General features: G+C 66.0%; 111 protein-coding genes and 1 tRNA gene. 36 read left to right on the top strand and 76 right to left on the bottom strand.

Translation table 11 applies throughout. The features are described from left to right. The first annotated feature begins 221 nt into the window (after positions 1 to 221). The 6 genes from EYB42_RS11175 to EYB42_RS11200 all read left to right on the top strand — a co-directional run bounded on the left by EYB42_RS11175 (position 222) and on the right by EYB42_RS11200 (position 4462). Positions 222 to 686, top strand: coding sequence for an SspB family protein (locus EYB42_RS11175; protein WP_135450197.1), 465 nt, complete (start codon positions 222 to 224; stop codon positions 684 to 686). A 3-nt stretch (positions 687 to 689) separates the two neighbouring features. Next, entirely contained in the window at positions 690 to 1244 is a 555-nt protein-coding gene (locus EYB42_RS11180) for a class I SAM-dependent methyltransferase (protein WP_240784113.1), read from the top strand. 112 nt (positions 1245 to 1356) lie between these two features. After that, positions 1357 to 2751 carry a class II fumarate hydratase gene (gene fumC, locus EYB42_RS11185; RefSeq protein ID WP_135450199.1) on the top strand — a complete coding sequence of 465 codons (1395 nt, stop codon included), beginning with the start codon at positions 1357 to 1359 and terminating at the stop codon, positions 2749 to 2751. Continuing rightward, on the top strand, positions 2751 to 2930 hold the full coding sequence (locus tag EYB42_RS11190) for a DUF4169 family protein (RefSeq protein ID WP_135450200.1): 180 nt from the start codon (positions 2751 to 2753) through the stop codon (positions 2928 to 2930). The genes fumC and EYB42_RS11190 overlap by 1 nt, the downstream gene beginning before the upstream one ends. 276 nt (positions 2931 to 3206) lie before the next feature. Beyond that, a complete protein-coding gene (locus EYB42_RS11195) occupies positions 3207 to 3425 on the top strand; it encodes a ribbon-helix-helix domain-containing protein (protein ID WP_135450201.1) in 219 nt (72 codons plus the stop codon). Beyond that, positions 3425 to 4462: a zinc-dependent alcohol dehydrogenase family protein gene (locus tag EYB42_RS11200; RefSeq protein WP_135450202.1), complete on the top strand. Its 1038-nt coding sequence runs from the start codon at positions 3425 to 3427 to the stop codon at positions 4460 to 4462. Before EYB42_RS11195 ends, EYB42_RS11200 begins: the two co-directional genes overlap by 1 nt. On the opposite strand, the gene EYB42_RS11205 is transcribed toward EYB42_RS11200, so the two are convergent. From EYB42_RS11205 to EYB42_RS11210, 3 genes are all read right to left on the bottom strand, one after another. Continuing rightward, positions 4459 to 5091, bottom strand: coding sequence for a DUF1638 domain-containing protein (locus tag EYB42_RS11205; RefSeq protein WP_135450203.1), 633 nt, complete (start codon positions 5089 to 5091; stop codon positions 4459 to 4461). The two genes, EYB42_RS11200 and EYB42_RS11205, sit on opposite strands and share 4 nt — an antisense overlap. Before the next feature lie 30 nt (positions 5092 to 5121). Beyond that, entirely contained in the window at positions 5122 to 5280 is a 159-nt protein-coding gene (locus tag EYB42_RS17375) for a hypothetical protein (protein WP_167851001.1), read from the bottom strand. A 75-nt stretch (positions 5281 to 5355) separates the two neighbouring features. Continuing rightward, positions 5356 to 6051, bottom strand: coding sequence for a corrinoid protein (locus EYB42_RS11210; RefSeq protein WP_135450204.1), 696 nt, complete (start codon positions 6049 to 6051; stop codon positions 5356 to 5358). A 157-nt stretch (positions 6052 to 6208) separates the two neighbouring features. Between EYB42_RS11210 and EYB42_RS11215 the strand changes: the two genes are divergently transcribed. Then, complete coding sequence (locus tag EYB42_RS11215; RefSeq protein ID WP_135450205.1) at positions 6209 to 7288, top strand: PA0069 family radical SAM protein; 1080 nt, start codon at positions 6209 to 6211, stop codon at positions 7286 to 7288. A 41-nt stretch (positions 7289 to 7329) separates the two neighbouring features. Here EYB42_RS11215 and bmt read toward each other — a convergent pair whose 3' ends face one another. Then, complete coding sequence (gene bmt / locus EYB42_RS11220; protein WP_135450206.1) at positions 7330 to 8343, bottom strand: betaine--homocysteine S-methyltransferase; 1014 nt, start codon at positions 8341 to 8343, stop codon at positions 7330 to 7332. 125 nt (positions 8344 to 8468) lie between these two features. After that, entirely contained in the window at positions 8469 to 8783 is a 315-nt protein-coding gene (locus tag EYB42_RS11225; RefSeq protein ID WP_135450207.1) for a DUF1476 domain-containing protein, read from the bottom strand. Between the two features lie 172 nt (positions 8784 to 8955). Between EYB42_RS11225 and EYB42_RS11230 the strand changes: the two genes are divergently transcribed. The 3 genes from EYB42_RS11230 to purS all read left to right on the top strand — a co-directional run bounded on the left by EYB42_RS11230 (position 8956) and on the right by purS (position 11332). Then, complete coding sequence (locus tag EYB42_RS11230; protein ID WP_135450208.1) at positions 8956 to 9708, top strand: phosphoribosylaminoimidazolesuccinocarboxamide synthase; 753 nt, start codon at positions 8956 to 8958, stop codon at positions 9706 to 9708. A gap of 96 nt (positions 9709 to 9804) precedes the next feature. Next, on the top strand, positions 9805 to 11061 hold the full coding sequence (locus EYB42_RS11235; RefSeq protein ID WP_135450209.1) for an MFS transporter: 1257 nt from the start codon (positions 9805 to 9807) through the stop codon (positions 11059 to 11061). A 31-nt stretch (positions 11062 to 11092) separates the two neighbouring features. Then, positions 11093 to 11332 carry a phosphoribosylformylglycinamidine synthase subunit PurS gene (purS, locus tag EYB42_RS11240; protein WP_135450210.1) on the top strand — a complete coding sequence of 80 codons (240 nt, stop codon included), beginning with the start codon at positions 11093 to 11095 and terminating at the stop codon, positions 11330 to 11332. Between the two features lie 14 nt (positions 11333 to 11346). Here the strand turns inward: purS and EYB42_RS11245 are convergent, their stop codons facing one another. Genes EYB42_RS11245 through EYB42_RS11255 form a run of 3 tightly spaced genes read right to left on the bottom strand, consistent with a single transcriptional unit; the run spans position 11347 to position 14719 of the window. Further along, a complete protein-coding gene (locus EYB42_RS11245; RefSeq protein WP_135450211.1) occupies positions 11347 to 12702 on the bottom strand; it encodes a cytochrome P450 in 1356 nt (451 codons plus the stop codon). Next, positions 12699 to 13901 carry a hypothetical protein gene (locus tag EYB42_RS11250; protein WP_240784115.1) on the bottom strand — a complete coding sequence of 401 codons (1203 nt, stop codon included), beginning with the start codon at positions 13899 to 13901 and terminating at the stop codon, positions 12699 to 12701. Before EYB42_RS11250 ends, EYB42_RS11245 begins: the two co-directional genes overlap by 4 nt. Before the next feature lie 59 nt (positions 13902 to 13960). After that, complete coding sequence (locus EYB42_RS11255) at positions 13961 to 14719, bottom strand: cytochrome c biogenesis CcdA family protein (RefSeq protein WP_135450339.1); 759 nt, start codon at positions 14717 to 14719, stop codon at positions 13961 to 13963. Positions 14720 to 14830: 111 nt separating this feature from the next. Between EYB42_RS11255 and EYB42_RS11260 the strand changes: the two genes are divergently transcribed. Beyond that, positions 14831 to 15061: a sulfurtransferase TusA family protein gene (locus tag EYB42_RS11260; protein ID WP_135450212.1), complete on the top strand. Its 231-nt coding sequence runs from the start codon at positions 14831 to 14833 to the stop codon at positions 15059 to 15061. A gap of 73 nt (positions 15062 to 15134) precedes the next feature. On the opposite strand, the gene EYB42_RS11265 is transcribed toward EYB42_RS11260, so the two are convergent. From EYB42_RS11265 to purQ, 4 genes are all read right to left on the bottom strand, one after another. Then, entirely contained in the window at positions 15135 to 17894 is a 2760-nt protein-coding gene (locus EYB42_RS11265) for an Rne/Rng family ribonuclease (RefSeq protein ID WP_135450213.1), read from the bottom strand. Between the two features lie 548 nt (positions 17895 to 18442). After that, positions 18443 to 19771 carry a sigma-54-dependent transcriptional regulator gene (locus EYB42_RS11270; RefSeq protein ID WP_135450214.1) on the bottom strand — a complete coding sequence of 443 codons (1329 nt, stop codon included), beginning with the start codon at positions 19769 to 19771 and terminating at the stop codon, positions 18443 to 18445. A 16-nt stretch (positions 19772 to 19787) separates the two neighbouring features. Then, positions 19788 to 21503 carry a sensor histidine kinase gene (locus EYB42_RS11275; RefSeq protein WP_240784117.1) on the bottom strand — a complete coding sequence of 572 codons (1716 nt, stop codon included), beginning with the start codon at positions 21501 to 21503 and terminating at the stop codon, positions 19788 to 19790. A gap of 88 nt (positions 21504 to 21591) precedes the next feature. Further along, positions 21592 to 22260, bottom strand: a complete 669-nt coding sequence (gene purQ, locus EYB42_RS11280; protein WP_135450216.1) for a phosphoribosylformylglycinamidine synthase subunit PurQ — start codon at positions 22258 to 22260, stop codon at positions 21592 to 21594. Positions 22261 to 22357: 97 nt separating this feature from the next. Between purQ and EYB42_RS11285 the strand changes: the two genes are divergently transcribed. Then, positions 22358 to 23728: an FAD-binding oxidoreductase gene (locus EYB42_RS11285; protein ID WP_135450217.1), complete on the top strand. Its 1371-nt coding sequence runs from the start codon at positions 22358 to 22360 to the stop codon at positions 23726 to 23728. 4 nt (positions 23729 to 23732) lie between these two features. On the opposite strand, the gene EYB42_RS11290 is transcribed toward EYB42_RS11285, so the two are convergent. From EYB42_RS11290 to EYB42_RS11370, 17 genes are all read right to left on the bottom strand, one after another. Next, positions 23733 to 23894, bottom strand: coding sequence for a DUF3563 family protein (locus EYB42_RS11290; RefSeq protein ID WP_135450218.1), 162 nt, complete (start codon positions 23892 to 23894; stop codon positions 23733 to 23735). A 418-nt stretch (positions 23895 to 24312) separates the two neighbouring features. Then, on the bottom strand, positions 24313 to 25956 hold the full coding sequence (gene recN, locus EYB42_RS11295) for a DNA repair protein RecN (protein WP_135450219.1): 1644 nt from the start codon (positions 25954 to 25956) through the stop codon (positions 24313 to 24315). 36 nt (positions 25957 to 25992) lie between these two features. Next, on the bottom strand, positions 25993 to 26835 hold the full coding sequence (locus EYB42_RS11300; RefSeq protein ID WP_135450220.1) for an outer membrane protein assembly factor BamD: 843 nt from the start codon (positions 26833 to 26835) through the stop codon (positions 25993 to 25995). 162 nt (positions 26836 to 26997) lie between these two features. Then, on the bottom strand, positions 26998 to 27912 hold the full coding sequence (gene lpxC, locus EYB42_RS11305; protein ID WP_135450340.1) for a UDP-3-O-acyl-N-acetylglucosamine deacetylase: 915 nt from the start codon (positions 27910 to 27912) through the stop codon (positions 26998 to 27000). A 195-nt stretch (positions 27913 to 28107) separates the two neighbouring features. Continuing rightward, entirely contained in the window at positions 28108 to 29727 is a 1620-nt protein-coding gene (ftsZ, locus tag EYB42_RS11310; RefSeq protein WP_135450221.1) for a cell division protein FtsZ, read from the bottom strand. A 203-nt stretch (positions 29728 to 29930) separates the two neighbouring features. Next, positions 29931 to 31265, bottom strand: a complete 1335-nt coding sequence (gene ftsA / locus EYB42_RS11315; RefSeq protein ID WP_135450222.1) for a cell division protein FtsA — start codon at positions 31263 to 31265, stop codon at positions 29931 to 29933. Beyond that, positions 31262 to 32158: a cell division protein FtsQ/DivIB gene (locus EYB42_RS11320; RefSeq protein WP_135450223.1), complete on the bottom strand. Its 897-nt coding sequence runs from the start codon at positions 32156 to 32158 to the stop codon at positions 31262 to 31264. The genes ftsA and EYB42_RS11320 overlap by 4 nt, the downstream gene beginning before the upstream one ends. Next, complete coding sequence (locus tag EYB42_RS11325; RefSeq protein ID WP_135450224.1) at positions 32146 to 33066, bottom strand: D-alanine--D-alanine ligase; 921 nt, start codon at positions 33064 to 33066, stop codon at positions 32146 to 32148. The genes EYB42_RS11320 and EYB42_RS11325 overlap by 13 nt, the downstream gene beginning before the upstream one ends. A gap of 38 nt (positions 33067 to 33104) precedes the next feature. Continuing rightward, positions 33105 to 34025 carry a UDP-N-acetylmuramate dehydrogenase gene (gene murB / locus EYB42_RS11330; RefSeq protein WP_135450341.1) on the bottom strand — a complete coding sequence of 307 codons (921 nt, stop codon included), beginning with the start codon at positions 34023 to 34025 and terminating at the stop codon, positions 33105 to 33107. Positions 34026 to 34132: 107 nt separating this feature from the next. Beyond that, complete coding sequence (locus tag EYB42_RS11335; protein WP_135450225.1) at positions 34133 to 34510, bottom strand: hypothetical protein; 378 nt, start codon at positions 34508 to 34510, stop codon at positions 34133 to 34135. Between the two features lie 4 nt (positions 34511 to 34514). Next, positions 34515 to 34757: a DUF2484 family protein gene (locus EYB42_RS11340; RefSeq protein WP_135450226.1), complete on the bottom strand. Its 243-nt coding sequence runs from the start codon at positions 34755 to 34757 to the stop codon at positions 34515 to 34517. Further along, a complete protein-coding gene (locus EYB42_RS11345; RefSeq protein ID WP_135450227.1) occupies positions 34757 to 35023 on the bottom strand; it encodes a DUF2484 family protein in 267 nt (88 codons plus the stop codon). Before EYB42_RS11345 ends, EYB42_RS11340 begins: the two co-directional genes overlap by 1 nt. 79 nt (positions 35024 to 35102) lie before the next feature. Continuing rightward, positions 35103 to 36512 carry a UDP-N-acetylmuramate--L-alanine ligase gene (gene murC, locus EYB42_RS11350; protein WP_135450228.1) on the bottom strand — a complete coding sequence of 470 codons (1410 nt, stop codon included), beginning with the start codon at positions 36510 to 36512 and terminating at the stop codon, positions 35103 to 35105. Beyond that, entirely contained in the window at positions 36509 to 37603 is a 1095-nt protein-coding gene (locus tag EYB42_RS11355) for a UDP-N-acetylglucosamine--N-acetylmuramyl-(pentapeptide) pyrophosphoryl-undecaprenol N-acetylglucosamine transferase (protein ID WP_135450229.1), read from the bottom strand. Before EYB42_RS11355 ends, murC begins: the two co-directional genes overlap by 4 nt. 154 nt (positions 37604 to 37757) lie before the next feature. Beyond that, positions 37758 to 38921, bottom strand: coding sequence for a peptidoglycan glycosyltransferase FtsW (locus tag EYB42_RS11360; protein WP_135450230.1), 1164 nt, complete (start codon positions 38919 to 38921; stop codon positions 37758 to 37760). Positions 38922 to 39132: 211 nt separating this feature from the next. Beyond that, entirely contained in the window at positions 39133 to 39981 is an 849-nt protein-coding gene (locus EYB42_RS11365) for an amidohydrolase family protein (protein ID WP_135450231.1), read from the bottom strand. 12 nt (positions 39982 to 39993) lie between these two features. Next, positions 39994 to 40632 carry a nucleoside triphosphate hydrolase gene (locus EYB42_RS11370; protein ID WP_135450232.1) on the bottom strand — a complete coding sequence of 213 codons (639 nt, stop codon included), beginning with the start codon at positions 40630 to 40632 and terminating at the stop codon, positions 39994 to 39996. A 180-nt stretch (positions 40633 to 40812) separates the two neighbouring features. Here EYB42_RS11370 and EYB42_RS11375 point away from each other — a divergent pair, with 180 nt between their 5' ends. Genes EYB42_RS11375 through EYB42_RS11385 form a run of 3 tightly spaced genes read left to right on the top strand, consistent with a single transcriptional unit; the run spans position 40813 to position 42920 of the window. Then, positions 40813 to 41679: an S-methyl-5'-thioadenosine phosphorylase gene (locus EYB42_RS11375; protein ID WP_135450233.1), complete on the top strand. Its 867-nt coding sequence runs from the start codon at positions 40813 to 40815 to the stop codon at positions 41677 to 41679. 9 nt (positions 41680 to 41688) lie between these two features. Beyond that, entirely contained in the window at positions 41689 to 42384 is a 696-nt protein-coding gene (locus EYB42_RS11380; protein ID WP_135450234.1) for a DUF2927 domain-containing protein, read from the top strand. Beyond that, on the top strand, positions 42381 to 42920 hold the full coding sequence (locus EYB42_RS11385; RefSeq protein ID WP_135450235.1) for an adenine phosphoribosyltransferase: 540 nt from the start codon (positions 42381 to 42383) through the stop codon (positions 42918 to 42920). The genes EYB42_RS11380 and EYB42_RS11385 overlap by 4 nt, the downstream gene beginning before the upstream one ends. Before the next feature lie 355 nt (positions 42921 to 43275). On the opposite strand, the gene EYB42_RS11390 is transcribed toward EYB42_RS11385, so the two are convergent. The 11 genes from EYB42_RS11390 to coxB form a co-directional block, all read right to left on the bottom strand. Continuing rightward, positions 43276 to 44685 carry an FAD-binding oxidoreductase gene (locus EYB42_RS11390; protein WP_135450236.1) on the bottom strand — a complete coding sequence of 470 codons (1410 nt, stop codon included), beginning with the start codon at positions 44683 to 44685 and terminating at the stop codon, positions 43276 to 43278. 53 nt (positions 44686 to 44738) lie between these two features. Next, a complete protein-coding gene (locus tag EYB42_RS11395) occupies positions 44739 to 45539 on the bottom strand; it encodes an MBL fold metallo-hydrolase (protein WP_135450237.1) in 801 nt (266 codons plus the stop codon). Between the two features lie 257 nt (positions 45540 to 45796). Beyond that, entirely contained in the window at positions 45797 to 46381 is a 585-nt protein-coding gene (locus tag EYB42_RS11400; protein ID WP_135450342.1) for a GNAT family N-acetyltransferase, read from the bottom strand. A 2-nt stretch (positions 46382 to 46383) separates the two neighbouring features. Then, a complete protein-coding gene (locus tag EYB42_RS11405; RefSeq protein WP_135450238.1) occupies positions 46384 to 47643 on the bottom strand; it encodes a M16 family metallopeptidase in 1260 nt (419 codons plus the stop codon). Positions 47644 to 47780: 137 nt separating this feature from the next. Next, on the bottom strand, positions 47781 to 49169 hold the full coding sequence (gene thrC / locus EYB42_RS11410; protein ID WP_135450239.1) for a threonine synthase: 1389 nt from the start codon (positions 49167 to 49169) through the stop codon (positions 47781 to 47783). An 11-nt stretch (positions 49170 to 49180) separates the two neighbouring features. Beyond that, complete coding sequence (locus EYB42_RS11415) at positions 49181 to 49849, bottom strand: SURF1 family protein (protein WP_135450240.1); 669 nt, start codon at positions 49847 to 49849, stop codon at positions 49181 to 49183. A 71-nt stretch (positions 49850 to 49920) separates the two neighbouring features. After that, positions 49921 to 50724, bottom strand: coding sequence for a cytochrome c oxidase subunit 3 (locus EYB42_RS11420; RefSeq protein ID WP_135450241.1), 804 nt, complete (start codon positions 50722 to 50724; stop codon positions 49921 to 49923). A 27-nt stretch (positions 50725 to 50751) separates the two neighbouring features. Then, positions 50752 to 51345, bottom strand: a complete 594-nt coding sequence (locus EYB42_RS11425; RefSeq protein WP_135450242.1) for a cytochrome c oxidase assembly protein — start codon at positions 51343 to 51345, stop codon at positions 50752 to 50754. Next, positions 51342 to 51548, bottom strand: a complete 207-nt coding sequence (locus EYB42_RS11430) for a hypothetical protein (RefSeq protein ID WP_135450243.1) — start codon at positions 51546 to 51548, stop codon at positions 51342 to 51344. The genes EYB42_RS11425 and EYB42_RS11430 overlap by 4 nt, the downstream gene beginning before the upstream one ends. A 1-nt stretch (position 51549) precedes the next feature. Then, positions 51550 to 52494 carry a heme o synthase gene (gene cyoE, locus EYB42_RS11435; RefSeq protein ID WP_135450244.1) on the bottom strand — a complete coding sequence of 315 codons (945 nt, stop codon included), beginning with the start codon at positions 52492 to 52494 and terminating at the stop codon, positions 51550 to 51552. A gap of 64 nt (positions 52495 to 52558) precedes the next feature. After that, on the bottom strand, positions 52559 to 53470 hold the full coding sequence (gene coxB, locus EYB42_RS11440) for a cytochrome c oxidase subunit II (RefSeq protein ID WP_135450245.1): 912 nt from the start codon (positions 53468 to 53470) through the stop codon (positions 52559 to 52561). A 334-nt stretch (positions 53471 to 53804) separates the two neighbouring features. Between coxB and EYB42_RS17380 the strand changes: the two genes are divergently transcribed. The 3 genes from EYB42_RS17380 to tldD are packed head-to-tail and all read left to right on the top strand — an operon-like array spanning position 53805 to position 55937. After that, entirely contained in the window at positions 53805 to 53942 is a 138-nt protein-coding gene (locus tag EYB42_RS17380) for a hypothetical protein (RefSeq protein WP_167851003.1), read from the top strand. Between the two features lie 24 nt (positions 53943 to 53966). Then, complete coding sequence (locus EYB42_RS11445; protein ID WP_135450246.1) at positions 53967 to 54464, top strand: alpha/beta hydrolase; 498 nt, start codon at positions 53967 to 53969, stop codon at positions 54462 to 54464. A 51-nt stretch (positions 54465 to 54515) separates the two neighbouring features. Further along, positions 54516 to 55937, top strand: a complete 1422-nt coding sequence (tldD, locus tag EYB42_RS11450; protein ID WP_135450247.1) for a metalloprotease TldD — start codon at positions 54516 to 54518, stop codon at positions 55935 to 55937. 18 nt (positions 55938 to 55955) lie between these two features. Here tldD and EYB42_RS11455 read toward each other — a convergent pair whose 3' ends face one another. Continuing rightward, positions 55956 to 56783, bottom strand: a complete 828-nt coding sequence (locus EYB42_RS11455; protein ID WP_167851004.1) for a LysR family transcriptional regulator — start codon at positions 56781 to 56783, stop codon at positions 55956 to 55958. A 103-nt stretch (positions 56784 to 56886) separates the two neighbouring features. On the opposite strand from EYB42_RS11455, the gene EYB42_RS11460 reads away from it, so the two are divergent. Next, a complete protein-coding gene (locus tag EYB42_RS11460; RefSeq protein ID WP_135450249.1) occupies positions 56887 to 57693 on the top strand; it encodes an arylamine N-acetyltransferase family protein in 807 nt (268 codons plus the stop codon). Here EYB42_RS11460 and EYB42_RS11465 read toward each other — a convergent pair. The 10 genes from EYB42_RS11465 to EYB42_RS11510 form a co-directional block, all read right to left on the bottom strand. Next, on the bottom strand, positions 57690 to 59990 hold the full coding sequence (locus EYB42_RS11465) for a Tex family protein (protein ID WP_135450250.1): 2301 nt from the start codon (positions 59988 to 59990) through the stop codon (positions 57690 to 57692). The two genes, EYB42_RS11460 and EYB42_RS11465, sit on opposite strands and share 4 nt — an antisense overlap. Positions 59991 to 60071: 81 nt before the next feature. Next, positions 60072 to 61697 (bottom strand): AMP-binding protein, encoded by a 1626-nt coding sequence (locus tag EYB42_RS11470; RefSeq protein ID WP_135450251.1) that lies wholly within the window; start codon positions 61695 to 61697, stop codon positions 60072 to 60074. 37 nt (positions 61698 to 61734) lie between these two features. Then, positions 61735 to 62565: a tryptophan 2,3-dioxygenase gene (gene kynA, locus EYB42_RS11475; protein WP_135450252.1), complete on the bottom strand. Its 831-nt coding sequence runs from the start codon at positions 62563 to 62565 to the stop codon at positions 61735 to 61737. A 247-nt stretch (positions 62566 to 62812) separates the two neighbouring features. After that, on the bottom strand, positions 62813 to 63217 hold the full coding sequence (locus tag EYB42_RS11480) for a RidA family protein (protein WP_135450253.1): 405 nt from the start codon (positions 63215 to 63217) through the stop codon (positions 62813 to 62815). Further along, positions 63214 to 63621: an acyl-CoA thioesterase gene (locus EYB42_RS11485; RefSeq protein WP_135450254.1), complete on the bottom strand. Its 408-nt coding sequence runs from the start codon at positions 63619 to 63621 to the stop codon at positions 63214 to 63216. Before EYB42_RS11485 ends, EYB42_RS11480 begins: the two co-directional genes overlap by 4 nt. Beyond that, positions 63618 to 64754 (bottom strand): acyl-CoA dehydrogenase family protein, encoded by a 1137-nt coding sequence (locus EYB42_RS11490; RefSeq protein ID WP_135450255.1) that lies wholly within the window; start codon positions 64752 to 64754, stop codon positions 63618 to 63620. The genes EYB42_RS11485 and EYB42_RS11490 overlap by 4 nt, the downstream gene beginning before the upstream one ends. Before the next feature lie 57 nt (positions 64755 to 64811). Further along, complete coding sequence (locus EYB42_RS11495) at positions 64812 to 65624, bottom strand: enoyl-CoA hydratase family protein (RefSeq protein WP_135450256.1); 813 nt, start codon at positions 65622 to 65624, stop codon at positions 64812 to 64814. After that, entirely contained in the window at positions 65624 to 66058 is a 435-nt protein-coding gene (locus tag EYB42_RS11500) for a MarR family winged helix-turn-helix transcriptional regulator (RefSeq protein ID WP_135450257.1), read from the bottom strand. The genes EYB42_RS11495 and EYB42_RS11500 overlap by 1 nt, the downstream gene beginning before the upstream one ends. Continuing rightward, positions 66055 to 66798, bottom strand: coding sequence for an SDR family NAD(P)-dependent oxidoreductase (locus EYB42_RS11505; RefSeq protein ID WP_135450258.1), 744 nt, complete (start codon positions 66796 to 66798; stop codon positions 66055 to 66057). Before EYB42_RS11505 ends, EYB42_RS11500 begins: the two co-directional genes overlap by 4 nt. Then, the gene (locus tag EYB42_RS11510) at positions 66795 to 69080 is read right to left on the bottom strand and encodes a bifunctional salicylyl-CoA 5-hydroxylase/oxidoreductase (RefSeq protein ID WP_135450259.1); all 2286 of its coding nucleotides are present in this window, start codon (positions 69078 to 69080) and stop codon (positions 66795 to 66797) included. Before EYB42_RS11510 ends, EYB42_RS11505 begins: the two co-directional genes overlap by 4 nt. A 125-nt stretch (positions 69081 to 69205) precedes the next feature. Here EYB42_RS11510 and EYB42_RS11515 point away from each other — a divergent pair, with 125 nt between their 5' ends. The 3 genes from EYB42_RS11515 to EYB42_RS11525 are packed head-to-tail and all read left to right on the top strand — an operon-like array spanning position 69206 to position 72242. Continuing rightward, positions 69206 to 69961: an enoyl-CoA hydratase-related protein gene (locus tag EYB42_RS11515; protein ID WP_205909979.1), complete on the top strand. Its 756-nt coding sequence runs from the start codon at positions 69206 to 69208 to the stop codon at positions 69959 to 69961. Next, on the top strand, positions 69958 to 71070 hold the full coding sequence (locus tag EYB42_RS11520; protein ID WP_135450261.1) for a 3-hydroxyacyl-CoA dehydrogenase: 1113 nt from the start codon (positions 69958 to 69960) through the stop codon (positions 71068 to 71070). Before EYB42_RS11515 ends, EYB42_RS11520 begins: the two co-directional genes overlap by 4 nt. Next, positions 71067 to 72242: an acetyl-CoA C-acyltransferase gene (locus tag EYB42_RS11525; RefSeq protein WP_135450262.1), complete on the top strand. Its 1176-nt coding sequence runs from the start codon at positions 71067 to 71069 to the stop codon at positions 72240 to 72242. The genes EYB42_RS11520 and EYB42_RS11525 overlap by 4 nt, the downstream gene beginning before the upstream one ends. A gap of 143 nt (positions 72243 to 72385) precedes the next feature. Here EYB42_RS11525 and EYB42_RS11530 read toward each other — a convergent pair whose 3' ends face one another. After that, positions 72386 to 72952: a winged helix DNA-binding protein gene (locus EYB42_RS11530; RefSeq protein ID WP_135450263.1), complete on the bottom strand. Its 567-nt coding sequence runs from the start codon at positions 72950 to 72952 to the stop codon at positions 72386 to 72388. 117 nt (positions 72953 to 73069) lie between these two features. Between EYB42_RS11530 and EYB42_RS11535 the strand changes: the two genes are divergently transcribed. After that, positions 73070 to 74161, top strand: a complete 1092-nt coding sequence (locus EYB42_RS11535) for an LLM class flavin-dependent oxidoreductase (protein WP_135450264.1) — start codon at positions 73070 to 73072, stop codon at positions 74159 to 74161. A gap of 11 nt (positions 74162 to 74172) precedes the next feature. Then, complete coding sequence (locus EYB42_RS11540) at positions 74173 to 74664, top strand: flavin reductase family protein (RefSeq protein WP_135450265.1); 492 nt, start codon at positions 74173 to 74175, stop codon at positions 74662 to 74664. A 79-nt stretch (positions 74665 to 74743) separates the two neighbouring features. Here the strand turns inward: EYB42_RS11540 and EYB42_RS11545 are convergent, their stop codons facing one another. The 5 genes from EYB42_RS11545 to EYB42_RS11565 are packed head-to-tail and all read right to left on the bottom strand — an operon-like array spanning position 74744 to position 81297. Further along, on the bottom strand, positions 74744 to 76306 hold the full coding sequence (locus EYB42_RS11545) for an indolepyruvate oxidoreductase subunit beta family protein (RefSeq protein ID WP_135450266.1): 1563 nt from the start codon (positions 76304 to 76306) through the stop codon (positions 74744 to 74746). After that, positions 76303 to 78450: a thiamine pyrophosphate-dependent enzyme gene (locus EYB42_RS11550; RefSeq protein ID WP_135450267.1), complete on the bottom strand. Its 2148-nt coding sequence runs from the start codon at positions 78448 to 78450 to the stop codon at positions 76303 to 76305. Before EYB42_RS11550 ends, EYB42_RS11545 begins: the two co-directional genes overlap by 4 nt. A 3-nt stretch (positions 78451 to 78453) precedes the next feature. Then, positions 78454 to 78942 (bottom strand): MarR family winged helix-turn-helix transcriptional regulator, encoded by a 489-nt coding sequence (locus tag EYB42_RS11555; RefSeq protein ID WP_135450268.1) that lies wholly within the window; start codon positions 78940 to 78942, stop codon positions 78454 to 78456. Continuing rightward, positions 78939 to 80504, bottom strand: a complete 1566-nt coding sequence (locus tag EYB42_RS11560; RefSeq protein ID WP_135450269.1) for a phytoene desaturase family protein — start codon at positions 80502 to 80504, stop codon at positions 78939 to 78941. Before EYB42_RS11560 ends, EYB42_RS11555 begins: the two co-directional genes overlap by 4 nt. 1 nt (position 80505) lies before the next feature. Next, entirely contained in the window at positions 80506 to 81297 is a 792-nt protein-coding gene (locus EYB42_RS11565) for a cyclase family protein (protein WP_135450270.1), read from the bottom strand. A 129-nt stretch (positions 81298 to 81426) separates the two neighbouring features. Here EYB42_RS11565 and EYB42_RS11570 point away from each other — a divergent pair, with 129 nt between their 5' ends. The 6 genes from EYB42_RS11570 to EYB42_RS11595 all read left to right on the top strand — a co-directional run bounded on the left by EYB42_RS11570 (position 81427) and on the right by EYB42_RS11595 (position 88159). Continuing rightward, the gene (locus EYB42_RS11570) at positions 81427 to 82995 is read left to right on the top strand and encodes a phytoene desaturase family protein (RefSeq protein WP_135450271.1); all 1569 of its coding nucleotides are present in this window, start codon (positions 81427 to 81429) and stop codon (positions 82993 to 82995) included. 35 nt (positions 82996 to 83030) lie between these two features. Further along, positions 83031 to 84554, top strand: coding sequence for an ABC transporter substrate-binding protein (locus EYB42_RS11575; RefSeq protein WP_135450272.1), 1524 nt, complete (start codon positions 83031 to 83033; stop codon positions 84552 to 84554). Between the two features lie 91 nt (positions 84555 to 84645). Then, the gene (locus EYB42_RS11580) at positions 84646 to 85656 is read left to right on the top strand and encodes an ABC transporter permease (protein ID WP_135450273.1); all 1011 of its coding nucleotides are present in this window, start codon (positions 84646 to 84648) and stop codon (positions 85654 to 85656) included. After that, entirely contained in the window at positions 85649 to 86500 is an 852-nt protein-coding gene (locus EYB42_RS11585) for an ABC transporter permease (RefSeq protein ID WP_135450274.1), read from the top strand. The genes EYB42_RS11580 and EYB42_RS11585 overlap by 8 nt, the downstream gene beginning before the upstream one ends. Then, positions 86497 to 87366 carry an ABC transporter ATP-binding protein gene (locus EYB42_RS11590; protein ID WP_135450275.1) on the top strand — a complete coding sequence of 290 codons (870 nt, stop codon included), beginning with the start codon at positions 86497 to 86499 and terminating at the stop codon, positions 87364 to 87366. Before EYB42_RS11585 ends, EYB42_RS11590 begins: the two co-directional genes overlap by 4 nt. Beyond that, positions 87359 to 88159, top strand: coding sequence for an ATP-binding cassette domain-containing protein (locus EYB42_RS11595; RefSeq protein WP_135450276.1), 801 nt, complete (start codon positions 87359 to 87361; stop codon positions 88157 to 88159). The genes EYB42_RS11590 and EYB42_RS11595 overlap by 8 nt, the downstream gene beginning before the upstream one ends. Here EYB42_RS11595 and EYB42_RS11600 read toward each other — a convergent pair. After that, on the bottom strand, positions 88144 to 88602 hold the full coding sequence (locus EYB42_RS11600) for an acyl-CoA thioesterase (RefSeq protein WP_135450277.1): 459 nt from the start codon (positions 88600 to 88602) through the stop codon (positions 88144 to 88146). The two genes, EYB42_RS11595 and EYB42_RS11600, sit on opposite strands and share 16 nt — an antisense overlap. 203 nt (positions 88603 to 88805) lie before the next feature. Next, positions 88806 to 88882: transfer RNA gene (locus EYB42_RS11605), tRNA-His, on the bottom strand. A 124-nt stretch (positions 88883 to 89006) separates the two neighbouring features. Here EYB42_RS11605 and EYB42_RS11610 point away from each other — a divergent pair. Then, complete coding sequence (locus EYB42_RS11610) at positions 89007 to 89225, top strand: DUF6324 family protein (RefSeq protein ID WP_135450278.1); 219 nt, start codon at positions 89007 to 89009, stop codon at positions 89223 to 89225. A 34-nt stretch (positions 89226 to 89259) separates the two neighbouring features. Here the strand turns inward: EYB42_RS11610 and EYB42_RS11615 are convergent, their stop codons facing one another. The 9 genes from EYB42_RS11615 to EYB42_RS11655 all read right to left on the bottom strand — a co-directional run bounded on the left by EYB42_RS11615 (position 89260) and on the right by EYB42_RS11655 (position 97565). Further along, positions 89260 to 89748, bottom strand: a complete 489-nt coding sequence (locus tag EYB42_RS11615) for an MmcB family DNA repair protein (protein WP_135450279.1) — start codon at positions 89746 to 89748, stop codon at positions 89260 to 89262. A gap of 383 nt (positions 89749 to 90131) precedes the next feature. Continuing rightward, on the bottom strand, positions 90132 to 90959 hold the full coding sequence (locus EYB42_RS11620) for a DUF481 domain-containing protein (protein WP_135450280.1): 828 nt from the start codon (positions 90957 to 90959) through the stop codon (positions 90132 to 90134). 223 nt (positions 90960 to 91182) lie between these two features. After that, positions 91183 to 92064 carry a LysR family transcriptional regulator gene (locus EYB42_RS11625; RefSeq protein WP_135450281.1) on the bottom strand — a complete coding sequence of 294 codons (882 nt, stop codon included), beginning with the start codon at positions 92062 to 92064 and terminating at the stop codon, positions 91183 to 91185. A 157-nt stretch (positions 92065 to 92221) separates the two neighbouring features. Continuing rightward, positions 92222 to 92536 carry a hypothetical protein gene (locus EYB42_RS11630; protein WP_205909980.1) on the bottom strand — a complete coding sequence of 105 codons (315 nt, stop codon included), beginning with the start codon at positions 92534 to 92536 and terminating at the stop codon, positions 92222 to 92224. A 55-nt stretch (positions 92537 to 92591) separates the two neighbouring features. After that, positions 92592 to 93314 carry a proteasome-type protease gene (locus EYB42_RS11635; RefSeq protein ID WP_135450282.1) on the bottom strand — a complete coding sequence of 241 codons (723 nt, stop codon included), beginning with the start codon at positions 93312 to 93314 and terminating at the stop codon, positions 92592 to 92594. Positions 93315 to 93341: 27 nt separating this feature from the next. Next, positions 93342 to 94148: a transglutaminase family protein gene (locus EYB42_RS11640; protein ID WP_135450283.1), complete on the bottom strand. Its 807-nt coding sequence runs from the start codon at positions 94146 to 94148 to the stop codon at positions 93342 to 93344. After that, a complete protein-coding gene (locus EYB42_RS11645) occupies positions 94148 to 95098 on the bottom strand; it encodes an alpha-E domain-containing protein (RefSeq protein WP_135450284.1) in 951 nt (316 codons plus the stop codon). The genes EYB42_RS11640 and EYB42_RS11645 overlap by 1 nt, the downstream gene beginning before the upstream one ends. 103 nt (positions 95099 to 95201) lie before the next feature. Next, positions 95202 to 96593, bottom strand: coding sequence for a circularly permuted type 2 ATP-grasp protein (locus EYB42_RS11650; protein WP_135450343.1), 1392 nt, complete (start codon positions 96591 to 96593; stop codon positions 95202 to 95204). A 267-nt stretch (positions 96594 to 96860) separates the two neighbouring features. Then, positions 96861 to 97565: an endonuclease/exonuclease/phosphatase family protein gene (locus EYB42_RS11655; protein WP_135450285.1), complete on the bottom strand. Its 705-nt coding sequence runs from the start codon at positions 97563 to 97565 to the stop codon at positions 96861 to 96863. A 41-nt stretch (positions 97566 to 97606) separates the two neighbouring features. Here EYB42_RS11655 and EYB42_RS11660 point away from each other — a divergent pair, with 41 nt between their 5' ends. The 4 genes from EYB42_RS11660 (at position 97607) to EYB42_RS11675 (ending at position 102904) form a co-directional block, all read left to right on the top strand. Next, the gene (locus EYB42_RS11660) at positions 97607 to 98257 is read left to right on the top strand and encodes a hypothetical protein (protein ID WP_135450286.1); all 651 of its coding nucleotides are present in this window, start codon (positions 97607 to 97609) and stop codon (positions 98255 to 98257) included. A gap of 59 nt (positions 98258 to 98316) precedes the next feature. Then, positions 98317 to 99333: a ligase-associated DNA damage response exonuclease gene (locus tag EYB42_RS11665; RefSeq protein ID WP_135450287.1), complete on the top strand. Its 1017-nt coding sequence runs from the start codon at positions 98317 to 98319 to the stop codon at positions 99331 to 99333. Continuing rightward, positions 99330 to 100922, top strand: coding sequence for an ATP-dependent DNA ligase (locus EYB42_RS11670; protein WP_135450288.1), 1593 nt, complete (start codon positions 99330 to 99332; stop codon positions 100920 to 100922). Before EYB42_RS11665 ends, EYB42_RS11670 begins: the two co-directional genes overlap by 4 nt. Positions 100923 to 101077: 155 nt before the next feature. Further along, a complete protein-coding gene (locus EYB42_RS11675; protein WP_135450289.1) occupies positions 101078 to 102904 on the top strand; it encodes a M3 family oligoendopeptidase in 1827 nt (608 codons plus the stop codon). Here the strand turns inward: EYB42_RS11675 and EYB42_RS11680 are convergent. The 8 genes from EYB42_RS11680 to EYB42_RS11715 form a co-directional block, all read right to left on the bottom strand. After that, the gene (locus EYB42_RS11680; RefSeq protein WP_135450290.1) at positions 102901 to 103335 is read right to left on the bottom strand and encodes a host attachment protein; all 435 of its coding nucleotides are present in this window, start codon (positions 103333 to 103335) and stop codon (positions 102901 to 102903) included. The genes EYB42_RS11675 and EYB42_RS11680 overlap by 4 nt on opposite strands. Before the next feature lie 114 nt (positions 103336 to 103449). Further along, positions 103450 to 104289 (bottom strand): cobalamin B12-binding domain-containing protein, encoded by an 840-nt coding sequence (locus EYB42_RS11685; RefSeq protein WP_135450291.1) that lies wholly within the window; start codon positions 104287 to 104289, stop codon positions 103450 to 103452. A 213-nt stretch (positions 104290 to 104502) separates the two neighbouring features. After that, entirely contained in the window at positions 104503 to 105486 is a 984-nt protein-coding gene (locus EYB42_RS11690) for a Gfo/Idh/MocA family protein (RefSeq protein WP_135450292.1), read from the bottom strand. Between the two features lie 48 nt (positions 105487 to 105534). After that, on the bottom strand, positions 105535 to 106155 hold the full coding sequence (locus tag EYB42_RS11695; protein WP_135450293.1) for a class I SAM-dependent methyltransferase: 621 nt from the start codon (positions 106153 to 106155) through the stop codon (positions 105535 to 105537). A 74-nt stretch (positions 106156 to 106229) separates the two neighbouring features. Further along, positions 106230 to 106985 (bottom strand): CDP-diacylglycerol--serine O-phosphatidyltransferase, encoded by a 756-nt coding sequence (gene pssA, locus EYB42_RS11700; protein ID WP_135450294.1) that lies wholly within the window; start codon positions 106983 to 106985, stop codon positions 106230 to 106232. A 3-nt stretch (positions 106986 to 106988) separates the two neighbouring features. Continuing rightward, positions 106989 to 107681, bottom strand: coding sequence for a phosphatidylserine decarboxylase (locus EYB42_RS11705; protein ID WP_135450295.1), 693 nt, complete (start codon positions 107679 to 107681; stop codon positions 106989 to 106991). Positions 107682 to 107766: 85 nt separating this feature from the next. Continuing rightward, positions 107767 to 108663, bottom strand: coding sequence for an RNA polymerase sigma factor RpoH (gene rpoH / locus EYB42_RS11710; protein WP_135450296.1), 897 nt, complete (start codon positions 108661 to 108663; stop codon positions 107767 to 107769). A gap of 340 nt (positions 108664 to 109003) precedes the next feature. Then, on the bottom strand, positions 109004 to 110038 hold the full coding sequence (locus tag EYB42_RS11715; RefSeq protein ID WP_135450297.1) for an RluA family pseudouridine synthase: 1035 nt from the start codon (positions 110036 to 110038) through the stop codon (positions 109004 to 109006). Between EYB42_RS11715 and EYB42_RS11720 the strand changes: the two genes are divergently transcribed. Continuing rightward, positions 110037 to 110351 (top strand): DUF6476 family protein, encoded by a 315-nt coding sequence (locus EYB42_RS11720; protein ID WP_135450298.1) that lies wholly within the window; start codon positions 110037 to 110039, stop codon positions 110349 to 110351. The genes EYB42_RS11715 and EYB42_RS11720 overlap by 2 nt on opposite strands. Positions 110352 to 110485: the final 134 nt, after the last annotated feature.

Consider the following 110485-nt stretch of genomic DNA (forward strand, 5'->3'; position numbering starts at 1 on the left):
TGGGAAAGAAGGGCTTCAGCCGCGCCATCTGCGCGTCGGTCAGCCAGAAAAGGTTGCTCATGCTCCAGTCTCCTTTCGGAGATTGAATCAGGCCAAGTCTACAAAATCAATGGGTCCTGACCCTAGCGGCGCTTTTGTGATTGCCCATTGGCAATCCGCCCGCCGCCCCTTTCCTTGTTCCCCGAATCCCCTATGCTGCATCCAATGGGAAAGGACGGGACATGGCGCGTTCGATCGACTACGGAACCCTAATGCACCGGGCCATGCGCGGTCTGATCCAGACCGTGCTTGCGGATGTGGCACGAAACGGGTTACCCGGCGCGCATCACTTCTTCATCACCTTTGACACCACGCATCCCGACGTGGCCATGGCCGACTGGCTCCGCGAACGCTATCCGTCCGAGATGACGGTCGTCCTGCAGCACTGGTTCGAGAACCTCGAGGTCGGCGACGACAGCTTTAGCGTGACGTTGAATTTCGGCAACCAGCCCGAGCCGATGGTGATTCCCTTCGATGCCATCCGCACCTTCGTGGACCCGTCGGTTGAATTCGGGCTGCGATTCGAGACCCAGCCCACCGACGATGATGACGAGGACGACAACGAGGAAGAGGACATCGAGGCCGAGGACGAGACCCCCCGGAAGGATGCCGAAGTGGTCTCACTCGACAAGTTCCGAAAGACCTGAACCGTGACCTCTGACCTTGCATTGTTCCGCCGACGCCTGCTGCGGAACCCGAGGCAGGTTTCCGCCATCACCCCTTCGTCGCGCACGCTGGCCCGGGCAATGACCCTGGGACTTGGGCCGCACAGCGGTCGCGTGGTCGAGTTCGGACCCGGAACCGGACGGTTCACCGAGGCGATCCTGGCCCGCGGCGTGCGCCCTGAAGACCTGACCCTTTTCGAACTTGACGAGGAGTTCGTCGAACATCTGCGCGAAAGGTTCCCGGGCGTCACGGTCCACCGCCTGCCCGCGCAAGAGGCCCCACGGCTGATCGAGCCCGGCGTATCGACCGTGATCTCGGGCCTGCCGCTTCTGTCGATGCCGTCCGAGGTGCGCGAGGGTATCGTCGATGCCGCATTCCGCATTCTTGCCCCGCGCGGCCGCTATGTGCAGTTCACCTATGGCCCCCGGCCGCCCCTGTCGCCCGAAACGATCGCAAGCCTGGGCTTGACGGTGGACAAGGGGCACAAGGTCTGGGCAAACCTTCCCCCCGCAACCGTCTACCGCTTTCACCGGAACTGAGGCAGGCGTCGGGCAATCCCGTTGAAGGGCGCGACGGTATGCGACGGTATGCCAATTGATTTCACCGCCCCCCGGCGCTATGCGGGACACGAGAGTTTGCGAGGAGATTCCGATGACCGCGACCCGTACCGAGACCGACAGCTTCGGCCCGCTCGAGGTTCCCGCCGACAAGTACTGGGGCGCACAGACCCAGCGGTCGATCATCAACTTCCCCATCGGCTGGGAACGCCAGCCTGTCCCGATCATCCGCGCGCTCGGGGTCATCAAGAAGGCCTGCGCGCTGGTAAACATGGCGCAGGGTGACCTGGACCCGACGCTGGGCAAGGCCATCGTGGCGGCAGCAGAGGAAGTGATCGAGGGCAAGTTCGACGACAACTTCCCTCTGGTCGTGTGGCAGACGGGCTCCGGCACCCAGTCGAACATGAATGCCAACGAGGTGATCAGCAATCGCGCCATCGAGATGCTGGGCGGCGTCATGGGCTCGAAGAAGCCCGTGCATCCGAACGACCATGTGAACATGGGCCAGTCCTCTAACGACACTTTCCCCACCGCAATGCATGTGGCCATCGGCATGCACACGCGCGACGTTCTGCTGCCGGGGCTGGAAAAGCTGGCGAAGGCCCTGTGGGCGAAGTCCGAGGAATTCAAGGACATCATCAAGATCGGCCGGACGCATACGCAGGACGCGACGCCGCTGACGCTGGGCCAGGAATTCTCGGGCTATGCCACCCAGGTGGACCGGGGGATCGAGCGGGTGAAGCTCTGCCTGCCTCATATCTACGAACTTGCACAGGGCGGGACGGCGGTGGGCACGGGGCTGAACACCCGCGTGGGCTTTGACAAACGCGTCGCGGCCGAGATTGCCACGATCACCGGCCTGCCCTTCGTCACCGCGCCGAACAAGTTCGAGGCTCTGGCTGCCCATGACGCGATGGTGATGTTCTCGGGCGCACTGAAGACGGTGGCCGGAAGCCTGTTCAAGATCGCCAACGACCTGCGGCTTCTCGGCTCGGGTCCGCGGTCGGGCCTGGGAGAGCTGATCCTGCCGGAGAACGAGCCGGGATCCAGCATCATGCCGGGCAAGGTGAACCCGACCCAGGCAGAGGCGCTGACCATGGTCTGCGCCCATGTCATGGGCAATGATGCGGCGGTGGGCTTTGCCGGCAGCCAGGGCCATTTCGAGCTGAACGTCTACAACCCGATGATGGCCTACAACGTGCTGCAGTCGATCCAGCTTCTGGGCGATGCCGCCGCAAGCTTCACCGACAACATGGTGGTCGGGATCCAGGCAAACCGGACGCGGATCGAGAAGCTCATGAAGGAAAGCCTGATGCTGGTCACGGCCCTGGCGCCGACCATCGGCTACGACAACGCGACCAAGGTCGCCAAGACCGCGCACAAGAACGGCACGACCCTGCGCGAAGAGGCCATCGCCCTCGGCTTCGTCGATGGCGAGACCTTCGACCGTATCGTGCGGCCCGAAGACATGATCGGCCCGAAGGGCTGATGGCCGAAGTCGTCAACCTCCGCACCGCACGCAAGCAGGCGGCCCGCAAGGCCGCCCGCGCCGCGGCGGATGCGAATGCAGCGAAGCACGGTCGCACCAAGGCCGAGCGTGCGCTTCAGAAGGCAGAGGCCGAGAAGGCCGCAAGAACCCTCGAAGCACATCGGCGCGAGAGCGAGTAACCGGGCGTTGACCCGGCTATGACAGGCTGTCGGCAGGAAGGCGCCCGATGCCACACCCGCCTTTGCCGGTCACGTCGCAGGAATGGATGGGCCAGATGTTGTCCAGCCGGACGGCACCCGACGGAGGCTTGGTCGAGAATGCGGGGCATCTCGTGGCGTTCTGCAAATCCCGAGAGGTTCTGATCCGCCTTTTACCCCGGGTTTCCTTTGCAAGAAACGTGGCAAGATCCTTGCTTGGGGATTTTGCACCACCGCTGCATCCGCTAGCCTTCCATCATGACCAGCCGCCCTGCCAAGCATTCGCTCACCCTTCGCGGCCACCGCACCTCGGTCTCGCTCGAGCCCGAGTTCTGGGAGGCCTTCCGCGCCATTGCCGCCGAACGGCAGACCCCTCTTAACCTCCTTGCCGCCGAGATCGACGCCGCCCGGCGCGGCGACGAGGGGCTGGCCTCTGCAATCCGCGTCTTCTGCCTGAACCATTACCGAGGATCCTGATGCGCGCCGCCGTCCTTCGCGCCTACCGCGAGCCGTTGAGTCTCGAAACTGTCGCCGACCCTGTCTGCGAGCCGGATGGCGTGGTGGTGCGAACCCTCGCCTGCGGCATCTGCCGCAGCGACTGGCACGGTTGGGTCGGCGAACACCCCAAGGTGAAACCTGGCGACATCCCCGGCCACGAATACTGTGGCGAGGTGGTCGAAGCCGGCCCGCTGGCGACGTGGCGCAAGGGCGACCGTGTGATCGCCCCCTTCATCCTCGCCTGCGGCGCCTGTCCAGAATGTCGGTCCGGTCAGACAACCACCTGCCGCAGCCAACGCGTCCCGGGCTTCGGCGACCGCGGAGCCTATGCCGAATATGTCTCGGTTCCGCATGCACATAACCTGACCCGTCTGCCCGAAAGCCTTTCACCCGACCTTGCAGCTGGCCTCGGCTGCCGCGTAACCACAGCCTTCCATGCCCTGACCGGGCGCGCTGCGCTGCAGGCCGGGGAATGGCTTGCCGTCCACGGGACGGGTGGGATCGGCCTTTCCTGCCTGCTTGTCGGCAGGGCGCTCGGGGCAAGGGTAATCGTGGTCGATGTGGTGCCCGACAAGCTGGCCCATGCCCTCGGCCTTGGCGCCGAAGTGGCCCTGGATGCCCGCGAGGGCGATGTTGCCGCGCGAATCGTCGAAGCCACGCAGGGCGGTGCCCATGTCAGCGTTGAGGCACTGGGGATCGAGGCAACGGCCAATGCCTCGCTGAGCTGCCTGCGCCCGCTTGGCCGTCATGTCCAGATCGGCCTTCCTGTCGGGCACACCGCCAGCATGCAGATCGACATGAACACGCTTTACATGCGCCAGCTGTCGATGTTCGGCACGCGCGGCATGCCAGCCTGGCGCTACCCCACCCTGCTTTCGCTGATCGAGTCCGGCCGCATCGACGTGCGCCCGATTGTCGCCCGCAGAGTGCCGCTGTCACAGGCGACAACGGAATTGCAGGCCTTCGACGGCCCCACCGCGCCCGGTGTCGCGGTCATCACCGATTTTTCAACCTAGCTGGCAACACGCGCCAGCGTCCTTGCCAGGTCGCCATAACCGGTCAAGCGCCGCTCGTAGGCCAGCCCCAGCCGTGCGGCACAGTCCTGCGCCTTTGCATCCAGCGCGGGGTCATCAAGCTGCGCCAGATAGACCAGTTTGCGGTAATTTCCGAAATACATGTCCCGCAGTTCGGGGTGGCGGTCCAGACCCATGGGCTTCCAGACAAAGGCATCGAACTGGCGCACCAGAAAATCCGTAAGATAGAAGGCATCGAATTCGGTTTCGGCACGGGCGGCAAAGGCGGCATTGCCCTCGAAGAAGGCATAGCAGTGCGGGCCTTCTACCATACCGACCCCCAGCCGGTCGCAGGCCGCCTTCAGCAGACCACCCGTCCCGCAATCGGCATAGACGACGAAGATCGTCTCATAGCGCCCCTGCGCCGCAATGACCGCCGCCTCGACGGCTGGGATGATCCGCTCCGGCCACAGGTGCAGCTTGGCGGGCAGGCATTGCAGATCGATATGCTCCCAGCCGTTCGCTGCCTTGAGGGCCAGGATCTCGTGCGCAAGGGCACCGCACGCCACCAGAAGGATGCGCCCCGTTTGGTTGGGCGCAAGACCGGTCTCGGAAAGGGTCAGATCATCCATCGGGCACCTTCATCGGCGCCGGGGGGCGCCCTAACGGCTGACCCGGGTCCAGGTCAGGATCACACTTGCCGACAGAGCCGCGAACATCAGCGCCACCAACGGCAGACCAGAGCCAAAGGCAAGCCATAGCGTCAGACCCGCCGCAACCAGCACCAGTGCAATCAGCCCAAGAAAATGCGTCAACGGCATGGCTTGTCCCCCTGCGCATCAATCTGCGCCCTGCTGGGGCTTTGTGCAAGCCCCGGCAGGATCACGGAGCCGTGCTCAGGCGTTCAGCTGGTTGTGCTTGCGCGCAACGAACTGCTTGGCGGTCTCGACCGCAACCGCAGCGTCGCGGCAATAGGCATCCGCGCCGATGGCCTTGCCGAATTCCTCGTTCAGGGGAGCACCGCCCACCAGCACGATATAATCGTCGCGCAGGCCCTTTTCCTTCATCGTGTCGATGACGACCTTCATGTAGGGCATGGTCGTGGTCAAGAGCGCCGACATGCCCAGGATGTCGGGCTTTTCGGTCTCCAGCGCCTCGATGTATTTCTCGACCGCGTTGTTGATGCCCAAGTCCACCACCTCGAAGCCGGCGCCTTCCATCATCATCGCCACCAGGTTCTTGCCGATGTCGTGGATGTCGCCCTTCACCGTGCCGATCACCATCTTGCCCATGCGCGGCGCGCCGGTTTCGACCAGCAGGGGCTTCAGGATCGCCATCCCCGCCTTCATCGCGTTCGCGGCAAGCAGCACCTCGGGCACGAAGAGGATACCGTCACGGAAGTCGGCACCAACGATGGTCATCCCCGCCACCAGCGCCTTGGTCAGCACGTCATAGGGCGCCCAGCCGCGCTCGATCAGGATACGCACGCCCTCCTCGATCTCTTCCTTGAGACCGTCATAGAGGTCGTCGTGCATCTGAAGCACAAGCTCGTCGTCCGAAAGTTCGGAGAGGATGATTTCGTCGTCGGCCATTGCGGGCGCTCCAAGCGGAAGTGTCTGCCTCGTGCATGGTCGCAAAGCGACCGCATCACTATTCGGCAAGCGACATACACCGGATGAAAGCCGACAGAAAGCCGTCGCGGGCAGGAAAGTTGTGGCGCCTGTTCCGCATATGTTCTAGTTTCGTCACATGAGCAACAGCATCCTTCCTGGCCACCGTCTGCGCGGTCGCGGCGCAGACAGCAATCTCGCCGGCCGGTTCGAGGCGACCCGGCGCGTCGCCTTCGACGACGGCTGGGACATCGCCGAGGAAGAACGGACCGTTCGCACCGAACTGCGAGAAGAGCGCCCGCGTTCGGCCATCACCTGGCAGAAGTCGCCTGACCTGCCCTTCGACCGGTCGATCAATCCCTACCGCGGCTGCGAACACGGCTGCATCTACTGTTACGCGCGGCCGTCGCATGCATGGCTGAACCTGTCACCGGGGCTCGATTTCGAGACGCGCCTCATTGCGCGGCCCGGCATCGCTGCCGTGCTGGAGGACGAGCTGCGCAAGCCCGACTACCGTGTGCAGCCGCTGGCCATCGGCACCAACACCGACCCCTATCAGCCGGTGGAACAGGACAGCCGCATCATGCGGCAGATTCTGGGGGTGCTGGCCGCCTTCCGCCACCCGGTCTGGATCACCACGCGCGGCACGACCGTCGAACGCGACATCGACCTTCTGGCCCCGATGGCGGCCGATGGTCTGGCGGCGGTGTCGATCAGCGTCACCACGCTTGACCCCGATCTTGCCCGCCGGATGGAACCGCGGGCACCCGCCCCAAAGCGGAGGTTGCAGATGATCGAGCGGCTGGCCGGCGCGGGCATTCCGGTGCGCATCCAGGTCTCGCCCCTGATCCCGGCGCTGACCGATCACGAACTTGAGGCAGTGATGCAGGCCGGACGCGACGCGGGCGCGCGCTTTGCCAATTCGATTCCCCTGCGTCTGCCACTGGAGGTGGCCAATCTCTTCCGCCGCTGGATCCAGACGACCTTTCCCGACCGCGCGGCGCGCGTCATGGGCAGGGTGCGCGAATTGCACGGGGGCAAGGACTACGACCCTGCCTTCGGCACCAGGATGCGCGGTCAGGGCCTATGGGCCGATCTCATACACCGCCGCGCTGAACTTGCGCGCAGGCGGCTCGGGCTGGGCAGCGGGCTTCCGCCCCTGCGCACCGACCTTTTTGCCCCGCCCCCCAGGGCCGGCGACCAGCTTGCGCTGTTCTGAACAATCCGGCCTGACGCAGCCTTATCGGATCTATCCAGGCCCTAACCCCTCCGTCCGCGCCGTTCGCGGCGGGGTTCGCCCGAGGTATCGCCCGTCCCGTCCGAGGCCGAGGAGAATGCACCCAGTTTCGCCGAGATGTCTTCCAGCGTCGGGCGCGGCCCCTTCGGCCGGGTTTCAAGGGCATGACGCATGGCCTTCAGATGCTCGGGCATCGTGCCGCAGCATCCGCCGATGATCCGGGCCCCGGCATCGCGGGCAAGCACGGCATATTCCGCCATAAGTTCGGGTGTGCCATCATAGTGAATGTGGCCATCGTGATACTTGGGAATACCTGCATTGCCCTTGGCGATCACCGGCCGCTGCGTTCCGGTTGACAGAAAGCCCAACACAGTCCGCATCAGGTCAGAAGCACCCACACCGCAGTTGGCACCGAAGGCAATCGGCGGGTTCGGCAGTTTCTCGACCAGATCCACCAGCGCGGCCGATGTCACACCCATCATTGTGCGGCCCGCCGTGTCGAAGCTCATCGTGCCGCACCATGGCATGCCGGCCCGCGCCGCCGCCTCGGCTGCGGCGCGGAATTCCTCGGGGGCGCTGATCGTCTCGACCCACAGGACATCGACCCCGCCCTCCTTTAGACCCTCTGCCTGTTCGTGGAAGATCTCGACCGCCGTCGCGTGGGTCAGTGTGCCCATCGGCTCGAAGATCTCGCCCGTTGGGCCCATCGACCCGGCCACCACCACAGGTCGCCCCGCCTGGTCGGCGATCTCGCGGCCAAGCTCGGCGCCGATCCGGTTCAGCTCCCGCACCCGGTCCTGCGCATTGTGCAGCTTCAGACGCGCGGCATTGCCGCCGAAGGTGTTGGTCAGGAACAGGTCCGACCCTGCCTCGACCGAGCCACGATAAAGCCTGCGGATGTTATCGGGGCGGTCGGTATTCCACAGTTCGGGCGGCTCGCCAGAGGAGAGGCCCATGTTGAACAGGTTCGTTCCGGTCGCGCCATCGGCCATCAGCCAGTCGCGTTCGCCAAGCAGGCGCGAAAGCAGGTCGGTCATGGAAAGGGTCCTTCGGTTGGCCGGGTTCAGCCCCCAATGCCATGCACCCGGACCCGACGCAAATTCATATTGCGCATGAAATGATGGCGCCCGCCTCAAGTTGCACGGGGCGGGCGCAGAGGGGGTCAGATCTCGCTCAGCAGCTGGGCCTTGGCCACGGGCATCAGCTCCTTCAGCTTAGCGCGCACCTCGTCGGCGCTGGCCTTGCCGGCCAGATCGGCGACGACCTTGCGCACCACGTCCTCATCGCCGGCTTCCTCGAAATCGGCTTCGACGACCTGCATGGCGTAGGCCGTGGCTTCGTCGCCGGTCTTGCCCATCAGTTCCGCTGCCCAAAGTCCGACCAGCTTGTTGCGCCGCGCCTCGGCACGGAACTGCATTTCGCTGTCATGGGCGAACTTGGCCTCGAAGGCATGCTCGCGTTCGTCGAAGGTGGTCATGGGCTCCCCCGGGCATGGACTGTTTGTCCCTCATATGCCCCTCGACCGGCCCTGCCGCAAGCCCCCTTCTCCCCCTCGCGCCTTGCGACAGGGCGACCCATGGACTATAGGCCAAGGGAACACCCCCCACGGGGTCCCCTACCCTTTTGCGGGACCCTGAAACGGAGACGGCATGGCACGGCGCAAGAAGGTTTACGAAGGCAAGGCCAAGATCCTTTACGAAGGCCCGGAACCTGGCACGCTGATTCAGTATTTCAAGGACGACAGCGCCCCCACCGTAGCAGCCCCGGCCACGCTGGAGGGCAAGGGGGTGCTGAACAACCGCCTGTCGGAATTCTTCATGTCCGGTCTGAACCAGATCGGGGTACCCACGCATTTCATCCGCCGGCTGAACATGCGTGAACAGCTGGTGCGGATGGCCGAGATCATTCCGCTGGAAGTCATCGTGCGCAACTTTGCCGCAGGACCGATGACCGCGCGGCTGGGCATCCCGGAAGGCACGCAGCTGCCCCGCCCGATCGTGGAATACTACTATAAGGATCCACGGCTGAACTCTCCGATGGTCGCAGAAGAGCATATCGTTGCCTTTGGCTGGGCCAGCCAGCAGGATCTTGACGACATCGTGGCGCTGGCCTTGCGGGTGAATGACTTCCTTTCCGGCGTGATGATGGGCGTCGGCATTCGCCTGGCAGACTTCAAGATCGAGGTCGGCCGCATCTGGGAAGGCGATTTCATGCGTCTGATCGTCGCCGACGAGATCAGCCCCGATAGCTGCCGGCTGTGGGACATGCGCCTTCCCGAGCGCCCTGACGGAACAGTGCCAGACCCGCAGCCACTGGCTGATGTCTATACCGAACTAGCGCGTCGCCTGGGTGTGCTGCCCTCGAACGTCACGCATACGACAAAGCCCACCCTGATCAACTGAGGGCGCAGACCGAAATCGCGTTTTCGGGCATCAGGGCCTTGTCCCCGTGCGGACCGGGCCAGGATCTGCGGCGTCAAAATACCGGAAAGCCCCGGAATGACCGACTATATCGCCTTCCTCCGCCAGAACCTGCGCTGGCTGATGGCCGGCTTCCTGCTGACCTGGGCCTCGAGCTTCGGCCAGACCTTCTTCATCTCGGTCTTTGCCGGAGAGATTCGCGCGGCCTTCGACCTGTCACACGGGGCTTGGGGCGCGCTTTATGCCGGGGCCACGATGGCCTCGGCGGCGGTGATGATCTACTCGGGCGGGCTGACCGACCGGTTCCGGGTGCGGCACATCTCGCTGGTGATCCTTTGCGGGCTGGCGGCTTCGTCGCTGCTGATGGCCACGGCGCCGGCGGTCTGGATGCTTTGGGTCGCGGTGTTCCTGATGCGGCTGACGGGTCAGGGCATGATGGGCCATACAGCCATGGTCGCCATGTCGCGCTGGTTCGCGGCAAGTCGCGGGCGGGCAGTCGCCTTTGCCGGGCTTGGCGTTGCAGCGGGAGAGGCGCTTTTGCCGATCACCGCCGCCAGCCTGATGTTGCTGATCGACTGGCGCAGCCTGTGGCTTCTGGCGGGGCTGGTGCCGATCGTGCTGATGCCGGTGCTTCACGTGCTGCTGCGGCAGGAACGAACGCCACAAAGCTTTGCCGCCGAACAGCATTCGACCGGCATGGGCGGGCGGCACTGGACGCGGGGCGAGGTCCTGCGCCACTGGCTGTTCTGGCTGCTGGTTCCGGCAATCCTGGGGCCGCCGGCATGGATCACCGCCTTCTTCTTCCACCAGGTTCACCTGGCCGAGGTGAAGGGCTGGGCCCATGTCACGCTTGTCGCGCTCTTCCCTGTGTTCACCATTTCGGGCATTGCCAGCATGCTGGCCACCGGATGGGCTGTGGACCGCTTTGGCGCGGCCCGGCTGGTGCCGGTCTATCTTTTGCCGCTGGCCCTGGGGTATCTGGCCATCGCCCATGCGACGACACCGGGCGCGGCCGCCGCAGCGATGGTGCTTATGGGGCTCTCGGTCGGGGCGAATGCAACGCTTTCCACTGCGATCTGGGCCGAGTTCTTCGGCAACGCCCATCTGGGCCGGATCCGGGCGATGACGGGCGCAGTCATGGTGCTGGGCAGCGCGATCGGACCCGGCGTGACCGGCCTGCTGATCGATGCGGGGCACGACCTGCCCGAACAGGCAGGCTGGATCGCGGGATATTTCCTGCTTGCGGCAGTGCTGGCCGGCAGCGGTGCCCTTGTCGCGCAGCGGTTGCTTCTGGCGGATGACGCGGGTCTTGCCCCCTGCGCGCCCCTTCGCTAAGGACGAGCAACCCACTGCGCCGGAGGCCCCGATGAAAGCTCGTGTCACCGTCATGCTGAAGAACGGCGTCCTTGACCCGCAGGGCGAGGCCGTGCGCCATGCGCTGGGGTCTCTGGGGTTCCAAGGCGTGACCGGCGTCCGCCAAGGCAAGGTGATCGAACTCGACCTGGCCGAGACCGACGTTGCGAAGGCCGAAGCCGAGGTAAAGGCGATGTGCGAGAAGCTGCTCGCCAATACCGTGATCGAAAGCTACCGGATCGAGCTGCTCTGACCGCAGCCGCCCTGTCAGGGCATCAGATCGGCGTCGTCCCGACGCGTGACCCGCAACCAGATCCCGTCTTGCGCCCGAACCGTAAGATGTGCCACCGGCACCGGAACCCGGTCGGGCAGCGCCTGGAAGTGATAGGCGCGGATCAGATGTGCCAGCATCAGCGTGCCTTCCAGCATCGCGAAACCTGCGCCGGGGCAGACGCGCGGGCCGCGCGAAAATGGCAGATAGCCATCCCGTGCCGCATCGCGTGTCTCGCCTGACCAACGGTCGGGATCGAAATCGTCCGGCCGGTCCCAGATGCGTTCGTGCCGATGCAGATGCCAGGGGCTGATGACAACCTGCGCCCCGGATTTCACCAGCCTGCCGCGGAAATCCTCTTCCGCCACCGTTTCGCGCACCATCATCGGCACGGGGGGATAAAGGCGCAGCGCCTCGCGAAATACATCGCGCGTGTAGCGCAGTTGCCCCAACGTGCCGAATTCTGGCCGCAGGGCCGCCGCCTCTGATGCGACCCGCGCCTGAGCCTCGGGATGCGTGGCCAGAAGATACAGCGCCCAAGCCAGAGCAGAGGCGCTGGTCTCGTGTCCGGCAAGAAAGAAGATCGCCACCTGGTCGACCATTTCCGCGGTTGCAAAGGGCGCCCCGGTCACCGGATCGGGCGTGGTCATGATTCTCGTCGCCAGATCCACGGGTGCGGTTCCTGCCGCAATCGCTGCCGCACGTTCGGCCGTCAGCGCGGAAATCAGCTCCCGGATCACCCGGGCCGAGCGCAGCGTCGCCCGCCGGTGCAGCCGCGGCATCCAGCGCGGCAGGGGCAGGAAGGCGCCCAGGTTCAGGATCGGGGCGCTGCGCTGATAGGCGCGGAATTCGTGAAACACGGCCTGTGCCACCCGGTCCTCAATCGGGATCGAGAAAAGCGTGCGGAAGATCACATCCGCTGCCGCATGGCTGGCATGAAGCTCAACCTCGACCTCGCCCTCGGTCATGCGTGCGACGGCGGCCTCGCTGGCCGCCCAGATCGCAGGAAAAGCCTCCTTCAGCCGGCCGCCCTCGAAGGCCGGGTCGATGATCCGGCGCTGGTGAAGCCATTCATCGCCATTGGTGACGAAGACCGACCGGCCGAGCAGCGGGCGCAGCCCTTCGGTCACCCGGTCCGATTTCGGAAAGTCGGCGGGCCGGTCATCCAGCACGCGCCGCACCAGCGCCGGGTCGTTGCACAGATAGCTGCGGAAGAACGGCGTGCGGAATTCGGCCATCCACGCCCGGTATAGCCGCGCCGGCTGAGCCGACAGGATGTCGCGGCGGAAAAGCCGCAGATAGTCCCAGAGCGGGACGCGATCCTTGCGCGGTTCCGGCTTGGGCGGCCTCAAGCCATGTCCCTGTATGGGCTGCAGGCCTGCGCGACCCGTCCGGGCGAGGGTCTGCGCCCCGCGTAGCGTTCGGCCAGTGTCAGGGGCCCGGCGGTGATGCGAAAATAGTCGTAGTCGCCGGGCTGGTCAAAGGCACAGAGATACTGGAAATGCAGCCGGAAGAAGCGCCGCTTCAAGTGTTGCCAGCGTTCGGGGCTCAGCGTCTGGCTGAAGGCGGCCGAGATCACCAGCGGCCAGCGCTGACCTTTAGTCGCCATGCCGCTGACCGCGACCGGATCGCACAATGCGAAACAGCAGCCATCCCCGGGCGCAGAGACATCGACCCAGGTCAGTTCCTGGCGCTGCGACAGGAAAAGCAGATCGCCCCGCAACTTCCGCGCTTCGGGCAGGAAGGACGCCATCGGCACCACCTGGCCAAGCGACAGGAACCCCAGCGACGGGCCCGGCGGCACGCCTTCGCGGATCAGGTCGGCCAGCACGCTGACCGCCAGATGCACGCCCGAGGAATGGCCTACGACCAGAACCTCGTCCACCCCGCTTTCCATGGCAGCGCGAACGCGCCCGCGAAACTGCGCCAGCCTGTCAGCCAGTGCCGCCGGATAGGCCCCACGGGCAACCGCCGTATAGGCATAATCGTGCATGAGGTAATAGACGAAAAGCCTGCGGTCGATCCGGCGAAAGCCTTCCAGCACCGCAAATCCCACGGCAAGGGCCAGCCCCAGGCCTGCCCAGCCACCTCCGGCAAGCCGCGCCACGATCCACCCCGCCAGCATCGCAACCAGTGCCTGCCCCGCCAGCAGCACCGCGGGATAGAGCGCAGCGATCATCGGCCCCTTGCGCAGCCTGAGCAGGCGCCACAGCGCCCCCGATGCCCCATAGACCCATGCCGTCCGAAAGAACAGCAGGTAGGTGCCAAGCACCCCCCTCTCCATCGAGGACTTCACCAGATCGGACCAGACCAGAACCTCCATCTCGGCCTCGGCAGCCTGTTCCATGCAGCTGGTCACGCACCAACCGCCGGCAGTGCCCGGTCGCGCCCGGATCGCAAGCTCGTATCCCGAAATCGCGGCCTGTGCCGCGCCCTCCTTGCGGTACAGTTCGCGATATCTGCGCGGAGGAAAGGGGTCATAGCCGGGCACATAAAGGACATGGCGCCGGAAGACACCCGTTCCTTCGCCGATCCCGTTGCCCGACTTCACGCCCGACCTGCCCCGTCTGCCATGCCCCAGCTTACCCATCGGCGGGCGCCAAGGAAGCCTCAGCCGGGCAGAGGCAGACCCAGATATTCATAGGTTTCCAGCATCCAGTAGCTGAAATCGGTGAAGGCCCCGGTCACCAGCGCCAGACCGACGCCGATCAGCAGGGCGCCCATAAGCCGCTCGATCAGCTTCATGTGCCGCTTCAGCCTTGCCAGCAGGGACATCGATCGCTCGATGAAGATCGCCGCCAGAAGAAATGGCAGACCCAGGCCCAAGGCATAGACGCCCAGCAACAGGGTTCCGCGTTCCATGCTGCCCTCCTGCGCGGCCAGAGACAGGATCGCCCCCAGTTGCGGGCCGATGCAGGGCGTCCAGCCGAAGGCGAAGGCCAGGCCCAGCACATAGGCACCAAGGGCAGATCCGCCCCGGTCGCCTGCATCCAGCCGCATCTCACGGTCGAGGATCCCGATGCGGAACAGGCCCAGGAAATGCAGACCGAAAACGATGATGACAATACCCGAGATCCGCGCCAGCAGCAGCTGGTTCTGCAGCACGAAACTGCCGAAAGCCGAAGCGGTGAACCCCAGAAGCAGGAAGATCGTGGACAGGCCGAGAACGAAGAACAGCGCCGGCAGGATCACCCGGCGCCGTGCGGCACCCTGCACGGTCATCTCGCCCATGCTGATCCCGCCCATGTAGGCCAGATAGGGCGGCACGATCGGCAGGACGCAGGGGCTGAGGAACGACAGGACACCGGCCGCAAGCGCAACCAGCATCGCGGGCAGAAGGGCAGCGTCGATGATCTCGATTCCAAACATGTTCTTCGCGAAATAGCGGCTTTGCAGCCCCGCGTCACGCATTCAGGGCGTCACATCCCCGTGGCCCGGCTGAAACCTTGCCGCGAGGCCCTTCCCCGGCTAAACGGCCGCATGGCCGATTGGGACGAACTTCTGGATTGCGAGGGGCTGCTTTGCCCCCTGCCCGTTCTGCGCGCACGCAAGCGGCTTGCGGCCTTGGCGTCCGGCACCGTCTTGTGCGTTCGCACAACCGATGCGATGGCCAGGATCGACATGCCCCATTTCTGCGCCGAGGCCGGCCACTGCTATCTGGAAACCAGGGATGAAGGGGCCGTCACCCTGCATCTGATCCGTCGCGGATGATCCGATCGGACTTCGCCCTCCTGCCGGAAGACCCGGGCAGGAAGACGAAGTCCATGGAAAGTAAGGTCAGGACTCAGCGGCCCAGCGACCACCAGCCCTTGCGCTTGGGTTTTGCGGCTTCCTCTGCCGGCGCGGTTTCTTCCGCCGACGCGGACCGAGCCTCGCCAGGATCGGCCACCATACCCTCTGCCGCAGGTTCCATGCCCGGATCAGGCGCCAGCGCCGGCAGGTCAGGCGTTGCGGCCTCGGGTGCGGGGGCTTCTGCTGCCGGCATCTCGGTCGCCACGACCTCGGGCGTCGGCGCTGCTGCTTCCGTGGCCTCGGCGGCCGGAGCCTCAGCCGCCGCATTCGACCTGGTTGTGCGGCTGCGGGGTGCCTTCGACTTTGCCGCGGTCGTTTCTGCCGCGCTCTCTGTCTCGGGTTTCGGTTCGGCCCTGGTCCGACTTGCCCGGCGTTTCGGTGCCGGCTTTTCCGCGGTCGCGGGTTCGGACGTCTCGGATTCCTGCGAAACCGTCCCGGTCACCGGCCCCTCGGAAGAATCAGCATCGGCGGAAGCCGATGCCTCGGCCGTTTCCCCACGCGGCTTGCGCGTGCGCCTGGGCTTTTCCGGCGGTGCAGTCGGTTCGACCTCGGGTTCAACGGCCACGGGCGGCGCAGCCTCGATCGTCTCCGCAGGCTCTTCGGCGGATTCTTCGTCGTCGGCCTCTGCACCAGCGCCTTCCGCCGCGCCGTTCTCGGCAACCGAACCTTCGCGCTGGCCGCCACGCCGCCGGCGCCGCCGGCGCCGCTTCTTCTTGCCGGGCTGACCCTCGCCTTCTGCGGGTTGGGGCTGCGCTTCCGCTGCCTCGGCATCGACCGCCTGTTCCTCTTCGGCGCTTTCCTCGACGATATCGTGGTCCTGCTCATCGACGGGCGCGCCCATCAGGCCCGCATGACCCGAAACGACCGGGGTCTCGGGGACGACCCTTGTCGCAGTCTTGAACTTCTCGATCGTGTAATCGGGGCTGACCAGCATCGGGTCTGCCTCGATGCGAACGCTCATGCCGTAGCGAGCCTCGATCAGTGCGATGTGCTCGCGCTTGTGGTTGATCAGGTAGTTCACGATCCCGATCGGCGCCTTCAGCAGCACTTCGCGCGACCGCTTCCGCGTGCCCTCTTCCTCAAGCGCGCGCAGCACGGTCAGCGCCATGGAATCATCCGACCGGATAAGACCCGTGCCGTGACAATGCGGGCAGGGCTGGGTGGTCGATTCCAGCATGCCCGGGCGCAGCCGCTGGCGGCTCATCTCCAGAAGACCGAATCCGCTGATCCGGCCGACCTGGATTCGCGCACGGTCGGTCTTGAGCTTTTCCTTCAGGCGCTTCTCGACAGCGGCGTTGTTCTTGCGCTCTTCCATGTCGATGAAGTCGATGACGATCAGACCCGCCAGGTCGCGCAAGCGCAGCTGGCGTGCGATTTCTTCGGCCGCCTCGAGGTTGGTCTTCAGCGCGGTTTCCTCGATCGAGCCTTCCTTGGTCGCCCGGCCGGAGTTCACGTCGATCGCCACCAGCGCCTCGGTCACCCCGATCACGATGTAACCGCCGGATTTCAGCTGGACGACCGGGTTGAACATGCCCGCAAGGTAGCCTTCCACCTGATACTTGGCGAACAACGGAGTCGGCTCGTTGTAGCGGATCACCTGCTTGGCATGGCTGGGCATGATCATCCGCATGAAGTCCTTGGCGGTGCGATAGCCCGCCTCACCCTCGACCAGCACCTCGTCGATCTCGCGGCTGTAAAGATCGCGGATCGACCGCTTGATCAGGTCGCCTTCCTCGTAGATCTTGGCTGGCGCGATCGACTTCAGCGTCAGTTCGCGGATCTGTTCCCAAAGCCGCATCAGATATTCGTAATCGCGCTTGATCTCGGGCTTGGTCCGCTTGGCCCCTGCCGTGCGGATGATCAGCCCCGCACCTTCGGGCACCTCGATTTCCGACGCGATCTCCTTGAGCCGCTTGCGGTCTGCGGCCTGGGTGATCTTGCGGGAAATTCCGCCACCGCGCGCCGTATTCGGCATCAGCACGCAATAGCGGCCGGCCAGCGACAGATAGGTTGTCAGCGCCGCGCCCTTGTTGCCGCGCTCTTCCTTGACGACCTGGACCAGCATGATCTGCCGGACCTTGATCACCTCCTGTATCTTGTAGCGGCGCGCGCGCGGGCGACGCGGCGGGGCGATTTCCTCGGCCAGGTCTTCTTCGGCAATCGATTCGATTTCGTCGTCGGTCTCGCTGGCGTGGTCCACGGCGCGATAGGGCGCCTCGCCCTCGCCGTTCTCGCCACCTTCGGCCTTGGCGGAAGCCTCACCGTCAGGGCTAGGCGTGGCATCGACCAGCTCGGTCTCGCCGGCATCGATCAGGTCGGAATCGTCATCTTCAAGATCGACTACCGCCATGCCTTCCGGGCCCTCGGCAACGGCGTCATCCGCTTTTGCGGCTTCGGTCACGGGCGCAGGGCGGGCGGGGCGGCGGCGCGACCGACGGTTTTCCTCTTCCTCCTCGGCGCGGGCCATCGCCCGCTCTTCCTCGATCAGAGCTTTCCGGTCAGCGACCGGGATCTGATAATAGTCAGGGTGGATTTCGGCAAAGGCCAGGAAACCATGGCGGTTGCCGCCGTACTCGACAAAAGCCGCCTGGAGCGAAGGCTCCACCCGCGTCACCTTGGCGAGATATATGTTTCCGGTAATCTGGCGTTTGTTGACGGTCTCGAAGTCGAACTCTTCAACCTTGTTTCCGTCCATCACCACGACCCGAGTCTCCTCGGGATGGGTGGCATCGATAAGCATCTTCTTGGCCATGATGTTCCAATGCGCCCGGCCTGCCAGAAGCCCGCCCCGGGGAAGCCCCGGGTGGATGGCTGACAGGGAAAAGGCGGCTTGTTCGGGCGATGGCGCGGACAGCAATGCGGCGGACCGTGCCCGGTGGGCACCCCTCGTCCTGACTTGCGACTGTCGCACACATCATCGCGTTTCACTTCGGGAAGCCACGTGGCGACCCACCTGTTCACCCCGCATCGTCAATGACTTGGCGGGAAATTCCGGCCTTGCGGCCTATCCGACTGCCCGACAGGCGGCACGCTTCGGGCGCCAGTCCTGCCGGACAGAGAATTCCTGCGCGAAAGCATCGCCTTCGCGTCACGCGACCCTAACGGGAATTCTGCCGGAAACACAATGGGCATTCTTCGCCCGGCACAGCGGGATCTGCCCCGCGCCCGCGGGCAAGACCTGATGCGCAGATATGCCACGCACGGACCGGGACGGCGACGCCCTGTCACATGCCAACGCGCCGCAGACAGCCGAAGCCGTTTCGGGGCTGCCCGCAGGAAACCCCGAAACGCGCAGCAAGTTCAGACATAATCCGACCGGCTGAGCCCGTATTTGGCCATCTTCTCGTTCAAAGTCCGGCGCGGCAGGCAGAGTTCTTCCATTACGGCGACGATCGACCCCTTGTGCCGCCGCATCGTGTTGTCGATCAGCATCCGCTCGAAAGCCTCCACATAGTCTTTCAGCGGCTTGCCTTCCGTGGTCAGCACCGGACCGGCGGCTTCGTTGTCGGCCATCAGCAGGCTGGCGATCGACCCTGATCCGCGCCGGTTCTGCAGGACTGCGCGTTCGGCAATGTTCACCAGCTGACGCACGTTCCCCGGCCAGGGCGCCTGCAAAAGCTGCGCGGCCTCCTGCGCGGTGACCTGGGGGGCCTCGCAGCCGTATTCCTCGGCGAACTGTTCGCTGAGTCGGTTGAACAGCGTCAGTATGTCCTCTCCACGGGTGCGCAGGGGCGGCAACACGATGGTCATCGCCCCCAGCCGATAATAAAGGTCGGGCCGCAGAACCTGTTCCAGCGTCGTATCCGGCGCGTGCTGGTTGCAGATCGCGATGATCCGGGTTTCCGGCGGGGTGCCCTGGTCATTGATGAAGGTCAGCAGACGTGCCTGCAACGCATTCGGCAGGGCTTCGATGTCCTCAAGGCAAAGCGTCCCGCCCCGCGCCTCTTCCACCAGCGGAAGGGTGCCATCCTCGGCCGGGCCGAAAAGACGTGCAGCAAGCTGCTCCTCACCCCACGCGGCGCAGGAGATCGCCACGAACTTCTTCGACGCCCGCGGCCCCACGGCATGCAACGCATGGGCAACCAGCGTCTTGCCGGTGCCCGTCTCGCCGTCGATCAGCACATGGCTGTCGGCCTGGCCAAGATCGAGGATGTCCTCGCGCAGCCGCTCCATTGCCGGGCTGGTGCCGATCAGCTTCTTCATGATGGTCGAGCCGTCGGACAACTCCTTGCGCAGCGCGCGGCTGTCCAGCGTCATCCGCCTCGCCTGGGTGGCCTTCTTGGCCAGTTCGGTCATCCGGTCAGGGTTGAACGGCTTTTCCAGGAAATCGAATGCACCGACGCGCATCGCTTCGACCGCCATCGGCACGTCGCCATGGCCGGTGATCATGATGACCGGCAGGCCCGAATCCTGCCCCATCAGCCGCTTGAGGAATGTCATGCCATCCATGCCCGGCATCTTGATGTCGCTGACGACGACGCCCTGGAAATCCGGGCCGATCGCCTTCAGCGCATCCTCGGCACTGGCATAGGTTTCGGTGTCGAATCCCGACAGCGCCAGCCACTGGCTGATTGACTGCCGCATGTCCGCCTCGTCATCGACGATTGCCACCTTCATTACGCGGGCCATGGGGACCTCTTCATTGTCATTCTGCTGCTTCCTGTCTGTTGCCCAGGATCGGCAACTGCATTTCGAAAACCGCCCCGCCACCCTCGGCGTTCCGCGCCGTCAGGCGGCCGCCCAGATCGGTCACGATCCCGGACGAGATGGCAAGACCCAGTCCGACGCCCTCGCCCGGTTTCTTGGTGGTGTAGAAGGGCTCGAACAGGTTCTCGAGATCGCTGATCCCGTGTCCGTTGTCACGCACGGTCAACGTCGCCGTCTCGCCGGCCGACAAAAGGATGTCAATCTGAGGATCGCGGATGTCCTTCGTCGCGTCCAGAGCATTGCGCAAAAGATTGATGATCACCTGCTCCAGCCGAATACGGTCGGCCATCACCATCACCGGCTGGCGCGGCAAGCCGCGGGTGATCTTGACCACCCGCGCCTTGAGCTGCGGCTCCATCATCGCCAGTGCTGAAGACACACAAGCACGAAGATCAACTTCCTCAAAGGCTTCTCCGCCCTTCCTCGCGTAAGACTTCAATTGGCGGGTGATCGCACCCATCCGTTCGATCAGGTCGTCGATGCGCTGGAACGAGGACAAAGCCTCGTCCGGGCGCTTGCGCTGCAGCAACAGCCGCGCGCCGGCCAGATAGGTCTTCATCGCCGCCAGCGGCTGATTCAGTTCGTGGCTGACAGCAGCCGACATTTCACCCAGTGCGGCCAGTTTCGAGGATTGCGCTAGTGTCAGCTCTGCGACCTCAAGATCCTTCTGCACCTTCTCGCGTTCGGCGATTTCGCGTTGCAGCCGAGCGTTCAGCGCGCGCAGTTCGGCCGACTCCCGCTGGAACGTCAGCGAACGCGACCAAGCCCGACGCGACAGCATGTAGAAGGTGAACGCCATGAGAATGGCAAAGCCCATGATCTGCAGTGCCAGAATGCCGTTCACCTGCTCGCGCACCGAACCGTAGGCGGTGAAGGTCTGCAACTTCCAACCACGGAAGGGGATGCGCGCCTCGGTCTTCATCACCGCTTCGCCCCGGACATAGGCATCCGGTGGGGTCTGCGCCCAGTCGGCCGTGGCACGCAGCGCGCGCGAGATCGCCGAGGGCGGGTCGCGCAGTGCCAGCGCCTCGGCCACCGGCTGGCCGCGCCAGACCGTCTCGGTCGCAAGGATCACGATTCCTTCGCTGTCGGTCACCAGCACCGCATCCTGCAAACCCGCCCAGGCGCGTTCGAATTTCATCAGATCGACCGAGACGACGATGACACCGATGACCTTGGAGTCCGACAGCAGCGCGCGCGAGTAGACGAAATCGAAACCGCCCGCCTCGCGTTTCACTGCGCTGAAGATGGTATCCTTCGTGCGTTGCGCATCTACGAAATACGGGGCGTTCCGGTTGTTCGTGCCAAGGATGTTGCGATTCGTCGCACCCACGACCCGCCCGTCCCGGTCGAGCAGCCTGATCGAGGCCACGCCGATCTGGGATTGCAGCGCGATCAACTTTGCCGAGGTCGAGGAGTAGTTGCCGTCACGCAGCGCCTGGACGAGTTCTGGGTCGCGCGACAGAAGCAACGGGACGACCGAGGTCCGCTGCAATTCCGCCATCAGGTTGCCGGTGTAAAGCGCAAGTCGGACTTCGGCACGGCTGCGCGTGTCGTTCGTATAGCGTTCGGTCAACAGGCGGTTCGAGACCAGAACGATCGCGACGGCAAGCATGATAAGCAGGCCCACCACAAGCTTGACGCGCCAGGACATGCCCTGATCGGACTGTGCAAGCTGAGGGGTTTTTGCTGCCATGCACGAAGATTAGGGCCGGGCCCGGCGGCCCTCAAGCGGAAGGCGGTCAGGCCAGCGCCATCCCGCCCATGATCGACGAAAAAAGTGCCCGCCCGTCTTCCGAACCCAGCGCTGCCTCGGTCGCGCGTTCGGGATGCGGCATCATCCCCAGCACGCGGCGGTTCTCCGACAGGACGCCGGCAATGTCTGCCATGCTGCCGTTGGGGTTGTCGCAGTAGGTAAAGGCTATGCGATCATCGCCCTTCAACCGCGCCAGGCCCTCGGCGTCGATGGTATAGTTGCCGTCGTGGTGGGCGACGGGAATGCGGATCGTCTGGCCAAGGACATAACCTGAGGTATAGGCGCTGTCGGTCGTACCAACCCGAAGCGTGACCATCCGGCAGACGAACTTCAGCCCGGCATTGCGCATCAGCGCACCGGGCAGCAGGCCCATTTCGGTCAGGACCTGAAAGCCGTTGCAGATCCCCAGGACATAGCCGCCCCGTTCGGCATGGGCCCGGATCGCACCGCTGATCGGCGACTGTGCGGCGATCGCGCCGCAGCGCAGGTAGTCGCCGAAGCTGAAGCCGCCAGGCACCCCCACCACATCGACGCCCTTCGGCAGCGAGGTGTCCTTGTGCCAGACCCGCGCCACCTCGAACCCTGCCCCTTCAAAGGCTACGGCAAGATCGCGGTCGCAGTTCGATCCGGGGAAGGTGACGACGGCGGCTTTCATGGGCGATTCCCCTGCGGCTGAATGCGCGCGGTGATACCGCATGGCGCAGCGAAGGGCCAGAGCTTGCGCCCTGCCTGAAAGGTCGTAGGCTTGTACGATGCTGACGACGCTGGCACTGTCCGACCTTCGCGACCTTTTCGGTGACAGGTTTTCCGTGTCGCCGTCGGTTCTGGCAGAGCATGGGCAAAGCGAAAGCCTGGTGATGGCCGGGCTGCCCGACGCCGTTGTCTTCCCCCGCGCCACGGAAGAGGTTGCCGCACTGGCCCGCTGGTCCGCCACCCACCGTGTGCCGCTGATTGGCTGGGGTGCGGGCACCTCGCTGGAAGGCCATGCCCTGGCCCTGGCGGGGGGCGTGGTGGTGGACTTCCGCGACATGGCCAGGGTTCTGGAGGTGCGGCCCGAGGACAGGCTGGCGCGGGTACAACCCGGCATCACACGTGAGGCGCTGAACCGCGAATTGCGGACGACGGGTCTGATGTTCCCGGTCGATCCGGGGGCAAATGCCAGCCTGGGCGGCATGGCATCGACGCGCGCCTCGGGCACGACAGCAGTTCGCTACGGAACGATGCGCAGCAATATCATGGGGTTGGAGGTCGTCCTTTCGGATGGACGGGTAATCCGAACCGGCAGCCTGGCCCCGAAGACCGCCGCTGGCTACGACCTGACTGCGCTTTTTGTGGGGGCCGAGGGGACGCTTGGCCTGATCACAGAGCTTGTGCTGCGCCTGCACGGTCAGCCCGAAGCGGTCATGACCACGGTTGCAGCCTTTCCTTCGGTCGCGGCTGCAGTGGACTGCGTGATCGCCACGATGCAGATGGGCCTGACGCCGGCACGTATCGAGTTTCTGGATGCCGAAACGGTTGCGGCCTGCAATGCCTTCTCGGGCCTGTCGCTGCCGGTCCAGCCGCAGCTTCTGGCCGATTTTCATGGCCACGCCGAGGGTCTGACCGAGGATGTGCGCCGGTTCCGGAACCTTGCGGCCGACTTCCGGGCAGAGGGGCTTGCCTGGGCCGAACGGCAGGAGGACCGCAGCCGCCTCTGGGCGGCGCGGCATGCGGCCTACCGGGCAATCCTGGCCTCACGGCCGGGAGCAAAGGCAGTGGTGACAGATCTCTGCGTGCCGATCTCGGCCTTGGCCGAAGCGGTAGAGGAGACCCGGGCCGACATTGCCGCGTCAGGGCTTCCCGGGCCGATCCTGGGCCATGTGGGAGACGGGAATTTCCACGCGATCCTGATGGTTTACCCCGACCGTCCCGAAGAAATGGCCACAGCAAGAACGTTGGCCCGGCGAATGGCGGAACGCGCCTTGCGGCTTGGTGGCACGATCACGGGCGAACATGGGGTGGGCTTTGGCAAGCTGGCCTACATGGCGGCCGAACACGGAGCGGGCTGGCAGGTCATGGGCGCGGTCAAGCGCGCGCTTGACCCCATGAACCTGATGAACCCCGGCAAGGTCGTGCCGGGGTGAGGCGTCACATGTAGGGGTGAGGATGGCGGAAAAGGCCGCGGTCGATCTCGCGCTCGCGCCGTTCCAGGTCATAGAGCGACACGGCGGCATTCAGATAGGCACGCTCGCGGTCGGACAAGGCCGCAGGATCGCGGGAACAGATCAGTGATTTAAGCAGGTTCAGCATCGTTTCGATCCTTTCATCTTGCCGCAAACATAGGACGCCGCAGCGCAGCATTGCAGAGCCGGAACGGAAGGCCCGTCATGCGCCTGCTGCATGGCTCTTCCATTTCCGCCTCGGCTTTGATCATTAACGCCGGTTGCGGAAAGGTTTGCCCAACAGCGGAAGGACTTGATGTGCCACGGAAGGATCTGTCTACAAAATTCTGAAAGACCTATAATATCAGAAATTCACAAAAAAGATCGCGCCTTCCGGCTGCCCATGCCAAGGCATTCCCCCGCCGCCGCGCCCGCGGGATCTGATACGTTCAACCATCCGCATCAAAGCCACCCTGCACGACTTGCTCGCGCACCACTTCGTCGTGGACTGGCGACGGCACATGGCGACCAGAAGTCTAGCCCGCCCGGGAAGCGTTAGCCTCGCACTAGCCGGCCAACAGCGCCCGCGCGGCAGCCCTTGCGGCTTCGGTCACGGTATCGCCAGCCAGCATCCGGGCAATTTCCTCGACCCGTTCCTCTTCTGGCAGAGCGGTTACGCTGGACAGGGTCTGGTCCCCCGCCACACGCTTTTCCACCCGCCAGTGCCGGGTGCCGAAAGCGGCGACCTGGGGGCTGTGGGTCACGACCAGAACCTGGGCACCTGCAGCAAGCGCCTTCAGCCGCCGCCCCACTGCATCGGCGGTTGCCCCCCCCACGCCCCGGTCAATCTCGTCGAAAATCAGGGTCTGGCCGGGGGTGTCGCCGGTTAGGCAGACTTTCAGCGCCAGCAGAAAGCGGCTGAGTTCCCCGCCCGAGGCGATGCGGTTGAGCGGCCCGGCCGGCGCGCCAGGGTTGGTAGCGACGGTGAATGTCACGGCATCCACGCCCTCTGGTCCTGGCTCGCCCGCGGCAATTTCAGTGCGAAAGGTCGCACGTTCCATCTTGAGGGGCGCCAGTTCGGCAGCCATCGCAGCGTCGAGCCGGACGGCCGCCGCGCGCCGGGCGGCCGTCACCCGTGCGGCTTCGGCCGCATAGGCTGCCTCGGCCTCGCGCGCGGTGCGTTCCAGCCGGGCAATGCCTGACGCTCCGCCGTCGATCGCGGCCAATCGCCTGCGCAGGTCTTCCGCGAAAGTACCCAGATCGTCAGGCAGCACGCCATGCTTGCGTGCCAGCGCCCGGATGGCAAAAAGACGTTCTTCGACACGCTCCAGCTCTCCGGGATCGAAATCCAGCGCCTCAAGCGCGTTTTCGACGCCGGCCTGAGCCTCGCCCAGTTCGATGAGCGCGCGGTTCAGCGCCTCCATCGCCGCGTCGAGGCGGCCCTCTGCCTTGTCAGCGGCGCCATCCAGCCAGCGCAGCGCATCGCGCATCCGGCCCTCGGCGCCCTCTTCGGACAGCGCCACCAGCGCCCTGGCCACATCCTCGCGGATACGGGCAGCGCCCTGCATCAGGCGGCGGCGGGCGTCAAGCCCGGCTTCTTCGCCCGGTTCGGGGTTCAGGCGGTCAAGCTCGGCCACCGCATGGCGCAGGAAATCCTCGTCCGCAGCGGCACGGGCCATGGCGGCTTCGCCCTCGGCCAGGGCGGCACGAGCCTCGCGCTGAGCTGCCCAGGCCGCCCGCAGGGGGGCAAGATCAAGGCCCGCGAAGGCATCAAGCAGCGCGCGATGGCCGCGTGGGTTCAAAAGGCCCCGATCGTCGTGCTGGCCGTGCAGCTCTACCAGATGGTCGGAAAGGTCGCGCAATACCTCGCCAGAAACGCGGCGGTCGTTGATCCAGGCGGTCTTGCGTCCGTCGGCGGTGTTCACGCGGCGCAAAATCAGTTCATCGTCCACGTCGATGCCGGCTTCATTCAGCACGGCGTGGGCGGCGTGGCCGGGCGCGAGATCGAACACGGCGGTGACCTCGCCCTGCGTGGCCCCGGCACGCACCAGTTCGGCGCGGCCGCGCCAGCCAAGGACGAAGCCCAGCGCGTCCAGCAGAATCGACTTGCCCGCCCCGGTCTCGCCGGTCAGCACGTTCAGGCCCGGGCCAAGATCAAGGCTGAGCCGGTCGATGATCAGCACATCGCGGATCTCAAGAGCGCGCAGCATGGTCGCCCTCGCAGGGTGCGCTACAGCGCACCATGACTACAACCACTCGCCCTTCACCATCTGGCGATAGACCGTGCGCAGCCAGCTATCGCCCTTTGCCTCGGGTGCCAGGCCCTTCCCCTTCAGAAGCCGGAAGCTGTCCTCGTAGAAGGGCGAGGACTGGTAGTTGTAGCCAAGGATCGCGGCTGCTGTCTGTGCCTCATCGTTCAGGCCCAGCGCAACATAGCATTCCACCAGACGGTGCAGTGCCTCGGCGGTGTGGGTGGTGGTCTGGAAATCCTGGACCACGACCCGGAAGCGGTTGATCGCAGCGGTGTAGTGGCGGCGCTTCAGATAGTAGCGCCCGACTTCCATTTCCTTGGCGGCGAGCTGATCGAAAGCAAGATCGAACTTCAGAATCGCCGAGCGGGCATATTCGCTGTCGGGATAGGTCTCGATCACGTCGCGCATGCCCTTCAGCGCCTGGAAGGTGACCCCCTGGTCGCGCCCGACATCATCAATCTGATCGTAATAGCTGAGCGCCATGAGATACATGGCGTAGGGGGCATCTTCATCGCCGGGGTAGAAATCGAGGAAGCGTTGCGCCGCATCGCGCGCCTCTGGATATTTCTTCGCCTTGTGCAGGGTATAGGCCTGCATGATCAGCGCGCGCTTGGCGAATTCGGTATAGGGATAAAGCCGCTCGACCTCCTGGAAGTAGATCAGCGCACTGTCGGGCTTGCGGCTGGTTTCCAGCTCAAGCTCACCCTTCTTGAAGATTTCCTCTGCGGTGTAGCTTTCAAGCGGCCGTTCGTTGCTGCCGCCGCCGGAACAGCCGGAGAGCAAGGCCACCACAATCGCTGCCGTAAGAAGCCCCGCGCCGGGCCGTCTGCCTGCCATAGTCCGCCTGTTCAAACCTGCCGCCCCAGCGCCTTTGCCACGACCCGGCATACCCGTTGGATCCTACCAACCGGGCGATCCGGCCCGGTGTTGCCTTGTCCTAGCACAGAAAAATCGGCGGCGCAAAACGCCTTTCGTGACTTTCGCCTCGCTGATCTTCTGTCAGACCCGCGCAGGCAGGTCACCGACATGGACGCCAACCCCCGGCAGCTTGCCGAAGGTGCGCGGCCCGCACGCAACAAAGGCATGGGCTGCGGGATCGGCAAACAGCGCGCGAAGTAAGCGGTTGGTCAAGGCATGACCCGCGCGGCTGCCGGTGTATCGACCGAGAATCGGCCCGCCCGCCAGGGCCAGATCGCCCATTGCATCCAGCATCTTGTGCCGCACGGGTTCGTCCGCGTAGCGCAGGCCGCCGGGCGACAAAACCCGGTCACCATCAAAGACCACGGCATTTTCCAGCGTTCCGCCCAGCGCCAGGCCCCGTTCTCGCATCACATCGACATCGGCCTGACGACAGAAGGTGCGGCTGTCAGAAAGTTCACGCACGAAGGCGCCGTTTGCAAGGTTCAGACTGCGGGATTGTGTCCCGATGGCCGCATCCTCGAAATCGATGCTGAAGTCGATTTCCAGCATCTCGGCCGGCTCCAGACGCGCGACCGCCTCGCCTTCGCGCACTTCAATCGGCTTCAGGACGCGGATCGCCCTGACCGCGGCGTCCTGCCCCGCGATCCCGGCCTGCAGGAACGCGGCGACAAAGGGCGCAGCCGAGCCGTCAAGGATCGGAACCTCGGGACCGTCGATGTCTATAAGGCCGTTGTGGATGCCGCAACCGGCCAGTGCAGCCATCACATGTTCGATGGTCGAGACCGCAACCCCGTCCGCGTTCTGGATCACGGTGCACAGCCGCGATGGCGCGACCGCATCCCAGCGCGCGGGAATCAGGGCACCGCCCAGATCCGTGCGACGAAACCAGATGCCGTGATCCGCCGGCGCAGGGCGAACGGTCATGCGCACCGCTACGCCCGTGTGCAGGCCAGACCCGATGAAGGTAGCGGGAGATTTCAGCGTGTTCTGCACGTCTTGCCCAACCTCTTGTGGTGCCGGGGTCATAGCCCGCCACCGATTGACCGTTAAGTAATCTTGCATGCCGACAAGCTCAACTCACTCTTTGTGACGGTATGTGTCAGGCCTGAAACATGCGGCAAGCCTTTGAAAAACAAAGGAAAGGCCCGGAAGATCCGGGCCTTTCCGCAGGGTCACCTTCGGGCCTTTTCAGTTCGCCTGACGGCGCAGGAAGGCCGGAATCTCGATCCGGTCGCGGTCGCTATCGGCCTCCTGGTCATCGTCATAGGCGGTGACCGGAGGCTGCTGCCGGCTGACCGGGGCGGCGGCAGGGCTTGCCTGCTCCAAGTGCCCGGCCATGCGGTTGATCAGGGATCCGATACCGAAACGGGGCTTCGCGGCCGCGGCCGATGCCGCCCCCGGAGCAGGACGCGACCCCACGGCGGATGCGGTCGGTGCCGGGCGGCTGACCGCCGCCTGCAACCTGGCAATCGCCTCGGGCGAGGGCTGGCCGGCTGCGCTGCGCGGGCGCGGCGCGACGAACACAGCGGGATCGTTCTCGATCGCGGAAGGGGTAGAACGGATCAGGGTTGGCTGAGGTGCGGGCTGCGGGCGATAGGCCGGAGGCGGCAGGTCGTCAACCGGGGCATCATCCTCGGCGGCGATTTCGGCCTGCGAGGCAGCGGCATCGAAAAGCTGGCGATCCACCTCATCCTCGAACTCGGGCTTCGGGTCGGCGACGGATGGGCTTACGGAAACCGGCTGCGGTGCGGCGCGCGGAGCTTCGGGGGCCTGGTGCGACATCGTCAGCGGCGCCGCCATGCCCCGGCGCGCCACCGGCACGTCGCTCCGGCTTGCGGCGGATACGTCGATGCCGGTCGCCACGACTGACACACGGATTCGGCCTTCCATTTCGGTATCCAGCGTCGAGCCGACGATGATGTTGGCGTCGGGATCCACCTTCTCGCGGATGATGTTCGCGGCTTCGTCCAGCTCGAACAGGGTCAGGTCATGTCCGCCGGTGATGTTGATCAGCACACCCTTGGCACCATGCAGGCTGATCTCGTCGAGAAGCGGGTTGGCGATCGCCTTTTCCGCCGCCTGGATCGCGCGATCGTCGCCGGTCGCCTCGCCGGTGCCCATCATCGCCTTGCCCATCTCGTCCATCACCGCACGCACGTCGGCGAAGTCAAGGTTGATCAGGCCCGGCCGCACCATCAGGTCGGTCACACCCTTGACGCCCTGATACAGCACGTCATCGGCCATTGCGAAAGCCTCGGTGAAGGTCGTTCGCTCGTTCGCCAACCGGAACAGGTTCTGGTTGGGGATGACGATCAGCGTATCGACGACCTTCTGCAGCGCCTCGATGCCCTCCTCGGCCTGGCGCATGCGCTTGGCCCCTTCGAACTGGAAGGGCTTGGTCACAACACCCACGGTCAGCACACCCAGCTCGCGCGCGGCCTGGGCGATGATGGGGGCAGCACCGGTCCCGGTGCCGCCACCCATCCCGGCGGTGATGAAGCACATGTGCGCCCCAGCCAGGTGATCGACGATCTCCTCGATGGTCTCCTCTGCAGCGGCGGCACCGACGCTGGGCTTGGCCCCCGCACCCAGCCCCTCGGTCGCCTTCACGCCCATCTGGATACGTGCATGCGCCTTGGACTGCTGCAGCGCCTGGGCATCGGTGTTGGCCACGACGAATTCGACGCCTTCCAGCGCCTTGTCGATCATGTTGTTCACCGCGTTGCCGCCCGCCCCGCCGACACCGAAGACGGTGATGCGGGGTTTCAGCTCTTCACGCTCCGGAGTCATCGTCAGATTGAGTGCCATGGGTTTGCCCGTCCGTTTCTTGTCCGCCGCCTGTTCTTTTTCCGGCGCATCGCGCACCTGTCCTGCGCACAAACCGCCGATTTATTCGCAATTCTATCCACAACCCGGAAAAACGTCACGCAAAAAACACTGCGCCAGCGCAAAATATGGGGGATTCCCCCCTGATTTCAGCGGTATTTCGCCGGAAAGACAGGATGTTGTGGTCACCAGTTGTCCTTGAACCATTTGACGGCCCGCCGCAACGAACGCGCAGGGTAACGTTCGGCCGGGATCTCGAAATCCCACCATTCATCCTGGGGATGTGCGGCAAACAGGCAAAGGCCAACTGCGCTGGCGAAGGCCGCACCGGTAGCCGCCTGCGGCAGGCCCTGCACACGCAGGGGCCGGCCAAGGCGCACGCGCTGACCCAGGATGCGCGTCGCAAGACCGTCGAGCCCCGGGATCTGGCTGCCGCCGCCAGTCAGCACAATCTGTTGGCTGGGCAGGCTGTCGAAGCCGGCCGCATCCAGCGTGGCGCGGACTTCCTCGAGGATCTCTTCCACCCTCGGGCGCATGATGCCGATGAGTTCGGTCCGGCTGATCTGGCGGCGATCCTTTTCCCAGTCGCCGCTGTCGCCGCCGATGTCGATCAGTTCGCGGTCATCCATTCCGGTGGCATAAAGCCCGCCGTGGCGCGTCTTGATCCGTTCGGCAACCGACAGGGGAATCTGAAGGCCCTTTGAAATATCCGAGGTCACATGGTCGCCGCCCATGCGCACACTGTCGGCATAGATCATGTGCTTCTTGATGAAGATCGAGATGCCGGTCGCACCGCCGCCCATGTCGATGCAGGCGGCACCCAGTTCCTGTTCGTCCTCGACCAGGGCAGCGATACCCGAGACATAGGCCGACGACGCGATGCCGGCGAGTTCCAGGTCGCACCGCTTTATACAGTAAAGCAGATTCTGGATCACCGAGCCATCAACCGAAAGAAGGTGCATGTCCACCGCCAGCCGGTGCCCGATCTGGCCGCGCGGATCGGCAAGGCCCGAGCGGTGGTCAAGCGCAAAGTTCACCGGCTGTGCGTGCAGCACCTCGCGCCCGGGGCCCAGGTCGGGCACGTCGCAGGCTGCGAGCACACGACTTACGTCCTGTTCGGTGACGACACTGTCGTGCAGGTCGAGCTCGCCCGCCAGGCCATAGCTTCGCGGCTCGGCGCCCGAGAAGCAGGCGATGACGTGATCGACCCGCACATTGGCCATCTTCTGCGCCGCCTGCACCGCGGTGCGGATCGCGCGTTCCGTCTCGTTCATCACGGCGATCTCGCCGAAGCGCACCCCGCGCGACCGGGTGGTTGCCGCGCCGATCACGCGGAACTGGCTTTGACCGGCCATCGGCCCCACCCCATCCTGTTCGCGCAGGCGCTCGGGCCCGTCAAAACGCAGGATCAGGCAGGCGATTTTCGAGGTGCCCACGTCAAGAATGGCAATCACGCCGCGCTGCATGGCGGCCCGACGCATGTTCCGCATGGCGCGTTGCGAAGTATAGAGATCGGTCACAGTTCGTTCTCCATGGTTTCGATGCCTTGCGCGCGGCGCAGCTCGGCAAGGGCGTTTGGGGTCAGGCGCAGGGTCGGGCGATGGTCCGACCGCAGGTCCACGGTCAGGATGTCGCGGTTCATGATGTCCTGGACATGATCCAGAGCCAGCAGGCGTTCCAGCGCCTGAACAGGGTTTCTTTCGGGCAGCAGCACCCGCTGGTTACGGTCGAGCACCACGTCCCAGCGGCGTTCGCCCACACGGACAAGCCCGCGGATGCGGGGCAGCAGCGGCCCCGCGGCGTCAAAAAGGGCCAGCGCCTCGGGCATGGCACGGTCGGCCCCCTCGCCTGCGACCAGGGGCAGGTCGGGCCGGTCGCTGCGCGACAGAAGTCCCGCAACACGGTGGCCGGTCTCGTCAACCAGCGTCAGCCCCGCCTCGGTGCGCCAGACGGCGACGGGCACGCGTTCGGTGATCGTGATCTGAAGCACGCCCCCCGCCCGCACCCGAAGATCGGCGCGCAGCACGGCATCCAAAGCCTCGATCCGGGCACGCGCGGCTTCCAGGTCGATGTGAAAGGACGAAATCGGCAGTTGCAGCCCCAGCCGGTCGCGCACTGCCTCTGCCAGTTCGGGAGAGGCACCTTCGATCCGGGCAAGAGAGACGCGGAATTCCGGACGGGATTCGAATTCCTGACGCAGATGGGTCAACTGGGTGACCAGCGCCGTGCGGTTCGGCTCGTGGCTTAGCCAGGCCGCCCCGGCGCCAACCACTACCAGAAGCGGAAGACCGGTGCGCAGGAAGCTGCGCACGTAAGGGGTCAACATCCAACGCTGCGCGCGATAGGCCCATTTCGACGGCGCCGGGTCGCGGCGCACAATGGCCTGCGCGCGGCGGGCGATCAGCGATCGCATGAGGCGTCCCTCACCATCCAGGCGCAGAAATCGGGGAAGCTGATCCCCTGCATCGCCGCCTGCTCCGGGGCAAGCGAGGTGGGGGTCATGCCGGGCTGGGTGTTCGTCTCCAGCAGGATCAGGCCCGCAAGGCCGCGCGCCTCATCCCAGCGGAAATCGGTGCGGCTGACCCCGCGGCAGCCCAGTGCGCGGTGCGCGCGCAGTGCATAGTCCAGGCAGGCAGCCTCGATCTCGGTCGGGATCTTCGCTGGGCATTCGTGGCGGCTGCCGCCGGGCTTGTATTTCGCGTCGTAGTCATACCAGCCGTCGGTGATGATGTCAGTAACCCCAAGCGCCCGGTCGCCCATCACCGTGGTCGTCAGCTCGCGACCCGGCGCGTAGGTTTCCACCATCACCATCTGCGGCATCGAAGTCGACAGTCTGGGGGCGTTCGAGCCTTCGCGGACGATGTAGACGCCGACAGAAGAACCCTCGTTGTTCGGCTTCACTACATAGGGAGGCGGCAGGACATGCCCGGCCTCGACAGCGTCGCGGCTGGCCAGAACGCTTTTCACCACGGGCAGGCCAGCGGCGGCATAGACCTGCTTGGTTCGCGCCTTGTCCATGGCCATCGCCGAGGCCAGCACACCGGAATGGGTATAGGGGATCCGCAGCCATTCCAGCAGGCCCTGGACGCAGCCATCCTCGCCCCAGCGGCCATGCAGTGCGTTGAAGCAGACGTCCGGCCGGATCTCGGCAAGTCGCAGGGGCAGATCGGGGCCGCAATCGACCTCGACCACCTCATATCCGGCCACCCGAAGCGCCGCGGCGCATTCGCGCCCGGAGACAAGGGACACCTCCCGCTCGGCGGAAGGGCCACCCATCAACACTGCCACCCGGGGGGCCACCTTGCTCGATGCGCCCGCCATCTCTGCCTCATCCAGGTCTTTTGTGACCCGTGATCTTGTTAGTCCAGCGGGTGTTCTCCGACCCGCATGATTTCCCACTCTAGCGTGATGCCGCTTGATTGGAAAACCTTTTTTCGCACTTCCTCGCCCAGATTTTCCAGATCGGCCGCTGTGGCGCCACCGGCGTTGATCAGGAAATTCGAATGCATTTCGGACATCTGCGCCCCGCCCAGGCGCGCGCCACGCATGCCCGCCTCGTCGATCACCTTCCAGGCCTTCAGCTCGTGCGTGTCGTCGGCGCGCCCGGTCGAGCTGAAGCCGGCCGGATTGCGGAAGGTCGATCCGGCGCTGCGTTCCTTCGTGGGCTGGCTCGCGTCGCGTTTCGCGATCTGTTCGGCCATGCGGGCCTGCAACGCCTGCGGGTCTTGCCGGCCGGCGCGGAAGGTGGCCGAGACGATGACGGCGCCCTCGGGCAGGTCGCTTTGCCGGTAGCGCAGGTTCAACGCGCTGGCAGGAACGGTTTCCGTTCGCCCGTCGCGGGTGATGATGCGGACTTCTTCCAGAACATCTGCCACATAGCTGCCGTAGCACCCGGCATTCATCCGCACTGCGCCGCCGATACTGCCGGGTATGGTGCGCAGGAAGGTCAGGTCCAGCCCCGCCTCGGCCGCGCGGCGGGCCACATGCGAATCCAGCGCGGCGGCGCCTGCGGTCACACGGTCGCCCTCTATGGCGATACCGTTGAAGCCGCGCCCCAGACGGATCACCACTGCGCGAATGCCACCGTCACGTACGATGAGATTCGAGCCTGCGCCCATCGGAAAGACCTGGACCGAGGGAGCAAGTGCGGCGAGGAAGGCAGCCAGATCGGCTTCGTCTGCCGGCTGGAACAGCCAGTCGGCCGGTCCCCCGACACGCAGCCAGGTCAGGTCGGAAAGCGGGCGGTTCGCCGTCAGGGTGCCGCGGGGGGTAGGAAGCAAGGTCATGAAGGGGTGGTATCCGGGATCGGGGCCGCCCCGCAAGGTCCGGTTTCGGGCTGATCCGGCAGGCGCGCAGGGCGTTGCCGAGAGCGCCCGCCGGGGCTTCGTCACTCCTCGCCGGGTCCGGCCTGACGAGGCGACAACACCTGACAGGACGGGTCATCTTCGGGCGCCACCTGTCTGATGGCCCTGGCGGGATGGCGTTGGGCAAGGGCAGACAGTCCCAGCCCCAGTAGCGCCCCGGCGACTGCGGGGCCGGCAAAGACCATGGCAAAGGCGATGGTCTGCGTCGCCTGCCCTGCGTCCAGCCCCTGCCCCCGAAGAGCCAGAACCGCCACCGCGACCAAAGCCAGAACCGGCACGACAAGGGCACGCCTGCGTCCATAGCGCCAGGCGGCAACCCAGGTAAGCAACGCGGACAGAAATGTCATGCCCAGCCCGAGCGCGAATACGAGGCGCAGAAGCTCGTCCTCGCGCCCGAACACCGGGCTAGCCCTGCTGGCGGCGCAGCCAGCGCCACAGATGAACGACAGGCCAACGCAGGATCGAGGCGCCCGCGGCAAGCAAAACCATGCCCACGATCGGCCCGTGAACATAGGTCACCCAGCCCAGAAGCGGCACGCCGATGGCGATAAGCACATAGGCCGCACGCCAGTGGTAATCGCGCGAGGGGAACATGGCGATCACGTTTGCCGCGATCAGCCAGACAAGGCAAAGGGCCAGCGGAAGCATCACTTTTCCGGCCCCTTCGGCACAGGCGCAGGGCGGCCCAGCGCGCGGCGCATGAAATGCAGCAGCGGATTGCGGAACATCGGCAGGAAAGCCAGAAGCCCCAGCGCCAGCCACGGCCAGCCATGGGTGCGGGCAATCCATGCCAGAAGCACCGGTGCCGCCAGAAGAAGCGCCAGACCGGGAACCGTCTGCCGCCGCATCGGCAGCATGGCGGTCAGGGCCGCAGCAATGACCCAGAGGGCGCCGAGGATCAGCGGCGCACTCATGCGCCTTGCCCCCCGGTCATCAAGAGGTATGATTCCTTCAAAGGAACTTGCAAGATCTTCAGAAAAGTCCTGCGCCCCGTCATGCGGCCTGTTCCAGCAGTCTGGCGGGCAGCGCATTGGCCCAGGCACTGATCGTGCCCGCGCCCAGGCAGACCACCATGTCACCCGGCCGCGCCTGTTCCTTGACCAGCCGCGCAAGGTCGGCCTCGTCCAGCAGCGCGCGGGCGTGGCGGTGGCCGTGAGCGATGAGGCCCGCCACCAGATCATCGCGGGAGGCACCCGGGATCAGATCCTCGCCCGCGGCATAGACCTCGGCGATAGCCACCACGTCGGCCTCGTTGAAGCAGGTGCAGAAGTCCTCGAACAGGTTCGACAGGCGGGTATAACGGTGCGGCTGATGGATCGCGATGATCCGCCCCTTGGTCGCCTGCCGCGCGGCCTTCAGCACGGCGGCGATCTCGACCGGATGGTGGCCGTAGTCGTCGATGATGGTGACGCCGTTCACCTCGCCGACCCTGGTGAAGCGGCGGTTGACGCCCGCAAAGCCCGCCAGAGCCTCGCGGATCTCGTCCTTCTTCATCCCCAGATGCCGCGCGACTGCCACCGCCGCCAGCGCATTGCTGACGTTGTGGTCGCCCGGCATCGGCAGGGTGCAGCCCTCGATCATCCCGCCCTCGGCCTGAAGTGCGATGTCGAAATGCGCCGTGCCGTTTTCATAGCGCAGGTTGACCGCGCGCACATCGGCCTGGGCGTTGAAGCCGAAGGTCACGACCCGACGGTCGGTCACACGGCCGACCAGCGCCTGCACCTCGGGGTGATCCGTGCAGCAGACCGCCAGCCCGTAGAACGGGATGTTCGAGACGAAATCCAGGAACCCCTTGCGCAGATTGTCGAAGGTCCCCCAGTGCTCCATGTGCTCGGGGTCGATGTTGGTCACGATAGCGATGGTTGCGGGCAGGCGGTTGAAGCTGCCGTCGCTCTCGTCCGCCTCGACGACCATCCACTCCCCTGCCCCGGCCCGCGCGTTCGAGCCATAGGCATGGATCACCCCGCCGTTGATGACCGTCGGATCGAACCCGCCCCGGTCCAGAAGCGTCGCCACCATCGTCGTCGTCGTCGTCTTGCCATGCGTCCCGGCGATGGCGATGTTCGACTTCAACCGCATCAGTTCCGCCAGCATCTCGGCCCGGCGCACCACCGGCAGCTTGCGGCGGCGGGCTTCCTCCAGTTCGGGGTTGCCCTTCTTGATCGCCGACGAGATCACCACCACCGCCACATCGTCGCCGATGTTCTCGGCCCGCTGGCCCTCGAAGAAGGTCGCGCCCAGCGTCACCAGCCGGTCGGTGATCTTCGAGGCCTTCGCATCCGACCCCTGCACCCGGTAGCCCAGCGTCATCAGAACCTCGGCGATGCCCGACATGCCGATGCCGCCGATGCCGACGAAATGGATGGGGCCAAGCTCCAGCGGCAGTTTGGTCGCTGCATTCATCGGGTCTCTCCGCCTAAGTCTTCGACCAGCGCCACCAGCCTGGCCGTGGCATCTGGCCGGGCCACGGCCAGCGCGGCCTGCGCCATGCTTTCGGCGCGGGCCGGGTCTTCCAGGATCGCGGCGATGTGGCCCGCAAGCGTGCTGGCGTCAAGTGCCTTTTCCGCTATCATCACGGCGGCGCTGGCCTCGACCAGCCCCTTGGCATTGGCTGTCTGGTGGTCGCCGGTGGCAGCTGCAAAGGGGATCAGGATCGCCGGACGCCCGATCACCGAGATGTCGGCCACCGACGATGCACCCGAACGGCTGATGACCAGCTGCGCCTCGGACAGCCGGCGGGCGATGTCTGGAAAGAAGGGCGCGATCTCGGCGCGCACGCCGGCGGCTTCGTAGCCTTGGGCCGCACGGGCGGCATCCTCGTCGCGGGCCTGATGGGCGATACGCAGGTTCGCACGCAGGGGTTCGGGCAGCGCCGCCACGGCGGCGGGCACCACATCGGACAGGATGCGCGCACCCTGGCTGCCGCCGATCACCAAGAGCGACATGGGATAGTCGCCCGGTGGGATATAGGGCGCAGCAGCCCGTTCAAGCACGGCCTGGCGCACCGGGTTGCCGGTGGGCTCGCCCGTCACGCCCGCCGGCAGTGCGGTGGGCCAGGTGCCGCAGGCGACCTTCTGAACGCGGCGGGCAAAGATCTGGTTCACACGCCCCAGCACACCGTTCTGTTCGTGGATCATGCGGGGCCGGCGCAGCAGCCAGGCTGCCGACAACGCGGGGATCGAGGGGTAGCCGCCAAAGCCCACCACGACCGAGGGCCGGTCTCGCAGCTGAGACCATAGCGCACCCAGGATACCGCCGGCGATGCGGAAGGGCACCAGCAGTTTCGCCGCTGCTCCGCCACGGGCGAAGGTTGCAGAGGCCACGCGTTCGATCCTGACATCCTTGGGAAAACCGCCGGCGTAACGCGCGCCGCGGTCGTCGGTGGACAGTTTCACCCGCCAGCCGCGCGCCAGCATCGCCTCTGCCAGGGCCTGGGCAGGGAACATGTGCCCGCCCGTTCCGCCTGCGGCGATCAGAAGAAGCGGGGCGCTCATCTCGGCGCCTCGTGCAGACAAGTGCCGAAGCCCCCACAGCCCATCCCTCCCCCAGGGAGAGGGGAGGGAGGCGCACCGTTCCTTCCCCGTTTGCCCGGTGCCGCAACCAGGGATGCGGGCGCAGGGAACCGGTTGCTTGATGCCCTGGACCGCATCAGCGCCCCCGCCGGAACACGTCTTCGATCTGGCCGCGCGGGCGCTGGCGGGTCAGCGCCAAAAGCATGCCCATGGTGATGCCGGCCGCGATGACAGAGGATCCGCCGTAGCTGACAAAGGGCAAGGTCATACCCTTTGCAGGCAGCAGACGCACCGCGACGCCCATGTTGATCATGGCCTGGACACCGAAGATGCAGGCCAGCCCCGCCCCTGCCAGCCTGGCGAAGGGGTCGCGCTCATGCCGCATCCGCAGCAGCGAGCGCACAACGATCACCCCGTAGAGCGCCAGAATGAACAGGACGAGGATAAGCCCGTATTCCTCGGCCGCCACCGCGATGATGAAGTCTGTATGGGCATCGGGCAGCGACCACTTCACCTGACCGCCGCCGACACCGACGCCGAAGAAACCGCCTTCCTGGATTGCGTTCGCGGCATAGCCGAGCTGGGTGCGCGGATCGACCTCTGGCGAAAGGAAGCCGTCGATCCGGCGCGCAAAATGTTCCGAGGATTCATAGAAGACCAGCCCAGCCAGGCCGACGATGCCGCCCACCACGGCAATCAGCGTCATCGGCGCGCCGCCGACGAAATAGACCACGCCCCAGGAAAAGAGGATCAACGCCGACTGGCCGAAGTCAGGCTGCATGGCGAGGAAGGCCACGACGACCAGGGTCAACGCCAATGAGATCGATCTGCCCGGCGGACCGTTCAGATCTTGCGCCGCAGCGATCAGCCAGGCGGTGACGATGACGAAACCGGGCTTCAGGAACTCGGACGGCTGCACGCTGGCGAAGCCGAACGAGAACCAGCGCACGGCGCCCTTGCCGAAATCGGTGCCGAACAGCGGCAGCAGCATCAGCGCGACCAGCGAGACGGCGAACCCCAGCACTCCCAGACGCCGGACCATCGCGGGCGACATCATCGAGATGGCGATCATCACCACCAGCGCGATCCCGCCGAAGAAGGCCTGGCGCTGGACATAGTAGAACGGTTCCAACCCGTTGCGGGTGGCCAGCGGGACCGAGGCGGCAAGGGCCAGAAGCAAGCCGATTCCGAACAGGACGAAGACCGAAGTCAGCGTCCATATGTCGATCGTCCGCCACCAGCGCGGAAGGACCGGTTCGGTCACCCGCACGGGATTGGAGCCATAGACCATCTCAGTCATGGGAACCCGCCTGTCACGTCTGCTCTGCCTGAAGCCCGGATGTAGCCCCCGGGTCTTTCTGTCAGAGTAGCGAAGAACGCCCGCCCTGACCAGCCGGAAAGATCGGCAGCGCGTGACCTGGCGGCGCGCTCGTCGATGGCTTCGTCATTCTTGGCGGCTGTCACCCGAACAAGGGGGCGCAGCCGCCAAGGGGGGCAAGCGAGGCACCGTCCTAGACACCATAGACGCGCCGGGCCGTGCCCTGTGCGATGGCGTATTGCTCGGCCTCGCTGAGACCGGACAGCAGTTCCCGCGTCATGTCGATCCAGCCGGGCAGGCCGGCGCCCAGGTTCACCACCGGCCAGTCCCCGCCCCAGAGCATGCGGTCGGGGCCGAAGGCTTCCAGCAGGTAATCGACATAGGGACGGATCAGCGCGACCGAAGCCGTGCCGGGCGCGCAGTAGGTCGTGATGCCCGACAGCTTGACCACCACGTTCGGAAAGGCAGCGAAGGCGTCGATGCCGGCCTTCCAGACCTCCCAGTCGCCGGCGGCCACGTCCGGCACCCCGCAATGGTCCAGTGTATAGGGCTGGTCGGGGCAAGCCTTCAGCAGCGGCACCCCGATCGGGATCAGTTGCCGCGACAGGAAGTTCAGGTCGAAATTGTAGCCGGCTCGACCGATCTTGCGCAGGTTTCTTCGGAAGGTCTCGGCAAGCGACACATCGTCAGGAACCACATGCAGGATACGCCGGAAACCTACAACGCCCAGGCCCTGCGCCTCTTCCAGCCAGGCGTCGAAACCATCATCCCATTCCGGGCGGATCGAGGCGATCTGGCCCAGCATGGGCACGCCACCGACACTGGTGCCGATCATGTCGGCCACCATGCGCGCCTCGGCCTGGTAGTCGGCGTCATCGACACCCGTTTCCATGAAGATCGTGGCCCCCACGCCCTTGCCGGCGACCAGTCCTGCATAGTCCTCGCGCGTGAAGTCTCCCGCAAGGATCGGGAATTCCCCGGTCCAGGCATAGCCGATGCGGTCGCGCAGGATTAGGTGCTGGTGCGTGTCGATCAGGTCCATCTTGCCCCTCCTTCAGCCGTTCTCGATCCGCCAGTCGGCCGCGAGCGAGCCCTGGCGCACAAGGCGCGCATTCGGCAGGTCATTCTCTTCCAGTTTGGCGCGGATCTCGGGTTCTGACAGCCCCAGCCGCTCCCAACGACCGCGCAGACGGGACCGCAGGACGTGTTCGGGCACATCGACCATCACGGTGATGTCGAAGAGGGGGCGCAGGCGGTCCCAAGGGGACTGGTCCAGCAGCAGCCAGTTCCCTTCCACAACGATCACGGCGACCTCGGCCGGGATCAGCCGGGCGCCTGCACGCGCGATCTCGATGTTGCGATCGAACACCGGGACGGCGACGGTCGCCTCGTCACGGGCGCGCAGCCTGGTCAATGTGTGGTAAAGCCCGCCCACGTCAAAGGTGTGCGGCGCCCCCTTGCGCGGGCGCAGACCGGCGGGCACCAGATAGAGGTCGTCATAGTGATAGCCATCCATCGGCAGCACCATGGCCAGCCCCGGCTGCCGAGCGTTCAGCTTGCCGGCAAGCTTTTCGGCCAGGGTGGATTTGCCCGATCCGGGCGCCCCGGCCATGGCCAGGATGACCCGCCCGCCGCCTTTCGCCCTTGCCTCGGCCTCATCGGCCAGCCGCGTCAGATCGGTCGTGTCAGCCATGTTCCCCCCGTCGCTGTGGATGCGAGAATGACCCGGACTGCCAATCCCTTGCAAGCCCGCAGGCATGACCGCAAGCCTGACGCTGGCACAGGGCGGGTCTCTCTTGCCCGGCGCCGATGCGGGCTTCCCCCCCTGCCCCGGCCCGTCTATCCTTGCCGCGCAGCGGCAAGGAGGCCCTTCATGCAGACCATGCTCGGCGTCATCGGCGGATCAGGGGTCTATCAGATCGACGGGCTGGAGGGGGCAAGCTGGGTCAGGGTTAAATCTCCCTGGGGCAAGCCCTCGGACGAGGTGCTGGTCGGGCGGCTTGGGGGAATGCCGGTAGCCTTCCTGCCCCGTCACGGACGGGGGCATGTGCATGATCCGGCAAGCGTCCCCTATCGCGCGAACATCGACGCTCTGAAGCGGCTGGGCTGCACCGACGTATTGGCGGTATCGGCCGTCGGCTCGCTGCGCGAAGACTTCGTCCCCGGCGATTTCGTCATCGTGGACCAGTTCATCGACCGCACCCGCAGCCGACCGACGAGCTTTTTCGGCCCCGGTTGCGTGGCCCATGTCAGCCTAGCCGACCCGACCTGCCCGCGGCTGTCGGCGCTGGCGGTCGAGGCTGCGACGGCAGAGGGGCTGACCGTTCATCGCGGCGCAACCTATATCGCGATGGAGGGGCCGCAGTTTTCCACCCGCGCGGAAAGTCGACTTTATCGCAGCTGGGGCGCGGACGTCATCGGGATGACCGGCCTCAGCGAAGCCCGACTCGCGCGCGAGGCAGAACTTTGCTATGCCTCGGTCGCAATGGTGACCGACTATGACTGCTGGCACGAAGGGCACGGCGCGGTGGACGTGGCCCAGGTGGTTGCCGTTGTCCAGGCCAATGCCGCCGCCGCGCGCGGCCTGGTCGCGCGGCTGCCCGGCCTCATGCCACCGGACCGCGCGCCCTGCCCGCATGGTTGTGACCGGGCACTCGACCATGCGATCATGACCGCACCGGACCGGCGCGACCCCGATCTTCTTGCGAAACTTGACGTCGTTGCGGGCCGGGTGCTCTAGGGTGGCGCCATGCAGAAAGCCCTTGTCGTCCTTCTGTGCCTAGCCGCACCGCCGGTTCTGGCCGACATGCCGGAGTCGGATGGCATCGCGGTGCAGGGCCTGCTGAGCGATGCCGACTTCTATCGTCTGGTGACCTGCGGCGCACCGCCAGGGGGCGCGTGCCGTGCGGCCAGCCTGCGCTGGACCAAGCCCAGCCTGACCCTTGCCATCGCACCTGCCGCCAACGCGGAACCTCCGGGCTTCCGGGCCAGGCTCGTCGCTGCCGCGCAGAACGCAATCGACGAGGTGAATGCCATCGGCGCCGGGATCCGGATCGACCTCATCCCTGCCGGTCCAGCCGACATAACCATTCGTCCGACAGCCCTGACCGAGGGGGCAATCCTCAGCGAGACACCCGGGTTTTCCGGTGCGGGTGTGATGGGGGTTGGGTACATGACCGTATGGTCGAATGCCGAGAACCGCATCACCGAGGCGGTGATCCTGATCTCCACGTCGATCAGCGACGCAGACCTGACCTCGGTGATGCTGGAAGAGGTCACCCAGTCGCTGGGGTTCCTGTTCGACATCGAAGGGCCAGCCTACGAGGGGGTCTCGATCCTGTCGCAGACCTCGAACGCCACGACGCGGCTGACCGGGCAGGACGCCATGCTGCTGCGCCGGCACTATCCGCCGAACCGACCCGACCCTGCACAGGACCAACCATGACCCCCAGAAAGACCGTCAAGGACTATATCCGCACCATCGTGGACTTCCCGCACGAGGGCATCCTGTTTCGCGATGTGACCACGCTGTTCGCCGATCCGCGCGGGTTCCGGATGTGCGTGGACCAGCTGCTTGCACCCTATGCAGGCCAGCGGATCGACAAGGTCGTGGGGCTTGAGGCGCGCGGCTTCATCCTGGGCGGTGCGGTGGCGCATCAGCTGTCTACCGGTTTCGTGCCCATCCGCAAGAAGGGCAAGCTGCCCGGCCGCACAATCGCACAGGACTACAAGCTGGAATACGGCGAGGCCGTGGTCGAGGTGCATGACGATGCGATGCTTCCGGGGGAAAAGGTGCTGCTCGTGGATGACCTTCTGGCAACCGGCGGTACGGCGGAAGCGGGAATCAAGCTGATCGAGCGGCTCGGGGCCGAGGTGGTGGGTTGCGCCTTCGTGGTGGACCTGCCCGACCTGGGCGGCCGGGGCAGGCTGGAGGCGATGGGCATGGATGTCCATACGCTTTGCGCCTTCGAGGGGCTCTGACGGGGCGGTCTTTGTCTTGCCTCTGCTCGGTCGTCCCAAGGGCAGGTGCACACAGCCACCGAAGCGCGGCGATGTGCGTGCGTGCAGATCGGGCGGCGTTAACCTTGTTGAAAGGGAATCACCCTAGAACCAGCCCTGTCGGGCCTACCCAGCCCGCCAGCGCTGCCACCCGCGGCGCGCCCCCACACCCCCGAAGCACCCCGTCGCAGGTTTCCTGCGGCGGGGACGTCTGTTCCGGGCAGGCTGCATCGCAAACATGGCACGGCCAACGGCCGTTCGCGCCGCATGGTTCGACTGTGTCTCCTCGTCATTGCCCCCTGCGCGAAGTGTCCGAAGGGCAATGACAAGCCGCCCCCTAACCCAGTACGGCACCCGGGTTCATGATGCCACGCGGGTCCAGCGCCGCCTTGATCGCCCGCATCGCCGCCAGTTTCCCGGGGTCGCCGTAACGGGACAGGTCGGCCACCTTCAGCCGCCCCACCCCGTGCTCTGCCGCAATCGAGCCGCCCAGTTCATGCACGAGGTCATGCACCCGGGTCTTCACCGTCTCGCGCACACCCACATGGTCGTTGCGGCTGCGCCCCCGCGCCGGAAAGACGTTCCAGTGCAGGTTTCCGTCCCCCAGATGCCCGAAGCAGTTGATGCGAAAGTCGCCCAGTCCCGCCAGCTCCGCCGGCGCGCGGGCGATGAAGCCGGGGATCGCCGAAAGCGGCAGCGAGATGTCATGGCTGGATACCGCGCCCACCCGCCGGTTCGCCTCTGGAATAGTCTCGCGCAGATGCCAGAGGGCCGCGGCCTGCGCGTCTGAAGTGGCGATCACCCCGTCCGCGACCAGCCCCCGATCGGCGGCGGCGGCGTAAAGGCCTGCCATGACGACCTCGGGCTCGATCCCTGCAGCCAGGCCCAGTTCAAGCAGCACCATCCAGTCGGGCAGCGGATCAAGAGGCGCACGCAGCTCAAGCCCGGTCTCCTCCATGAAATCGAAACCGGTGCGGTGGATCAGCTCGAACGCCGAAACCATGCCCGCAAGGCGGTCCTGCGCCAGGCAAAGAAGATCAAGTGCGGTCTGCGGAGAGGGCACCGCCAGCAGCGCCACGACAGTCGCCGCGGGAACCGGGAACAGCCGCAGGCTGGCGGCAGTGATCACGCCCAGTGTTCCCTCGGAACCGATCAGCAGGTGGCGCAGGTCATAGCCGGCATTGTCCTTGCGCAGCCGGGTCAGCCCGTCGAATACCGTGCCATCCGGCAAGACCGCCTCCAGCCCAAGGCAAAGGTCGCGCGTGTTGCCGTAACGCAGGACATGCACGCCGCCGGCATTCGCCGCCAGATTGCCGCCGATCCTGGCTGACCCCTGGCTGGCCAGGGTCAGCGGAAAGAAGCGCCCCACCCGTGCGGCCTCGGCCTGCACATCGGCCAGGATCATTCCTGCCTCGACCACCAGCGCGTTTTCCAGCGGATAGGCGCCACGCAGGCGCGCCATCCGTTCAAGCGACAGAATCAGCGGGGCCGGACCATCGGTCATCAATTGCCCGCCCACCAGCCCCGTGCCCCCGCCCCAGGGCACCACGCCCACCCGCGCATCATGGCAGGCGGCAAGGATCGCCGCGACCTCGGCCGTCGCCTCGGGCCGCGCCACGGCGCCCGCAACGCCGTGCCAGCGTCCCCGCGGCTCCTCAAGATGCCGGGGCTCGGGCGCGGTCAGGCGGCCTTCCGGCAAAAGGCCCCGCAGGCGGGCCAGAAAGGACTCGTCGCAAGGGTTCAGCATCGCGGCACCTCTTGCGCCCTACCTAGCGCCGGTCGGTGACGGGCGCCAGACGCTCAGTCCAGAAAGGCCGGCTCCAGCACCAGGATCGTCGGCTGCGAAGGCAGGTCGCGCAGGGAAAGCGCGATCTGCGCCCCGCCCGTCTCGACCACGGCGAATTCCGAAGACATCTCGGCCAGGAAGGCGTTCAGCGAGCCGCGGCTGAACCAGTGCATCGGGATCACGACCGACGACCGGAACCGTCGCACCACGCCCGCCATGTCCTGAAGCCGCAGCGTGTAGCCGCCATCGACCGGCACCATCACGATGTCCAGCCGCCCGATCGCCGCGTATTGCTCTGGCGTGGGGATCTGGTGCAGGTGGCCCAGATGGCCGATGCACAGACCGCCGGCCTCGAAGATGAAGATCGAGTTCCCGTCCCGGCGCGCACCTTCGCCAAAGGGCCCGCGCGTATCGGTGGTAACGTTGCGCACCAGCATCGGGCCCAGGTCCAGCCGGTGATCGGCAGCCGCTGCGCCCTCGCCCCAGCCCTTCAGCACATGCGGGATCCGCGGATCGGGGTTGGCGGTCCAGTGCGTGGAATGAGCGTTGTTCATCGTCACCACATCAGGCACCAGGTCCGCAGTCCCAAGATAGCCGGTATAATCGGTGACCGCGACCGTGCCATCGGGCGTGACGATGGCAAAGCTCGCATGGTCGATATAACGGATGAGAACCTGGTTCGCCTCCAGCCCGTCATGCAGCGCCGCGGGCATCACCTGCGGCTCGGCCCCGGCCAGCGCGATGCAGTGCGATGGGATCCGGTCCTGCGCCGAGGCGGGCACGGCAAGCATGGCAAGGGCAATGATCAGACGCATCGGACCTCCCGATAGTTTGCCAAGGGTAACCCGGATTGGCGGCAGGTCACCCGGCAGCCGCATCACGGATGCGCGAGGTCAGAACCATACCGCCCCAAGACGGCATGGCTCCACGCCCATTGCGGACAAGTCGTTCTTCCTCTCTGCCCAAATATCCCGGCCGGAGGCCCGGCGAGCGTCCTTGCGTCCTTCACGCAAGGACGCGAGGTGAAAGGCATGCGCCCGCAATGGCGCTCGATTCCCCCGGTGACCGGGCCTCAGCCCACGTCGGTTCGCCCGCGCCGATCTCCGCGCAGGTTGGCGTAAAGCACATGGTTGCGCCAGCGCCCGTTGATCTGCAGATAGCTCTGCGCAACGCCTTCATACTTGAAGCCGCACTTTTCAAGCACCCCGCGCGAGGCAACGTTTTCCGGCAGGCAGGCGGCTTCCAGCCGCGACAGGTCCATCCGGGTGAAGGCATGGTGGGTCAGGGCCAGGATCGCCTCGCGCATGTAACCCTGCCGGGCGAAGGGTTCCCCGATCCAGTAGCCGAAGGTTCCGGTCTGGGCCGGGCCGCGGCGGATATTGTCCAGCGTCAGCGCGCCGAGAAGCTGGTTATCATCGCGGCGGATCAGCAGCATCGGCAGCGCCGTGCCCTGGGCTTCAGCCCGCTGCGCCCAATAGACCCGATTGGTGAAAGCCCGGCGCGACAGGTGGTCGGTTGACCAGACGGGTTCCCATCTGGCCAGGAACTCGGCCGAAGCGGCGCGCAGTTCGGCCCATTGGCGCCAGTCGGCATGTTCGGGCAGGCGCAGCGTCATGCGCTCGGTTTCAACCCGGACGCGCCGCTTCAGCCCCAGCAGCATCAGGCGGCAAGCCCCTTCCGAATCGCCTCGATCCCCGGAGCCTGCGCCACAGGGCCGTAGATCGCCAACGCCGATTTCGCAGCCGTCAGCCCCTCGGCATAGCTGCGGACGGCCGCTGTATCGACCGCATCGATCTTGGCGACGGTTTCTGCCAGGGGCGGCACCCGGCCCCAAATCGACAACAGCCGCGCATTGCGCTCGGCCCTGGACGAGGGGCTTTCCAGCCCCATCAGAAGCCCCGCACGCAGCTGGGCGCGGGCACGGGCGACTTCTGCCTCGGTCATGTCCTCGGCAGCGCGCCTCAGCTCGTCAACGGTCAACCGCGTCAGTTCGCCGATCTCCTGTTCCGATGTGCCGGCATAGATCGTGATGTGACCGGTGTCCTCGTAGGCGGAAGCCTGGGCGTGGATCGAATAGCACAGGCCCCGGTCTTCGCGGATCTTCTGGAACAGCCGGCTGGACATGCCCCCACCCATCGCGGTCGCATAGACCTGCGCGGCATAGACCGCATCGTCGCGGTAGCCCGGGCCTTCGAAGGACAGGGCGAAATGGACCTGTTCCAGATCCTTCACCTCGCGTCGCTCGCCGCCCTCGAACCGCGCCGGCTCGACCGCGGGGCGCCCGACGGGCCTGAGGCGGCCGAAGATGTGCTCGGCTGCCGCCACGATGGCCGCATGGTCCACCCCGCCCGCAGCCGAGAGAATCATCTGGTCGGGGCTGTAATGCGCACCGGTGAAGGCCTCGAAATCGGCCTTGCGGAAGGCGGCGACGCGTTCCTCCGGGCCCAGGATCGTGCGGCCGAAGGGCTGGTTCGGATAGCTCACCTCATGCAGCCAGTCGAAGATGATGTCGTCGGGCGTGTCCAGCGCCTGGCCGATCTCCTGCAGGATCACATGCCGTTCCGTCTCGATATCCGCCTTGCGGAAAAGCGGGTGAAGCACGATGTCCGCGATCACATCCAGCGCCATCACGACATCCTGCGACAGTACGCGGGCATAATAGGCCGTCATCTCGCGGCTGGTATAGGCGTTGATGTAACCGCCCACGTCCTCGATTTCCTCGGCGATGCGCAGTGCAGAGCGGCGCCGGGTTCCCTTGAAGGCCATGTGCTCCAGGAAATGCGCGATGCCGTTCTGTTCGGGCTGTTCGTGGCGGCCGCCGGCCTCCACCCACAGGCCTATGCTGGCCGATTGCAGGCCCGGCATGTCCTCGGTGACGATGCGGAAGCCGTTGGCAAGCGTATGCAGTTGAAGCGTCAAGGTCCGGTCCCGGCGTTCAGGCGTGTCGCCTGCTCATACAGCCGCGGCGCCGCAAGCGAAAGAGGCGAGGTCGCCCCCCTCCTCGTGCGACTTTGTCTTCCCGCCGGGCGGCACCGCCGCCGCGAGGAGAGACGATCTCATCGACGCGCGATCCTCTCGTACACCAGCGCCTGCAAGGCGGAGAGGTCGTTCGGCACCCGTGTCACCCGCTCTGGCCGGTCGAAAAGGTCCGCCATATGCGGCGGAAGGCCGGGGCGAACGCCGGTCGCGCACTCCACGGCATCGGGAAACTTCGCCGGGTGCGCGGTTGCCAGCGTGACCATGGGGGCAAGCCCGACATGTTCCTCGGCTACCTTCACGCCCACTGCCGTATGCGGGCAAAGCAGTTCCCCCGTCGTCTTCCAGTGTCTTGCGATCACCGCCAGCGTCTCGTCCTCGTCGCAGCGGCCCGAGGCGAATGTGGCCCGCAGCATCTCGATGGCACCCTTCGACAGGGTGAAGCCCCCCGTCTTCAGTTCCGCCATCAGCGAAGCCACGGCAGCCCCGTCCCGACCATAGGCATCGAAGAGCACCCGCTCGAAGTTCGAGGAGACCTGGATGTCCATCGACGGGCTGATCGAGGGTTTGACACCGTGCATACGATAGTCGCCGGTGCGCAGCACCCGGTCGAGAATGTCGTTCTGGTTCGTGGCGATCACCAGTCGGTCGATCGGCAATCCCATCTGCCTGGCGATGTAGCCGGCGAAGATGTCGCCGAAATTGCCGGTGGGCACAGTGAAGCTGACCGCGCGGTGCGGCGCCCCAAGCGCGGTGGCGGCGTAGAAATAATAGACCACCTGCGCCAGCACCCGCGCCCAATTGATGCTGTTCACGCCCGCCAGCCGGACGCGATCGCGGAAGGCGAAGTCGTTGAACATGTCCTTCACCCGGGCCTGGGCGTCGTCGAATGTGCCGTCGATTGCCAGCGCATGGACGTTCGGCTCGGACGGCGTCGTCATCTGGCGCCGCTGCACCTCCGAAACACGGCCATGCGGGAAGAGGATGAACACGTCCACATTGGGCAGCCCCCGGAACGCCTCCATCGCCGCCGATCCGGTGTCGCCCGAGGTCGCGCCGACGATGGTGATCCGTTCCCCCGTCCGGGCCAGCGCCGCCTGCATCATCTGGCCGATGAGGCTCATGGCAAAGTCCTTGAAGGCCAGCGTCGGGCCGTGGAACAGTTCCAGCAGGAAATGGTTAGACCCAAGCTGCACAAGGGGCGCGCGCGCAGCGTGGTGGAAGCCCTTGTAGGCATTCGCGATCAGACTGCGGAATTCGTCGTCCGTAAAGAACCCGCCCAGAAAGGGCCGCATCACGCGAAAGGCGACGTCCTCGTATGGCAGGCCAGCCAGCGCCGCGATTTCGGCAGTCATCATGGTCGGCACGGTATCGGGCACATACAGACCGCCATCGCGGGCAAGGCCGGTCATCATCGCCTCGCCGAAGCCAAGGACGGGGGCGGCACCACGGGTCGAGATGTACTGCATCGCTCTTGCCTTCACACCTTCCGCATCCTGATACGCCAGAGCAGGAACAGAGTCATCCCCGCCCAGGTCGCGGCCAGCAGAAACCACTGGATCGCATAGCCCCAATGGTCGTTGGGTATACCAGAGGTATCCACGGGCACCGGCTCGATCCCGTCACCGGTTGGCCTGGCCGCGACAATCAGTGTCGGCTCTGTCTTCAGCGCCGCCGCCATGGCGGGCACATCGCGGGCAAACCACAGCCCGGTCTTCCGGTCGGGTGGCGGGGTGAAGGCGTTGGTATCCTGCGGCCAGTGCAGATGACCCTCGACACGCGCCTCGGTCACCGTGCGGGGGGCATTGCGGGCCTCTTCGGGCAGAAAGCCGCGCTGGACCATGATGCGGCGCCCATCCGGCAGGACGAAGGCCTCGATCAGAAGGACACCCGGGCTTGCCCCGCGCTGACCGGCCAGCACCTCGATCGTCTCTCCGGTGAAGCGGCCCTCGGCGTAAACGGGCTTGAACTTGTCGCGCAACTCTTCCGGCTGGTCGGGAAGAGGCACAGGGATATCCCCGATCCGGGCCTCGATCGCGTCAAGATATACCCGCTTTTCCTCCATCCGGCGCAATTGCCAGAAACCCAGGTTCATCAGGATCGCCACTCCCACGAGGCCGAGGATGGCGGGAAACAGATAGCGGCGCATGGCTTACCCCGGAAATGAAAAGCGCAGGCCCGAAGGCCCGCGCTTGAACGGTTGTAGGGCTTGACCGTGGCTCAGCCCTGCCCCCAGACATAGACAGCGGCAAAGAGGAACAGCCAGACCACGTCCACGAAGTGCCAGTACCAGATGGCAGCTTCGAAGCCGACATGCTTTTCGGGCGTGAAATGTCCCTTCAGCACACGGATCAGGCAGACGGTCAGGAAGATCGTGCCGATGATCACATGAAAACCGTGGAAGCCCGTCGCCATGAAGAACGTGGCGCCGTAGATGTTGCCGGCAAAGCCGAAGGCCGCGTGGCTGTATTCATAGGCCTGCATGAAGGTGAAGATCACACCAAGAACGATGGCGATGATCAGACCGTTCACCACGTCCTTGCGATTGTTTTCGTGCACCAGCGCATGGTGAGCCCAGGTCGCAGCGCAGCCCGACAAGAGCAGGATCAGCGTGTTGATGAAGGGCAGATGCCAAGGGTCGAAGGTCTCGATCCCCGGCGGCGGCCACACACCATCCACCGCCGGCGACTGCGGCCCCATCGGATACATGCGGTGCTTGAAGAAGGTCCAGAACCAGGCCACGAAGAACATGACCTCGGACATGATGAACAGGATGAAGCCATACTTCAGGCCCAGCCGCACGACCGGCGTATGGTCACCTGCCTGGCTTTCCTGCACGACCTCGGACCACCAGGCGAACATGACGTAGAGCACGCCAGCAAGGCCGATCAGCGCCAGCCAAGGGGCCGAGCCGTGCATCCACAGCACCGCGCCAAACAGCATGACGAATGCCGCGATCGAGCCGAGCAGCGGCCAGATCGACGGAGGCAGGACGTGGTAATCGTGGTTCTTTGCGTGGGCCATGGCCGACGGTTCCCTCGTTTCTTGTCTTCAGTTCACCGCGGCTGCGTCGGCCGCGGCGGGTTCGCTGAGCACTGCCTGATCCTGAGGCAGCGGCGTTTCATGGAAAGTGTAGCTGAGGACGATTTCCTGCACAAACCGGCCCTCGGGATCGTCGACCATCGCGGGATCGACGTAGAAGCTGACCGGCAGCTGCACCGTTTCGCCGGGCTGCAACACCTGTTCGGTAAAGCAGAAACAGGCAATCTTGGTGAAATAACCGCCCGCCGCATAGGGATAGACGTTGAAGCTGGCGGTCCCGGCAACGGGGCGCGAGGTCGGGTTGTGCGCCTCGTAGAAGGCAAGGCCGGTCTCGCCGATGCGGATTTCCATCGAAGGGACGGCGGGCTTGAAGGTCCAGGGCATGCCCTGTTCCAGCGATGCGTCAAAGCGCACCTTCACCGTGCGATCCAGAACGACATCAGACCCGGCCTCTGCCACGCTGGTCGTGCCACCGAAGCCGGTGACGCGGCAGAACCAGTCGTAGAAGGGCACTGCCGCGAAGGACAGCGAGGCCATGGTGATGACGACGCCGACCAGCTTGACGAGTGTACGGTTCGGTCCCTGAAGGCGCGGGAAGATCATTGGCCAGCCTCCCGAGGTGTGGTCTGGGAGGGCACCATCTCGGGCCGCACGACATGGTCGAAGGCCTGCATTGGCTCGCCGCGGCGGATCTTGACCACGGTCAGCGCGAAGACCAGTGCGACGAAGGCCGCCAGCGTCAGGCCAAGCCCGAGGTTGCGGCTGAAGCGGCGCCTGTGCAGTTCGTGGGTAGCCCGGATGGCCATGTTACCAGCCCCCCAGCCCGTAGGGCTTCAATGCGGCTTCCACCAGGAAAGCGGCGAAGTGCAGGAAAAGATACATGAGCGAGAAGCGGAAGAAGGCCTTTTCTACGGCGTAACCGTCAGCTTCGGCCATGGCCTCATCGCGCCGCCGGATGCGCAGGGCGCCGACCACGAACCAAAGGTTCAGCACCACGGCCACCGCCAGCGTCAGCGGACCGCCGATCGAGGTCAGCGCCGCACCGACCGCAACGGGCACCAGAAGCAGGGTATAGGCCAGGATATGCGCCCGCGTCACCTTGCGGCCATGGGTCACGGTCAGCATCGGCACACCGGCCTTGTGGTAGTCTTCCTTCATGAACAGCGCCAGCGCCCAGAAATGCGGCGGCGTCCACATGAAGATCAGCGAAAACATCAGCAGGGCTTCCACGCTGACCGAGCCTGTCGCGGCCGCCCAGCCGATCATGGGCGGAAAGGCCCCGGCCGCACCGCCGATCACGATATTCTGCGGGGTAGAGCGCTTCAGCCAGATGGAATAGATCACGGCATAGAAGAAGATCGTGAATGCCAGCAGGGCCGCTGCAGCCCAGTTCGTCGCCAGCCAAAGCATGACGACGCTGATGCCGGAAAGCGCAAGGCCCACGGCCAGCGCCTCGCCTGCCGCGACCCGACCTGCGGGCACCGGGCGGCGCGCAGTCCGCCTCATCACGGCATCGATATCGGCATCCCACCACATGTTAAGGGCACCGCTCGCCCCCGCGCCCAGAGCGATGAACAGGATCGCGGCGAAGGCTTCTACCGGGTGCAGCGCGACCGGCGCGACCAGCAGACCCACCAGCGCCGTAAAGACGACCAGCGACATCACGCGCGGTTTCAGAAGCTGCACATAATCGCCGAAGCCGGGCTCATGGCCGGCACCGGTCGTCGTCTGATAGGCGTGAATATCGCTCATCCCGGCTCCGTTCTGGCTGGGGCGCCTGACCTCGCAGGCGCCCGGCACGTCGCATCAGGCGGGCTCAGTTGCCCGACGCCAACTGCACCGGCTGGGCCGTCGCTGCCTGAGACAGCACCACGTTGCCAGCCTTGGCCTGTTCCAGCCACTGGGCGTAGGCGGCTTCCGAAACCACCTTCACGGTGATCGGCATGTAGGCATGCATCTGACCGCACAGCTCCGAGCATTGTCCGAAATAGATGCCTTCCTTCTCGGGCTTGAACCACAGCGCTGCCAGACGACCGGGCACTGCGTCCTGCATCACGCCGAAGGCAGGCACCTTCCAGGAATGGATCACGTCAGCCGCCGTCACCTGCACCACCACGGTCTTGCCCACCGGCACCACCAGCGCCGTATCGGTTGCCAGCAGGAACTGATCCTTCGTGTAACCCAGCGCGGCAAGCTCGGCCTCGACCTCGGGGGTCAGCATGTTCGCGCCGCCGGCGGCGGGCGAGCCGACCATGTAGCTGTCGAAGCTGATGCCCTCATCGACATACTCGTAGCCCCAGTACCATTGGTAGCCGGTTGCCTTGATCGTCACGTCGCCGACCGGGATTTCCTGCTGCTTGAACAGGATAGGCAGCGAGAAGGCCCCGATGAACACCAGGATCACGATCGGGATCACCGTCCATGCCACCTCAAGCGGCGAGTTGTGGGTGAACCGCGCGGGCGTCGGGTTCGACCTGGAATTGTAACGGATCATCACATAGATCAGCAGTGCCGTGACGAAGATCACGATCGCGGTGATGATGTACAGGATCATGTGGTCCAGCCAGTGGATATCGTCGGCGAGCGACGTGCCCGCAGGCTGGAACCCCATGGCGCCGTTGACCGGCTGTCCAATGATTTCAAGGGCTTGCTGGGCAATGGCGCTGCCCGCCACCATGCTTGCAGAGGCGGCCGCGGCAATGCCGGTCATTGCAGTCGAAAGGCGCATGTCTTTTTCCCGTTCGTGCGGCGGCTTTGCCGCCTTATTGTCAGGTCTGCCGTCGAGGACAGAATCCCGTTGAATCCCGCTTGCTTCAAATCATAATGCCGCGGGCGGGACAAGTGAAACCGTTGCGACATAGCAGCGCCCCGGACACAGATCCGGGGCCCACAGCCGGGAAAGGGCGCACGCTCCAGACCTTCTGGGCGAGATCCTTGCGGGCTTCGGCCTCGTCCATGCGGCAGCGCTGTCGGGTCTGTTCCTTGCCCAGCGCGACCTGCAATGTTTCCCCACCCGCCGTGATCCCGCGCCAGAGCATCTGGGCCTGACCGGGGTGGAGCGGGTGGTCCTGCCGGGTGCAGACGGCGCCGCGGCGGCCCTGTGGTGGTCGGCACCGGCGCCCGGCCGTCCGGCGATCCTGTTTCTGCACGGTAATGCCGGAAAGATCGCCGACCGGGCAGATCGGCTGGCCTTCTACTAGGGGCGTGGTTACGGGGCAGCCTTCCTGTCATACCGCGGCTATGGCGGCTCGACCGGGCGGCCGAGTGAGGCGGGGCTGATCAGTGATGCCAGAGCCGCCCATGAATTCGTGGCCGCACGGGGCATTCCCCCGCAACGGATTGCGCTGGTGGGCGAATCCCTTGGTGCGGCCGTTGCCGTGCAACTGGCTGCACGGGCTCCGGTCGGCGCCGTGGTGCTGGAGTCACCTTTCACCGCCGCGGTCGATCTTGCAGCCGAGTTCTACCCCTGGGCACCGGTGCAGCTGCTGATGCGCGACCGGTTCCGCAGCCGCGACCTCATGGCCGCCATCGATGCACCGCTGCTTGTCCTGCACGGGGAACGGGATAAAGTCATCTCCTACCTGCACGGCCGCGCGCTGTTCCGGCTTGCACGCGAACCGAAGACCTTCCTTTCGTTGGGCCCTGTGGGGCACGAGGCCCTGTCCGAACCTGCCACCTGGACGGCCGGCGCCGATTTTCTGGACGGGCTGTTCCCGCCTTGACCCTGCCTGCTGCCCGGCCCATCTCTGACGCCTGCATCCGACGAGGCCGCCATGAACGACGCTCCCTTCCGACCTTTCGACACCCACCTGGACGAGGCCGCTGCGCTGGCCATCCTGCGCGAGGCGACCGCCGGGGCCGACGATGGCGAGCTGTTTCTGGAACGCCGCCGAGCCGAGGCGATCGTGCTGGACGATGGGCGCATCAGGCAGGCCACCTATGACGCGAGCCAGGGCTTCGGCTTGCGCGCGGTCCGTGGCGAGGTCGCGGGCTACGCCCATTCGACCGAGATCAGCGAAACCGCGCTGCGCCGCGCTGCCGAGACGGCCAGGCTGGCGGTGGGTGCCGGCGGTGGCACGCTGGCCGAGCCGCCGCGCGGCACCAACACGCAGCTTTACCGCGCCGACGACCCGATGGCCGATGCGACCTTCCCGGTGAAGATTGACCTTCTGCGCGAAATCGACGCCCACGCCCGCAGCCTTGACCCGCGGGTGGTGCAGGTCTCGGCCACCCTGTCCGCCAGCCTGCAAGAGGTGGAGATCCTGCGCCCCGAGGGCACCCGGCTGGCCGACATCCGCCCGATGGCGCGGCTGAACGTCAGCGTCATCCTGGAAGAAAACGGCCGGCGCGAGACCGGCGGCATGGGCAAGGGCGGGCGGCACGGGCTGGCGCAACTGATGTCGCCCGACACCTGGAAGCCGATGATCGAGGAGGCCCTGCGCATCGCCCGTGTCAACCTTGGCGCCGTCGAGGCACCCGCTGGCGTGATGGACGTGGTGCTCGGCCCTGGCTGGCCGGGGATCCTTCTGCACGAGGCCATCGGCCACGGGCTGGAGGGCGACTTCAACCGCAAGGAAACCTCGGCCTTTGCCGGACTGATGGGGAAACAGATCGCCTCGAAGGGCGTGACTGTCCTGGATGACGGAACAATCCCGGACCGCCGCGGCTCGATCACCATCGACGACGAAGGCACGCCCTCGGGCAGGAACGTGCTGATCGAGGACGGGGTGCTGGTGGGCTACATGCAGGACCGGCAGAATGCGCGGCTGATGGGGGTGGCCCCCACCGGCAACGGCCGGCGCGAAAGCTTCGCGCATATCCCGATGCCGCGGATGACGAACACCTACATGCTGGCCGGCAAGGACGACCCGGCCGGCATCCTCGCAAGCCTGAAGGACGGCATCTACGCCGTGGGCTTCGGCGGCGGGCAGGTGGACATCACCTCCGGCAAGTTCGTGTTCAGCTGCACCGAGGCCTACCGGGTCAGGAACGGCGTGGTGGGCGAGGCGGTGAAGGGCGCGACGCTGATCGGCGACGGGGCCACCGCCCTGAAGGGCATCCGCGCCATCGGCAACGACCTGCAGCTCGATCCCGGCATCGGCAACTGCGGCAAGGCCGGGCAATGGGTGCCGGTGGGCGTGGGCCAGCCGACGCTGCTGATCCAGGGCCTGACGGTCGGCGGCGCGGCGGCCTGACCGGCAGGGACGACCCGCTCAGGCCAACTGCCGCGCCTTGCGGAAATGGGCCCTTGCCCAGCGCAGGAACGGGGCGATGCGCGGATGGGTCGCCTCGTCCCGGTCGGCCAGCAGCCAGACCGGCGTCGCCTCGGGCACCGGCAGATCCAGCCGCTGCACCCGCCCGTCCGCCAGCCTTTCCGGCAAAAGCGCCACCCCCTGCCCGCGCGCGCAGGCCTCCAGCATCGCCAGCGGGCTTGAGGACATCAGCGCCACCGTCCCGCCCTGCGCGGCAAGCCAGGCATAGACCGGCACCCGCGCCAGCGAGCCCGAGGCGACGATCACCCGATGCCCGGCCAGGGTCCCGACCACCGGGTGCCGGCGAAGATAGTCCGGCGCGGCGAACAGCGCACAGTCGAGCTGGCCGATCCGCTCTCCCGCCGTGCCTTCGGGCGGGGTCTCGAAGGGCGAGACAAGGACGTCATAGCTCGACCGCGGCAGGGTGAAGAGATCGTCATGCACCGAATGGTCTGCCGGCTGGCCCTGCGCTGCGGACCATTCCGGCAGGGCATCGGCCAGGAACAGCCGCGCCGTCACCTCGCAACTGGCGATCCGCAAGGGCGCGGGCAGCGCCTCGGTCCGGGCGAAGGCGCGGGCCATCTGGCGGGCGGCGGCCACCAGCGCCGCGCCGCGCGGGGTGAGGCCACCGTCGGGGCCGAACACCGGCCGCCCCCCGGCCTCAACCGCCGCGATCCGGCGCGACATGGTGGACTGGCTGACCCCCAACACCCGCGCCGCCGCCGAGAGGCTGCCGGCTTCGTGCACCGCCAGCACCCAGCGCGCCTGGTTCCAGTCGGGGTCGGACATCGCGGCCAAGCCATGCGAAAACGGATGGACCCCTGCACTATCGCGGATGGACCCTTGACCGTCGATCCGGCATCCCGCCGCCGTCCAATCCACGGAGCCCGACATGTTCGACCTTGACGCCTATCTCTCCCGCATCGGCCACCGCGCCGCGGCCCCGGGCCTTGCCGCCCTGGCCGCCCTGCAACGCGCGCAAATGGCCGCCATTCCCTTCGAGAACACCGACCCCTTCCTCGGCCGCCTGCCCGACCTTGCGCCGGATGCGCTGTGGCGGAAGCTGGTGCTCGACCGTCGCGGCGGCTACTGCCTGGAACTCAACGCGCTGTTCGGCGCGGCACTGGCGGCGCTGGGCTACACGGCGCAGCCGATCCTCGGCCGGGTGCGCATGGGTGCCCCGGTCGACGGGCCGCGGGCGCATCTGGCCTGGCTCGTGCGGCTGGACGGGGCGGATTATCTGGCCGACACCGGTTTTGGCGGCCCCGGTCCCGACCAACCCCTGCGGCTGCACCGGGCCGAACGGGTGGAAACCGCGCTTGGCGCCTTCCGGCTGCGGCCCGAGCCCGGCTCGGGCGAATGGGTGCTGGAACGCGAGACCGACTCCGGCTGGTTCGCGCTTTACGGCTTCGACCGCCAGCCCCCGGCCAAGGGCGAGATCGAGGCCGCCAACCGGATCTGCGCCCTGTCGGACCGCTCGCCCTTCCCGGCCAACCTGATGCTGTTCCGCATCGCAGATGGCGCGCGGGCCGGGCTGATGAACCTGCGCCTGACCCAGGGCGACAGCGCGCGCCGGATCGAGGGCTACGAGGATTTCCGCCAGGTCCTGACCCGGACCTTCGCCCTGCCCGAGGCGCCCGACCAGATGCGCGCGCTATGGGACCGGCTGGTCACGCTGCCCGAGCCGGCCGAGGCCTAGCGGCCGAACTTGCCCTTCAGCGCCTCGGCAAAGGCGTTGCCCCCGCCCTGCGGCCCGGCCTGCATCGGCCCCCGCGCGGGTTTGCCTGGGGCCGGGCCGCGCTCGCGCGACTGGTCGCGGGCCGAGGCGCCGCCGTCCGACTTCATCGACAGGCCGATCCGCTTGCGCGGCACATCGACCTCGACCACCCGGACGCGCACCACATCGCCCGCCTTCACCACGGCATGGGGATCCTTCACGAAGCTGTCGGACAACTGGCTGACATGGACAAGGCCGTCCTGATGCACACCGATGTCCACGAAGGCGCCGAAGGCCGCGACGTTGGTGACGGTGCCTTCCAGCACCATGCCGGGTTTGAGGTCGGTGATCTCGTTCACCCCTTCGCTGAAGGTCGCCGTCCTGAAACTGGGCCGGGGGTCGCGGCCCGGCTTTTCCAGTTCGGCCAGGATGTCCTTCACCGTCGGCAGGCCGAAGCGGTCGTCCACGAAGTCCGCCGGGTTCAGCCGCTTCAGCGCCGCGCCGTCGCCCATAAGGCTGCGGATGTCGCGCCCGCAGGCGGCGACGATCTTCCGGGCCACGTCATAGGCTTCCGGATGGACAGAGGAGGCATCCAGCGGCTCGGCCCCGTCACGGATCCGTAGGAAGCCTGCCGCCTGTTCGAAGGCCTTCGGCCCGAGCCGCGGCACCTTGAGCAGATCCTTCCGCGTCGCGAAGGGTCCGTTCTGGTCGCGGTGCGCGACGATGGCCTCGGCCAGGCCCGGTCCGACGCCAGAAACCCGCGCCAGAAGGGGGGCAGAGGCGGTGTTGAGGTCCACCCCCACCGCGTTCACCGCGTCCTCGACCACCGCATCCAGCACCTTCGCCAGCCGGTGCTGGTCCACGTCGTGCTGATATTGGCCGACGCCGATCGCCTTGGGTTCGATCTTCACCAGTTCGGCCAGCGGGTCCTGCAGGCGCCGGGCAATCGAGACCGCGCCGCGCAGGGACACGTCCAAGTCGGGGAACTCGCGCGCAGCCAGTTCCGAAGCGGAATAGACCGAGGCCCCGGCCTCCGAGACCACCACCTTGACCGGCTTCTCCGCACCCGCGGGCAGCAGCGCCAGAAGGTCCGCCACCAGCTTTTCCGTCTCGCGGCTGGCAGTGCCGTTGCCGATGGCGATGAGTTTGACGCCATGCGCGCCGATCAGCCGGGCAAGCGTCATCTGCGCGCCCTTCACGTCGAGCTTCGGCTGGAAGGGGTAGATCGTGTCGGTCGCCACCAGCTTGCCGGTGGCATCGACCACCGCGACCTTGACACCGGTGCGGATGCCGGGGTCGAGGCCCATCGTCGCCTTGCCCCCGGCCGGGGCCGCCAGCAGCAAGTCCTTCAGGTTGCGCGCGAAAACCCGGATCGCCTCGGCCTCGGCCGCCTCGCGCAACTCGGCCATCAGGTCCAGCGTCAGCGAGGTGCGGATCTTCACCCGCCAGGCCCACGCGGCCGCCTCGCGCAGCCAGCGGTCCCCCGGCCCGTTGCCACCGGCCCCCACCGCAGCACCGCAGGCCCGTTCCGCCGGGCTTTCGCCGCGCGGGCTGTCGGCATCCACATCAAGGTCCAGCGTCAGAACCTCTTCGTTGCGGCCGCGGAACATGGCCAGCGCACGGTGGCTGGGCACGCGCGAGAAGTCCTCGGAATGGGCGAAGTAATCGGCGAACTTCGTACCCGCGGCCTCTTTCCCCGGCACGACCTTCGCCGAAAGCTTGCCCACCTTGCGCATGTGGTCGCGCAGCCGGCCAAGCAGCCCCGCATCCTCGGCCAGGCCTTCCGCCAGGATGTCGCGCGCACCTTCCAGCGCCGACTTGGCGTCGGGAAAGCCTTCCGAAAGGAAGCCAGAGGCCAGCGCCACCGGATCAGCGGCGCGGTCGGCGAGGATAGCGTCCAGCAGACCCTGCAAGCCGGCCTCGCGCGCGATCATCGCCTTGGTGCGGCGCTTGGGCTTGTAAGGCAGGTAGATGTCCTCAAGCTCGGCCTTGGTCGCCGCCCCGGCAATCGCGCGCGCCAGGTCGTCGGTCATCTTGCCTTGCCCGGTAATGGACTCGGCAATCGCCGCCCGCCGCGCCTCGAGCTCGCGCAGATAGCCCAGCCGTTCCTCCAGCCGGCGCAGCTGGCTGTCGTCGAGGCCCCCCGTCACCTCCTTGCGGTAGCGCGCGACGAAGGGGACCGTGGCGCCGCCATCCAGAAGCTCGATTGCCGCGGTCACCTGCTGGGGCGTGGCCCCGATCTCGGCGGCGATCAGGCTGGGGATGCGGGTCAGGCTCATGGGATTCCTCTTCGGTCAGGGGAGCGCACCTTAGACGCGGCCCCTTGCCGGGTGAAGCCCGCCAGGCAGGGAACCGCGCAATCAGCCTGCCGCCCCCTGCCGCAGCCGGAAGCGCTGGATCTTTCCAGTCTGGGTCTTGGGCAGGGCGTCGGCAAAGACCACGCGGCGAGGATACTTGTAGGGCGCGATGACCTTCTTCACATGGTCCTGCAACAGCTTGACCATCAGCGCGTCGCCCGTAGCGCCCGGCGCAAGCACGACATGCGCCTCGACAATCATGCCTCTTTCCTCATCCGGGGCGCCGATCACCGCGCATTCCGCGACCTGGGGATGCGACAGCAGCGCCGCCTCCACCTCTGGCCCGGCGATGTTGTAGCCGGCGCTGACGATCATGTCGTCCGATCGGGCGGCAAAGTGGAAGCGGCCCTCGTCGTCCTGCCAGAAGCTGTCGCCGGTCAGGTTCCAGCCGTCCTGCACATACTTGGCCTGCCGCGCGTCGGCCATGTAGCGGCATCCGGTGGGGCCGCGCACGGCCAGTCGCCCGACCTCTCCACTTGGCAGTTCTGCCATGTCGGGGCCGACGATTCGTGCCTGATAGCCGGTTACCGGGCGGCCGGTGCAGGCAGGGCGGTGATCGTCGAAACGGTTGGTGATGAAGATGTGCAGCATCTCGGTCGCCCCGATCCCGTCCAGCATCGGCTTGCCGGTTCGGGGCATCCATTCCTCATAGACCGGCGCGGGCAGGGTCTCGCCCGCACTGACGGCGGCGCGCAACGACGACAGATCGGCACCGTCCTCCATCGCCTTCAGCATCGCGCGATAGGCGGTTGGGGCGGTGAAACAGACCGTGGCACGATGGGTCTGGATGATCTCGACCATGTTGGCGGGGCTGGCCTGTTCCAGAAGTGCCGCCGCTGCCCCGAAGCGCAGGGGAAAGATCGCAAGACCGCCAAGGCCGAAGGTAAAGGCAAGGGGAGGGCTGCCCACAAACACATCCTCGGGCGTGACACCCAGCACTTCCTTTGCATAACCGTCTGCAATGATCAGAAGATCGCGGTGGAAATGCATCGTCGCCTTGGGCTCGCCCGTTGTGCCGCTGGTGAAACCCAGAAGCGCCACGTCGTCGCGCCCCGTGGGCGGCGGCGTGAAGCGGACAGGTTTCGACAGGGCGGCGCGGTCAAGTTCCGCGTCATGGTTCGCCGTGCCGTCCAAGCCCACCACGGTCTTCAGGAACCGCGAGGTCTTGGCGCAAGAGACCAACTCCTCCATCAGCCGCGTGTCGCAAAGCGCAAGCGCGATTTCCGCCTTGTCCACTATGGCCGACAGTTCACCCGCACGCAGCATCGGCATGGTGTTGACGACAACCGCCCCGGCCTTAGTCGCCGCGAGCCAGCAGGCGACCATCGCCGGGTTGTTGGCCGACCTGATCAGCACCCGGTTGCCCGGCTTCACGCCGTAGTCGCTGACCAGCGCATGGGCGATGCGGTTGGTCCAGTCGGTCAGTTCCTTGTAGGTCCGCTGACGGCCGTTGCCGATCAGCGCCACATGGTCGCCGAAGCCGCGCTCCACCATGCGGTCGGTCAGTTCGACCGCCGCATTCAGCCAGTCGGGATAGGAAAACCCGTTCAGAAGCAGATCGGGCCACTGGTCGGCCGGCGGCAGCCGGTCGCGGGTAAAGCCGTCCGTGTGCCCCGAAGGTCCAAGCATGTCGTCCTCCCTTGTCGCCGGGTCGCCCCGGCCCTGTTCACAGCGCCGTGCGGACGCGCCAAAGCTCCGGGAACAGTTCGACCTCCAGCATCCGCCGCAGATAGCTGATGCCCGCCGTCCCACCCGTGCCACGCTTGAAGCCGATCACCCGTTCGACCGTGGTGACGTGATTGAAGCGCCAGCGGCGGAAGTAATCCTCGAAATCCACCAGCTTCTCGGCCATCTCGTAGGCTTCCCAATGGGCGGCGGGGTCGCGATAGACGATCTCCCATAGGGCGGTCACTTGCGGATCAGCCTCCCAGGGCTGGCGGACATCCCGGGTCAGGACATGCGCCGGGACCGGCAGGCCCAAGCGCGCCAGCCGCCGCAGCACCTCGTCGTACAGCGTGGGGCGAGCGAGTTCCGCCTCCAGCTTCTCCAGGATGTCGGGCCGGTGCGCATGGGGCTTCAGCATCGCCGCGTTCCGGTTGCCCACCGCATATTCAATCAGCCGGTATTGCCAGGACTGGAAGCCCGAGCTTTGCCCCAGATCGTCGCGGAAGCGCGTATATTCCGAGGGCGTCATCGTGCGCAGCACGTCCCAGGCGGAATTGAGCTGTTCGAAGATCCGGGCAATGCGGGCCAGCATCTTCGACGCCTCGGCCATGCGGTCGGCGGCAATGGCGCGGCGGGCCGCGTCCATTTCGTAAAGCGCCAGCTTCATCCAGAGTTCCGAGGTCTGGTGCTGGATGATGAACAGCATCTCGTCATGCGCGGGCGACAGCGGATGCTGCGCGGTCAGGATCTGGTCGATCCCTAGATAGTCGCCATAGGACATGCGCCGCCGGAAATCGGTTTCCGCGCCGTCGGTGGAAGGGTTGTAGGTCATGGGTTGCCTCGGTCGCTGAAGAAAGTTTCAGACGCGGGCGGCACCCTTCCGGGATAGAACCGACAGCATCCCCATCTTGCGCCAGACCGCGACCCAGCCCGCATGGCGGCAGACCACCGGCAAGGCACGAGCCTCGCGCCGGGTCTGTACGTTCCTCTGTGGCGCGGGCTTCAGCATGGCACCCCGGGGGTTGATGGTCAGCAGGCTAACCGCTGGCCGATGAATTTCAAGTTCGAAATACCGCCGATCAAGGGATCACGGCGGTGGCCTCGATCTCCACCTTCGCCCTGTCCTCGACCAGCGCCACAACCTGCACCAGCGCCATGGCCGGGTAATGCCGCCCGATCACCGACTTGTATATGCGCCCAAGCTCTTTCAGGTTGGCCAGGTATTCCCGCTTGTCGGTGACATACCAGGTCAGCCGGACAAGGTGTTCCGGCCCCGCCCCGGCGCAGGCCAGCACCTCGACGATGCTTTTCAGCGCCTGTTCCACCTGGCCCGCGAAATCGTCGGTCTCGAAGACCTGGTCCGCGTTCCAGCCGATGATGCCGCCGGTAAACACCATCCGACCGGTGGCGGCGACGCCGTTGGAATAGCCGATGGCGGGTTTCCAGTGCGCGGGATGCAGGAACTGGTGGGGGCTCTGGGTCATGCGTCCTCCAGATGGGCGGCAAGGGTGGTGCGGATGGCGTCCGGCCAGCGGCCGGGGCGGTGGTCGGGGCCAAGCCAGACCAGGGTCAGCCGGGCAGTCAGACGATGCTGCCCGGCGCAGCGGGCCTCCAGCCGAAAGGTGGCAGAAGAGGCGCCCAGCCGTTCCGCATCCAGCGTCCAGTCCAGCACCTCGCCCAGCCGCGAGGGCGCCTTGAAATCGGTTTCCACCCGGGCGGTCGGCACGCCGATGCCGTCGGCCATCATCGCGTGGTAGGAATAGCCGACCACCTCGCGGAAGAAGTTCTCCATGACCGAGTTGGTCATCTCGAAATAGCGCGGGTAGAAGACGATCCCGGCCGGGTCGCAATGGTTGAACTCGATGCGGATCTGGCGACGGTAGGTCATGCCAGCACGCTGCGGGCGATGACGACGCGCTGCACGTCCGAGGCGCCCTCGTAGATGCGCAGCGCCCGGATCTCGCGATACAGGCTTTCGACGACCGAGCCATATCGGACCCCATCGCCGCCATGCAGCTGCACGGCCATGTCGATCACTTCCTGCGCGGCCTCGGTGGCGTAAAGCTTCGCCATCGCCGCCTCGCGCGTGACGCGGGCCGCGCCCATGTCCTTCACCCAGGCCGCGCGATAGACCAGAAGCGCGGCCGCGTCGATCTTCAGCGCCATGTCGGCAAGATGGCCCTGTACCATCTGCAGCTCGGCCAGCGCCTGCCCCTGGATGCGCCGCGCCCTGACGCGCGCCAGCGCCTCGTCCAGCGCGCGGCGGGCAAAGCCCAACGCCGCCGCGCCCACGGTCGGGCGGAACACGTCCAGGACCGACATGGCCAGCTTGAACCCCTCTCCCGGCGCGCCGATCAGCGCGTCTTCCGGCAGGACCATGCCCCGCATCCGCAGCGTGGCCAGCGGATGCGGGGCGATCACCTCCAGTCGCTCCACCACCTCAAGGCCGGGCGTATCGACGGGCATGAGGAAGGCCGACAGGCCGCGCGCGCCCGGTGCCTCGCCGGTGCGGGCGAACAGCACATAGACATCGGCGATCCCGCCGTTCGAGATCCAGGTCTTTTCTCCCTCGATCAGCCAGCCGCCCTGAACCCGCGTTGCGGTGGTCGCCGTTGCGGCCACGTCCGAGCCCGAACCGGGCTCGGTCAGCGCAAAGCCGGAAATAGCCCGCCCCTCCCGCGTCTGCTCCAGCCACGCGCGCTGCGACGGCGTACCGAACAGGCTGACCGCCCCCATTCCCAGCCCCTGCATCGCAAAGGCGAAATCGGCCAGCCCGTCGTGCCGCGCCAGCGTCTCCCGGATCAGGCACAGCGTGCGCACGTCGAGCCGCTCGCCCTCTCCCGCCCCGGAATGGCGCAGCCACCCCCCCTGCCCGAGGGCCACCACCAGCGCCCGGCAGGCCGCATCCACATCGCCATGATCCACCGGCAGATATCCGGCGCACCAGTCCTCCAGCCGCGCCGCAAGGTCGCGGTGGCGAGACTCGAAGAACGGCCAGTCAAGAAAGCTGCGATCGCTCATTCTTCCGTTCCCAAATATCCCACGGGGGTGCGGGGGTGTGAAACCCCCGCTCCTCGCTCAGTCACCCTGAAACACCGGCTGTTCCCGGGCGACAAAGGCCCGATAGGCCCGTTCGAAGTCCTTCGTCTGCATGCAGATCGCCTGCGCCTGCGCCTCGGCCTCGATCGCCTGGTCCAGCCCCATGTTCCACTCCTGGTTCAGCTGGGTCTTGGTGATCCCATGCGCGAAGGTAGGCCCCGCCGCCAGTTGCCGGGCCAGCGTCATCGCCGCCTCTTCCAGCGCCTCGGGCGCATGGAGCGCGTTCCAGAACCCCCAGCGCTCGCCTTCCTCGGCCCGCATGACGCGCCCGGTATACAGAAGTTCCGCCGCCCGCCCCTGCCCGATGATCCGGGGCAGCATGGCGCAGGCGCCCATGTCGCAGCCGGCAAGGCCGACCCGTGTGAACAGGAAGGCGCATTTCGCACCAGGGGTTGCCAGCCGCAGGTCGGATGCCATGGCCATGATCGCCCCCGCGCCGACGCAGACCCCGTCCACCGCCGCGATCACGGGCTTGCCGCAGCCGATCATCGCCTTGACCAGATCGCCGGTCATCCGGGTGAAGGCGAGAAGGCCCTTCATGTCCATGCCGACCAGCGGGCCGATGATGTCATGCACATCGCCGCCGGAACAGAAGTTGCCCCCGTTCGGGCCCAGCACAACCACATCAACATCGGTTGCATGGACCAGCGCGCGGAAGGTGTCGCGCAGCTCGGCATAGCTTTCGAAAGTCAGCGGGTTCTTCCGCTCGGGCCGGTTCAGACGGATGGTGGCGATCCGGTCGCGGACCTCCCACAGGAAATGGGCGGGCTTCAGCCCGGCAAGTTCGATCATCACGCACCTCGCATGCGTTTGAGAATGTCAGTGAGGCTGTCCAGGTCCGCCTCGGACAGGCCCGCGAACAGGCGCGAGACCTCGGCCTCGTGTTCTGCCGCCAGCCCCTCGAACTGCGCCAGCCCCTCGGGCGTCAGTGCGACATGCACCGTGCGGCGGTCGGTTTCCGACGGCGTGCGGCGAACAAGGCCGTCCTTCTCCAGCCGGTCAACCACCGTGGTCGCATTGCCGTTTGAAACCAGCAACATGCGGCTGAGTTCGCTCATCGTCACGCCTTCGCGGCGACGGTAGAGCGCGGCCATCACGTCGAAACGCGGCAGCGTCGTGTCGTGCCGCACGCGCAGGAATTCGCGCAACTCGCCCTCGGCGGCGCGGGTGACACCCAGCAGGCGAATCCACATCTTCAGGCGGCGCTTGGACAGGGGGTCGCTCATACCTCACCCCCTGCAATGGTGATCGACTGCCCGTTGATCCCGTCGCTGCCCGGCCCGCACAGGAACAGCGCGGCGGCGGTCACCTCGTCGGGGCGGTAAAGGCGGTTCTGCGGACTGAGCGCCTCCAGCGCGGCGCGGGCCTCGGCCAGGCTGCGGCCAGTCTTTTCGCTGATGACGCGGATCGAGTTCTCCGTCATCTCGGTGTCCAGAAACCCCGGGCAGATAGCGTTCACCGTGACCGGTCTGCGGGCGACCTCCAGCGCAAGAGACCGGACCAGGCCCATCACCCCGTGCTTGGCTGCCGCATAGGGTGCAATCTTGGCATAGCCCTTCAGGCTCGCGGTCGAGGCTACGGCGACCAGCCGCCCCCAGCCGTCGAACTGCCGCAGACCTTCGCGAAAGGTCAGGAACACGCCGGTCAGGTTCACCGCCAGCATCCGGTTCCACTGGTCCAGCGTGGTGCGGACAAACGGCGCAGAATCGGCCTGCCCGGCGTTGGCGATGACGATGTCCACCCGCCCCGCCTGCGCATACAGCGCCTGAACCGAGGCCTCGTCCGTCACGTCGCAGGGCAGCGCGCGGATTGCGGGATGCTGCGCGGCGGTGGCCTCCAGGGCAGAGACCCGGCGACCGCATATCACGACCTCTGCCGCACCGGCCCGGGCAAAACCCAGCGCAAGGTCGGCCCCTGCCCCGGAGCCCCCGCCTGTCACCAGTACCCGCCGCCTTGCAATGGTCATGCCCGGATCACCTCGGTTGCCTTTTGCGCCAGCCGCCGCATCTGGTCGCGCCCCGCAAGATACGGCAGCGGCCAGTCGGTGGCCTGATCCTGCATGGCAACGGATGCATGCAGCGTCCAGTAGGGATTGGCCAGATGCGGCCGGGCAAGGCAGACCAGATCGGCCCGACCCGCCAGAAGGATCGAGTTCACATGGTCGGTCTCGGTGATGTTGCCCACGGCCATGGTGGCAAGGCCCGCCTCGTTGCGGATGCGGTCGCTGAAGGGCGTCTGGAACATCCGGCCATAGACCGGCCGCGCCTCGGTCGAGGTCTGGCCGGCGGAAACGTCGATGATGTCGGCGCCGGCTGCGGCGAACATCCTTGCGATCTGCACCGCCTCTTCCGGGGTCACGCCATGGTCGCCCACCCAGTCGGTTGCGCTGATACGGACCGAAAGCGGCTTCTCCTCGCCCCACGCCGCGCGCATGGCCCGCAGCACCTCCAGGGGCCAGCGCATCCTGTTCTCCAGCGATCCGCCATAGGCGTCGGTCCGGCGGTTCGACAGCGGGCTGATGAAGGACGACACAAGATAGCCGTGCGCCGCGTGCAGTTCGACCATGTCGAAGCCCACGCGTTTCGCCATTTCGGTGGCTGCGACGAATTCCGCGGTAACTGCCTCCATGTCGGCCCTGGTCATCTCGCGCGGGATGGCATTCCGTGGTGACCAAGGGATCGGCGAGGGGGCAATGATTTCCCAGTTTCCCGAGGGCAAGGGCGCATCGCCATCCTCCCAGCCGACCTGGGTGCTTGCCTTGCGGCCCGCGTGGCCGATCTGGCAGCAGATCTTTGCCGTGGTTTCGGCATGGACGAAATCGACGATCCGCTTCCAGGCAACCTCGTGTTCGGGGGCGTAAAGGCCGGGGCAGCCGGGGGTGATGCGGCCCTGCGCGCTGGTGCAGGTCATTTCGGTATAGACCAGTCCTGCGCCGCCCTTGGCGCGTTCGCCGTAATGCACCAGATGCCAGTCGGTCGGGCAGCCATCCACCGCCTTGTACTGCGCCATCGGCGAGACAACGACACGGTTCTTCAGTTCCATGTTCCGCAGCCGGAAGGGCGCGAACATCGGCTTGCGTCCCTTCCGTCCGCCCGCCTGTTCCTGGAACCAGTCTTCGACCCCAGCCAGCCATTCGGGGTCGCGCAGGCGCAGGTTCTCGTGGCTGATCCGCTGGCTGCGGGTCAGCAGCGAATAGGCGAACTGTTCCGGCGGCAGGTCGAGGTAGCGTTCCACCTGCTCGAACCATTCCAGGCTGTTGCGCGCGGCCGATTGCAGGCGCAGCACCTCGACCCGGCGTTCGTCCTGATAGCGCTGGAATGCGGCCTCCATCGTGGGCTCGCTGTGCAGGTATTCGGCCAGGGCGATCGCGCTGTCGAAGGCCAACCGCGTGCCCGAGCCGATCGAGAAATGCCCCGTCGCCGCCGCGTCGCCCATCAGCACGACATTCTGGTGATACCATTTCCCGCAGATCACCCGGGGGAAGTTCATCCAGACCGCCGATCCGCGCAGGTGGGCTGCGTTCGAGATCAGCTCATGCCCGCCAAGGTGACGCTCGAAGATCCTGCGGCAGGTTTCGACCGTTTCTTCCTTCGACATGCCGGCAAAGCCCCAGCGGTCCCAGGTCTGCTGAGTGCATTCCACAATGAATGTCGCAGTGTTCGCGTCGAACTGGTAGGCATGGGCCCAGACCCAGCCGTGTTCGGTCTTCTCGAAAATGAAGGTAAAGGCGTCGTCGAACTTCTGATGTGTCCCAAGCCAGACGAACTTGCACAGGCGCATGTCGATGTCGGGCTGGAACACGTCCGCATATTCCTTGCGCACAGCCGAATTGATCCCGTCAGACGCGACGACAAGATCGTAGTCGTGACGGTAGTCCTCGGCCGACTTGAACTCGGTCTCGAAGCGCATCTCGACCCCCAGTTCCCGCGCCCGGGCCTGCAACAGGATCAGCATCTGCTTGCGGCCGATGCCCGCAAACCCGTGCCCGCCAGACACGGTGCGAACCCCGTTATGGACCACGGCGATATCGTCCCAGTAGGCAAAGTGGTCGCGGATCGCCTGGGCCGAGACGGGGTCGTTCTTCGTCATCCGCCCAAGCGCATCATCCGAAAGCACGACGCCCCAACCAAAGGTATCGTTGGCGCGGTTGCGCTCCAGCACGGTGATCTGATGCGCCGGATTGCGCAGCTTCATCGAGATCGCGAAGTAGAGACCGGCAGGACCGCCGCCAAGGCAGAGAATCTTCATGGGTCATGTTCCTGTTCTGGCGCACGGATGCTGCGCCGTTGCGGAAAGCTTGCACCGGCCCGCAATAATTTCAAGCTTGAAATTTCATACTTGAAAAAAATGCCGAAGGGGCGATGATGCCGGACATGGACCTGATGATCGAAAGCATGCACGGATGGGCACGGCTGACGCTGAACCGTCCGGCACAGAGAAACGCGCTGAACACGGCCCTGCTGGCAGCGGTGGCGGATGCACTTGGCCGCCTGGCCGATGACCCCGCCTGCCGCGTCGTGGTGCTGACCGGGGCCGAAGGCAACTTTGCCGCCGGGGCAGATATCGGCGAGATCGAGCACAAGACCAGCGCCGAGGGCGCGGCCGACCCGCGCAAGGCGCATTGGGCGGCGATCCGCGCCTTCCCCAAGCCCCTGATCGCGGCGGTGGATGGCTTCGCCCTGGGCGGAGGCTTCGAACTGGCGCTGATGGCCGACCTCATGGTGCTGGGTGCCACCGCCCGGCTGGGCCTGCCAGAGACCAACCTGGGCCTGATCCCCGGTGCGGGCGGCGGGCAGCGGCTGATGGCGCTGGCCGGACGCGCCCGGGCGATGCGCATGGTGCTGACGGGCGAAATCATCGACGCGCAGACCGCAGTGGACTGGGGAATTGCTGCCTTTCTGTCCGAAGGCGCCGCCGCCGAGGCGGCAGAACCCCTTGCTGCGCGCCTCGCCGCCCGCGCCCCCCTCGCGCTGATGGCCGCCAAGCGTGCCCTGATCGCGGGCGAGGAAAGGGCTCTGGCCCTGGCCGAGGAACGCGCGGCCTTCGAGGCGCTCCTGGACACCGCCGACAAGGCCGAAGGCATCCGCGCCTTCCGCGACCGTCGCAAGCCGGAGTTCAAGGGGCAATGATCATCGGTGTCGTCGGCCTTGGCGCGATGGGTCTGGGGATCGCGCAGGTGTTTGCCCAGGCAGGCCATCCGGTACGGGCAACCGATGCCGCGGACGCCGCCCGCGCATCGGCCCGCGAACGAATGGCGGCCGCCCTGGCCCCCAGGGTCGCCAAGGGAGCGATGACCGGGGCCGAGCGCGACGCCACGCTTGCCCGGCTGACCGTGGTGGACACGGTGGAGGACATCGCCCCCGCTGGTCTGGTGATCGAGGCTGTGGCCGAACGGCTGGAAGTCAAGCAGGCGGTGTTCCGATCTCTGGAGCCGCTTCTGCCCGCCGACGCGGTGCTGGCCACGAATACCTCATCCCTTTCAGTCGCGGCGATCGCCGAAGGGCTGGCGCGGCCCGGTCAGGTGCTGGGCCTGCACTTCTTCAACCCCGCCCCGGTGATGAAGCTGGTAGAACTCGTGGCCCATGCCGGAACCACCGCCGCCGCGCTGGATCTGGCGCGCAGCCTTGCCGAAGGCGCGGGCAAGGTGGTCATCGCCTGCCCCGACCGTCCGGGCTTCATCGTCAACCGCTGCGCCCGGCCCTATTATGGCGAGGCACTGGCGCTGCTGGAGGAAGGCCGAACCGCCACCGAGATCGACGCGGCAATGGTGGCGGCAGGATACCGGCTTGGCCCCTTCGCGCTGATCGACCTGATCGGCGCCGACATCAACCTGGCCGCGACCGAAAGCCTTGCGGCGGCGATGGGGGGCCACCCGCGCTATCATGTGTTCAGGGCGCTGCGCGACCAGGTCGCGCGGGGCGAGCTGGGGCGCAAGAGCGGGCGGGGTTTCGTCTTTCCCGCCGAGCCGGCGCCACCTCCCGCCGACGCCGAGGCCATCGCCCTGCGGATCGAGGCCGCCTTGGCAAACGAGGCCGCCTGGCTACTGTCCGAAGGAGGGGTGACGGCTGAAGGCATCGACACGGCGATGAAGCTGGGCCTGAATTTCCCGCGTGGCCCCTTCGAGGCCCGCGCGCGGCACGGGGCAGACCGCATCCGCGCCACGCTCGCCGCGCTGGAGGCCGCCGCGCCCCCGCATCTGAAAACCCGCTACCTGCCCGCACCGGAGCCAAGCCCATGACCGAGGTCTTCCTTTGCGCCCACCGCCGCACGCCCATCGGCCGGCACGGCGGCACGCTTGCCATGGCACGCCCAGACGACATGGCTGCCCATGTGATCGACGGCCTCCTGGACCTGCACCCCGGCCTTGCGGTGGACGAAGTGATCTTCGGCTGCGCCAACCAGGCCGGCGAGGACAACCGCAACGTCGCGCGCATGGCGGTGCTGCTGTCGCGCCTGCCGGAAACGGTGCCGGCGCTGACGGTCAACCGCCTTTGCGCCAGCGGGCTGGATGCGGTGATCGCGGGCGCAAGGGCGGTGCGCGACGGGGCGGACGTGGTGATCGCGGGCGGGGTCGAAAGCATGACGCGGGCGCCCTTCGTGCTGGGCAAGGCCGAAACCGCCTTCTCGCGCGAGGCGCAGATGCATGACACCACCATCGGCTGGCGCTTCGTCAACGACCGGATCGCTGGCGCCTACGGCACCGAGTCCATGCCCGAGACCGCCGAGAACGTCGCCGCCGAACACGGGATCGCGCGCACCGACCAGGACGCCTATGCCCTGCGGTCGCAGTCGCGCTATGACGCGGCCTGGCATGCAGCCGACATCCTGCCCGTCACGATCCGGGGCCGGAAGGGCGAGACCGTGGTGGACACCGACGAACACCCCCGCGCAACGACGATGGAGAAGCTCGCCGCCCTGCCCGCGCCCTTCCGGGCTGGGGGCACGGTGACGGCAGGCAATGCCGCGGGCATCAACGACGGCGCGTCGGCGGTGATCCTTGCCTCGTCCGAAGGCGTGCGGCGGCACGGGCTGACCCCGCTTGCTCGCGTGGGAGCCGCGGCCAGCGCCGGGGTTGCCCCGCGGGTCATGGGGATCGGCCCGGTCGCGGCGGTCGGGCGGCTGACGGCACGCACCGGCCGGACAGCGGATGATCATGACGTGATCGAGCTGAACGAGGCCTTTGCGGCACAGGTTCTGGCATGCCTGCGGGCCTGGGCTCTGGCCGACGACGATCCGCGCGTGAACGCCAGGGGCGGCGGGATCAGCATGGGCCATCCGCTGGGCATGTCTGGCGCACGCATCGCCGGAACGGCGGCGCGGCGGCTGGCCGAAGGCGGCGGTGCGTCGGCGCTGGTCACGCTGTGCGTCGGTGTGGGCCAGGGCGTTGCGCTGGAGCTGCTGGCAGCCTGACACGACGGGCCAGGTGCAGCCGGACTGCACAGGCCCGGCATCGCCGCAGGTTCATGACTTCCGCGCTTTTCGCGCGTTGCCCTGCCGAAACGAAGACTTGGCAACCGGGAAGAGGCCGGGGCTGCGGCAACCGGGGGCATCGACTAGCCCCGACGATGCGTTGCCGCCACCCGCGAGATTTCCTCATAGATCCCTGACATCAGGTTCAGTGTCCGCGTCGCCTCGGCCAGCCGGTCGGAAAAGCCGGGCACATTCGCCACGGCCTGGATCAGAAGCCGCCGCCGCAGCGCGCCGTAGTCATCCGTCACGCGGCGGCCCTCGTCGGTGACTTCGTAGGTCACGCCGGACCGCCCCGCCCCCTTGCGGATCACCAGACCCGCGCCGATCAGCTTGCGCAGCGAATACTGGATGTTCGGCACGTCGTCGCGGTTGGTCAGCCGCGCCAGATCCTTTATCGACTTCGGGCGGTCGTTCATGCGGATGATATGCAAAAGCGCATTCTCGGGCCCCGTCGCAGCCAGATCGCACACGGACGCAAGACATTCCGACTGCCAGCGCCCGAATCCCTCGAAACAGCGCATCAGGGCAAATTCCAGTTCGGTCGTGTCCACCTCGACCGGGCTCTCCGCCAGATGCCAGTGCCAGTCAAGACCGGGAACCCGCCCCTGCGCCACGGCATCGTTTTGAACTTGAAGCTTTTTTTCCGGCATCCGTCAGGCCCCCTGCTGCATCTGAGTCTTCCTGCATCGGACCGTTGACGCAAATGGATTTTACGATAGACTTTCAAACATAAAATACCTTCAAAAACTGCAACAGGGACCAAAGACATGCCGAACCACCCGATGCTTTCGGGCAACCGCTTCCGCCTGGGCACCTTCTCGACCAACTGCTCTTCGGGGATGACGCCGACCAAGGTGCCCGAACGCTGGGTCAACAGCTGGGACAACAACCTGAAGCTGGCGCAGATGCTGGACGAGGCGGGAATCGACTTCATGCTGCCGATCGCCCGTTGGATCGGCTACGGCGGCGAGACCGACTTTCACGGCGGCGTGCTCGAGACGATGACCTGGGCCGCGGGCCTGCTGGCGGCGACCAAGAACATCGCCGTCTTCGCCACGATCCACACCGCCGCGAACCACCCGGTGGTCGTGGCCAAGCAGATCGCCACCATCGACCAGATCGGCCACGGCCGGGCGGGCCTGAACATCGTTGCGGGCTGGAACAAGCCGGAGTACGAGGCACTGGGGCTTGAGTTGCCGGACGACCACGAAACCCGCTATGCCTATGCGCAGGAATGGTTCGACCTGATCCGCAAGTTGTGGACCTCGGACGAGCATTTCGATTGGAACGGCAAGTATTTCAAGGCAAAGAAGGTGAAGGGCGATCCGAAACCCCTGCGCGGATCGGTTCCCATCATCAATGCGGCGGGCAGCCCGCAAGGCCGCGAGTTCGCGACCGACAATGCGAATTTCCTGTTCACGCCAGCCATCGACCTTGAGCGGTCGATGGGCGAGATTGCCGAACTGAAGGCGCAGGCGCGCGCAAAGGGCCGCGAGGTGAACGTGCTGACCTTCAGCCATGTGATCTGCCGCCCGACCGAGGCCGAGGCCAAGGCCTTTGCCGACTATACCGCCGTCCAGAACGCGGACACCGAGGCGGTGGACAATCTGGTGCGGTTGCAGTTCGCGCACGCTCACAGCTTTCCGCATGACCTGCTCGCGCAGATCAAGCACCTGTTCGCCCTGGGTCATGGCGGCTTCCCGTTGATCGGAACGCCGGATCAGGTGGCCGAAGGCATCCTGAAGCTGCATGCGGCGGGATTTGCGGGAACGACGCTGTCCTTTGTCGATTACGTCGAGGAATTCCCCTATTTCCGCGATACGGTGCTGCCGAAACTGGCCGCCGCCGGGATCAGGTAGGGAGACGCAGCATGGCCGAAGAACCGACCGGGAAAGAATTCCGGGACGCGATGCGCGCCTTTGTGGGCAACTGCAGCGTCATTACCGTTGGTGACGGCGAGGAAGCCTCGGGCCTGGTGGTGACTTCGGCCATTTCGCTTTCGGCCGACCCGCCCCTGCTGCTGGCCTGTGTGAACCGGTCGGCGTCGAGCCATCCGCTGCTGGTCCGATACGGCCGCTTCGGCTGGTCGTCGCTGGGTGCGGCGCATCAGGCGGTGGCCGAACGGTTCTCGGGCTTCGGCGGGGTCAAGGGCGCGGCGCGGTACGAGGGGGCCGAGTGGGAAACCGCCGTCACCGGCGCCCGGCTGCTGAAGGGCGCGCCCACGGCCTTCGACTGCACGGTAGAAGAGATGATCGATCGCGCAACCCATTCGATCCTGATCGGCCGGGTGCGGGCAATCCGCACCACGCCGGGGGCGGGGGCGCTGATCTACTGGAACGGCAGCTACCGGGCGCTTGAGTGACACGGAAAGGGGGGCTGCCGCCCCCCTCGCCGCGGGCCGGCTCACATCTAGCGAGCATTTTCAAAGGGGCAAGACCGGCTCAGGCGAAGCTGCGGATCGTCTGGATAGCACCGTCGAGCGCCTTGCCTTCCTCATCCTTAAGGGCAGCCTCGCGCAGGCGGCGGCACCAGTCGGCTGCGTCGTCACGCCCGGCAATCATCAGCGTCGCAGCGATGACGCGGTCGAACTTAGACAGCCCCCGCGCGTGGGTGTCGGAATAGCCCTTGATCAGGCGGCGGCAGCGGATCAGTTCCACGGCAAGGTCATAGTTGCGCGGCACCTCGGCCAGGGCGGTTTCCAGCCAGCGGGCAAGATGCGCCTGTTCCTGCGCGTGGCGCAGGGTGCGGCGGCGCCAGCCCTTCAGGCCACCCAGCACATGCAGCATCAGGAAGGCGCGCAAGGAGTCGGTGCGCAGGTGCCGCCCCTTGTCGAACCAGCGCGTCAGGCGGGCCATCCATTTCGGGCTGGCCTCGACCTTTGCGCCCAGCCGCGCAGGGAACATGCCGACGATCTCTTCCGCCCTCGGGTGGAAGAATTCGGTCAGGTGCAGCAGGTTGCCGTCCTTCACGCGCATTTCACCACGGATGCGGTCGAAACGGCGGGCGCGGGTCTTGAGGTCGGCCACCCGGATCACGTCGTCATAGGCCATCGCATTGGCAATGTATTTCGCTGCCTCTCGGGTCAGCACCCAGCCCTTTTCTGCGCTGTCGCGGGCCTGCACCGTGGCCAACCGGTCGAGGTATTCGGCGCCATAGGCAAGATCCTGGAACTCCACCACCTTGCGCAGGCCGGGCATGGCCATCTCGGCGGCAGGCTCTGGCAGGGCCGAGACGCGGGCGGCCAGCGCGTTCCATTGTGCCATCAGTCGCGCCGGGCCTGACACTGCCGTCGCCGTGCGGGAAGGCGGCGCAGCCACCGCTTCCGCCGCAGGATTGGCCGCGACCTCGAAGGCGGCAGCGAAAGCGCGCAGCGACCCCTCTACCCCCTTGCCGCTTGCGCGGATCGCGGCCTCGAAGGCCTCGCGCGGGAAGGGCAGCACCCCCGACCCGGCCAGCGCCCCGAACAGTGAGGCCGAGATGACCGAACCGTTTCGTACGGCCACCGCATCGAAATCGGCCGCAATGAAACGGCGTGCGGCGATTTCGGCTGCTGCGCGCACCTCTTCGGCAGGGGCGATGCCGTCACCCGGCACCATCTTTTCCGACACCGCCAGCGCGCGGTGGGTCGAGGCGATCAGCGTGGTCCGGTCGGGCGTGACGAAACCGCGGATGATGGCGCGACCGGCCTCCATCATCTCGGCGGCGATCATGATGTCCACGTCGCCGGGCGCGGGCATCAGGGAAAAGACCTGCACCGGGTCGCCGGGACGGTGCGGGGCCATCTCGACGTAGTAGACCGTGGCGCCGGTGCGCTGCGACACGCCCGCGACCGAGGTCGCCTGGGCGGCATAACCTTGCGAGCGCGCCACATCCTCGACCCAGCCGGTCAGCACCCCGCCGCCCTGCCCGCCCACCGCAAGTATCGCCAGCTTGATGATGCCGGACAGGCGCGGATCGAGCGTGCCTTTGCCCAACTGGTCGGACAGTGTTTCATGCAGCGTCATGGTGTGGCCTCGAAGGTCAGGCAGCGGGCGGCGCGGCGGGCTTGCAGCCAGGCGATGATCCGGGCACGGAACCGGGCAAAGCGCGCCTCCCACGGGCCGGGGTTGTGCACCACGTCGGCGCGGTAGAACGACGGGCAGAGGACGGCGGCATCTGCCACTTCGCCGCAGTTCCCGCAGCCGACACAGCTTTGGTCGATATGGGCCACGGGGTCGTCGCGCAGTGGATCGTCAAGCTTCTTCAGCGACAGCGAGGGGCAGCCCGACAGCCGCATGCAGGCGTGGTCGCCTGTGCAGACCTCCTCATCCACGCCGAAGCGGGGGGCTTCGACCCGGCGCCCTTCCCTTATCGCCTTCTGCATCAGCGGCTTTTCGCGGCGTTGCCGGTTCAGCATGCATTCGGATGATGCGACAATGACCTTCGGCCCCGGAGTGTCGGTCGTCAGCGCCTCGCGCAGGACATCGCGCATCCGGCCCACGTCATAGGTCCGGTCCACCTGGCGCACCCAGTCGATGCCAATGCCCTTGAGCGCCTTGGCGATGGGATGTCTGGTGGACTTGGTCGGGTTCTCGGCGCGACTGGACATGATGTCCTGCCCACCCGTTGCGGCGGAATAGTAGTTGTCGACGATCACCGCCACGCCATCCGACTTGTTGAAGGCCATGTTGGTGAAGCTGGAGGAAAGGCCGTTGTGCCAGAACCCGCCGTCACCGATGATCGCAACCGGGCGGCGTTCGCCCCCCCCGTCGAAGGCGGCATTGGCGGCGGGGCCCAGGCCATAGCCCATTGTCGCCCCGCCGATTTCGAACGGGGGCAGCGCGGCGAACAGATGGCAGCCAATGTCCGCGCTGATCTGCAGCTTGCCGGTTTCCTTCTGCACCAGCTTCATCGCGGCGAAGATCGGGCGTTCCGGGCAGCCGGTGCAGAAGCCGGGCGGGCGGATCGGCACCGTCTTCGTCAGGTCCGGGATCTGCGGCCGATCCTCGTTTGGCGCGCGCACCATGGCAGGCAGCATCTCGGGCGCGGCCTCCTTCAGGAAGGCACCGATCGCGTCCAGCATGACCTGGCCGGTATATTCTCCGGCCATCGGGAAGATGTCCTTTCCGCGCAGGCGAACGGTGGAGCCCGCGCGATACAGGAAGGTGGAAAGCTGCTGTTCGATGAACTCTGGCTGGCCTTCCTCGACCACCAGCACCTGATCCTTGCCAGCGCAGAATTCAAGAAACTCGGACGACAGCAGCGGGTAGGTCACGTTCAGGACGTAGAGTGGAACCTGCGTGTTCCCCCAGATGTCCGCCAGACCCAGCCGCTGCAACGCGCGGATGACGCCGTTGTACATGCCGCCCTGCAGGATCAGCCCGACCTTGGCTGCCTTCGGCCCGAACACCTCGTTCAAGCCGCGTTCGCGGATGAATTTCTCGGCGTTGGGCCAACGGTTCCTGATCTTGTCCTGCTCATGCGCATAGGACATCGGCGGCAGCACGACGCGGGCGAAATCGGACTGCGGATCCGACAGTGCCTCTTTCACCGTAAGCTTCGGGCGCTGGTTGTCGCGGGTCGTGAAACTGCCGGTCACATGGCAGGACCGGATGCGCACCATAAGCATGACGGGGGTGTTCGAGGCCTCGGACAGTTCGAATCCGTCCTTAACCGACTTGACGATGCTGGGCAGGTTCGGCCGAGGGTCCAGAAGCCAGAACTGCGATTTCATCGCAAAGGCGTGGCTGCGTTCCTGCATGATCGAGGAACCCTCGCCGTAATCCTCGCCCACGATGATCAGGGCGCCGCCGTTCACGCCGCTTGAGGCAAGGTTCGCCAAGGCGTCCGAGGCGACGTTCACGCCCACCGAGCCTTTGAACGTCACCGCCCCGCGGATCGGATAATGGACCGAGGCCGCCAGCATCGCCGCTGCCGCTGCCTCGTTCGCGTTGGCCTCGAAGCGGATGCCAAGCTCCGAGAGCAGTTCCTCGGCATCGGCCAGCACGTCCATCAGATGGCTGATCGGCGCGCCCTGGTAGCCGCCGACATAGCCGACACCGTTTTCCAGCAGCGCCTTGGTGATCGCCAGAATGCCTTCGCCGGTGAAGGTCTGGCCCTCGCCCAGCCTCAGATGCTCTACCTCTGCCTTGAAGGACCGTTCGGCCATGGCTCAGATCTCGTGCTTGCGGATGTTGGTCAGCATCTTCTGCAGCGTGCCTACGAAGGCGCGGCGCTCGTCGTCGGGGATGCCGCGGAACATGCGGGCATGCGCCTCGGCCATGCGGGGCCAGAGCGTTTCAAAGGCCGCGCGCCCGGCTTCGGTGATGTAGACCCGCGTCGCGCGGCTGTCGGCGGCGTCGGCCTCGCGGCGGACCAGCCCGTCAGCCGCCAGCTGGTCCAGCGCACGCGACAGGGTGGACTGTTCGACCACCGAATAGACCGCCAGTTCGCGGATCAGCGGCCCCTCGATCACCGACAGGACAGCAAGGGCCCGCATCTTCGGCGTGGTCAGGCCAAGGCTGGCCATTTCTTCACGCAGAGAGGCGTTGTAGCGCCCCATGATGCGGTTCATCAGATAGGGTGCATAGTTCGAAAGGCCGATCTCACCCAGCCGCGGCAGGGTTTCGGGCGGCCGGTCAGGGGGCGACTGGTCGGTCATGCGCCCAGCCTCTTTGCCGCGAGAAAGCCCGAGCCGCCGCCCAGACCGGGGCCGGGATGGGTGGAGGCGCCGATGTGGATCAGACCACGTACGAGGCCGGTGCCGTTCGTCGAATGCGGATAAGGACGGAATATGAAGAACTGGTCGATGGTGCAAAGGCCACCATAGGGGTCGCCACCGACAAGATTGACATTCATCCGCTCCAGATCGGCGGGGGAATAGGCCCGCCGCGCCAGCTTGATCCGGTCGAAATCCTTGATGTGCCGTTTCAGGATCGTCTCGATCCGGTCGGCGAAGGCTTCGCGGGTGGCCTCGCTCCATGTGCCATCGGTGGCGATCTCGTCTGCCGCATCGCCCTTCACCACGCGGGGCGCGTCGGGGATCTGCAGCCACAGGATCGCCTTGCCCTCCGGGCAGCGCGAGGGGTCCAGCCGGTGCGGCTGACCCACGCAGATCGTGGGCGTGGCAGGCAGCATTCCCCGCTCTGCTTCGTTCGAGGCTTTCGAGACGGAATCGATCCCGTCCGCCAAGTGGATCAGCGCCACGTCGTCCAGCCCCGGCGACAGCCATTTCGGGTGCTGGTCGAGCGCGTAATGCAGCTGAAAGTTTCCCCGGCCGTGGCGGAAGGCCTTCGCCGCCGCCTGATCTTCGGGCAGGTTCACGTCGCGCAGCAGGCGGCCCTGCAATTGCCCCGGCGCGACAGAAGCCAGAACCGAGGCGCAGCCGATCTCTTCTCCGTCGGCCAGAGCCACACCCCGCACCTTGCCATCACGCACGACGATCCGGTCCACATCGGCCCCGCAGCGGATTTCGCCACCCTTCTCCTCGATCAGCGCCTTGAACGCAGACACCCCGGCACCCGAGCCACCCTTGACGATCGGTGCCCCCGCTGCCTCCAGCGCAAAGGCGATGACCTTGCCCATCTGTCCGGAATAGGTGCTTTCCGGCGTCAGCCCGCAGTGCAGCACCCACGGCGCATAGAGCGCCTGGACGGCAGGCGAGGCGTAGGTCGTCTCCAGCCAGCCCCGCGCCGGTACCAGCGCCCGGCCGAACCAGGCAGCCAAGCCCCGCAGCCCCCGCTTGCGCACCTGACCCCACATGAGCTTTGCCGTGGGCCAGGACCACAGGGAACCGCCGAGAAGTGCAAACAGGAAGGGCGCGTCGGCCTCGATGCCACCGACATCGCGGGCATGGGCATCGCCATCCCCCGGAGCAAGCGCATTGAAGGCGGCGATGTTCTTCGCCCGGTCGGTGGTCAGCACCAGCGCCTCGCCGTTCGACCGCAGGACAGCCGTGGGGTGCGGCGTGTGGCAGTAGTCGAAACCATGCCGTGCGAGGTGGGGGCCAAGCATGGCCCCCGCCGGCGAAGTCATGAACAGAACCCAAGTCGCGGCCATCACGTCGTGGCGGAAGCCGGGCAGAGTGATCTCTTCCGTGCGCAGGCATCCCCCGGGGGTTGCCTCGCGTTCCAGAATCAGCACGCGGTCGCCTTTCAGCGCCAGCATTGCACCTGCGACCAGCGCGTTGATCCCGCTGCCGACAATGACGTGATCGGGCCGCATCTTATGCCCTGGGAACCAGCGCCAGCGCCCGGATGGGCGAGCCCGTGCCCTGCTTGATCTTCAGCGGCGCCGCAATCAGGATTGCCCCTTTGGGCGGCAGCCTGTCGAGGTTGGCAAGGCTGGCAAGGCCGAAGCAGTTATGCTTGTGCAGCAGGTTGTGCGCAGGGAAAGGCGGGTTCATCCCCCCGGCTTGGCCCGCATCGGTGCCGATGCACTGGCTGCCCCAGCCCACGATGCCCTTGTCCAGAAGATACTGGATCACCTCGGCCGTCGGCCCCGGGGTGTGCGGGCCGGTTTCGTTGGCGTTGAGGAACAGCGCCTCGTCATGTGCGCGCTTGTCCCAATCGGACCGCAGCACGACCCATTCGCCCTTGCCAATGGCGCCATGCTGCGCCTCCCATGCCTTCACATGGTCGATGGTCAGCAGGAAATCAGGGTCGGCTGCGCATTCCTTGCTGAAGTCCAGCACGTTCACCGGCGCGATCAGCCGCTGCACGTCCAGCGTGTCGGTATAGCCGTCGGGATAGTCCTTGCCGGTGATCCAGTGATGCGGCGCATCAAAGTGCGTGCCGGAATGTTCCCCCAGTTCCAGCCAGTTCCAGGCCCAGAAGGGGCCGTCCTTGTCGTATTCGCTGATCCGGTGAATCTTGATCGGCGGGGTGTCCTTCGCCAGTTCCGGCGGCAGCTTCAGCAGAGGCGTTTCGGGGCCAAGCACGCCCGAACAGTCCACCACCTCGATCCCGCCCGAGGCGAGCATCCCGGCAAGGGACGAAAGCACGTTCGCAGAGGTCATAGGAATCTCCCTGTTGGCCGGACCAGTCCGGCTGTCCCATGCGCCGGTTTCGATCCGGCGTCATGGAATCATGCTAGACAGATTTAAATGCATTTGCAAATATCCCCGCGTCATGGGTGGCGGAGGAACATGGCCAACGACTTTGACGCAGTCCTGATCGGGGCGGGCCACAACACGCTGGCCGCTGCCCTGCACCTTTCCGCAAGGGGCTGGAAGGTCGGGGTGTTCGAACAGGCAGGCGTGGCAGGGGGCGCGGTCAAGACCGGCGAATACACCCTGCCGGGCTTTCGCCACGACTGGGCGGCGATGAACCTTTCGCTTTTTGCCGGAAGCGCGTTTTTCCAGAGATATGGTGAAGAACTGGGCCGCCACGGCTGCGCCTTCGTTCCTGTGGACCGGCCCTTTTCATCCTCCTTCCCTGACGGCTCATGGGTCGGCGTCTCGACTGACCGGACCGAGACGCTGGCCGCAATCCGCGCAGTGTCGCCGCGTGATGCCGAAACCTGGACACGCCTGTGTGACGGCTTCGGGGCAGAGGCGCCGCATCTGTTCGGCCTTCTCGGCTCGCCCATGCGCTTTCGTGCGCTTGCATATTTCATGTTCAAAACACTGCGTGCAAAGGGTATTGGCGGCACGCTGGACATGGGCCGGTTCCTTCTGTCCTCTCCCCGCGCCTGGCTGGAGGAAACCTTCGAGCACCCGCATGTCCGTGCGATGCTGGGCGCCTGGGGGATGCACCTGGATTTCGCCCCCGATGTCGCTGGCGGCGCAATGTTCCCCTATCTGGAGGGGATGGCGGGCCAGGCCTTCGGGATGGTCATCGGCCAGGGCGGCGCGGATACGGTGACGCGGGCGCTGGTCGCTGCAATCAAGGCGCGCGGCGGGATGGTGGAAACCGGGGCTACCGTCACCCGCATCCTGCATCAGGGTGGCAGGGCGTCAGGAATCGAGCTGGCCGACAGCCGACGGATCGCGGCCCGACGGGCCGTGATCGCCGGTGTCGCCCCCCGGGCCCTGGCCCGGCTGACCCGCGGCACAACCCCTGCCTTCGACGGCGCTTTGCAGACGTTCCGTCATGCGCCTGGCACCATGATGATCCATCTGGCAATGGACGCGCTGCCCGACTGGCGCGCGGGCGCGGTGCTACAGCGCCATGCCTATGTCCACCTGGCCCCCAGCCTGGACCAGATGGCGCGAACCTATGCCCAGGCGCTGGCGGGCCAGTTGCCGGACGAGCCGATCCTTGTCGTGGGCCAGCCCACCGTGTTCGACCCCTCCCGCGCGCCAGAGGGGAAACACGTCCTCTGGGTGCAGGTCCGCATGGCCCCCGGCACCATCGCCGGCGACGCGAAGGGCGAAATCAGCGCGACCGGCTGGGCCGAGGCCGCCGAACCCTTTGCCGAACGCGCGCTGTCGATCCTTGAGGCCCACGCCCCCGGCACCCGCGCGAAGATCCTGGCGCGCCGGATCGTGACGCCGGTCGAGCTGGAGGCCGACAACCCCAACCTCGTCGGGGGCGATCAGGTCTGCGGAAGCCACCATCTGGCGCAGCATTTCCTGTTCCGCCCCGTGCGCGGCCATGCCGACGGATCAACCCCCATTGCCAACCTGCACCTGACCGGAGCCGCCGTCTGGCCCGGCGCGGGCACCGGCGCAGGGCCGGGGTTTCTGCTTGCGCGGAAGCTGGCCGGCAACTGATACATGACCAAGAACCACCAACAGGGAAAACGGAAATGAACCTCAACCGCCGCAGCCTTCTGAAGCTGTCCGCCGCATCGGCTGCCTTGGGCGGCCTCGGCCTGCCCGCCGCCGCGCAAGGAATCGACGAGCTGGTGATCGCCTACAACGTCAACCTGCCCTCGTGGGATCCGACGGTGGGCCCTAGCGCGGTGAACCCGACGATCCAGGGGATCTACCAGTCGGTCTTCGACCAGTACATCCTGCAACAGCCCGACCTGAAACCCGCCCCCGGCCTTCTGACCGAATGGGGCTGGAACGATGACAAGACCCAGGTCTGGATGACCGTGCGCGAGGGCGTGACCTGGCATGACGGCAGCCCCTTCACCGCCGAGGACGTGGCCTGGAACCTCGCGCGCGTGGCAAATCCTGAAACCGGCAGCCCGATCCAGTTCGTCTGGGGGACGCTGGCCAACCACCGGGTCGAGGGCAACCGCGTGATTGCCGATGTGGTGCAGTTCGACCCGACGATCTTCAAGTGGATGTATTTCCTGACCGGCTATGTCCTGCCCAAGGCCTATTACGAAAAGGTCGGCCCCGAGGGCTTCGAGGCCAAACCCATCGGCACCGGCCCCTACATGGTGGACAGCTTCGAAAGGAACGCCTTCGTGCGGCTGAAGGCCAACCCCAACTACTGGGGCAGCAAGCCGGAATTCGAGACCGTAACGATCAAGTTCGTCCCCGACGCCGCCGCCCGGGTGGCCGAGGTGGAATCAGGCAACAGCCACGTCACGCTGGAAATGCCGTACGAGGAATATGACCGGCTCAAGGGCGGCCCGCTGGCCGGCGTTGCGGCGCCGATCTCGGACATCGGGATGATCTTCCTGAACGACATCGACGTGATGCTGGACCCGAACGTCCGCAAGGCCGCGGCCCATGCGATCGACAAGCAGGCGATCATCGACCGGCTTCTGTCGGGCTATGGCGTGAAGATCGACACGCTGCAAACCCCCGAATACGACGCCTACGATCCCTCGATCACCGTAGAATACAACCCCGAGAAGGCGATGGAACTGCTGGCGGCCTCGGGCTACGGGCCGGACAATCCGGTGAAGTTCAAGATCCAGACCACCAAGGGCTTCAAGCCCAAGGATTACGAGATGATCCAGGCCATCGTCGGGCTGTGGCGCAAGGTCGGGATCGAGGCCGAGATCGAGGTCTACGAGATCGCCAAGCATTACGAACTGCGCGCGGCCGACCAGCTGGCCCCGGCGGCCTTCTACAACTGGGGCAACTCGGTGGGCGACCCGACGACCTCGACGGGATTTGCCATGTTCGGCCCCAGCCCGCATTCGGTCTGGGACGGGCAGGATCTGATCGACATGATCGGGCCGCTGTGGGGTGAGAAGGACGAGGAGAAGCGGATCGAGGGCTGGAAGGCGGTGGACCGTTACATCGCGGAAAACGCGCTGGTCATCCCGCTTCTGCAATATGTCCAGCCGATCCTGCACGCCCCGGGCGTGGTGGTGACGCCGCATGCCTCGGGCGCACTGCTGCCGCATCTGATGAAGCGGGCGTAATGGCCTGACGACGGAACCGGGGGGCACCCCCCGGCCCCCCGTAGGATACTTGTGGAAAGAATGAAGGGGCAGATTGCCCCTACCGGGGCCGATGCCAATCCTTCGCATCCTTCTTCTGCGGCTTCTGACGACCGTCGTCACCCTTGCGGGTGTTGCGGTGATCGTCTTCTTCGTGATCCGGGTCGTGCCCGGCAACCCCATCGCCATGATGTTGCCGCCGGGTGCAACCGAGGCAGACATCGCCCGGTTGTCGGCACTTTACGGCCTGGACAAGCCGTTGGTGACCCAGTTCTGGATCTGGGTTTCAGGCGTCCTGCAGGGCGACTTCGGCACCTCGATCTCCACGCGCCAGCCGGTGCTCGGGCTGGTCCTTGGCCGGTTGCCCGCGACACTGGAGCTGTCGGTCATGGCACTGGTCATGGCCGTGGTGCTGGGCGGAGCGGCGGCACTGACCGGCACGCGCTACCGCGGCGGGCGGACAGAAGGCGCGATCGACGTGGCCAACGGCATGGCGCTGTCGGTGCCGGATTTTCTGTGGGGGCTGATCCTGATCCTGCTGTTTGGCGTTCTGATGCCGGTCTTCCATATCTCGGGCCGGGTGACGCCCTCGCTCGACCTGCCCTTCTCCACGAACTTCTACCTGTTCGAAAGCCTGATCCGGCTGCGCTTCGACCTGTGGGCCGACATCGTGGCGCACATGTTCATGCCCGCGCTGGCGCTGGCGATCCCGCTGGCCGCGATCATCGGGCAGCTCCTGAAGCAGAGCCTGAAGGAAACGATGAACCTGGATTACGTCACGCTTGCCCGCACCAAGGGCTATGGCGAGACGCGCGTGATCCTGCGCGAGGCCCTGCGCAACGCAGCCCTGCCTACGCTGACGCTGGTTGGCGTACAGTTCACCTTCCTGATCGGCGGCACGGTGATCATCGAGCGGCTGTTCAGCTATGAGGGCCTTGGCAACATGGCCATCGACGCGGTGATCAACCGCGACCTGCCGCTGATCCAGGGGATCGTGCTGTTGTTTGCCGTGATCTTCACCGCAGTGAACCTGATCGTGGATCTGCTTTATGCCGTCCTGAACCCGAGGCTGCGCCATGCTTGACGGACGCACCCTTGTCCGGCGCCGCGCGGGGCTGCGGCTGTGGCTGTCGGCCGGGTGGCTGACCCTGCTCTGCCTTGCTGCCCTGCTTGCACCCTGGGTCGCGCCGAAGGATCCCCTGGCGCAGGATCTGTTCCTTGGCCGAATGCCCCCGTTCTGGATGACCGGCGCGGAACCCGGCTACTGGCTGGGCACGGATTCGCTGGGGCGTGATGTGCTTTCGCGCCTCATCCATGGCGCGCGGGTGGCGCTTACTGTGGCGCTGGTCGCCGGGACGATCACTTGTATTGTCGGGGCGACCCTGGGGCTTCTGGCCGGGTTCCTGCGCGGCTGGGTCGATATGGTGATCAGCCGCCTGATCGACATATGGATGGCCTTTCCGCCGGTCCTGTTCTCGATCCTTCTCATTGCCGTACTCGGCCCTGGCCTGATGTCGATCATCATCGCCATCGTCGTCATCGACTGGACCCGCTTTGCGCGCGTCGTCCGGGCCGAGGCAATGGCCCAGGGCGCGATGGATTACGTTGCCTCGGCCCGCGTGGCCGGGCGCGGGCGGATCAGCACCTTGATCCGCGAGATACTGCCCAACGTGCTGCCGACCATCGTGGTGCTCTTGACGCTGGAAATGGGCATCGCAGTGATCGTCGAGGCGATCCTCAGCTTCGTGAACCTGTCGATCTCGACCGACGACCCGACCTGGGGCGGCATGATCTCGGAAGGCCGGGCCTCCATACATCAAGCGTGGTGGGTGCTGGTCGCGCCCCTGGTCACGCTGTTCCTTACTGTCCTGTCCTTCAGCCAGCTGGGCGAAGGATTGAAGGACCGCTTCGACCCGGTGCTGCGATGACCGCGCTGGTGATCCGCAACCTGTCCGTCCGGCTGCGGAAGGGCCCGCCGCTTTTGCGGCGCGTCTCGCTGGACCTTGCCCCTGGCGAGGTGCGGGGGCTGGTGGGCGAATCCGGCGCCGGCAAGTCGATGATCGGCAAGGCGGTGCTGGGCATCCTGCCGCCATCGGTGGAGATCACGGGGGGCGAGATCCTGCTGGAGGGCACCGATCTTCTGCGCCTGCCCCCGGCCGACCGGCGCCGCCGCATCGGGGCCAGTTGCGCGCTGATCCCGCAAGACCCGCTGACCGCGCTGAACCCCAGCCACCGGATCGGGCCCCAGATCACCGACCGGCTGGTGGACATCCTTGGCTGGACGCGCCGAAACGCTGACGCCCGGGCCCGCGAACTGCTGGCCGAGGTGCAGATCCCTGATCCCGATCGGGTGATGCGATCCTACCCGCACGAGCTTTCGGGAGGCATGCGCCAGCGCATCCTGATCGCCTCGGCCTTTGCGGCCGAACCGCGGCTGATCGTGGCGGATGAACCAACCACGGCGCTGGACGTTACGGTGCAGAAGCAGATCCTGAAGCTGATCGCCGGCATGCAGGCGCGGCACGGCACCGCGATCCTGTTCGTCACACATGACCTGGGCGTGGTCTCGAAGGTTTGCCAGCGGCTCTCGGTCCTCTATTCCGGCATGGTGGTCGAGGATGCCCGCGTGGCCGATTTCTTCCGCGCACCGCGCCATCCCTATTCGGCGGCCCTTCTTGCGGCCACGCCGAAATACACCGACCCCACCGCTGGGCTGAACCCCGTGCCCGACGCCGTGATCGAGGCCGTCAGGGCCGAGGTCGCCGCCTTCGATCGGGAGGTGGCGCATGGCTGACCTTTACGAGGTGCAGAATCTGCGCCTGTCGCTGGCGGACATGACCGCGAAGCCGCTGCTGGGTGCCGCCCCACGGATCGAGATCCTGAAGGGCCTGACCTTCACCATACCAAAAGGCGCGGCAGTCGGCATCGTCGGCGGTTCGGGATCGGGCAAGTCCACGCTGGGCCGGGCACTTGTGCGGCTGCTGGAGCCATCGGGCGGGGCGATCCGCTTCGGCGGCACCGACCTCACCCACCTTTCCGATGCGGCCCTGCGGCCATTGCGGCGGCGGTTCCAGATGATCTTTCAGGATCCGTTATCCTCGCTGAACCCGCGCCACAGGGTCGGCACGATTATCGCCGAACCCCTTCGCCTGCACGGTTTCGACGGCATTCCCGCCCGTGTCGCCCGCGCGCTGGATCAGGTTGGACTGCCGCAGTCCTTCGCCGCCCGCTACCCGCACGAACTGTCCGGCGGCCAGCGCCAGCGCGTGGGCATCGCCCGCGCCATCGCGCTGGAACCTGATTTCATCCTTGCCGACGAAATCGTGTCCGGCCTGGACGTGTCGTCGCAGGCGCAGGTGCTGAACCTGCTGGAGCGCCTCGTGAAGGATCTCGGCCTGACGCTGGCCTTCATCAGCCACGACCTGTCGGTGATCCGGCGGCTTTGCCAGCACACCATCGTGCTTTACCAGGGCACGATCGTCGAGAACCGTCCGACGCCGGACCTGTTCTGCGAACCCCGGGCCGACTACACGCGCGAACTGCTGTCAGCGATCCCGTTGCCCGATCCCAATCAGCCGTGGGGCTGAGGCGCACCCACGGGACGGTGTTCGGCTGCGGGCTGGTGCATCAGGCTTTCCAGCTTCGCCTTCACCTCTTCCGGCCAGGGCATCGAGGTGTGGCTGTCCAGCCAGCTTGCCGCCAGCACCTGTTCTACCGACCAGCGGTGCTCATCGCCGCAGTGGATCGTATGGCGCAGCCGGACCGAAGATCTGCCGACCTTGAGGATCGAGACCCGGAAGGTCAGCCGGTCACCGAAGAACGAAGGTTTCGAGAAATCGCAGGACAGATGTACCGTCGGCGTGCCCCAACGTTCCTTCCAGATGATTTCGTGCCAGGGCCAACCGATGTGGGCCCAGAATTCCTCGACCACGCCGTTCAGGATGTTCAGATAGGCCGGGTAATAGGCGGTGCCGGAAATGTCGCAGTCGCCGAAGCGAAGGTCTCTGTCGGTCACGAAACAGACTGTCATTCGGGCCTCCCTTGAACTGCGCCGGTCTCAGGCCGGTCTGGCACCAGAATATGCGGCGCTTCATGTTCTGGCCACAAGGGATTGCCGCTTTCATCGGGCGGCTTCAGCTGGCAGCACCCATCGCCGGGCCAAGGCGGGCCTGGACCCGGATCAGAACGCAAAAAATTGTCAGGAAGGACGGTCGGCACGCAGGCCTGTTCGGATGGTACCGCCTCCCCGGCTCGAACGGGGGACCCCCAGATCCACAATCTGGTGCTCTAACCAACTGAGCTAAGGCGGCACTCGCGGGCGATTTAGCCCCCCTCCCCCGGGATTGCAAGCACCTTCGCGGGGCATGACGCTATGATTCCGCTTGCGCCGCATGACCCCGACCGCTACGTGGCCGAAAACCGCCGGAGAGAGACATGGGCATCAACTCCCCCAGCGACATCGCCGCCAATCTGCAGATCGGACCGACCGACGCGGGCATGGTAAGGATCTATGTCGAAGCCGAGGGCGGGATCGAGCTGCCGCTGGACTTCGATCCCGACGAGGCCGAGGAAATCGCCGAGGAACTGCGCGCTGCGGCCGAAGTCGCGCGGTCAATGGGCGCAGGACCGGCCGGGAAACCGAAGAAACGCTGACAGACGGGTCAGGCCGGTTTCCGCAACTGATCCGTCAGGGAAACCTGTCCAATTCCGTGACCGCGGCAAAGCCCGGATCGCGCAGATCCTGCAGTCGGCTGGCCGCCACGCGCGCGAAGGTGCGCAGCACGACCCTGCGCCGCGCCCCCGACAGGGGCGCTTCGGGTGCCATGCGCACCACTTCCGCATCCCAGGGATCGGCAAGGATAAGCCCGGTATCTTCGGGCAGAAGCTCGACCGGGAAATCCGCATCCACTGCCCAGAAGAAGCGGTCGCACCAGTCCAGATAACCCTGCCACTTCCGGTCGGCGCGAAAATCGGCGCGGCCCGACTTGCATTCGACGACCCAGACCTCGCCCCTGGGGCCCAGCGCCATCACATCGACGCGCAGGCCGGGGGCAGGGATCAGCTCCTCGACACAGACGAAATCCAGCGCGCGAAGACCGCGACAGACACCGCGTTGCAGCCGCTGGCCGGGACGCGGCGGCAGGTCTTCGAAAGCAGGAATGGAAGGCTGATCCATGCGCAAGATATGAACCAAAGGTGAACATCTGTCCACCCCGCCTGCTGACCCAGGCAATCGGCCACGCACGGACCCGAAATTGTCTGCCCGGACCCTTCGGGCGCGATGGGTTGCGGCGCGCTGCTTCGGCGCCTATGTTCTACAATGGCGGGTGCTGCTCCTCGCGTGCGGGGCCAATTTTCCAGTGGCCGATAAGCAAGCGAACGGGGGCTGGCTCTGCCCGGATCCTGGTCCGGGTATCTGGCGCCCACCTGAGACCTCTGGCTCTCGGGAAAACCCCGGCTCTCACGGTTGCTGCGGGCCCGCCACCCCCAGACATGGAAACAGAAAGACCGGAGCAGGTCACCCTGCCCCGGCCTGGATGGTGCCTTGGGCATCCGGGGTCAGAAGCCGACCACCAGCGACACACCCAGTCGATTGTCCGTTCTGATGTCACGCGCGTCGTTGTAGTCGGTCAGATAGCTGACCCTGGTCGACAGCGTGTCGCTGACCTTGAAGTTCACGCCGAAATCGTTGCTGGCGCGCAGCGCGGCGCTGGAGTTCAGAACGTCAGTATCGTTGGTCAGAAACACGGAATCGGAGAGCCTGTAGAAGAACCGGGACGAGGCGATGACACCTTCCTCGGTGGTCGAGGCGCCGGTGCCATCCTGAAGATAGCTTACCCCCACACCCGCCTGGATGCGCCAGGCCATGTCCTCGGTGTTCACCAGGCGGTAGCCCGGACCCACGCCGACAAATCCATCGCGCGCGATCTCGCCCGCGGTCGAGGCCAGGCCGTCACGTTCGGCACGCGCCAGACCGAACAGGTAGAAGCGGTCGTTCAGGTAGTAGTTGGCGTCATAGACCATGAAGATGTCTTCCCTGGTCCTGGTGCCCCCATCCTCGGCAAAGTCGACCGCGACGCCCAGGGTCTGCACCCAGGGGCCCTGCGCATAGCGCAGCCGGACGCCCAGATTGAAATCCTGGCTTTCGGTGTTGCCGGTGCGGGCCGTGTAACCGAGCGCCGCGCTGCCAGAAAAGCCCGGGCGGAATTCGGGGAAGGCAAAGCGCGCCGCGTCTTCTGACCGCGCAAGATCGTCGGCGACATCGGTTTCGATTTCCTCGATCCGGTCGTTCAGATCGCGGATGCCGGTGATGCTGTCCTGCGCGACAGCGGGCAGCGCCATGGTCAGTGCCAAGGCGGGAACCGTCAGAAGAAGCGTCTTTTTCATCGTCAGACCTCACTTGGTTATGGCGGGCCGGGATGGCCCCGCTTCGGTGAGGCAGAGATAAGATGCTGATTTCTCGAAGAAAAATTTGAAATACTTGAGAGGGTCTCAAGAATTATTCGTGACCCCTCGCTCTTGATCCGGCCGCCGAAAATCCCAGGCGCTGCCACTGCTCCGGCAAAAACCCGGGAAAATCAGGCCTATGCACGGAGGTGATCTCAAGTGCTCACAGATGTTCAAGCACCTCGCTTGCCTCCTCGCGGACGGCGGCAAGGGTTTCGGACAGTGCGCTTTCCGCAACAGACCGCAGGCTTTCATCGGTGTCCTCGCGCCAGACTACCCAAGAGGCAAGGCTGAACCCGGGCGCGTCCTGCACCGCGAAAAGCTGCCCTGTTTCCAGCGAGGCATGGGCTAGCCGCGTCGGAATATAGGCCGCGCAGGGCCGCGAGCGCAGGAACCAGGCGGCCATCGCCCCGTCATTCAGCATCAGTCGCGGCGTGGCAAGCCCCGGCAGCGCAGCTTCGTGAAAGCGCAGGAACTCTGGTCCCCAGTCGACCAGCGTGTAGGCAGGGGTCACGCTTTCCACTGTGGCGTCGGGCCAGGGGCAGACCATGACCAGCTGTTCCTCGATCAGCCGTTCCGAATGCAGCCCCGGCCGGTCGAGCGGCCCGTGCGTCAGCATCACCTGCACCTCGCCCGACAGTGCCATCTGCACCAGGCTGTCGGGTTCGGCCAGCACGGCCCTGATCTCAAGCTCGGGGTGCTGTTCGCGCAACCGGTCGATCCAGCGGAAACCGAACCGAGGCCACAGCGTGCTTTCGGCCCCGATCGCCAGGCTGTTTGCCGCGCCATCCAGGGCGCTGACACGCTGACGTGCCTGTTCCCAGTTGCGCAGGATCATCGTGGCGAAACCCCGGAACTCTCGGCCCGCAGGCGTCAGGATGACGCCACCCTTCGTGCGTTCGAACAGCGGCCGGCCAAGCTGATCCTCCAACCGCTGCACCCGCAGGGATACGGCCGATTGGGTCACGAACAGCCGCCCGGCAGCGGCCCCGAACGACCCGGTAGCAGCCACTTCCAGAAAGGTCTTGATCAGTTGCAGGTCCAAACGTTCCCCTCCAGGCGAACAGCTTGGATACCTGCATCATCAGGGCGGAAAGCCAAGCCCCGCACGTCACACGACGCGCCAAGCCGCCCGAGTGCATGTCTGCGGATCAACACTTCGGAGATGTCGCGATACACGGCGCAGCAATTGCGCGCACGGGCTAGCGGCGGATAAACCTTGCCTTGCGGCTGACCGCAGGCACCGGAACCAAGACCGGCTCGCGCGCGCCATGGCCGCCGCCGGGCCCATCCTGGTCTTCCGCCATGGCCATGACCTTGAAGCCGAACTGCACGCCCGAAAAGACGATGCCGTTGAACACCACCATCATCACCGCAGCGACCAGGCCGATGTCCGACCCCAGGATCAGATGCCCGATACCTGCCACATCCCACCAGACAAGGCCGCCCGTAAAGACAGCCGAGACTGCAAAACCCAAGGCGACGCTGCGGATGTACAGGCGGACGAGCTCTGGCATCGGACCCTCCATGCTATGATCCCAAGGTAGGCGCGGATTGCGGCAATTCCAAGCCTCAGATCACGATCCGCGCGAATCCGTCGCGGAGCGCGTTGGACCAGGCATCGCTCATCGCGCGGAAGGCGGGGTCACCGGCCTCGATCCGGCGTTTCAGGGTCACACGGCAGGCATCCCGTTCGATCACGCAAAGATCCAGCGGCATGCCAACGGAAAGATTCGATCGCAGCGTCGAATCCATCGACAAGAGAACCGCCTTCTGTGCATCGGCCAGGCTGGTCTCGGGCCGCACCACGCGGTCGAGAATCGGCTTGCCGTACTTGTGCTCTCCGATCTGCAGGAAGGGGGTGTCCTCGGTCGCCTCGATGAAATTGCCCTCGGGGTAGATAAGGAACAGCCGCATCGCCCCGCCCCGGCGCTGGCCGGCCACGATCATGCTGGCCGAGGCGCCCTGCGCGGCGGAAAGCTTGTGGTCGATGTCGGCCCGGACCTTCGCCAGCCGGTCACCGACGATCTCTGCCACCTTCAGCATGGTCGGTGCCAGCATGATGCTGGTATCTGGCGTGGCATCGGGATCCTCGATCGCCTCGCGCAGTTCGGCAAGCGTTGTCTGGCTGACCGACAGGCTGCCCGCCGTCATGATGACGATGACACGCTCGCCAGGCTCCTCGAAGGCAAACATCTTGCGGTAGGTGGAGATGTTGTCGAGCCCCGCATTGGTGCGCGTATCCGACAGCAGCACCATCCCCTCGTTCAGCAAAAGGCCCACGCAGTAGGTCATCGTCCGTCCCCTTGATCCCGCGCCACCCTATTGGGCGGCTTGCAGGACCGCAACGGTCACATCCATAGCTTCCCGCGCCCCTCCCCGGGCGACACCGCGAATGGGCGCCGCATCCTGCGCATCGAAGCCAGAACCAAGGCGGATATAGCGGTCATCCGGGCAGCAGCGGTTTGCGGGGTCGAAGCCGATCCAGCCCAGCCCCGGAACATGCAGTTCCGCCCAGGCATGCGCCGCCTCGTGCGGGGTGCCATCCTGTGCGGCGAAGAGGTAGCCCGAGACATAGCGCGCCGCGATGCCGCGGACCCGCGCCATTGCGATCAGTGCATGGGCATGATCCCGGCAGACGCCCTCGCCGAGCGCCAGCGCCTCGGCGGCGGTGGTATGGGCATGGGTGACGCCGGGGCGATAGGCGATCGCTTCGGAAACCAGGGTACTCAGCGAATGGGCGAGGGAAAGCAGGTCGGAATCGCCGACAGTCCGCGCCAGACTTTCAAGCGCCACATCGGCGCGGGTCGGGGCGGTCGTGCGCAGATAGACCTCGGGCGCGACCGTCTCGCGATGTCCGCGCAGAACGCCGGCAAGGTCGGTCGTATCGACCGTGCCGCGTACCCGGACCTCGACAGCCGAGACCGGCCCGGCAATGGTCCAGCCCTGCACCTGATCCCCAGCCCCGTCGCGGTGGGTGGAACCCTTAGTGCCCTCGCTGACCGTGATCTCCCAGTCGATGACCTGCTGTCCGGCAAAGACCGAGGGGGTCAGCCGGTGGCTCTGCACCACTGACCGCACCGGATGGTCATAGCTGTAGCGCGTCACATGATCGACCGTCAGCCGCATCAGCGCATTTCTCCGCTCAGATAGGCATCATGGATTGACAGCGCGAGGTCGGACACATCGCGGATGAAGCGCGTCAGGTATTCGTGCAGTCCCTCGTCGAAGATCGCATCAACCGTTGTCCCTTCCACTTCTGCCAGCAGTGCCCGGGCCTTCGCCTGGGCCGGCGTTTCGCGGCCATAGGCTTTTGCGATCCGGCCAAGATGATTCACGACTCCCGCGGTACACGTGGCCAGCGACCGGGGTGACTGCGGGTTCAGGATCAGGAAGTCGGCGATCTTCGCCGCTGTCACTTCGCCGCCATAGGCCCAGTGAAAGGCGCGTTGTGCCCCCATCGCGCGGAGCAGGGTGGACCACTGGTAGTTGTCAAGCCCCGAGCCCACGAAATCCACACGAGGCAAAAGGACATAGTATTTCACATCCATCAGCCGCGCCGTGCTGTCGCCGCGTTCCAGATAATAGCCGATGTTCAGGAAGTTGAACCCGTCGTTCCGAAGCTGCGTCGCGTCGATTTCCCCCCGCACCATTGCGGCATGGCGGGTGATCCAGTCGGTCAGGCGGGACAGCTCCAGTTCCGACCGGGGGGTGCGTTCAAGCTGCTTCAGCTCCTGAAACGCGGTGTTCAGCGCGTCCCAGACCTGGCTTGTCAGCGCCGTGCGCACGATCCGCCCGTTTTCCCGTGCCGCCGTGATGCAGCTTGCGACCGACGAGGGGTTGTCCCGGTCGAAGAAGAGAAAGCTTTCGATGTTGCGCTGCACCGGGTCGCCGTATTTCTGCGCAAAGGCAGCAGCCATGCCGCTGGCCTGCAACAGGCTGTCCCATTCGCTGCGGTAGCCGTGGGCCGACGGGATCAGGCTGATCCGGCTGCCCACTTCCAGAAGTCGGGCAACCGTATCGGCACGTTCCATGTAGCGCGCGATCCAGTAGAGGTTGTCGGCGGTGCGGCTCAGCATGGGCGGACCTCCTGCCTGGCGGCAATCCCCTCTGCGTGGGGGAGGGCTGGGGACGGGGGGCACCGCCCAGCCGGAAACTGCGGCGACATGAGCCCGGCGTCCCTCATTCCGCCAGCACCCAGGTATCCTTGACCCCGCCACGCTGGCTGGAGTTCACCACCAGCGACCCCTCCTTCAAGGCCACGCGGGTCAGCCCGCCGGGCACCAGTTCGATCCGCTCGCCCACCAGGCAATAGGGGCGCAGGTCCACATGGCGCGGCGCCAGCCCTTCCTCGACAAAGGTCGGCACGGTGGACAGGGCCAGCGTCGGCTGCGCGATGTAGTTGCCAGGATCCTCGATCAGCTTCGCGCGGAACCGCTCAACCTCCTCGCGGCTCGATTTCGGCCCGACCAGCATTCCGTAACCACCGGAGCCATGCACCTCCTTCACCACTAGGTCGGGCAGGTGGTCCAGCACATAGGCCAGATCCTCGGCCCTGCCGCACTGCCAGGTTGGCACGTTCTTCAGGATCGGCTCTTCCCCCAGATAGAAGCGCACCATTTCAGGCACGTAAGTGTAGACGGCCTTGTCGTCTGCGACCCCCGCCCCCGGCGCCGAACAGATCGTCACCCCGCCCGAGCGGTAGACGTCCATCAGCCCCGGCACGCCCAGCATGCTGTCGGGGCGAAAGCACAAGGGGTCGAGAAAGGCATCGTCGATCCGCCGGTAGATCACATCCACCCGGCGCGGGCCCTCGGTCGTGCGCATGTAGACAAACTCGCCATCCACGAACAGGTCCTGCCCCTCGACCAGTTCCACCCCCATCAGGTCGGCCAAGAGGCTGTGCTCGTAATAGGCGCTGTTGAAATGCCCCGGGGTCAGGATCACCACCACCGGATCGCCCTTGCACTTCTTCGGCGCCACGCTGGCCAGCGTCCGGCGCAGCTTTTCGGAATAGCCGTCCACCGGCTCGATCCGGTTTTCCCGGAACAGGCCCGGGAACATCCGCATCATGATCTCGCGGCTCTCCAGCATGTAACTCACGCCCGAGGGCGTGCGGCAGTTGTCCTCGAGGACGTAGAACTCGTCCGGGCCGGTGCGCACGATGTCGATGCCGACGATGTGGGAATAGACCCCCTTCGGCGGCACGAACCCGACGACCGCCTTCTCGTAGGCCTCGTTCTGCCAGACCAGCTGCCCGGGGATGCGGCCCGCGCGGATGATCTCGCCGCGCCCGTAGACATCGACGAGGAAGGCGTTCAGCGCCCGCGCGCGCTGCTTGATTCCCTTTTCCAGCCGCGCCCATTCGGCGCCCGAAAAGACGCGGGGAAACATGTCGAAGGGGATCAGCCGGTCGGGGTCGCCCCCCTCGCCATAGACGGCGAAGGTGATCCCGATCCGGCGGAACAGCGCCTCGGCCTCGGCCTGCTTCAGGCTGCGCAGTTCCTGCGGCATGGCTGCGACCCAGTCCTGCAGCCGCGCATAGGGTGCCCGCACCGCCGTGCCCTGGTACATCTCGTTGAACTGCGCCACCCGTCACCCCCGGCCCGCCTGTACCCAATAGAACAGCGGTCCCGGCCCGCGAAAAGCCCCCCGGACGGAAAATCCGCCCGCCGTCTGACCAACTGCCCTTTTTTCAGGCATTCGGCGATCCCGCACTTGCTCCTTGCGCAAATACCCTGGTGAGCGCGAGGGGCAGCTCCCCTTGCCCCCGAGGAGAAGGCGCAACCCGACAACAAGAGGACAAACGGCTTGCCCGCCGGCGCTCCTGTCGCAAGCCGCCTAAAGCCAGCGCATCTGCGCCAGCAGGGGCAGGTGGTCCGAAACCTGCACCCCCTGCCGCCAGGGAACGGCCAGGGGTTCCAGTTCCAGGTCGTGCGAATGGGCGATGCGGTCCAGGGCCAGCGTCGGCCGTCGCGAGGGATAAGTCGGCGCGGGATCCATCAGCCGGAAGGCGCGCGTCAGGCGGCCAAGGCCGACCCGCCGAGAATATTCGTTGAAGTCGCCCAGGATCAGGGTCGGCCGCGCCGGGTGACGCAGAACCGCCTCGCGGATCGCGTCCAGCTGCTTGCGGCGCGATCCCCGCCACAGGCCCAGATGCACACCCACCAGCCGCAAGGCACCGGGTCCGTCCAGGTCGGCGATCACCGCACCGCGCGGTTCGATCCCGGGCAGGTCAAGCCGTTCAAGCCCGACAAGACGGAAGTCGGGCCGGACCAGCAGGGCATTTCCGTGCCAGCCGATGCTGGCCGAGTTGCGACCGACCGGCAGGGGCAGCAGACCTGTCCGCTCGGTGATCTCGTCGCGCGGCAGGGCCGAGGGGCGCGCGCCCAGTCGGAAGTCGGCCTCCTGCAGGGCCAGGATATCGGCGCGCAGCGCGGCGATTGCATCAAGCACCCGCTGCGCGTCCCGGCGCAGGTCTGTGCCCAGCCCGGCCCTGATGTTCCAGGTGGCAACGCGCAGCTGTGGCTTTGACTCCGGCTCCATGACCCCAATATAGGGCTGACGCCCTTCCAACCGGAACCCCGATGCCTGCGCCCTCCGTACTGCTTCTGACCGCGATACGCCTGTTCCTCGGTGCCGAGGCGCTGATCGGCGTGGTCACCGGAAACGGGCTGGCGATCTTTGTCGCGACCTCGGCCCTGGCGCTGACTTTCCTGCCGCAGCTTGTCGCCAGCCGGATGCGTCTGCGTCTGCCGAACAGCTTCCTGGCCGCCGCCGCCGCCTTCGTGCTGTCCACGATCTATCTTGGCGAGATGCACGATTTTTACAACCGGCTCTGGTGGTGGGATCTGGTGCTGCATGGAAGTTCGGCCATGGGCTTCGGCATTCTGGGCTTCCTACTGATCTTCATGCTGTTCGAGGGCGACCGCTATGCGGCGCCGCCCTGGGCGATCGGGGTGCTTTCGTTCTGCGTCGCAATGACCGTTGGCGCCCTTTGGGAGGTGTTCGAATACGGGATGGACCAGATCTTCGGCCTGAACATGCAGAAGTCGGGACTGGACGACACGATGAGCGACATCATGGTGAATGCGCTTGGCGCGGCGATTGCCGGCCTTGCGGGGGCGGCCTATCTGAAGGGACGGGCAAGCGGACTTGGCGCTGCCTTCGACCATTTCGTCAGCGAGAACCGGACCCGGTTCCGCAAGCTGATCGCGCGTGGCCGTCCGCAGGGCTGAGCCCCGGGGGAAGCGGCCGCCTCTCTTGCGGGGCAAACCGCGCGTGCTACCCTTCCGGCATGGCCGGTCCCGTCCTCAGCTTCACCGATCGCGGCATCTACTGCGCGGCGGGAGACTTCTACATCGACCCCTGGCGCCCGGTGGCCCGTGCCCTGATCACTCACGGCCACAGCGACCACGCCCGCTGGGGGATGGGTGCCTATCTGGCAACCCATCAGGCCCTGCCGGTGATGCGCAAGCGGCTGGGCCAGATCACCGCAGAGGGGATCGCATATGGCGAAACGCGGGTGATCGGCGGGGCCGAGGTCTCGTTTCATCCTGCGGGGCATGTGCCGGGATCGGCCCAGATCCGTGTGACCGTGGGCGGGCAGACCTGGGTCGTTTCGGGCGACTACAAGACCGAAGCCGACGGTCTGGCCGAAGGGTTCGAGCCCGTCCCCTGTCACGCCTTCGTCAGCGAATGCACCTTCGGCCTGCCCGTCTTCCGCTGGGAACCCCAGCCTGTGACCATGGATCGGATCGCACGCTGGTGGGCCGCAAACGCCGCCGAAGGCAAGACCTCGATCCTTGGCGCCTACAGCTTCGGCAAGGCGCAGCGGCTGCTGGCCGCCCTGCCCGACCTGGGCCCGATCCTGACCCACGGCGCGGTCGAGGAAATGACGCAGGTGCTGCGTGATCAGGGCTACCCCCTGCCCCCCACGATCCGCGTCACACCCGAGGTGACCGGGAAAACCCACCCCGGCGCCATCGTGATCGCGCCGCCAGCGGCCCTGGGATCGGCCTGGTCGGCCCGGCTCGGCCCTTCGGAAGAAACCTTCGTCTCGGGCTGGATGGCCGTGCGTGGCATCCGCCGGCGTCGTGCGCTTGGAACGGGCTTCGTGCTGTCGGACCATGCCGACTGGCCGGGCCTGAATGCGGCGATCCGGGCCACGGGGGCGGAACGTGTCTTTGTCACCCACGGATACACTGCGGTCTTCCGGAAGTGGCTTCAGACCCGGGGCTACGACGCCGGGATCGTCGAAACCCGGTTCGGAGACGAGGCGGAAGCAGAGGTGGACACCGCGGTGGTCGGATGAAACGCTTTGCCGCCCTCTTCGCCGCGCTCGACGCCACCACGAAGACCGGTGCCAAGATCGCGGCGCTGACCGACTATTTCCGGCATGCCCCCGAGGCCGACAGGGTCTGGACCGTGGCACTTCTGACCGGGCGGCGCCCGCAGCGCAGCGTGACTGCTACCGAGCTGCGGCTGTGGGCGGCCGAGGCGGCGGGCATCCCGGACTGGCTGTTCGAAGAAAGCTATGCCGTGGTGGGCGACCTGGCCGAAACCATCGCCCTCTTGCTGCCCCCGCCTGATGCCGCCGCCGATCTGAAGCTTGATGAGGCGATCCGTGGCCTGGTCCGGCTGTCCGGCCAGCCACCCGAGGCGCGCAAAGCCGCCGTGCTGGCGGCCTGGGCCGGACTGGGCGCAACCGAACGCCTCCTTTACAACAAACTTCTGACTGGCGGCTTCCGCATGGGTGTGGCGCAGGGGCTGATGACCCGGGCGCTGGCACAGGCAACCGGGGTGGAGGAATCCACCCTGGCCCACCGCCTGATGGGTGACTGGGATCCTGCGACCACAAGTTTTGCCACCTTGATCAGTGGGGAAGCCGGTAGCGATGCCAGGCCCTATCCATTCGCGCTGGCCAGCCAGCTTGAGGGCGGACCCGAAACGCTCGGCCCGCCCGGCGGCTGGCTGGCAGAATGGAAGTGGGACGGCATCCGGGGCCAGCTGATCGCCCGGCCCTGCGCCTTTGCGCTGTGGTCGCGCGGCGAAGAGCTGATCACCGACCGCTTCCCCGACCTTGCACCGCTCGCCGATTTCCTGCCCGCCGGCACGGTGATCGATGGCGAGGTGCTCGCCTGGGATGCGGACCGGGGCCGGCCGCTGCCCTTTGCCGCGCTGCAACGGCGGATCGGGCGAAAGACGGTGCCGAAGGCGCTTCTGGCCGAGGCCCCGGCGCGGCTTCTGGCCTATGACCTGCTGGAGGACCGGGGCGAGGACATCCGCGACCGGCCCTTCACTGACCGCCGCGCACGGCTGGAGGCGATCCTGACCGCGCTCCCCCCGGGCCTGCCGCTGGCACCCTCGCCGCTGGTCGCCTTCGCCGACTGGGGGGCGTTGGCCGCGACCCGGGCCGCGGCCCGCGGCGAAGGCGCGGAGGGCGTGATGCTGAAGCGTGCGACCAGCGCCTACTTCGCCGGACGCAGGCGGGGCGACTGGTGGAAGTGGAAGCTCGATCCCTTCTCGGTCGATGCGGTTATGCTCTACGCGCAGGCCGGGCACGGGCGGCGCGCGAACCTGTTCACCGATTTCACCTTCGGCGTGCGAGACGGCAACACCATCGTGCCGTTCACCAAGGCCTATTCCGGCCTGACAGACGCCGAATTCGCGGAAATCACCCGCTGGGTGCAGCAGAACACGCTGGAACGCTTCGGACCCGTGCGCAAGGTGCCAGCCGAGCTGGTGTTCGAGATCGGCTTCGAGGGGATCCAGCAAAGCCAGCGACACAAGAGCGGGATCGCCCTTCGCTTTCCACGCATGCTACGCTGGCGCCGTGACAAGGGTGTGGAAGAGATCGACACGCTGGAGTCGTTGCGCGCTCTGCTACGGGCCGCGGGATAAGCCCGGCGCAGGTTCGTCGATGACCTCATCACGCCTTGCGCCGCTCTGCCCAGAAGACGAAACGGCAGGCTGAGCTGTTCCCGGCAGAGCCCTCGGGGTTGCACATCCCGGCCCTAGGCCCCTAGATGAACCGCAATCGTCACCGGAGGTCTGCCATGTCCCTGCCCCTGCCCCTGCCCGTCTTCGATGCCAATACCAGCGGTGGGGGATTTGGCGATCTGCCGGAATGGGATCTGACCGATCTCTATTCATCCCCCGATGCGCCGGAATTCGCCGCCGACATGGCGGAACTGGAACGGGCTTGTGCAGCCTTTGCAGCGACTTATGAGGGCAAGCTCGGCCGGCTGGATGCGGCCGGGCTTCTGGCCTGCGTGCGCGAATACGAACGCATCGACGTGATCGCCGGGCGGCTGATGTCCTATGCCGGACTGCGCTATTATCAGAACACCATCGACCCCGAACGCGCCCAGTTCATGGGCAATGCGCAGGACCGGGTGACCAATGCCACCACGCCGTTGGTCTTCTTCAGCCTCGAGTTCAACCGACTGGACGACGACCACCTGGCCCGCCTTCTGGCGCAAAACGCGGACCTTGCCCGCTACAAGCCGGTCTTCGACCGGATGCGCGCGATGCGGCCGCACCAGCTGTCGGACGAGCTGGAACGCTTCCTGCACGACGAAAGCGTGGTGGGCGCCAGCGCCTGGAACAAGCTGTTCGACGAAACCATGGCGGGGCTGATGTTCGCCGTCGAGGGCGAGCCCGAAGAGCTGAACCTGGAAGCCACCCTGAACCTGCTGACCGACCCGGCGCGTTCTCGGCGCGAGGCAGCGGCCCATGCGCTGGCCGAGGTGTTCCGGAGGAACATCAAACTCTTTACCCGCATCCACAACACGCTGGCCAAGGAAAAGGAAATCCACGACCGCTGGCGCAAGATGCCCACGCCGCAACATGCCCGCCACCTGTCGAACCATGTCGAGCCCGAGGTGGTCGAGGCCCTGCGCAACGCTGTAGTCGCGGCCTATCCGAAGTTGTCGCACCGCTACTACCGGCTGAAGGCGAAATGGCTGGGGCTTGAGAAGCTGCAGGTCTGGGACCGCAACGCGCCCCTGCCGATCGAGACCCCGAAGACGGTGGACTGGGCCACCGCGCGCAAGACCGTGACCGAGGCCTATGCAGCCTTCGATCCCCGCATGGCGGACTTGGCAAAGCCGTTCTTTGAAAAGGGCTGGATCGACGCAGGCGTAAAGCCCGGCAAGGCACCGGGGGCCTTCGCGCACCCGACCGTCACCACCGTCCATCCCTATGTGATGCTGAACTATCTGGGCAAGCCGCGCGACGTGATGACCCTGGCGCATGAACTGGGCCACGGCGTGCATCAGGTGCTGGCCGCCGGTCAGGGCGAGCTTCTGGCCTCGACCCCGCTTACTCTGGCCGAAACGGCATCGGTGTTCGGCGAGATGCTGACCTTCCGGCGGCTTCTGGATCAGGCCAGAACCCCGGCCGAGAAGAAGACGCTTCTGGCTGGCAAGGTCGAGGACATGATCAACACCGTCGTCCGGCAGATCGCCTTCTATGACTTCGAATGCAAACTTCATGGCGCGCGAGCGCAGGGCGAACTGACACCGGATGACATCAACGCCCTTTGGATGAGCGTTCAGGCCCAGTCGCTGGGCGACGCCTTCGAATTCATGGACGGATACGAGACGTTCTGGTCCTATATCCCCCACTTCGTCCATTCGCCGTTCTACGTCTATGCCTATGCCTTCGGCGACGGGCTGGTGAACGCGCTTTATGCCGCCTATGCCGGCGGCCTGCCGGATTTCCAGGAGAAATATTTTGCCATGCTGAAGGCAGGCGGGTCGAAGCACCACAAGGAATTGCTGGCGCCCTTCGGACTGGACGCCAGCGACCCGACCTTCTGGGACAAGGGCCTGTCGATGATCGCGGGGTTCATCGACGAACTCGAGGCGATGGAGGCCTAGACCCCCGGCAGATCGGCAAGATGGCCGGGCAGATCATGCACCGGCGTCTTGACCAGATCCTTCGGCAGCTCGGACACGACCTTGCCGGCCAAGGCCTTGGGCATCAGGTCGCGCAAGACACCCAGCATCTTCGGGCCGGCGACCAGGACGATGCCGTCGTCATTGCCGTTGGCCCATTCGGCTTCAAGCGCGCTGATGGCATGACGGGCGAAGCGGCGGCGTTCTTCCTCCTCGTTCGCGCCGCGCTCCTTTGTGCCGAACGACACGCCGGTGGCATGGCTGCGATACGGTTCCGAGCCGAAGGGGTTCTCGACATCGGGAAATTCATCGGCGCGGCGATGGGCAAGTTCGGTGAAAGCCCCACGACTGCCCCGCAGAAGGCGGAAATCCTGATCCGCGGCCAGAAGATACAGGGTCTGTCGGGCTTTCATGCTTTCCTCCTGCTAGAAGACGGGGCGGTTCGCGGCCCCTGACCATTGTTACCTTGCCCGGCCGACAGGGCAACCGCGCTGATGCAGATCAAACCATTCCGGCCCGAAGGCCTGTCACCGGAAAAGCCCGTTCAGATAGTCCAGATGCCCGGCCAGCAGCGCCGCCCCTTCTTCGATGTCCCTGGCCCCGGCATCTGCGTCAACCGCGTTTGCGACTTCGGGATCATCGGCAACGATCGTGCCGCCCAGAATGATCCAGACCTGCGGGCAGCGCATCCTCAGCGCCACGATCAGCCGCGCGGCGGGCAGGATCCTGCTTTGCATCGACACCGAAAGTCCCACCATGCTGGGCTTGAGAGAGGCGATCTCTTCCACCAGTTCTTCGTGTTCCAGCCCCACGCGCAGGGCGATATCCCACCCCTTTCGTCGCAGGGTATCGGCGGCAATCATCACCCCCAAGCCATGCACTTCGCCCGGAACCGTGGCAAACACGGCCTCGGCCCCGCGCGGGGCACGAAGGCTTTCGGAAATGAAGACAGCACGCAACTCGCGCAGGATCGAATAGACCCGCCCTGCTGCTATGATCACCTGGGCTGCCGTTGCCTCGTCTCTTTCCCAACGGTCGCCAAACTGGCACACGGCCCCGGCGATATAAAGGTGATACAGTGTATCGGTCGGCATCCCCCCAAGCCGGGCCTGATGCACCAGATCTGCTGCCGCCGTCTCGTCGCGGGACAACAGGGCGTCGCACAGCAGGTCGATCTCCGAACGAAGCGACAGGTTCGTCCGCCGCTCGATGTGCGTGCCGGCGCGCGAGACCCGCAGAATCACCTCGCGCGCCAGAATGCGCAGCGCCGCCACCGGCAACTGTTGTCCGCGACGTTCCAGATAGTCCCTTGCGCGCAGGATCGGCGGAGCCAACGGACCGGGAAATACTGCGTGATCTTCGGACATTGGCAGACTTTCCGGCAGAAGAGACCATGGCGAACGAAGCGCGGCAACGGCCACCAGCAAAGGACGACTGGCGAAACACCGGGACAAGTCGCCCGAGACGAGGCAGCGCCAAACTTCCGTCCGACCATATCACAGCAGCGTGAAAGTCGAGCAGTTTTCGCAAAACCGGGTCGAAAAGGTTTACACCTTGCCTGCGGCCCGACGGCGGCAGGTTCAGATATCCACGGCCACGTCGTAGACCCGATCCATCATCGCCTGGGTGCCGCGCACGAATTCCAGCGGGCAGGGATAGGCGGCACCTTCGCGCACCGTCCGACAGAAGGCCTCGACCTGCAGCTTGTAGTGGTTTGCCGTCGGAAAGCGTTCGACGATCACCCGGTTCCCGTTCTGATGCAGCTCTATCTCGGCCAGATCGTTGACATTGGCGTTGAAGGGGCCGCCTTCCAACCTGATCATCCCCTTCGTTCCCTGGAAGGTTGCGACCTGACGGTTGTACATGCGCATCGACGTCATCGAGCCATAGGTGAAACGACCCCGCGGCCCCTCCATCACCGCCGCCACCTGGGCAAACACGTCCACCCCGTTCTCGCGTCGGACCCGGGCCGACAGGTCCACGGGTTCCGCCCCGGTCACGAACCGGGTGCAGCCGAAGGTATAGACACCGATGTCGCGCAGGCTGCCGCCACCGGTTTCGGGACGGTTGCGAATGTTGCCGGCCTCGGTCAGGTTGAAGCTGAAGGCCACATCGGCATGAACCAGTTCGCCGATCTCGCCGGCCTCGAACAATTCCTTTGCGCGCTGCCACTGTGGATGGTGGACGATCATGTAGGCCTCGGCCGCCAGAAGTCCGGTCCGGTCGCGCGCGGCGATGATCTGGTCGATCTCGCGCGCCTTCAGCGCGATTGGCTTTTCCGTAAGCACATGCTTGCCGGCGGCCAGGGTCTTCAACGTCCATTCCACATGCATGTGGTTCGGCAGCGGAATGTAGACCGCGTCGATGGACGGATCGGCCAGTAGCGCCTCGTAGCTGTCATGCACGGCAAGGGTCGGGCAGAACGCGCGGAAGCCTTCGGCCTTGGCCGGGTCCGATGTGGCAAGCGCGGCAAGCTCTGCGCCCTCGGCGGCATGAATCGCCGGCGCCATGTGTTCCCGCGCAAAGCGGGCCGCACCCAGAACACCCCATCTGACCGGTTGCATGACCTGACCCTCCGCTGACATGTCAGAGGCAATAGGTCAGATTCGGCGTCATGCTGCAAGCCGTCGAAAGCGCAGGAAGGTCATCAGGCCGAAGGGGCGGACCTGGCGCTGTTCCTCCAGCTTCAGTCCGGGGTGGCCGAGAACCCGGTCGATGGGAAAGTCGGAATGCCAGCCCAGAAGGTTCGCAAGCGGCGCTGCCAGCCGTTCGGCAAGGCGCCAGCCCTCGGCCCGGCCCGCGAAATGGTTCGCAATCAGGACCGAGCCGCCTGGCCGGCAAAGACGCACCATCTCGTCCAGCACGCGCTCGGGCTCGGGCACGACAGACATGATGTGCATCGCGGCGACATGGTCGAAAGACGCCTCCGGCAGGTCTATGGCTCGGGCGTCCATCTGGTAAAGCCCAGCAACATTGCGCAGGCCCAGCGTCCGCGCGCGCCGCTCGGCCGCGCGCAGCATTTCGGACGACAAGTCGATGCCTGTGACCTGCACCTTAGGGCTGTAATAGGACAGGGCGAGGCCGGTGCCGATGCCGACCTCGAGCACCGCGCCGCCTTGCGCATTCACATGCTGCGCGGCCAGCAGGCGCCCGCCTTGGGTGATTCGTCCGAAAGCCAGGTCATAGACCGGTGCCCAGCGACGGTAGGTCCTCTGGATGGCCTCTACCTGCATGCGTAGGTTCCCCTTGGACGTTCAACCCAAGAATGCGCAGCCCGGCAGGTTATGCAAGAGGAAACGGCCCCTCGTCAGGCAGGGGGCGCCTTCGGCACGCGCAATCCTCGCAGGAAAAGATAAAGGATCCCCGAAAGATATACCAATGTCATTGCCGTCAGTGTGACCCAGGGATAGGTCAGCACCGCCGCGACCAGCACCACGGCCCCGACCAGGGCATAGCGGGCATAATCCGCAGCGATCGTGATGCGCTTCAGCGAGGGTGTGCGCACACGGCTGATCATCAGGGCACCGACGGTCATCATCCAGATCGCCGTCATCGCCGGCGGCAACTGAAGCGCGCCTTCGGTCGCGCGGGTCAGGTAAATCGGCAGAAGCACCAGCATGGCCCCGGCGGGCGAGGGCACACCGATGAAGCTGGTTTTCTCGGCGGCCTCGCCTGCCGCACGGCTGCCGACGTTGAAGCGGGCAAGCCGCAGCATGCAGCAGACGGCATAGACCAGGACCGCGATCCAGCCGAAGCTGCTTTCCGGGCGCAGTCCCCACAAATACAGGACCAGCGCCGGGGCGACCCCGAAATTCACCAGATCACACAACGAATCCAGCTCGGCCCCGATTGCGCTTTCCGATTTCAGCATTCGCGCAAGCCGGCCATCCAGACCATCCAGCGCCGCAGCCACCCCGATCAGCAGCACCGCCATCGACACATTGCCGCCGATCGCATAACGGATCGCCGTCAGCCCGGCGCACAACGCGAGGATCGAGACGAAATTCGGCAGCAGCTTCAGCAGAAGCATGTTGCGCGGCGCTTCGCGGGGCTGGCTGGCCATGGCCTATTCGATCCGAGCGGCGCGGGCGGGGACATCCTGCCCAATGAAGGCGATCACCGTTTCGCCTGCTACCATGGTCTGGCCCAGCGCCACCTGCGGGGTCACCCCTTCGGGCAGATAGACATCCAGCCGGCTGCCGAAGCGGATCAGACCGAAACGCTCTCCCGTGCGCAGCATCTCGCCCGGCTGGACCCAGCAGAGGATGCGCCGCGCAACAAGGCCGGCGATCTGCACCACCGCAATCCTGCGGCCATCGGCCATCTCGATCGCCAGCGCGTTGCGTTCATTTTCCTCCGAGGCCTTGTCAAGCGAGGCGTTGAAGAATTTGCCCGGCCGGTAGGCGACGGCCGTGACCTTGCCGGCGATGGGCGCGCGGTTCACATGGCAGTTGAATACCGACATGAATACCGAAATGCGCACAAGCGGTTCCGGCCCCATGCCCAGCTCCGCCGGCGGCACGGCGCGTTCGATCAGGCTGACCACCCCATCGGCAGGGCTGACCAGCAGACCGGCGTTCTCTGGAACCGCGCGGCGTGGGTCGCGGAAGAAGTAATAGCACCAGACGGTCAATCCGACCCCCAGCCAGCCCAGGGGTTCCCAGATTAGGAACAGCACCAAGGTCGCTGCCGCGAATGCGGGGACGAATTTCCACCCCTCGGGGTGCATCGGCTTGAGGAAGGTATCGGTCATCTTCATGCCGCGCGGTCTAGCGTCCTGCGGCGCGCAGGGCAAACGAAAAGGCCGTGACCCGCGGCCACGGCCCTTTCCGTTCGGCACGGCCTTACGCCGGGACGGCCATGCCCTTGCCCTTGGCCAGTTCGCGCATCTTCGCCTGAAGCTTCTCGAAGGCGCGCACCTCGATCTGGCGGATGCGTTCGCGGCTGACGCCGTAGCTTTCCGACAGTTCCTCCAACGTCACAGGCTCTTCCGACAGACGACGGCGCGTCAGCACATCCTTTTCGCGGTCGTTCAACACGCTCATCGCCTGCGCAAGCAGTTCGCGGCGGGCGTCGAGTTCATCCTTTTCGGCGTAGGCCTCGGCCTGGTCGCTGTCCTCGTCCTCCAGCCAGTCCTGCCACTGGGTCGAGCTGTCGCCGTCCGAGCCGACCGTTGCGTTCAGGCTGGCGTCCGAGCCCGAGAGCCGGCGGTTCATGTCGATGACCTCTTCCTCGGAAACCGACAGGTCATGCGCGATCTGCTTGACGTTCTCGGGACGCAGATCGCCTTCCTCCAGCGCGCCGACCTTGGCCTTGGCCTTGCGAAGGTTGAAGAACAGCTTCTTCTGGGCACTTGTCGTGCCAAGCTTCACCAGAGACCAGGACCGCAGAATGTATTCCTGGATCGAGGCGCGGATCCACCACATCGCATAGGTCGCAAGGCGGAACCCCTTTTCGGGATCGAACCGCTTGACCGCCTGCATCAGACCGACGTTCGCCTCGCTGATGACCTCGGCCTGCGGCAGGCCATAACCGCGATAGCCCATGGCGATCTTGGCAGCCAGACGCAGGTGGCTGGTCACCAGCTTGTGCGCGGCCTCCGGGTCCTGATGATCGACCCAGCGCTTGGCCAGCATGTATTCCTCTTCCGGCTCCAGCAGCGGGAACTTGCGGATTTCCTGCAGATAGCGGTTCAGCCCCTGTTCGGGACTGGGTGCAGGAAGGTTGGTGTAGGTGCTCATGTCGTGCCCCCTCTGTTCGCCCGGTGCGACTGCGCCCCCGGGCGGACGGTCGAACCTAAGTATTGCGGCATCCGATCGCAAGCAGTGTAGCCCGGATCGGCCGATTTTGAACCGAGATGTTCATTTGACACCCTTATGTGAAGCTTTGTGACATTCCTTTCACGGGAATGTCAGGCTTGTTGCAGGGCGCGGCATACGTCGCACTGACTGACATGCCGCGTAAGCACTGAACGGGGGCCTGCAGGGTCTCCGGCACTGGTGGCCCCATGGCGGGCAGTACCATGGGGCGACAACAGGGCCTCTCGTGGCAGGCGGCAAGGCGGCAAACGTTCCGCCGGGGCTAGGTCCCGCGCAGGGCGGCGATCAGATCTGCCATGTCGGCAGGCAGGGGCGCGGCAAATTCCAGACGTTCCCCGGTCACCGGGTGGTCGAATCCCAGCGTCGCGGCATGCAAGGCCTGGCGGGGAAATGCGTTGGCGATCTCTGCCCCTGGCGCCGTGCCGGCCAGCCTGCGCCGCCCGCCATAGGTCTGATCGCCGATCAGCCCATGGCCCGCATAGGCCATGTGGACGCGGATCTGATGCGTCCTTCCCGTCTCCAGCCAGCATTCGACCAGCGCCGCCTGCATGCCGAAGGGCTCTGCCACCCGCAGGCGCGTCACGGCGTGGCGGCCTTCCTCCCATACAACGGCCTGGCGCTGCCGGTCGGTGCGGTGCCGGGCAAGATTCGTCGCAATGCGGATCACGCCACCTGTTTCCATCGTGACCCCGCGCAACCCGCGCAGCCGCGGGTCAGAGGCCATGGGAACCCCATGCACGACGGCCAGATAGCGGCGGGTGACGGTGTGTTCCTCGAACTGGCGGGCCAGGCCGTGATGCGCACGGTCGGACTTGGCGACGACCAGAAGGCCCGATGTATCCTTGTCGATCCGGTGCACGATGCCCGGCCGCCGCTCCCCCCCGACACCCGAAAGCGTGTCACCGCAATGATGCAGAAGCGCGTTCACCAGCGTGCCCGACGGGGTGCCCGGCGCGGGGTGGACGACCATGCCGACAGGCTTGTCGATGACGATCAGATCGGCATCCTCCCAGATGACAGCCAAGGGAATCGGCTCGGGCTGGATCTCGACCGGAAGGGCCGGATCAAGGCGGATGATGTAGACCTCGCCTGGTGCCACCTTGGCCTTCAGGTCGGTGACAGGCTGCCCGTCGCGGCTGACGGCGCCTTCCGCGATCATCCGGGCAAGGCGCGAACGGGAAAGCGCCGCTCCCTCTGGCACGGCGGCAGCAAGGGCCTTATCAAGACGGACGGGGGCGCCGTCGCCGATGGTGACGGAAAGGCTGCCGGTGTCCTCGTCATCAAAAGGCTCGCCCATGTCTGATTCCACAGATGCCCCCGATCCGGCCCTGCCGCCCAGCCTGCGGCTATTGAAGTGGCTGGTCGTCGCGCTGACACTGACGATGATCGGCGGCGTCATAACCGTCGTGGCGCTGCTTGTCACCCGGATGCCGCAGGCGTTTTCGGCCGTTGGTCCGCACCTGCCGGAGGGTATCGTCCTGCCCGAGGGGGCCGAGGCGCAGGCGGTGACCTTCGGCGAGGGCTGGATTGCGGTGGTGACCGCGGATCAGCGCATCCTGATCTTCGGGCAGGACGGGCGGTTGAAGCAGGAAGTGGCGCTGAGCGACTGAGGAGCACCCGGAAGCGGGACGATTGCCATGCCGTCCAGCTGGCGCGGCAGGGATCCGGCGCTGCCCTTGCGCGATCAACATCCCGACAGGGTGCCGCAATGCTGCCTGCAAGCCGGGATGATTTCGCGGCAAGC

It is taken from the genome of Tabrizicola caldifontis (assembly GCF_004762095.1).
Classification (GTDB): Bacteria; Pseudomonadota; Alphaproteobacteria; order Rhodobacterales; family Rhodobacteraceae; genus Tabrizicola; species Tabrizicola caldifontis.

What these genes read in the sequence shown, in the direction of transcription:
- EYB42_RS11175 (WP_135450197.1), top strand. Translation starts at nt 222, where the DNA reads ATGGCGCGTTCGATCGACTACGGAACCCTAATGCACCGGGCCATGCGC.
- fumC (WP_135450199.1), top strand. Translation starts at nt 1,357, where the DNA reads ATGACCGCGACCCGTACCGAGACCGACAGCTTCGGCCCGCTCGAGGTT.
- EYB42_RS11190 (WP_135450200.1), top strand. Translation starts at nt 2,751, where the DNA reads ATGGCCGAAGTCGTCAACCTCCGCACCGCACGCAAGCAGGCGGCCCGC.
- EYB42_RS11195 (WP_135450201.1), top strand. Translation starts at nt 3,207, where the DNA reads ATGACCAGCCGCCCTGCCAAGCATTCGCTCACCCTTCGCGGCCACCGC.
- EYB42_RS11200 (WP_135450202.1), top strand. Translation starts at nt 3,425, where the DNA reads ATGCGCGCCGCCGTCCTTCGCGCCTACCGCGAGCCGTTGAGTCTCGAA.
- EYB42_RS11205 (WP_135450203.1), bottom strand. Translation starts at nt 5,091, where the DNA reads ATGGATGATCTGACCCTTTCCGAGACCGGTCTTGCGCCCAACCAAACG.
- EYB42_RS17375 (WP_167851001.1), bottom strand. Translation starts at nt 5,280, where the DNA reads ATGCCGTTGACGCATTTTCTTGGGCTGATTGCACTGGTGCTGGTTGCG.
- EYB42_RS11210 (WP_135450204.1), bottom strand. Translation starts at nt 6,051, where the DNA reads ATGGCCGACGACGAAATCATCCTCTCCGAACTTTCGGACGACGAGCTT.
- EYB42_RS11215 (WP_135450205.1), top strand. Translation starts at nt 6,209, where the DNA reads ATGAGCAACAGCATCCTTCCTGGCCACCGTCTGCGCGGTCGCGGCGCA.
- bmt (WP_135450206.1), bottom strand. Translation starts at nt 8,343, where the DNA reads ATGACCGACCTGCTTTCGCGCCTGCTTGGCGAACGCGACTGGCTGATG.
- EYB42_RS11225 (WP_135450207.1), bottom strand. Translation starts at nt 8,783, where the DNA reads ATGACCACCTTCGACGAACGCGAGCATGCCTTCGAGGCCAAGTTCGCC.
- EYB42_RS11230 (WP_135450208.1), top strand. Translation starts at nt 8,956, where the DNA reads ATGGCACGGCGCAAGAAGGTTTACGAAGGCAAGGCCAAGATCCTTTAC.
- EYB42_RS11235 (WP_135450209.1), top strand. Translation starts at nt 9,805, where the DNA reads ATGACCGACTATATCGCCTTCCTCCGCCAGAACCTGCGCTGGCTGATG.
- purS (WP_135450210.1), top strand. Translation starts at nt 11,093, where the DNA reads ATGAAAGCTCGTGTCACCGTCATGCTGAAGAACGGCGTCCTTGACCCG.
- EYB42_RS11255 (WP_135450339.1), bottom strand. Translation starts at nt 14,719, where the DNA reads ATGTTTGGAATCGAGATCATCGACGCTGCCCTTCTGCCCGCGATGCTG.
- EYB42_RS11260 (WP_135450212.1), top strand. Translation starts at nt 14,831, where the DNA reads ATGGCCGATTGGGACGAACTTCTGGATTGCGAGGGGCTGCTTTGCCCC.
- EYB42_RS11265 (WP_135450213.1), bottom strand. Translation starts at nt 17,894, where the DNA reads ATGGCCAAGAAGATGCTTATCGATGCCACCCATCCCGAGGAGACTCGG.
- EYB42_RS11270 (WP_135450214.1), bottom strand. Translation starts at nt 19,771, where the DNA reads ATGGCCCGCGTAATGAAGGTGGCAATCGTCGATGACGAGGCGGACATG.
- EYB42_RS11275 (WP_240784117.1), bottom strand. Translation starts at nt 21,503, where the DNA reads ATGTCCTGGCGCGTCAAGCTTGTGGTGGGCCTGCTTATCATGCTTGCC.
- purQ (WP_135450216.1), bottom strand. Translation starts at nt 22,260, where the DNA reads ATGAAAGCCGCCGTCGTCACCTTCCCCGGATCGAACTGCGACCGCGAT.
- EYB42_RS11285 (WP_135450217.1), top strand. Translation starts at nt 22,358, where the DNA reads ATGCTGACGACGCTGGCACTGTCCGACCTTCGCGACCTTTTCGGTGAC.
- EYB42_RS11290 (WP_135450218.1), bottom strand. Translation starts at nt 23,894, where the DNA reads ATGCTGAACCTGCTTAAATCACTGATCTGTTCCCGCGATCCTGCGGCC.
- recN (WP_135450219.1), bottom strand. Translation starts at nt 25,956, where the DNA reads ATGCTGCGCGCTCTTGAGATCCGCGATGTGCTGATCATCGACCGGCTC.
- EYB42_RS11300 (WP_135450220.1), bottom strand. Translation starts at nt 26,835, where the DNA reads ATGGCAGGCAGACGGCCCGGCGCGGGGCTTCTTACGGCAGCGATTGTG.
- ftsZ (WP_135450221.1), bottom strand. Translation starts at nt 29,727, where the DNA reads ATGGCACTCAATCTGACGATGACTCCGGAGCGTGAAGAGCTGAAACCC.
- EYB42_RS11320 (WP_135450223.1), bottom strand. Translation starts at nt 32,158, where the DNA reads ATGCGATCGCTGATCGCCCGCCGCGCGCAGGCCATTGTGCGCCGCGAC.
- EYB42_RS11325 (WP_135450224.1), bottom strand. Translation starts at nt 33,066, where the DNA reads ATGGCGGGCGCATCGAGCAAGGTGGCCCCCCGGGTGGCAGTGTTGATG.
- EYB42_RS11340 (WP_135450226.1), bottom strand. Translation starts at nt 34,757, where the DNA reads ATGCTTCCGCTGGCCCTTTGCCTTGTCTGGCTGATCGCGGCAAACGTG.
- EYB42_RS11345 (WP_135450227.1), bottom strand. Translation starts at nt 35,023, where the DNA reads ATGAGTGCGCCGCTGATCCTCGGCGCCCTCTGGGTCATTGCTGCGGCC.
- murC (WP_135450228.1), bottom strand. Translation starts at nt 36,512, where the DNA reads ATGAATGCAGCGACCAAACTGCCGCTGGAGCTTGGCCCCATCCATTTC.
- EYB42_RS11355 (WP_135450229.1), bottom strand. Translation starts at nt 37,603, where the DNA reads ATGAGCGCCCCGCTTCTTCTGATCGCCGCAGGCGGAACGGGCGGGCAC.
- EYB42_RS11360 (WP_135450230.1), bottom strand. Translation starts at nt 38,921, where the DNA reads ATGACTGAGATGGTCTATGGCTCCAATCCCGTGCGGGTGACCGAACCG.
- EYB42_RS11365 (WP_135450231.1), bottom strand. Translation starts at nt 39,981, where the DNA reads ATGGACCTGATCGACACGCACCAGCACCTAATCCTGCGCGACCGCATC.
- EYB42_RS11370 (WP_135450232.1), bottom strand. Translation starts at nt 40,632, where the DNA reads ATGGCTGACACGACCGATCTGACGCGGCTGGCCGATGAGGCCGAGGCA.
- EYB42_RS11375 (WP_135450233.1), top strand. Translation starts at nt 40,813, where the DNA reads ATGCAGACCATGCTCGGCGTCATCGGCGGATCAGGGGTCTATCAGATC.
- EYB42_RS11380 (WP_135450234.1), top strand. Translation starts at nt 41,689, where the DNA reads ATGCAGAAAGCCCTTGTCGTCCTTCTGTGCCTAGCCGCACCGCCGGTT.
- EYB42_RS11385 (WP_135450235.1), top strand. Translation starts at nt 42,381, where the DNA reads ATGACCCCCAGAAAGACCGTCAAGGACTATATCCGCACCATCGTGGAC.
- EYB42_RS11390 (WP_135450236.1), bottom strand. Translation starts at nt 44,685, where the DNA reads ATGCTGAACCCTTGCGACGAGTCCTTTCTGGCCCGCCTGCGGGGCCTT.
- EYB42_RS11395 (WP_135450237.1), bottom strand. Translation starts at nt 45,539, where the DNA reads ATGCGTCTGATCATTGCCCTTGCCATGCTTGCCGTGCCCGCCTCGGCG.
- thrC (WP_135450239.1), bottom strand. Translation starts at nt 49,169, where the DNA reads ATGCAGTACATCTCGACCCGTGGTGCCGCCCCCGTCCTTGGCTTCGGC.
- EYB42_RS11415 (WP_135450240.1), bottom strand. Translation starts at nt 49,849, where the DNA reads ATGCGCCGCTATCTGTTTCCCGCCATCCTCGGCCTCGTGGGAGTGGCG.
- EYB42_RS11420 (WP_135450241.1), bottom strand. Translation starts at nt 50,724, where the DNA reads ATGGCCCACGCAAAGAACCACGATTACCACGTCCTGCCTCCGTCGATC.
- EYB42_RS11425 (WP_135450242.1), bottom strand. Translation starts at nt 51,345, where the DNA reads ATGATCTTCCCGCGCCTTCAGGGACCGAACCGTACACTCGTCAAGCTG.
- EYB42_RS11430 (WP_135450243.1), bottom strand. Translation starts at nt 51,548, where the DNA reads ATGGCCATCCGGGCTACCCACGAACTGCACAGGCGCCGCTTCAGCCGC.
- cyoE (WP_135450244.1), bottom strand. Translation starts at nt 52,494, where the DNA reads ATGAGCGATATTCACGCCTATCAGACGACGACCGGTGCCGGCCATGAG.
- coxB (WP_135450245.1), bottom strand. Translation starts at nt 53,470, where the DNA reads ATGCGCCTTTCGACTGCAATGACCGGCATTGCCGCGGCCGCCTCTGCA.
- tldD (WP_135450247.1), top strand. Translation starts at nt 54,516, where the DNA reads ATGAACGACGCTCCCTTCCGACCTTTCGACACCCACCTGGACGAGGCC.
- EYB42_RS11455 (WP_167851004.1), bottom strand. Translation starts at nt 56,783, where the DNA reads ATGTCCGACCCCGACTGGAACCAGGCGCGCTGGGTGCTGGCGGTGCAC.
- EYB42_RS11460 (WP_135450249.1), top strand. Translation starts at nt 56,887, where the DNA reads ATGTTCGACCTTGACGCCTATCTCTCCCGCATCGGCCACCGCGCCGCG.
- EYB42_RS11465 (WP_135450250.1), bottom strand. Translation starts at nt 59,990, where the DNA reads ATGAGCCTGACCCGCATCCCCAGCCTGATCGCCGCCGAGATCGGGGCC.
- EYB42_RS11470 (WP_135450251.1), bottom strand. Translation starts at nt 61,697, where the DNA reads ATGCTTGGACCTTCGGGGCACACGGACGGCTTTACCCGCGACCGGCTG.
- kynA (WP_135450252.1), bottom strand. Translation starts at nt 62,565, where the DNA reads ATGACCTACAACCCTTCCACCGACGGCGCGGAAACCGATTTCCGGCGG.
- EYB42_RS11480 (WP_135450253.1), bottom strand. Translation starts at nt 63,217, where the DNA reads ATGACCCAGAGCCCCCACCAGTTCCTGCATCCCGCGCACTGGAAACCC.
- EYB42_RS11485 (WP_135450254.1), bottom strand. Translation starts at nt 63,621, where the DNA reads ATGACCTACCGTCGCCAGATCCGCATCGAGTTCAACCATTGCGACCCG.
- EYB42_RS11490 (WP_135450255.1), bottom strand. Translation starts at nt 64,754, where the DNA reads ATGAGCGATCGCAGCTTTCTTGACTGGCCGTTCTTCGAGTCTCGCCAC.
- EYB42_RS11495 (WP_135450256.1), bottom strand. Translation starts at nt 65,624, where the DNA reads ATGATCGAACTTGCCGGGCTGAAGCCCGCCCATTTCCTGTGGGAGGTC.
- EYB42_RS11500 (WP_135450257.1), bottom strand. Translation starts at nt 66,058, where the DNA reads ATGAGCGACCCCCTGTCCAAGCGCCGCCTGAAGATGTGGATTCGCCTG.
- EYB42_RS11505 (WP_135450258.1), bottom strand. Translation starts at nt 66,798, where the DNA reads ATGACCATTGCAAGGCGGCGGGTACTGGTGACAGGCGGGGGCTCCGGG.
- EYB42_RS11510 (WP_135450259.1), bottom strand. Translation starts at nt 69,080, where the DNA reads ATGAAGATTCTCTGCCTTGGCGGCGGTCCTGCCGGTCTCTACTTCGCG.
- EYB42_RS11515 (WP_205909979.1), top strand. Translation starts at nt 69,206, where the DNA reads ATGGACCTGATGATCGAAAGCATGCACGGATGGGCACGGCTGACGCTG.
- EYB42_RS11520 (WP_135450261.1), top strand. Translation starts at nt 69,958, where the DNA reads ATGATCATCGGTGTCGTCGGCCTTGGCGCGATGGGTCTGGGGATCGCG.
- EYB42_RS11525 (WP_135450262.1), top strand. Translation starts at nt 71,067, where the DNA reads ATGACCGAGGTCTTCCTTTGCGCCCACCGCCGCACGCCCATCGGCCGG.
- EYB42_RS11530 (WP_135450263.1), bottom strand. Translation starts at nt 72,952, where the DNA reads ATGCCGGAAAAAAAGCTTCAAGTTCAAAACGATGCCGTGGCGCAGGGG.
- EYB42_RS11535 (WP_135450264.1), top strand. Translation starts at nt 73,070, where the DNA reads ATGCCGAACCACCCGATGCTTTCGGGCAACCGCTTCCGCCTGGGCACC.
- EYB42_RS11540 (WP_135450265.1), top strand. Translation starts at nt 74,173, where the DNA reads ATGGCCGAAGAACCGACCGGGAAAGAATTCCGGGACGCGATGCGCGCC.
- EYB42_RS11545 (WP_135450266.1), bottom strand. Translation starts at nt 76,306, where the DNA reads ATGACGCTGCATGAAACACTGTCCGACCAGTTGGGCAAAGGCACGCTC.
- EYB42_RS11550 (WP_135450267.1), bottom strand. Translation starts at nt 78,450, where the DNA reads ATGGCCGAACGGTCCTTCAAGGCAGAGGTAGAGCATCTGAGGCTGGGC.
- EYB42_RS11555 (WP_135450268.1), bottom strand. Translation starts at nt 78,942, where the DNA reads ATGACCGACCAGTCGCCCCCTGACCGGCCGCCCGAAACCCTGCCGCGG.
- EYB42_RS11560 (WP_135450269.1), bottom strand. Translation starts at nt 80,504, where the DNA reads ATGCGGCCCGATCACGTCATTGTCGGCAGCGGGATCAACGCGCTGGTC.
- EYB42_RS11565 (WP_135450270.1), bottom strand. Translation starts at nt 81,297, where the DNA reads ATGACCTCTGCGAACGTGCTTTCGTCCCTTGCCGGGATGCTCGCCTCG.
- EYB42_RS11570 (WP_135450271.1), top strand. Translation starts at nt 81,427, where the DNA reads ATGGCCAACGACTTTGACGCAGTCCTGATCGGGGCGGGCCACAACACG.
- EYB42_RS11575 (WP_135450272.1), top strand. Translation starts at nt 83,031, where the DNA reads ATGAACCTCAACCGCCGCAGCCTTCTGAAGCTGTCCGCCGCATCGGCT.
- EYB42_RS11580 (WP_135450273.1), top strand. Translation starts at nt 84,646, where the DNA reads ATGCCAATCCTTCGCATCCTTCTTCTGCGGCTTCTGACGACCGTCGTC.
- EYB42_RS11585 (WP_135450274.1), top strand. Translation starts at nt 85,649, where the DNA reads ATGCTTGACGGACGCACCCTTGTCCGGCGCCGCGCGGGGCTGCGGCTG.
- EYB42_RS11590 (WP_135450275.1), top strand. Translation starts at nt 86,497, where the DNA reads ATGACCGCGCTGGTGATCCGCAACCTGTCCGTCCGGCTGCGGAAGGGC.
- EYB42_RS11595 (WP_135450276.1), top strand. Translation starts at nt 87,359, where the DNA reads ATGGCTGACCTTTACGAGGTGCAGAATCTGCGCCTGTCGCTGGCGGAC.
- EYB42_RS11600 (WP_135450277.1), bottom strand. Translation starts at nt 88,602, where the DNA reads ATGACAGTCTGTTTCGTGACCGACAGAGACCTTCGCTTCGGCGACTGC.
- EYB42_RS11610 (WP_135450278.1), top strand. Translation starts at nt 89,007, where the DNA reads ATGGGCATCAACTCCCCCAGCGACATCGCCGCCAATCTGCAGATCGGA.
- EYB42_RS11615 (WP_135450279.1), bottom strand. Translation starts at nt 89,748, where the DNA reads ATGGATCAGCCTTCCATTCCTGCTTTCGAAGACCTGCCGCCGCGTCCC.
- EYB42_RS11620 (WP_135450280.1), bottom strand. Translation starts at nt 90,959, where the DNA reads ATGAAAAAGACGCTTCTTCTGACGGTTCCCGCCTTGGCACTGACCATG.
- EYB42_RS11630 (WP_205909980.1), bottom strand. Translation starts at nt 92,536, where the DNA reads ATGCCAGAGCTCGTCCGCCTGTACATCCGCAGCGTCGCCTTGGGTTTT.
- EYB42_RS11635 (WP_135450282.1), bottom strand. Translation starts at nt 93,314, where the DNA reads ATGACCTACTGCGTGGGCCTTTTGCTGAACGAGGGGATGGTGCTGCTG.
- EYB42_RS11640 (WP_135450283.1), bottom strand. Translation starts at nt 94,148, where the DNA reads ATGCGGCTGACGGTCGATCATGTGACGCGCTACAGCTATGACCATCCG.
- EYB42_RS11645 (WP_135450284.1), bottom strand. Translation starts at nt 95,098, where the DNA reads ATGCTGAGCCGCACCGCCGACAACCTCTACTGGATCGCGCGCTACATG.
- EYB42_RS11650 (WP_135450343.1), bottom strand. Translation starts at nt 96,593, where the DNA reads ATGTACCAGGGCACGGCGGTGCGGGCACCCTATGCGCGGCTGCAGGAC.
- EYB42_RS11655 (WP_135450285.1), bottom strand. Translation starts at nt 97,565, where the DNA reads ATGGAGCCGGAGTCAAAGCCACAGCTGCGCGTTGCCACCTGGAACATC.
- EYB42_RS11660 (WP_135450286.1), top strand. Translation starts at nt 97,607, where the DNA reads ATGCCTGCGCCCTCCGTACTGCTTCTGACCGCGATACGCCTGTTCCTC.
- EYB42_RS11665 (WP_135450287.1), top strand. Translation starts at nt 98,317, where the DNA reads ATGGCCGGTCCCGTCCTCAGCTTCACCGATCGCGGCATCTACTGCGCG.
- EYB42_RS11670 (WP_135450288.1), top strand. Translation starts at nt 99,330, where the DNA reads ATGAAACGCTTTGCCGCCCTCTTCGCCGCGCTCGACGCCACCACGAAG.
- EYB42_RS11675 (WP_135450289.1), top strand. Translation starts at nt 101,078, where the DNA reads ATGTCCCTGCCCCTGCCCCTGCCCGTCTTCGATGCCAATACCAGCGGT.
- EYB42_RS11680 (WP_135450290.1), bottom strand. Translation starts at nt 103,335, where the DNA reads ATGAAAGCCCGACAGACCCTGTATCTTCTGGCCGCGGATCAGGATTTC.
- EYB42_RS11685 (WP_135450291.1), bottom strand. Translation starts at nt 104,289, where the DNA reads ATGTCCGAAGATCACGCAGTATTTCCCGGTCCGTTGGCTCCGCCGATC.
- EYB42_RS11690 (WP_135450292.1), bottom strand. Translation starts at nt 105,486, where the DNA reads ATGCAACCGGTCAGATGGGGTGTTCTGGGTGCGGCCCGCTTTGCGCGG.
- EYB42_RS11695 (WP_135450293.1), bottom strand. Translation starts at nt 106,155, where the DNA reads ATGCAGGTAGAGGCCATCCAGAGGACCTACCGTCGCTGGGCACCGGTC.
- pssA (WP_135450294.1), bottom strand. Translation starts at nt 106,985, where the DNA reads ATGGCCAGCCAGCCCCGCGAAGCGCCGCGCAACATGCTTCTGCTGAAG.
- EYB42_RS11705 (WP_135450295.1), bottom strand. Translation starts at nt 107,681, where the DNA reads ATGAAGATGACCGATACCTTCCTCAAGCCGATGCACCCCGAGGGGTGG.
- rpoH (WP_135450296.1), bottom strand. Translation starts at nt 108,663, where the DNA reads ATGAGCACCTACACCAACCTTCCTGCACCCAGTCCCGAACAGGGGCTG.
- EYB42_RS11720 (WP_135450298.1), top strand. Translation starts at nt 110,037, where the DNA reads ATGTCTGATTCCACAGATGCCCCCGATCCGGCCCTGCCGCCCAGCCTG.
- EYB42_RS11715 (WP_135450297.1), bottom strand. Translation starts at nt 110,038, where the DNA reads ATGGGCGAGCCTTTTGATGACGAGGACACCGGCAGCCTTTCCGTCACC.